A 114,205-nucleotide genomic window follows, 5' to 3' on the forward strand; every position below is an offset into this window, starting at 1 on the left:
CCCCCCCCCCCCCCCCCCCCCCCCCCCCCCCCCCCCCCCCCCCCCCCCCCCCCCCCCCCCCCCCCCCCCCCCGACCCATCTTCGAGACCAGGAGGAGCCCCATGCAGGACGTCCACGGCAAGGTCGCGTTCATCACCGGCGGGTCCAGCGGCATCGGCCGCGGGATCGGCCTGGCGTTCGCCCGCGCCGGCATGACCGTCGTGATCAGCGGCCGGCGCCAGGAGCACATCGACGAGACGAGGGCGGAGTTCGCCGACGCCGGCCTGGAGGTCGACTCGGTCCTCCTCGACGTCACCGACCGGGAGGCCGTCGAGCGCGCCGCCGAGGAGACCGAGCGCCGCCACGGGCGGGTCGACGTGCTGGTGAACAACGCCGGCATCGGGCTGACCGGCCCGGTCATGGCGGCCACCCCGACCGACTGGGACTGGCTGATCGACGTCAACATCAAGGGCGTCGGCAACGGCATCGCCGCGTTCGTGCCGCGGATCCGGGCGCACGGCCAGGGCGGGCACATCGTCAACACCGCCTCGATGGCCGCGCTGATGCCGATCGTCGCCGGGCTGTACTCCATGACGAAGGCCGCCGTCGTCGCGCTGTCGGAGGCGCTGGCCATCGAGCTGGCCCCCGACGGCATCGGCGTCTCGGCCTACTGCCCCGGCCCGGTGCACAGCAACATCGCCGGCGCGGTCGCCAACCGACCCGCCCAGTACGGCGAGAGCGGCTACACCCCGCCGCCGGCGGAGTTCCTCGAGCGGGCCAAGACCCAGCCGTACATGAGCTACGTCGAGGCCGGTGAGCGGGTGCTCCACGGCGTCCGCCGCAACGACCTGTTCATCCTCACCCACCCCGAGTTCAAGGCCGGGGTGCAGGACCGCTTCGACACCACGCTCGCGGCCTTCCCGGACGAGCCGATCAACGAGGAGCGGGCCGCGGCGATCCCGTTCCTCACCGGGCACACGATCTACGCCGCGGAGAAGCGGCTGCCCTCGCCGCGCCTGACCGACCTGCGCTGAGCTCGCACCCCGGCCTTTGTGGCCACTTCGGCCGCGTCTGAACGGCCTTTGTGGCCACTTTGGCCGCCCGGCGCCCGGCCTTCGTGGCCACGAAGGCCGGGTGCGAGCCGGCACCTGTGGACGACGACAGCGCGGGCGGGGCGCCCTGGGCGACCCTGCCGCGATGTCCCGTTCTCACCTCACCGGCGTCTTCATCGGCAGCCACGCCATCGCGGAGGGCTTCCTCACCCGCCGGCAGCTGCGTGAGCGCAGCTACCGGCGTCTCGTCCACGGCGTCTATGCCGACCCGGCGCTGACCGTCGATCACCGTCTGCGGTGTCAGGCCGTCGCCCTGCTCATGCCGTCAGGCACCGCGATCGGCGGCCACTCCGCGGCGGCCTGGCACGGCGCCCCCCTCGCCGGCCCGCACGACCCCGTCACGGTGCTGCGCCCGGCAACCGTGCTCTGGAAGGGACCGCGCGGCGTGCGGGTCCACCGCACCGACCTCCGACCCGGCGACGTCGAGGTACGTGACGGGGTTCCGATCACGTCGGCGCTGCGAACGGCCTGGGACCTGGCAGCGCTCGAACCCCTGGGCACCGCGGTGGCCGCGTTGGACTCGATGGTCCGCGCGGCGGCCGTGACCCTTCCCGCGCTGGTCCGGCTCGCCTCGTCCGGTGCCGGTCGGTGGGGAGTGACCCGGATGCGCGCGGCGGTGCCCCTCGTCGATCCGCGCGCCGAGTCGGCGCCGGAGTCGCGGGTCCGGGTCGCGCTCGTCCTGGCGGGACTCACCCCGATCCCCCAGTACGAGGTCCGCTCGTCGGGTGCGTTCCTGGCGCGGGTCGACCTCGCCTTCCCGGAGGCGCGCCTGGCCGTCGAGTACGAAGGCGCTCACCACTTCGCCGACGGGCAGATCGTGCGGGACGACGCCCGCATCCATCGCCTGGAGGCGGCCGGCTGGGGGGTCATCCGGCTCAGCGCGGCCGACCTCCGCGACCTCGACAGCGTCGTCGTGCGGGTGCTCGCGGCCCTCGCGGCCTGACTGGCGGCCGAAGTGGCCACAAAGGCACGCCGGAGGGCGGCCGATGTGGCCACTTCGGCCGTCGGGGTCAGGGGGCGGGGGTCTCGTCCAGCGGGATCAGCGGGACCGGGCCGGCGAGGTCCTCGGGGTCGGCCGGGAAGTACGCGAAGTTCTTCGCCCGGGCGCCGCCGTCGACGACGAGGTCGGTGCCGGTGATCAGCCGCGCGTAGTCCGAGCACAGCCACGCGACGGCGTGCCCGATGTCGGTCGGCGTCCCGGTGCTCCCCATGGGCACCAGCGGGGGCCGCTCCCCCGTCCAGCGGGCGGGCCGGCGCCACGGCTCGTCGCCGGTGTTGCCCCCCAGCCCGCCGCCCTTGCGACCGGCGTTGAGCATGTCCGCCGGCCGGCCCTGGGCGGCCAGCTCGGCGAGCAGCTCCGGGTTGTCGATGGTGGGCGCGGTCGGCGTGTAGCTGTTCACCCGGATGCCGTAGGGCGCGAGGTCCATGGCCGCGGCGCGGACGAAGTTGTTCACCCCGCCCTTGTTGAACGCGTAGGCGATGACACCGGCCGAGCCGTTCCAGCCGTTGGACGAGGAGATGCAGACGATCGAGCCGCGGATGCCGCGCTCGGCCATCGCGCGGCCGACGATCTTGGTGTTGAGGAAGTAGCCGAGGCCGGACACCTTGATCGACCGCTCGAAGGTCCCCGCGTCCTCGTCGAGCACGCCCTTGCCGCCGAGCATGGCGGCGTTGTTCACGAGGATGTCGATGCGGCCCCACCGCTCGAGGACGGCGTCGACGTAACCCTGCACCGCGGTTTCGTCAGTGACGTCGCCCGGCGCGGCCATCGCCTCACCGCCGTTGCGCTCGATCCGCGCGATCGCGGTCTTGATGACGTCGTCGTTCACGTCGTTGCAGGCGACCTTGGCGCCGTACCGCGACAGCGCCAGGGCGATGCCGCTGCCGATGTTGGGGCCGACGCCGGTGACCAGCGCGACCTTCCCCTCCAGGGAGATCTCCACGTCCGTGCTCCGTTCCGTCCTGGGCCGCGACCGCGGCCGCAGCAGGTGGGTGGGTGGCCCGCGCTGTCCCGCGGGCACGCCGCGGACCCGTGGGCGGGCTGCGCCGCTCCCACGGGTCCGCGGGGGTGGTCCTCCGGCGGGGCGGGCCCTGCCGGTGCTACCGGGTCGAGCTGGTCGCTCAGCCCTTGTCGGCGGGGTAGGTCAGCCGGATGCTCTCCGGCTGCACGCCCAGCACCGGGGCGAGCATCGACTGCATGAGGGGCTTGGGCACGAGGCACTCCTCGCACGCGTCGGGCCCGGCGACGATGGCCACGTTCGCCGAGTCGCCCTGCACGTCGACGTCGAGCCGGTAGTCGTCGGCCTGCAGGGTCTGCTTCAGCTGGTCCAGCTGCGCCTGGTCGATGGTCACGAGGACACCTCCTGGAGGGTGGTCGGCCGGGACTGGGCCGACCAGCGGACGGGCACCGAGCGACCGGACCAGGTGGCCCAGCCGAACGGACGGAAGACCATGGAGATCGCGGCGTTGGCCGCCCCGGCGACGATGACGGGGATCTCCGCGGGTGAGGGCATCATCGGGAACGCCTCGTCGGTCTCGGCCGGGCCGCCGGGGCCGCCGGCCTTGCCGGCCGCGGCGAGCTCGCCGTAGCTGCGGGTGGCGTGCTCGAAGAGCCACTGCTGGACGTCGGCCCGGCTGTACCCGGCGTCGGCCAGGACGTGGGCGTGCTCGGGGCCGAGCACCAGGCCACCGGTGGAGTGCCGGAGGCCCAGGTAGGCGCCCATGCGGGCCAGCGAGTCGGCGAAGTCCTGCAGGACCGCCTCGGCGCTCTCGGTGTGCCGGTTGTCGACGTACTCGCAGCACCGGATGAGCATCGCCGACACCGCGTCGACCCCGGGCTCGAGCCCGCCGACGACACTGAACGGCTCCCACGGCGAGAGCTCCTCGTTCTCACCGATGAGCAGCTGCCACCGGCCGGGCACGCCCTGGGTGGCCTGCTCCAGCTCCTGGGGCTTGATGCCGTAGCCGTTGCGCACGATCAGCCCGATCGCCCGCGCGATGGTGGCGTTGGCCCGGAAGCCGGGACCGAACACGCCGCCGGCGCAGTTGATGCCCAGCCGCTGGCGCACCGGGCCGTTGACCACGAGCAGCGGCGCGGGGCCGCTGGTGGACTGCCAGGCACCGCCGTTGGTGGACGGCTCGCCGTTGAGGGCGTCCCACGCGGCCAGCACCACCGGGAAGTACGCGGGCTCGCAGCCGGCCATGATCGCGTTGACCGCGGCCTGCCGGAGGGTGACCCGGCGTCCCAGGTGCTCCTGGGCGCCGATGATCTCGCCGGGGTCGCGGTCGGTGGTGGCGAGGAAGGCCTGGACGTCCTCGGCCGTGGCCGGGACGACCGGCAGGCCGTCGGTCCAGCCCTGCTCGTAGCAGTACCGGATGGCCTCCTGCGCCGTCCGGACCGGGTCCTGCACCGCCGTCACGAGGCCACCGCCGCGGCGGGGCGGGTCAGCATGCCGACGATCTCCGGCAGCGCCTGGACGGCGCGCTCCCGCACCCCCTCGCGGGACAGGCTCGCCACCGGGTGGGCCGTGGTGACGTACTCGTAGCCCGGCGTCCCCTGCAGGTTGGCCATCGCGTCGGCGCTGACGCGGAAGGCGTCGCTGCAGATGACCGCGGCGGGGATGCCGGCCGCCTCCAGCTGCAGCCCGTCGGCGACGGCGGAGGCCGAACAGGACCCGCAGTCCCCGACGCCCACGACGACGACGTCGGTCTCGCCGCGGAACTCCTCGAGCATCTCCGGCGGCGCGGGGTGCACGATGCTCGGCTTGGTCCGGGTGAGGACGGTGCGCACGCCGTGCTCGGACTCCAGCAGCGCCGACAGCTCCTCCAGGAAGTCCGCGGCGTTGCGCTTGGTGTTGACCAGCAGCCCGAGCCGGAGGCCGGACAGCTGCGTCGGCCGGGTGGCCAGCGCCGTGCGACCCCGGTCGTCGCCGGGTGCCCCCACGGTCGGGTCGACGATGCTGTCGAACACGGACCCCTCCTGGCGGGTCACAGGGCCTGCTGCGGAGCAGGCCGGGACGGCGCGGTCGGCTGGGCCGGCACCGGCGGCGGCGCCAGCGTGGCACCGGCCGGCTTCGGCGGCAGGTCGGCCGGGGCGATGTCCAGCGGGAAGTGGCAGGCGACCTGGTGGCCGGGCAGCCGCTCGACCAGCTGCGGTGCCTCCTCGGCGCACTTGAGCTGCGCCCGGGGGCAGCGGGTGCGGAACCGGCAGCCGCTGGGCGGGTCGATCGGCGACGGCGGCTCGCCCGGCAGCGCGACCGGCCGGTGCGCGGCCCCGGTCACCGGGTCCACCCGCGGGATGGAGTCCAGCAGCGCCGAGGTGTAGGGGTGCAGCGGCTGGCGGTACATGCCCTCCGCGGGGCCGATCTCGGCCAGCTGCCCCAGGTACATGACCGCCACCCGGTCGCTGACCTGCTTGACCATCGCCAGGTCGTGGGCGATGAACAGGTAGGAGAGGTTCAGCTCGCGGCGCAGCTTCTCGAAGAGGTTGAGCACCTGGGCCTGGATGAGCACGTCCAGGGACGAGACCGCCTCGTCGGCCACGATGAGCGCGGGCTCCAGGGCCACGGCCCGGGCGATCGCGACGCGCTGGCACTGGCCGCCGGAGAGCTCGAACGGGCGTCGCTTGGCGTACTGCGAGGGGTCCAGCCCGACGAGGTCGAGCAGCTCCTCGACCCGCCGCTTGCGGGTGGAGGCGTTGCCCTGGCCGTGCCCGACCAGCGGCTCCTCGACCAGCTCGCTCACCCGCCAGCGCGGGTTCAGCGAGCCGAAGGGGTCCTGGTAGACCATCTGCATCTGCCGGCGGGACTCCTTGAGCTCCTTCCGGCCGGCCTTCATCAGGTCGGTGCCCTGGAACTCCACGACCCCGGACTTGGGGCGGGGCAGCTGGATCACCGAGCGGGCCAGGGTGGACTTGCCGGAGCCGGTCTCCCCCACCACGCCGAGGGTCTCGCCGCGGTAGATGTCGAACGACACGTCCGACACCGCGTGCACCACGCCGCCCTTGACGCCCCCCGCCGCCTGCACGGGGAACTCCTGCACCAGGTTGCGGGCCCGCAGCAGCGGGGTGCGCGCGCCCGACCGGTCCCCCGCCGTGCGCTCCTCGACCGCGGTCATCGCTGTTCTCCGTTCGCGGGGTGCGTGCCGGTGCCCGAGCCGACCGGGTGCCAGCAGGCGAACCAGTGCTCGGGGTCGTGCTCGATGAAGGGCGGCATCTCCAGGCACTTGTCGGTGGCGTTGGAGCACCGCGGCCGGAAGGGGCAGCCCTTGGGCAGCGCCGAGAGGTCCGGCGGCTGGCCGGGGGTGACCTCGAACAGCGAGTGCGGCTCGCGGTCCAGGGCCGGGATGGCCCCCAGCAGGGCGTGGGTGTAGGGCATCCGGACGTTGGCGAACAGCACCTTCGTCGGGGCGTACTCCACGGCCCGGCCGGCGTACATGACGACGACGTCCTGGGCGTAGCTGGCCGCCAGCCCGAGGTCGTGGCTGATCATGATGACCGCCATGCCGAGCCGCTCCTGCAGCTCGACCAACAGCTCCATGATCTGGGCCTGCGTCGTGACGTCGAGGGCGGTGGTGGCCTCGTCGGCGATGAGCAACCGCGGCTCGCCGGCCAGCGCGATCGCGATCATGACGCGCTGGCGCATGCCGCCGGAGAGCTGGTGCGGGTACTCGTGGAAGCGCCGCTCGGCCGCGGGCAGCCGCACCAGCTTCAGCAGCTCGACCGCGCGGGCGTGGGCGCCCTTCTTGTCGAGGTCGCTGTGCAGCCGGACCGCCTCGGTGATCTGCGCCCCGATCTTCATCGTCGGGTTCAGCGAGCGGGCCGGGTCCTGGAAGACCATCGCGATGTCGCCACCGCGCAGCGCCTGCATCTCCCGCTCGGACAGGCCGAGCAGGTCGCGGCCGTCGAACCGCACCGAGCCGGAGATCTTGGCCGTCGGCGGCAGCAGGCCCATGAGCGCCCGGGAGCTGACGCTCTTGCCCGATCCGGACTCGCCGATGATGGCCAGCATGGAGCCGGGAGTCAGCTCGTAGGACAGCCCGTTGACGGCGTTGATCTTCCGGCCACCGCGGGTGAACTGGACCCGCAGGTCCTCGACGACCAGGAGCGGCTCACCGGGGGCGGACGCCGCGGCCGGGCGGTGCCGGCCGGCCGGATCGGGGGCGATGACGCCCTCGGACACGATGGTGTCCGCCACGGGGAGGGCCGCCGTGCGCTTGCTGCTCATCGACCACTCCAACGTGCGCGCAGGTTCTCGCCGAGCAGGTTGAAGGCGAGGACGGTGACCAGCAGGGCCACGCTGGGCCAGACGACCAGCATCGGCGTCGCCGAGAGGCTCAGCTGGCCCGTGGCGACCATGTTCCCCCAGCTGGGAGCCGGGTCGGGGATGCCGAGGCCGAGGAAGCTCAGCGCGCCCTCGATGATGATCACGATGCCCATGCCCAGCATGCCGAAGGTGATCAGCTGCGGGGCGATGTTGGGCGCCAGGTGCTTGAACAGCATCCGCCACGGCGACGTCCCGGCCAGCTGCGCGGCCGCCATGAACGGCATCTCCCGCAGCCGCAGCACCGCCGAGCGGGCCAGCCGGGCGAACGCCGGGACGCTGAAGAACGCCAGGGCGAAGATCGTGTTCGTCATGCTCGGGCCGAGCGCCTGCGCCACCGCCAGGGTGAGCACCAGCGACGGGAACGCGATCAGCACGTCCAGGACGCGCATGATGATCGTGTCGACCCAGCCGCCGACGTAGCCCGACAGCGCGCCGAGCGTCCCGCCGACCACCAGGCCGAGCAGGTTGACCGCGACCGCGATCCACAGCGAGGACTGCCCGCCGTTGAGCAGCCGCGACAGGATGTCGTTGCCGTTCGGGTCGGTGCCCAGGACGTGCCCCGGCGAGAACGCCGGCTGGTTGCTCTCCAGGACGTTGCCGCCCACCGGGCTCGGCAGCGACAGCAGGGTCGGGCCCAGGAAGCAGGCGATCAGCACGAACGCGATGAGTCCGGCGGGGATCCACGTGCCGAGCTGGCTGCGCCAGCGTCGGCTGCGTGCACCCGCCCGGGCCTCGGCCTCGTCGACCTCCGGGCTGAGGGAGAACGACGGGGCAGGCTCAACGACTGCCATAACGGATCCTCGGGTCCAGGACGGCGTAGAGCAGGTCCACGACCAGGTTGGCGACCACCGCGACCAGCGCGAAGATCACGACCGCGGCCTGCACGACGACGAAGTCTCGGGTGTTGATGGCCTGCAGCAGCATCTGGCCGATGCCGGGCAGGGCGAAGATCTGCTCGATGATCACGGTGCCGCCGATGAGTGCACCCAGGTTCAGGCCGACGATCGTGATCAGGCCGAAGGACGAGTTCCGGAACGCGTGCTTGATCAGCACCGCCCAGGAGCCCACGCCCTTGGCCCGGGCCGTGGTGACGTACTCCTCCTGCTGCATCTGGTCGACCAGGTCCCCACGCAGGAACCGGGTGTAGTAGCAGAACAGGGGGAAGCCGATCGCCGCCGACGGCAGGATCATCCCGCGCAGGTTGGCCCAGAGGCCGTCCTCCAGCGGGGTGTAGCCGATCGCCGGCAGCCAGCCCAGGGAGACGGCGAACACCAGCACCAGGAGCAGGGCCAGGACGTAGTTGGCGACCGACAGCCCCAGGGTGCTGATCATCATGCTGACCCGGTCCATGACCCCACCCGGCTTGTGGGCGGCGAGGAGGGCCACCGGCACGGCCAGCAGGAGCGAGACCACGAACGCCAGGAACACGAGCTCGCCGGTGACCGGCAGGCGGGCGGAGAGTACCTCGCTCACCGGCTGGCGGCTGACCAGGGAGTTGCCCAGGTCACCGGTGACCGCGCCCTGCAGCCAGTCGAAGTAGCGGACCACCCCGGGCCGGTCCAGACCCAGCTGCTGCTCCAGCAGCGCGATGTCCTCGGGGGTGGCCTCCGGGCCAAGCAACTGCTGGGCGGCGTTGCCCGGGATCAGGCTGAGCACCCAGAACGTCAGCACCGTGACGCCCAGCATGATCGGGATGGCCATCAGCAGGCGCTTGACGACCAGCCGGAGCACCGGCGAGCCGGTCAGCCGGGAGAGGGGGGAGACCCGCGGGTCCCGGCTGACCGGGACCCGCGGGGTGGCCGTCGCTGTCACTGCTCCCGCCAGACCTCGTCCCAGATCACGCCGGTGTTGACCAGCAGCGGCGGGATCTTGGTGGTCAGGCCCGGGCCGTGCACGCCGGTGGCGGCGAGGTTGGCCGGCGCGAAGGCCAGACCGAACGGCGCGTAGAAGTTCTGCGCGATCCGCTCGGCGGCCTGCCGGTACAGGTCGGCCCGCTGCGTCTCGTCGACGGTCGCGGACGCGTCGGCCAGCAGCTGGTCCAGCTCCGGGTCGGCGACGCCGCTGTAGGGGACGCCGGAGTTGAACCGGAAGCCGACGCCGACACCGGCGGCGGGGTCCCAGGCACCGGCGGTCTGCAGCATCGCCTGCCACTGGCCACCGGTGAACTTCTGGATGACGCCGGACAGCTGCGAGTCCTCGATGGTCACGTCGATGCCGGCCTCCTGCCACTGCGTCTGCAGGGCGGTGTTGATCTGCGTGGCGACGTAGTTGCTGATCGTGCCGATGTTGACGGTCAGGCCGCCGAGCTCCTCGACGAGCTCCTTGGCGCGGTCCAGGTCGTACTCGGGGTAGCCCTCGACCTGCTCCTCGTAGAACTTGCCGCCGGGGGCGGTGAAGCCCTGGCTGACCTCGTAGTTGCCGCCGAAGATGCCCTCGTTGATGGCGTCGAAGTCGGTGGCGCGGTAGATCGCCTCACGGGCCCGCGGGTCGTTGAACGGCGCGATCTTGGTGTTGAGCTGGATGACGTAGGGCGAGGTGGCCGGCTGGATGGTCACCTGCATCTGCCCGTTGGCCTGCGCCTGCTCGAGCAGCGGGGTGGTGTTGAGCCCCTCGTAGGCCTGCGCCTGGCCGGCCTGCAGCGCCTGGTAGGCGGGCTGGTCGCCACCGATCGACTGGAAGGTGAGCTTGTCCAGGTAGGGCAGGCCCTCCTTGAAGTAGTTCGGGTTCTTCTCCAGCTCCAGGACCGAGCTCAGCTGGTTCTCCACGACCGTGAACGGCCCGGCGCCGACCGGCTTGATCTTGAAGGCGTCCTCGCCCATCTCCTGCAGCGCCGTCGGGGAGGCGATCCAGTTGACGTTGCTCACCGGGAACGAGGCCAGGATGGCCGGGTAGGGCCGGGTGAAGCTGAGGGAGATGGTCAGCGGGTCGATGACCTGGATGCCGTTCTCGGCCAGCGGCCAGGTCGGCTTGCAGGTGCAGGGGTTGGCCAGCGCCCGCTCCCAGTTGGCGCGGACCGCCTCGGCGTCCAGCGGCGTGCCGTCGGTGAACTCGATGCCCTCGCGGAGCTTGATGGTGAAGCTCGTCCCGTCCTCGGACATCTCGTAGCTCTCGGCCTGGTGGCCCTCGACGCGGGCGTTGGAGCCGTCGTCGTCGGCGCGCAGCAGGAACAGGCCACCGAAGATCGCCTGGTTCATGGCGATGTTGGAACCACCGGTGGTGTTCGTCGCGGGGTCCAGGCCGGCCGGCCAGCTGCCCGCGAACGAGGCGTCCTCCAGGACGGTCAGCTCGCCGCCCTGCTGCGGCTCGCCCACCGGTCCCCCGGTGCCGCCGGAGGCGGACCCTCCACTGTCGCCGCCACCGCCACAGGCTGACAGTGCCAGCGCCGCGGCGGTGAGAAGGGACAGGATCGTCCGTTGCTTCATGTAGGTGCTCCCCTTGGGGCCTGGGTGGATCGGGCGGGACGGTGTGGGCTGACGTCGAGGACTCGCTCGGGCCGTCAGGGACGTGGGCACACGCAGTGATGGCGGTCACGCGGGGCTCGACCAGATTCCGCGAGCGACCTGCCCGGGGGCCCCGCCGCTTTCGCCCCGCGGAAGACAACTTCGGGGTCGCGGGCGGACCGCCCGGTCCGCTGCCGGGGCCCCGGCACGCGGGGTGCCGGTGGCACGGACGGGGCTGCCGGCACCCCTCCGTGGCGACGGCGGGTGAGCGGCACCACACCGCGGGCACGGGCCGGTCCGCTCGTCACGGACGCCGCCGGGGAGCGAAGCTGGTGCCATGACCAGACAGCTCCGCCCGGCTCCGGGAAGTGACCGCTCGGCTGGGCCGCGGCTGGCCGGGCACGCCGGCGGGACGGCGACGGCGGCCGGCCGCGTGCTGGCGGTGCTGGACGCGTTCGGCCCGGCACACGCCTCCCTCACCCTCAGCGAGATCAGCCGCCGCTCGGGTCTGTCCCTGACCACGACGCACCGCCTGGTCGGCGAGCTCAAGGCGTGGGGCGCCCTGGAACGCGGTGCCGACGGCCGCTACGGGATCGGGCTGCGGCTGCTGGAGCTGGGCGCGCTGGCGCCGCACGGTCTCCAGCTCCGCGAGGTCGCCGTCCCGTACGTGGACGACCTGCACCAGGCCACGCGGGCCAACGTGGTCCTGGGCGTGCGCGACGGGTCCGACGTGGTCTACGTCGAGGCGCTGCGTGCCCGGGGCGCGGTGCGGCTGATGAGCCGGATCGGCGGGCGGTGGCCCCTGCACACGACGGGGACCGGACAGGTGCTGCTGGCCTTCGCCGACCCGGAGGTCCAGGAGGAGGTGCTCAGCGGCCCGCTGGAGGGGTTCACGCCGAACACGATCACCGACCCGGCGGTGCTGCGCCGCACGCTGGCCGAGGTGCGGCGCACGGGTGTGGCGGTCGCGGAGAACCAGCTGACCGCCGACGCGCCCGCGCTCGCCGTCGCCGTCCCCGTGCGGGGTGCCGGCGACGAGGTGGTCGCCGCCCTGGGTGTGACGGTGTCGGCCGGCACGACGCAGCCGCAGGCGCTCGTGCCGGTGCTCAACGCGACCGCACGCGGCATCTCCCGTGCCCTCGGCGCGCCGTCGGCGCAACCGTCGGTCCGCCGCCGGCCGTGACGCCGCGGTGGCCCCGGGCCGCAGCCCGGGGCCACCCGGGGGTCAGCGGGTGGGCGCCGTGCCCAGCCAGCGCCAGGCGTTGTTCCAGAGGATGTCGTCGAGGACGTCGTCGGACAGCCCCATCGACTTCAAGGTGCGGCCGGCCGGCTCCTCGCGCGGCATGGCCGGGAAGTCCGAGCCGACCAGCAGCCGGTCGGACCCGAGCAGGTCGATGAGGTAGGTCAGCGCGCGCCGGTCGAAGACCAGCGAGTCGTAGTAGAAGCGCCGGGCGTACTCCAGCGGGGACGGGCCGTCGTCGGGCATGACGGCGCGCTCGGGGTTCTTCGGCTCCTCGTTCCAGGAGCCACCCCAGAAGTACTGGTGGCGCGGGATCATCAGCGGGTAGCCGCCGGCGGCGTGGCTGAAGGAGATCCGCAGGTCGGGGCACTTGGCCGCGGTGCCGCCGGTGACCATCGAGGCGGCTGCGAAGGCGCCCTCGACGCCGACCACGTAGGTGCCCATGGCCGACATCGGCAGCCGCTCGGTCGGCGAGGGCATCGCGTGCACGAAGACCGACAGGCCCAGGCGCTCGACCTCGGCGAAGAACGGCAGGAACTTCTCGTGGCCGATCGAGGAGCCCAGGATGTTCGAGGCGATCTCGACGCCCTTGAGGCCCTGCTCCTTGATCGCGGCGAGCTCGGCGGTGGCGGCGTCGGGGTCCTGCATCGGGACCATGCCCAGGGCGAGCAGCCGGGTGGGGTCGGCCTGCACGAGGGTGGCGCTGAACTCGTTGACGTGGCGGGCCAGCGACAGCCCGTCGGCCAGGGGAAGGTCGTAGCGCAGCAGCGGCGGCATCGGGCTGAGCACCTCGACGTCGACGCCGTTGGCGTCCATGGCCTCGATGCGGCGCTCGGCGTCGAAGAAGACGTCCTTGGCCTTGAACTGCATCTGCCCGAACAGCAGGGTGCGCGCGGTCTCGCCGTCCACGGCCTCCATGCGGGGGAAGCACTCGGGGGCGTCGGCCGGGTAGTCGTACGGCAGCAGGTGGGCGTGGGTGTCGATGAGCATGCGGTCCTCCGGTCAGAGGTTCGGGTGGACGGAGACGTGGACGGCGGACTCACCGGGCACCTCGCCGGCGAGGACCTCGATGGCGTGCGCGGTGTCGTCCAGGCCGAAGGTGTGGGTGTGCAGCCGCTCCAGCGGGAAGCGGCGGGACTCGATGAGCGCGATCGCCTCGGCCATGGCCTTGGCGTCGACGCCGAAGGCGCCCTGCACGGTCAGCGCCCGGTTGATGATCAGGTCGGTGCGCAGCGGGATCTCCCGGTTGCCCTTGATGCCGGCGAGCACGACCCGGCCGCCGTGCTTGGTGGCCAGCAGCGCGTCGGTGACGGGGCCCGCGGCCATGGGGGTCAGCTCGAGGGTGACGTCGACGCCGCGGCCGCCGGTCAGGTCGCCCACCCGCTCGACGACGTCCTCGGCGGCGTCGCCGTCGACGACCAGGGCGTGGTCGGCCCCGAACTCCCGGGCGAGGGCGAGCTTGTGCGCGTCGGCCTCCAGGCCGGTGACGACGACCGTCCCGGCCCCGGCGGCCTTGGCCGCGATGACCGCGGCGATGCCGCGCAGGCCCGAGCCGAGCACGAGCACGGTGTCGCCGAGCTGCACCTGGCCGTAGTGCAGCGCCCACCGGACGCCGGCGCCCATGGAGTTGTACATGGCCGCGACCTCGACCGGCAGGGTGTTGTCGATCTTGTGGACGACGGACCCGGGCGCCAGGTACATGTACTGGGCGAACCCGCCCCACAGCGACGGCGCCACGTCGACCGGGGTGACCCCGTGCCCGCCGACGCGGTTGCGGCAGGCCTGGTAGTTGCCGACCAGGCAGTCGAAGCAGTTGCGGCACGGGATGACGACCTCGAGGGCGACCCGGTCCCCGGGCTGGACGCCCCAGCGCTTGGCGGCGTTCTCGCCGACCTCCTCGACGATGCCCATGGGCTCGTGGCCGGGGATGAACGCCGGGCTGTCCGGGCGCGCGTGGCCCTTGTAGAACTCGACGTCGCTGCCGCACAGGCCGTTGGCCTCCAGGCGCAGCAGGCCGTCGTCCGGTCCCACCTGCGGGCGGGGGAACTCCTGGATCTCGATCTTGCGCGGGCCCACCTGGACCGCGGCGCGCACCATGTCGGCCAATTCGTCCTCTTTCCTCGTACCGAGCCGGGGAACCGGGCGCCCGTCGGCGTGCGCCGCCGGCGGGCCGGACCCGGGGCGGGACCGCGCGGGGATCCCGCACCACTCGTGTGCCGCGGGTCACGCTAGGTCGGCCGCGAGCGCCGTCACCACGACACTTCCGCCGTGCGGTGGACCGGCCCTCAGGCCCGCGGCAGGAGGAGCAGCCCCGGGTCGACGTCGGCCACCGTGCGGCAGCCGGTCAGCGCCATGGCACGCAACAGCTCGGCCCGCAGCAGCTCCAGCACCCGCTCGACGCCGGCCTGCCCGCCCGCGGCCAGCCCGTAGAGGTAGGGCCGGCCGACCAGCACCGCGGTGGCGCCGAGGGCGAGGGCCTTGAGGACGTCGGTGCCGCGCCGCACGCCGCCGTCGAGGAGGACCGGGACCCGTCCGGCGACGGCGTCGACCACCGCGGGCAACGCCTCCACGGTGGCCTGGACGCCGTCCAGCTGCCGTCCGCCGTGGTTGGAGACGACCACCCCGTCGGCGCCGGCGTCCAGCAGCCGCGGGACCTCCTCCCGCCGCAGCACGCCCTTGACCACCAGCGGCCCGGCCCACAGGTCGCGGACGAACGCGAGGTCGTCCCAGGTGACCGGGCGCGGTGCGGCCAGGACCTGCCGCTGCGTCGCCCAGGCCGACAGCCGGCCGTCGCGGCGCGTGGGCAGGTTGCCGCGGAGGAACTCCACCGCCCACGCCGGGCGGGAGGCGCCGTGCAGGAGCATGCCGGGCGTGGGCCGCACCGGCAGGGCGAAGCCGTTGCGGCGGTCGCGCTCGCGGCCGCCGAAGACGGGGGTGTCCACGGTCAGCACCAGCACCCGGTAGCCGGCGGCGGCCACCCGGTCGAGGAGCGCCGGCACCTCCTCGCGCGCGGGTGGCAGGTACAGCTGGTACCAGAGCCCGCCGCCGCCGGCCCGCGACACCTCCTCCAGCGGGTAGCCGGTCACCGTGCTCTGCACGTAGACGGTGTCCTGGGCGGCCGCGGCCGCGGCGACGGCCAGCTCGGCCCGGCGGTGGGCGACCCGGCCACCGCCGGTCGGCGCCAGCAGCACGGGCAGCGAGACCCGCCGGCCGAACAGCTGCACCGCCGCGTCGACGGAGGACACGTCGGCCAGCACCCGGGGGCGCAGCCGGATCTCGCGGAAGGCGGCCTCGTTGCGGGCCAGGGTCAGCTCGTCGTCGGCACCGCCGTCGACCATGTCGAAGACCGGGCGCGGCAGCCGCCTGCGGGCCAGCTCGCGGACGTCGGCGAGGTTCACGGCCGAGCGCAGGCGCACGGTGCCTCCTTGCGGGCACGGAGCCCGGGAACGGCCCGGCGGGGACGGCCGGAGCCGTCCCCGCCGGGGATGAGCGGTCCCGCGGGCACCGGTCGCCCGGGGCCCGCGGGGAGGGGCCGGTCAGCCCTGGTCGCGCCAGACCTCGTCCCAGATCACGCCGGAGTTGACCAGCAGCGGCGGGATCTTCGTGGTCAGACCCGGGCCGTGCACACCCTCCACGGCGAGGTTGGCCGGCGCGAAGGCCAGACCGAAGGGAGCGTAGAAGTTCTCCGCGATCCGCTCGGCGGCCTGCCGGTAGAGGTCGGCCCGACCGTCCTCGTCCAGGGTGCCGGCCGCGTCGGCCAGCAGCTGGTCCAGCTCCGGGTCGGCGATGCCGCTGAACGGCGACGTCGAGGTGAACCGGAAGCCGACGCCGACACCGGCGGCGGGGTCCCAGGCACCGGCGGTCTGCAGCATCGCCTGCCACTCGCCGGAGTTGAACGACTCCACCAGGCCCGAGAGCTGGAAGTCCTCGATGGTGACGTCGATGCCGGCCTCCTGCCACTGCGTCTGCAGCGCGGTGTTGATCTGCGTGGCGACGTAGTTGCTGATCGTCCCCAGGTTGACCGTCAGGCCGCCGAGCTCCTGCACCAGCTCCTTGGCGCGGTCCAGGTCGTACTCGGGGTAGCCCGCGACCTCACGCTCGTAGAACTTGCCGCCGGGGGCGGTGAAGCCCTGGCTGACCTCGTAGTTGCCGCCGAAGATGCCCTCGTTGATGGCGTCGAAGTCGGTTGCCCGGTAGATCGCCTCCCGCGCCCGCGGGTCGGTGAAGGGTCCGGTCTTGGTGTTGAGCTGGATGACGTAGGGCGAGGTGGCCGCCTGGATGGTCACCTGCATCTGCCCGTTGCTCTGCGCCTGCTCCACCAGCGGGGTGGTGTTCATGCCCTCGTAGGCCTGGGCCTGGCCGGCCTGCAGCGCCTGGTAGGCGGGCTGGTCGCCACCGATCGACTGGAAGGTGAGCTTGTCCAGGTAGGGCAGGCCCTCCTTGAAGTAGTTCGGGTTCCGCTCGAGCTCGAGGGTGGTGCTCAGCTGGTTGTCGACCACGGTGAAGGGCCCGGCGCCGACGGGCTTGATCTTGAAGGCGTCCTCGCCCATCTGCTGCAGCGCCGTCGGGGAGGCGATCCAGTTGACGTTGCTGGCGGGGAAGCCGGACATCACCGCGCCGTTGGGGGCGGTGAAGGTGATCGACACCGTCAGGGGGTCGATCACCTTGATCGGGTCGGCGGCCAGCTGCCAGGTCGGCTTGCAGCTGCAGGGCGCGGCGAGCGCGCGCTCCCAGTTGAACTTGACCGCCTCGGCGTCCAGCGGCGTGCCGTCGCTGAAGTCGATCCCGTCGCGGAGCTTCACGGTCAGGGTGAGGCCGTCGTCGGACAGCTCGGCGCTCTCGGCCTGGTGGCCCTCGATGCGGGCGTTGGAGCCGTCGTCGTCGGCGCGCAGCAGGAACAGGCCGCCGTAGATGGCCTGCATCATGGCGATGTTGGCGCCACCGGTGGTGTTGGAGGCCGGGTCCAGCCCGGTGGGCCAGCTGCCCGCGAACGCGGCGTCCTCCAGGACGGTCAGCTCGCCACCCTGCTGCGGTTCGCCGGCGGCGGCCTGGGTGCCGGTGTCGGTGTCGCCGGTGTCGCCGCCGCCGCACGCGGACAGCGCGAGTGCGGTGGCGAGGAGGATGGACGGGATCGTCCGTTTCTTCATGTGGGTGCTCCCCTTGCTGGGTCGGCCTCGAGACAACTGCGGGCTGAGCTGGGAGGTGCGGGTGGAGCCCTCCGGCGGGACCACTGGTCACCGACCGGTTCAGTGACGCACGTCACTGCGACGCACAAGATCCTGGGCGGCGCCGAGCGCGCGGACCGGCGCTTGCGCGTGGCGGAAGACAACTTCGGTACACCCGTGCCGACCTGCGACTTCCTGCGCAACGAATCGGTCACGACGGCCCGGCTGGCAGGGTGGGCGCCGTGGAGTTCGCTGACGTCGTCCGCCGGCGCCGGATGGTGCGGGACTACGACCCCGACCGGCCGGTCCCGCCGAAGGTGCGGGAGCGGCTGCTGGAGCACGCCATCCGGGCGCCGTCGGCGGGGTTCAGCCAGGGGTGGGCGTTCCTCGTGCTGGAGTCCGCCGAGGAGCGGGCCCGGTTCTGGGCGGCGACCACCGGCCCCGGCGCGCCCGACCCGTGGCTGGTGCGGATGAGCCGGGCGCCGCTGCTGGTGGTGCCGCTGTCGTCGAAGGCCGCCTACCTGGACCGCTACGCCGAGCCGGACAAGGGCTGGACCGACCGCGACGAGGCCCGCTGGCCGGTCCCCTACTGGGACGTCGACACCGGGATGGCGGCCCTGCTCATGCTGCTGACCGCGGTCGACGAGGGGCTGGGCGCCTGCTTCTTCGGGGTCCCCGCCGAGCGGGTCGGGGCGTTCCGCGCCGCGTTCGGCGTCCCGGAGAGCCACCGGCCGGTCGGTTGCGTGTCCGTGGGCTACCCCGGCGCCGAGGACCGCCGCTCCCCCTCCCTGCGGCGCGGCCGGCGCGGCGTCGACGAGGTCGTGCACCGCGGCCGGTGGTGAGCAGCCCTCCTGGTTGACTGCCGGGCGTGACGAACGACAACGAGCCCCGCGCCGTCCTGGTCACCGGCGGGTCCCGCGGCATCGGCCGTGCCATCGCCCGGGCCTTCGCCGAGCGTGGGGACCGGGTCGCGGTGCACTGGGGCTCCTCGCGGGAGCGGGCCGAGCGGGTGCTCGCCGAGCTGCCCGGGGACGGGCACGTGCTGGTGCAGGCCGACCTCGGCGACGCCGCGGCGGTCGGCCGCATGGTGGACGACGCCGCCGGGGGCCTGGGCGGGCTGCAGGTGCTGGTCAACAACGCGGGGGTGTTCACCGCGCACCCGCCGCTGGCCACCTCCTACGAGCAGTGGCAGGAGGCCTGGTCGCGGACGCTCGCGGTCAACCTCGTCGGCGCCGCCAACGCCACCTTCCGGGCGGTCCCGCACCTGATCGCCGGGGGCGGGGGCGCGATCGTCAACGTCTCCAGCCGAGGCGCCTTCCGCGGCGAGCCGGACACCCCGGCCTACGGCGCGTCCAAGGCCGGCCTCAACGCCTTCGGGCAGTCGATGGCGCTCGCCCTGGCGCCGCACGGCATCTCGGTGGGCACGGTGGCTCCCGGTTTCGTGCAGACCGAGATGGCCCGGGAGGTCCTCGACGGGCCCGGCGGCGACGCGGTGCGCGCGCAGTCGCCCTACGGGCGGGTGGCCCGGCCCGAGGAGGTCGCCTCGGCGGTGCTCTGGCTGGCCTCGCCGGGGGCCCGGTTCTCCACCGGCACGATCATCGACGTCAACGGCGCCTCCTACCTGCGCAGCTAGGAGTCGGCGGGGGCGGCCTCAGTCGGCGCGCCCGACACCGCGGTCGGGTGCGCTCATGTCGCCCGTCGCGGGCGTCCCCTGGGCGAGCGCGTAACGCAGGTACACACTGCCCTTCGGGCCGGCCACGGGCGGTTCGAGGAGGGTGACGTTCGTGGGCACCGCGCCGTCGCCGAACACCTTCTTGCCCACGCCCAGCACGACCGGGTGCACCCAGAGGTCGAGCCGGTCGAAGAGCCGCTCGCGCAGCAGGGTCTGCACCAGGTCCAGGCTGCCCACGACCTTCACGTGCTCGTGCCGGTCCCGGATCTCACGGACCGCGCCCGGCAGGTCCGGGCCGAGCCGGCGGGACCCGGCCCACGAGAGGTCGGGCGTGCCGCGGGAGGCGACGTACTTGGGGACGCGGTTGAACAGCGTGGCGATCCCGTCGTCCGGGCCGCCCTCCTGGTGGGGCCAGTAGGCGGCGAAGATGTCGTACGTCCGCCGGCCGAGCAGGAGGGCGTCGGTGCCGTCGTAGGCGGTACCGACCTGCGCCCCCTCGACCTCGTCCATCAGCGGGGCCTGCCAGCCGCCGAACGGGAACCCCTCCGGGTCCTCGTCGGGGCCGCCGGGCGCCTGCCCGACGAGGTCGAGGGTCGCGAACAGCTCGATGTGGATGAGGCCCATGCCCTGCTCCCGGTGGTCGGTCGGCTCCGTCGGGAGGTGGACCCGTGGGCCCCGGCAGGCTCATCGCTGCGACGGCGGGTCCGCGGACGGCGCCCGCCCCCGGGTGCGGGCGGGCCGCGGCGTCAGACCGTCTGCAGCCAGTTGGTCAGCAGCTGGGCGCCGGCGTCGCCGCTCTTCTCCGGGTGGAACTGGGTGGCCGACAGGGCCCCGTTCTCGACCCCGGCGACGAACCGGTCGCCGTGCTCGGCCCAGGTCACCAGGGGCGCGGCCAGCGGGGACGGCGTCCCCTCGGCACCGAGCGGGAAGTTGCGCACCCCGTAGGAGTGCACGAAGTAGAAGCGCTGGTCCTCGAGCCCGGAGAACAGGACGCTGCGCTCGGGCACCTGGACGGTGTTCCAGCCCATGTGCGGCAGCACCGGTGCCTGCAGCGGCTCGACCACGCCGGGCCACTCGCCGCAGCCGGCGGCGTCCTGCCCGTGCTCCACGCCGCGCTCGAACAGGATCTGCATGCCGACGCAGACGCCGAGCACGGGGCGGCCGCCGGCCAGCCGCCGGCCGATGACCCGCGGGCCGTCGACGGCGCGCAACCCGGCCATGCAGGCGGCGAAGGCACCCACGCCGGGCACGACGAGGCCGTCGGCCTCGAGGGCGGCCTGGGGGTCGCCGGTCACGGTGACGTCGGCGCCGACCCGGGTCAGTGCCCGCTCGGCCGAGCGCAGGTTGCCCGACCCGTAGTCGAGGACGACGACCTTCTTCATGGCTCCCACGGTATCGATCAGCCGGGCCGGGCCCGGGGGTGTTCCGGGAGGTCGGTCACACCATCCGCAGGATGCCCGAGGCGGTCGCCAGCAGCGCCGCCACGAGCAGGACCAGGGCGAAGAACACCTGCGGACCGGTGCGCCCCTCGGTGTCGGAGTCGGCCCTCCAGATGCTCCAGGCCCCGCCGAGCAGGAAGCCGCCGACGACGAGCAGCAGGACGGCGAACGTCACCTACAGGGCGCCCTTGGTGGAGGGCACGTCGGTGACCCGCGGGTCCAGCGCCACGGCGACCCGCAGCGCCCGGGCCAGGGCCTTGAACTGCCCCTCGACGATGTGGTGGGCGTCGCGGCCGGCGTAGAGCACCCGCACGTGCAGGCTGATCCGGGCGTTGAACGCGAAGGACTCCAGCACGTGCTTGGTCAGCGACGTCGGGTAGTCCGGCCCGATCATCGGCGTCATGTTCTCGGGCTCGCTGTGCACGAAGTACGGCCGGCCGGACAGGTCGACCGCCGCCTGCGCCAGCACCTCGTCCATGGGGATGGTGGCGTCGCCGTAGCGGGTGATGCCCTTCTTGTCCCCCAGCGCCTGCGCGAACGCCTGGCCGAGCGCGATCGCGACGTCCTCCACCGTGTGGTGGGCGTCGATGTGCAGGTCGCCGTCGGCCCGCACGGTGAGGTCGATGCCGCTGTGCTTGGACAGCGCGGTGAGCATGTGGTCGTAGAAGCCGACCCCGGTGCTGATCGAGCTCGTCCCGGTGCCGTCGAGGTCGAGCTCGACGACGAGCTTGGTCTCGCTGGTCTCCCGCTCGACCCGTGCAGTGCGCCCCATGGGGCTCATCCTCCCTCAGTGGTGCGGTGGTCCGGCGCGACCTCACCCAACGCGGTGAGGAAGGCGTCGGTCTCCTCGGCGGTGCCGGCGGTGACCCGCAGCCAGCCGGGGATGCCGACGTCCCGGACCAGGACGTCGCGGTCCAGCAGCGCCTGCCAGGCCGCGCGCGCGTCGGCGAACCGGCCGAACAGCACGAAGTTGGCGTCGCTGGGCACGCTGGTCAGCCCGAGGCCGGGCAGCGCGGCGACGATCCGGTCGCGCTCGGCCTTGACCGCGTCGACGGTGGCCAGCAGCGCGTCGGTGTGCGCCAGCGCCGTCCGGGCCGCGGCCTGGGTGAGCGAGCTCAGGTGGTAGGGCAGGCGGACCAGCTGCAGCGCGTCGACGACGGCGGGGTCCGCGGCGAGGTAGCCCAGCCGCAGGCCGGCCATCCCGAACGCCTTGCTCATGGTCCGGCTGACGACCAGCCGCGGGCGGCCCGGCAGCAGGGTCAGGGCCGAGGGCGTGCCGGTGCGGGCGAACTCCGCGTAGGCCTCGTCGACGACGAGCACCCCGGGGGTCGCCTCGTACAGCGCCTCGATCGTGGCCAGCTCGACGGCGGTGCCGGTCGGGTTGTTCGGGCTGGTCACGAAGACGACGTCCGGGGCGACCTCGCGCACCTGCGCCGCGGCGGCCTGCGGGTCGATGGTGAAGTCGGCCCTCCGGTGGCCGTCGACCCAGGTGGTGCCGGTGCCCGCGGCGATGATCGGGTGCATCGAGTACGACGGGGTGAAGCCCAACGCGCGGCGGCCCGCGCCACCGAAGGTCTGCAGGATCTGCTGCAGCACCTCGTTGCTCCCGTTGGCCGCCCACACCTGCGCGGCGTCGAGCTCCTGGCCGCCGGTGCGGGTCAGGTAGGCGGCCAGGTCGCGGCGCAGGTCGAGGGCGTCGCGGTCGGGGTAGCGGTTGAGCTCCAGCGCCGCGTGCCCGAGCGCCTCGCCGAGGTCGGCGAGCAGCTCCGGCGGCAGCGGGTGCGGGTTCTCGTTGGTGTTGAGCCGGTGCTTCGCCGGCAGCTGCGGGGCGCCGTAGGGCGTGCGGCCGCGCAGCTCCGGCCGCAGCGGGAGCTCCTCGAGGGTCGCCATCAGCGCTGCCGGGCCCGGACGGCGGCGGCGTGGGCGGGGAGGTCCTCGGCGCCGGCGAGGGCGTCGATGTGCCCGGCGACCTCGGCCAGCGCCTGCTGGTCGTACTCGACGACGTGGATGCCGCGCAGGAACGACTGCACCGACAGGCCGCTGGAGTGCCGGGCGCAGCCACCGGTGGGCAGCACGTGGTTGGAGCCGGCGCAGTAGTCGCCCAGCGACACCGGCGACCAGGCGCCCACGAAGATCGCGCCGGCGTTGCGGACCCGCATCGCGACCCCGCGCGGGTCCTCGGTCTGGATCTCCAGGTGCTCGGCGGCGTAGGCGTCGACCACCCGCAGCCCGGCGTCGACGTCGTCGACGAGGACGATGCCCGACTGGCTGCCCTCCAGCGCCGTGGTGATCCGGTCGGAGTGCTTGGTGGCGGCCACCTGCGCCGGGACGAGCCCGAGGACGGCGTCGGCCAGCTCCTCGCTCGTCGTCACCAGCACCGCGCCGGCCAGCGGGTCGTGCTCGGCCTGGCTGATCAGGTCGGCGGCGACGTGCACGGGGTCGGCGGTGTGGTCGGCGAGGATGGCCACCTCGGTGGGCCCGGCCTCGGAGTCGATGCCGATGAGCCCGCGCAGCAGCCGCTTGGCCGCCGTCACGTAGACGTTGCCGGGGCCGGTGACCATGTCGACCGGCTCGCAGCTGCCGGCGCCGTAGCCGAACACGGCGATGGCCTGGGCCCCGCCGACGGCGTAGACCTCGGTGACCCCCAGCAGCGCGCACGCGGCGAGGACGCCGGGGTCGGGCAGGCCGCCGTGGTCCCGCTGCGGCGGGGAGGCCACCGCGATCGACTCCACCCCGGCGATCTGCGCCGGGACGACGTTCATGACGACGCTGGACAGCAGCGGGGCCAGCCCGCCGGGCACGTAGAGCCCGACCCGGCGCACCGGCAGCCAGCGCTCGGTGACGGTGCCCCCGCGGACCACCTGGGTGGTGACGTCGGTGCGGGCCTGGTCGGCGTGCACCCGCCGGACGCGGGTGATCGCCTCCTCCAGCGCCGCCCGGACCGTCGGGTCGATCTCGGCCAGGGCGCGGTCGATCGCGGCCTGCGGCACCGCGAAGTCCTTGAGGTCGACGCCGTCGATGCGGGCGGTGATCTCCCGGACCGCCTGGGCGCCGCGGATGCGGACGTCCTCGCACAGCGGGCGCACCGTCGCGAGCACCGAGTCGATGTCGGTGGCGGCACGGGGCAGCAGGCCGGAGAGCTCGCGCACCCCCGGCAGCGCGGATCCACGCAGGTCGATGCGGGCGAGCACGGGCGGACCTCCGGGCGGTTCCGAGGCGGGGAACGGGAACACCCCAGGGTAGACGGGCCCGTCCGGGGGCCTGCCGCGCTGCCCGCTCCCCCGGCCGCCCCTCCCCGTAGGCTCGGCTGCCGTGGGCGACCTGATCCCGCTCTTCCCGCTGGGGACGCCGCTGTTCCCGGGGGTGGTCCTGCCGCTGCACGTCTTCGAGCCGCGGTACCGCCGGCTCGTGCGCGACCTGCTGGCCCGGCCCGAGGCCGACGGGCGGTTCTTCGGCGTGGTCGCCATCCGGCAGGGCTGGGAGGTCGAGCGGGTGGCGCCGGCCGAGGCCCTCTACGACGTGGGCTGCACCGCCCGGCTGCAGGTGGTGCGCCCGCAGCCCGACGGCGGCTTCCGCCTCGTCACCGTGGGCGGCGACCGGTTCCGGCTGCTGGAGGTGGTCGTCGACACGGATCCGCCCTACCTGCAGGCCGAGGTGGAGTGGCTCGACGAGGAGGAGGCGGCCGAGGAGGCCGCCGGCGACCAGGAGGGGCTGACCCCGCCGGACGACGGGGTGCCCGGGCCGGAGCTGGACGACCTGGTCACCGACGTGGCCCGCCGCTCGCTGGACGTGCTGGTCCGGGGGGTCGGTGAGCTGTTCGCGCGGTACGTCGTGGCGGTGGCCGGCCTCAGCGGGGACGCCGGTGGCGACCCGGAGGAGCCGGCGCTGCTGGAGGGCGTCGCCGACGACCCGCAGGCGCTGTCCTACCTGGTCGCCTCGTCGGCGCTGCTGACCACCGAGGACCGCCAGGCGCTGCTCGCCGAGTCGGCGACCCGCCGGCGGCTGCGGGCCGAGTCGCGGCTGCTGCGGCGGGAGCTGACCCTGCTGGAGACCCTGGGCGCGGTGCCCGCCCCGCTGCAGCGCTTCGCCGGCCCGCGCAGCGTCAACTGAGCGGCTCCCCGAGGCCGTGCGCCCCGGCCGGCGTCCCCCGGCCGCGCAGCGCGGCGAGCTCGGCGCGCGAGCGGACGCCGAGCTTCGTGTAGATGCGGGTCAGGTGGTACTGGACCGTCTTCTCCGAGAGGTAGAGCTCGGCGGCGACCTCGCGGTTGGACAGCCCGCCGGCCACCAGTCCGGCCACCGTCGACTCCTGCGGGGTGAGCCGGCCGGCCCCCTCCTCGGTGCGGCCGGGGCCCAGGCCCGCCGCCCGCAGCTCGCGGTCGCAGCGCGCGACGTAGGTGGCCGCGCCGAGGGAGAGGTAGACGTCGCGGGCCGTGGAGATCGCGACGTCGGCCTCCCGGCGCTTGCCCGCGCGGCGCAGGGTCTGGCCGAAGGCGAAGCTGATCCGCGCCCGGTCGTGGCGCAGCGGCAGGTGCTCGATCAGCCGCAGCGACGTGCCGAACGCGTCACGGGCGGCGTCCAGGTCGCCTCGCGCGCCGAACCACCGGCCGCGGGCGTACCCGAGTCGCGCCCGGGTGGAGCGGTGCCCCCGCTCGGCCGCCCGCTGCTCGTGCGGCACGAGGAACGCGTCGGCCTCGGTCAGCAGCCCCTCGAGCACCAGGGCGTTGGCGTAGACGTCGGTCCACGGCCAGGCGCCGGGCTCGTCGACCCAGCCCGGCGCACCCGCACCGGCCAGCGGCTCGAGGGCGCGCAGCACGCCGGTGTAGTCGGCGTGGGCCTCGGCGACGTGGGCGCGGGCGAGCAGCGAGGGCACCCGCATGATCGCGTAGTCCGAGCTCCCGGCCTCGCCGTCCCGCAACGCCCGGTCCGCGGCGTCCCAGTCGCCGCGCAGGGCGTGCACCTGCGCCGCGGTCCAGTGCAGCAGCGGCCCGACCAGCACCATCCCGGTCCGGGCGACGAGCTCGGTGCCCTGGCGCACCGCCAGCAGCGCGGCGTCCCACTCGCCGGAGACGAAGCGGGCCCGGGCCAGCCAGCCCAGCGCCCACAGCGAGATGCGGTGCGAGCCGCCGAGGTAGGTCGTCGGGACGGCGCTCTCCAGCTCGGCGGCGGCCTGCGCCACGTCGTCCAGGGCCAGGTGCAGCCAGCCCTCACCGAGGGCCACCCGCTGCGCCTGCGCGCCGGAGCGGACCCGCTCGGACAGCGTCCGGTAGCCGGCCAGGGCCTCGGCCGGGGACCCGCCGCCGGCCACGCCCAGACCGCGGATGGCGACCGCCTCCAGCGCCTCGGGCGCCCCGGGCCCGGCCAGCTCGATCGTCCGGTCGGCCCAGGTCACCAGCTCCCCGGCCCGGAGGCGGGCCAGTTCGTGGAGCACGAACCGCTGGCTGACCAGCGCGGCGCGGCCCGGGTCGCGCTCGGGGTTGACGAGGTCCCAGGCGCGCCGCAGGCGCGCCTCGGCCTCGACCGCGCGGCCCTGGACGACCGCCAGGTACCCGAGGACGGCGTTGCGCAGGGCCGTCTCCCGCAGGCTCTCCACCTCGGGGACGAGGGCGGCCGCCCCGACCGAGTCACCGGCGCCGACGAGGGCGTCCACCGCCTCGACCAGCCGGTCCTCACGCGACCGCCGGTCCTCCGACAGCCGGCTGGCGTCGGCGAGCAGCGCGGCGGCCTCGGCCCAGGCGCCCTCGGCCGCGCGCCGGCGGGCCAGCCCGTCGAGGTCGTCGGCGAGCGCGGCGTCGGGGCCGACGCTGGCCGCGACGAGGTGGCCGAGCCGGCGGGTGGGGTCCTCGACGACGTCGGCGGCGCGGCGGTGGGCCCGCGCGAGGGCGGCCGGGCCCATGGCGGTGCGCACCGCCGCGGCGACCAGCGGGTTGGCCGGGGCGAGCTCCGTGGGGCGACCCGGTCCGGGAGCGCGCAGCAGGCCGGCCCGCTGGGCGGCGTCGAGGGCGGCCAGCAGGTCCTCGACCCCGGAGAGGGCAGCGGCCTCCGGCACGGGGGCGGGACCGAGGACGGCGACCGCCTCGGCGAGGGCACGGGCCCCGGGGTCGCACCGGGCCAGCTGGTCGCGCACCCGGGCCGCGACCGCGGCGGGCGCCGGGAGGTCGGGGCGCCGGCCCGACCAGGTCTCGCGGGGCAGCTCGTCGAGGAGGGCGGCCACGTGGCCGGGCACTCCCCCGGTGTGGCGCCACAGCTGCTCGGCGCCCGCCGGGGACAGCGGGATGCCCCGCACCGCGGCGAGCCGGGCGACGTCCTCGGCGGAGAACGGCCCGAGGACGACGGTGGCGGTCGCCGACCGGAGGAGGACGTCGAGGGTGGCCGGGTGCGCCTCGGCCGGGACGGCGGGACCGACCAGCACGACGGTCAGGGCGGCGCGGTGCTGGTGGCGGACCAGGGTTCCCAGCGCCTGCAGCGACTCCGGGTCGCTCCAGTGCGCGTCGTCGACCACGACGACGGCGCGGGCCTCGGCCGAGCCCCCGGCGGAGCGGGCCACGACCTCGGCGGCGGCGAAGGGGTCCGGCGGGACCGGGACCCCGGCCAGCAGCTGGTCGAGCAGGGCGTAGGGGCGGGCGCCCTCCCAGGGGGCGCCGCGCGCCTCGAGGACGGGGCCCGGGTGCCGGTCGACGGCCTGCCGCACGAGCGCGGTCTTCCCCGTCCCGGCTGCGCCGGTGACGCGGACCAGGGACGGGCCGAGCCCGCCGTCCCGGAGCAGCTGCTCCAGGGCGGCGAGCTCGGCGTCCCGGGCGACCAGCCCGGGGGTGGCGCCTGTCACACGGGCACGGTAGCCCCGGCGACGGTGGGTGCCGGGCTCTCGGGGACCGGTGCGGCACCGGTCTGCCGGGCACGGGGCACCAGGGCGGTGACCAGCGCGCCGAGCAGCGCGATCCCGGCGAAGAGGAAGAACGCCGTGGTGCCGCCGAGGCCCGCGCCGACCAGCACCCCACCGAGCACGGGGCCGACGATCCCGCCGAGCCGGCCGAACCCCGCGCACCAGGCCACGCCGGCGGCCCGGGCCCGCGTCGGGTAGTAGTTGGCGACCAGGCCGTAGACCAGCACCTGGGTGCCGATGGTGCCCACGCCCGCGACGGCGACCGCGAGCAGCAGGACCGCCAGCGGCAGCTGCGCGGGCAGCAGGGCGAGGGAGAGCGCGGCGAGCACGAAGGTGGCCGCGATGACCCGCTTGGCGCCGACCCGGTCGGCGGACCAGGAGGCCAGCAGGCCACCGCAGATGGCGCCCAGGTTGAGCACCAGCAGGAAGGCCAGCGAGGCGCTCTTGCCGTAGCCGTTGTCGGCCATGATCTGCGGCAGCCAGGTGTTGAGCCCGTAGGTCAGCAGCAGGCCGGCGAAGCTCATCGTGCCCAGCAGCAACGTCGGCACCGCCAGCGGACGGCGGACGAGGGCGGCGAACCCGAACCGGACCGGTGCGCCGGCCACGGCCGGGGTCGCGGCGGGGGCGGGCTCCAGCGGGACGCCGGTGCGGGCGCTGACCGCGGCGGCCTCGGCCAGCCGGCCGCGCGAGGCCAGCCAGCGCGGCGACTCGGGCAGCCGGACCAGCGCCAGCGGCAGCAGGGTCACCAGCGGCAGGGCGCCGATCCACAGCAGCCCCCGCCACCCGACGGCGTCCCCCGCCAGCAGCGCCACCAGCGAGGCGAGGACGCCGCCGGCCGGGACGCCGCTGTAGACGACCGCGTTGAGCCGGTTGCGCTGGCCTGCCGGGGCGAACTCGGCGACCAGCGCGCCGACCGTGGCGACCAGGGCGCCCACGCCGATCCCGGTGAGGAACCGGAACACCGCGAAGGTGCCGACGGTGGGCGCCAGCGCCGTGGCGGCCATGCCGATCGAGAACCAGGCGAGGTTCACGACGACCACCCGGCGCCGGCCGATCCGGTCACCGACGGCGCCGGCGGCGAGGGCGCCCACCAGGACGCCGACGAGGGCGTAGCTGCCCAGGGTGCCGGCCTGTGCGGGGGTGAGGGGTCCGAGCTGGCTGGGGTCCCCGAGCAGCGTGGGGACGATCGTCCCGTAGACGACCAGGTCGTAGCCGTCGAAGACCAGGGCGGCGGTGGACAGGGCGACGACCCAGGGGATGCTGCGCCGTCGGCGCTCCTCCGTCGTGCGCTCGTTCTCGGGCATGGCGGGACTCCGGGTGTCGAGAGGGGTGGGGGGAAGGGGAGGGTGCTGGAGGCCGGGTCAGCCGAGGTCGCCGCCGGCGACGGGCAGGATCGTCCCGGTGATGTAGGAGGCCTCGTCGGAGGCGAGGAAGGCCAGCGCGGCGGCCTGCTCGTCGAGCGTGCCGTAGCGCTTCATCAGCGAGGACTCGACGGTCTGGTCGACGATCGTCCGGTACCAGGCCTGCTCCTGCTCGGTCTGCGGCGCCGGGCCGCGCGGGATCCGCCGCGGCGGCGCCTCGGTGCCCCCCGGTGCCGTGGCCACGACCCGGACGCCGGAGGGCGCCAGCTCGAGGGCGAGGGCGGTGGTGATCGCGTTGACCCCACCCTTCGCCGCCGCGTACGGCACCCGGTTGAGCCCGCGGGTGGCGACCGACGAGACGTTCACGATGGTGCCGGAGCCCTGCGCGACCATGACCGGCGCGACCGCCCGGCACGACCACAGCGTCGGGTACAGCGACCGGTTGATCTCGGCCTCGACCTGCTCCGGTGGGTAGTCCGTGAACGGCTTGGCCCAGATCGTGCCGCCCACGGTGTGGATGGCGACGTCGATGCGGCCGAACCGGGCCAGCGCCCGCTGCACGACCTCGTGCGCGCCCGCCCACGTCTCCAGGTCGGCGGTGACGGGCAGCGCCTCCCCGCCGGCGTCGGTGAGCTCGGTGGCGAGGTCGTGCACCAGGTCGGCGCGGTCGGCGAGCACGAGTGCACCGCCCTCGGCGCTGATCCGGCGGGCCGTGCGCTCGCCGATGCCCTGCGCGGCACCGGTGACCAGCACGACCTTTCCGTCGAACCGGCCGGGGCTGACGAAGGCCGGCCGGGTCCGGGCGCCGGCGTCGGCCATCGCCCGCCGCACCGTCTGCTTGGACCGCTCGGCGTGCTGCACCACCAGCTCCCGGGCGCGGGCCCGGTCCCCCGCCTCGACCGCGTCGACGATGTCGAGGTGGTCCTGCGTGCAGCGCGGGTGGCACCAGGTGGCGTGCCGCAGCACCTGGTCCATGTGCCCCTTCACCCCGAGGGCCTGGTAGGCCTGCAGCAGGTGCTCGTTGCCGGTCAGGGTGAACAGGTGGTCGTGGAAGGCGGCGTTGGCCTCGGTGTAGGCCGCGGCGTCGACGAATCGGTCCCCCTGGACGTAGGGCACCGTCGACTCGGCGAGCAGCCGGTAGCCGGTGACCTGCCGGCTGGTCAGCCGCCCGAGGGTGAGCTCCAGGGCGCCGAGCTCCAGGGCCTGCCGGGCCTCGAAGATCGCGTCGGAGTGGTGCACCGAGGGGTGCTCCTCGCCGATCTCGTAGCCGCCCGCCGCCGGGGTGCCCGGCTGCGTCGCCGGGCTGTGCAGCGGGGGGAGGTCGGCGCGCTCGGGGAAGAGCTCCTGGCCGGCGACCGACCGGCCGTCCCCGACGGGACGGAGACCGCCGTCGGGGTCCAGCGGGCGGACCGGGCCGTCGCCGCCGGGGGTGGCCAGCCTCTGGCCGGCGACCGTGCGGGCCGTGGCGGCCTCCTCGGCCGGTGCCACCGTCCCGGTGTCGCCGAGCGGGGCGAGGGCGGCCGGCGGCAGGAGGAGCTGCCCGGCGAGGGCCCGGCCGTCGGCCCCGGCGGCCTCGGGGGCAGCGGTCCGCGGCGCGGGGACGGCGGACGGCGCGGGCGCCGGCTCCTCGGCCCGCGGGGCGGGCGCCGCCACGACCGGCTGCGGGGTCGGTGCCGGCGCGGCGGGCGCCGCGGCGCCGGAGGGGGCGAACTTCTCGTAGTAGAAGCCGGCCGGGACGACGCCCTGGTCGGCGAAGTGGCCGCGGACGGCCTCCACCATCGGCGGCGGGCCGCAGAGGTAGACGCCGACGTCCCCGCCGTGGAGGTGCTCGGGCCGGAACAGGCTCATGACGTAGCCCTGGTTCCGGGCCGTGGTCGCGGGGTCGGCGACGCAGTGGTCCCAGGTGAACCCGCTGATCTGCTCGGCGAGCTGCTCCAGGGTGGCCAGCTCCACGACGTCGTCGTCGGTGCTCGCGCCGTAGACCAGGTGGGCCGGGCGCGCGCTGCCGTCGTCGCGCAGCCTGCGCAGGATGGACAGGATCGGGGCCAGCCCGGTGCCGCCGGCCACCAGCAGCAGCGGGTCGTCGGACTCGCGCAGGAAGAAGCTCCCGTGCGGGCCGGTGAAGGTGATCTCGTCACCCACGGCGGCGCGGTCGGTGAGGTAGGTGGACATGACCCCGCCCGGGGTGAGCTTGACCAGGAAGGTCAGCGCCTCCTCGTCGGGACCGTTGCTGAAGGAGTAGGAGCGGCTGACCGAGGTGCCCGGGACGGTCAGGTTGACGTACTGGCCGGGCAGGAAGGCCAGCTCGGAGCGTCCCGGCGTCTCGATGGTGAGCGACACGGTGGTCGGCGAGAGCCGCTCCAGCGCCGTCAGGGTGCCGGTGTGGGTCGCGGCCTGGGTCTTGGCGACCGCCGAGGTGCTGGCGATCTGCAGGACGAGGTCCGACCGGGGCCGCATGGAGCACGGCAGCACGTAGCCGGCCGCGGCCTCGTCGTCGGAGAGGGCGTCCTCGATGTAGGCGCCGCCGTCGTACTCCCCCGACTCGCAGAAGGCCTTGCACGTCCCGCACGCGCCGTCACGGCAGTCCAGCGGGATGTTGATGCGCGAGCGGTAGGAGGCGTCGGCGACGGTCTGGTCGGGCGCGCACGTGATGAACCTGGTGACGCCGTCCTCGAAGGACAGCGCGACGCGGTGGGTGTCGGCCCGCGCCGGAGCGGTCTGCGTCATGACGGCCCCCGCCTCAGAAGTGGTAGACGTCGACGACGTGGTGGATGTAGTCGTTCTTGAGCACCACGGTCTTGCGACGGATCAGCGGGGACGGCCCGGAGAAGTCGATCGTGTAGAACGACGTCCCGTAGTAGGGGTCGACCGTCTTGTAACGGAAGTACATCGTGTGCCAGTTGAAGCGGACGTCGACGATGTCGCCGCGGCGCTCGATGACCTCGACGTTGCTGATGTTGTGGCTGGTCCGCGGCTCGGGCAGGGACGTGGCGCTGGAGCGCTCGGTGCGGATCCGGAAGACCCGGTCGACCAGGCCGCCCTTGTTGGCGTAGTAGATCAGTGAGAGCTCGCGCTGGGGGTCCTCGGTGAGCACGTCGTCGTCGGTCCAGCAGGGCATCCAGTACACGACGTCGTCGGCGTAGCACTCCAGCCACTTCTCGAACTCGCGGTCGTCGAGGTAGCGGGCCTCGCGGTAGAGGAACTGCTCGATGGCGTTCTGGTCGATCCGGTCGGGTGCCGGCCGGTCGGAGACCGGCGGCCGGGGCTCGGTGATCGTCATGACGGTCCTCCTCAGGCGGTCGGGGCGGTGGTGGGGGCCGCGGCGGCCTGCTCGCGGGCGAGCGCGGCGCGCATGGTCTGCAGCCAGTGGCCGTGCTGGACGGGGTAGAGGCCCTCGTCCTCGTTGCGCAGGCCGGCGGAGACGACCCCGGTCATGCCGAGCGACTCCGCCATCGGGTCCGGGCCGCGCAGCCAGTGCTCGGCGCCCCGGCTCATGTCGTTCCACGGCGCGGCGGTGGCCTGGAAGGTGAGCTGGCAGGAGCGGAACTCCTCCAGGTCGTCGGGGGTGGCCATGCCCGAGGCGTTGAAGAAGTCCTCGTACTGGCGGATCCGGTGCGCGCGGGCCTCGGCGCTCTCACCCTTGGGGGCGATGCAGTAGATCGTCACCTCGGTCTTGTCCGGGGCGATCGGCCGGAAGTGCCGGATCTGGGTGCTGAACTGGTCCATCAGGTAGACGTTCGGGTAGAGGCACAGGTTGCGGGAGCCCTTGACCATGAACTCGCCCTTGGCCTCGCCGAACTGCGCCTTCAGCTCGTCCAGGCGCTCCCACAGCGGCCGGTCCTGCGGGTTGCCGGCCCACGTCCACAGGCACAGGTGCCCGTTCGGGTAGGACCAGTAGCCACCGCCGGACTTCCCCCAGCTGCCGGCGTCCAGGGCCTTGGTCGCGTTGGTCGACTCCCCCGTGCTGCGCCGGGAGGTGGTGGCGGCGTAGTTCCAGTGCGTCGCGGTGACGTGGTAGCCGTCGGCGCCGTTCTCCGCCTGCACCTTCCAGTTGCCGTCGTAGGTGTAGGTCGACGAGCCGCGCAGCACCTCCAGCCCCTCCGGGGACTGGTCGACGAGCATGTCGATGACCACCGTCGTGTCGCCCAGGTGCTCGCGCAGCGGGACGACGTCGGGGTTGAGGCTGCCGAAGAGGAAGCCGCGGTAGCTGTCGAACCGCGCGACCCGCGTCATGTCGTGCGAGCCGTCGCGGTTGAACGACTCCGGGTAGCCGGCGCCCTCGGGGTCCTTGACCTTGAGCAGGGTGCCGTCGTTGCGGAACGTCCAGCCGTGGAACGGGCAGGTGAGCGTGGTCCGGTTGTCGGTCTTGCGGCGGCAGATCATGGCGCCGCGGTGCGCGCAGGCGTTGATGAGGCAGTGCAGCTCGCCGCTCTTGTCCCGGGTGATGACGACGGGCTGGCGACCGATGTGGGTGGTGATGTAGTCCCCCGGGTTCGCCACCTGGCTCTCGTGGGCGAGGTAGATCCAGTTGCCCTCGAAGATGTGCCTCATCTCGAGCTCGAAGACCTCCTCGTCGGTGAAGATGCGGCGGTTGGCGCGGAAGACCCCCGCCTCGGCGTCCTCGACGACGGCGTCGGCGAGCACCGACTCCACGTGGGTCAGCGTCTGGGTCATGGGGTCCTCCAGGGGGCTCGCTCCGGGACCGCGGGGGGCGGTCGGGGTTCGGTGCGTCCAGCGTCACAGCGGGGTGGCGGTCGTCACACCAGCGGAAACCCCAGTCCCCACCCAGGGGTGCATTGATCGGTCGCGCTTATCGATCGGCCGCCAACGGGTCTTTGTCACCTATCGATGGCGTCCGTAGCGTGGTCCGCGTCACTCAGGAGGAGGTCACCGTGGAGCTTCGCCACCTGCGCTACTTCGCCGCCGTCGCGGACACGTGCCACTTCGGCGCGGCCGCGCAACGGCTGCACATCGCGCAGCCGGCGCTGTCCCAGGCGATCCGCCAGCTGGAGGCCGAGCTGGGTGCCTCGCTGTTCACCCGCACCACCCGGCAGGTGCAGCTCACCCCGGCCGGACGGTTCCTGCGCGAGGAGGCCGAGCGGGTGCTGGGCGCCGTGGACGACAGCGTGCGCGGGGTGCGCCGGATCGCCGACGGCCGCCTCGGGCTGGTGCGCATCGCGTTCACCGGCACCGCCGTCGCCGCGCAGCTGCCGCGGATCGCCCGCGTGGTGAAGCGGGAGCTCCCCGGGGTGGCGCTGGAGATCCACGGCGACGTCCTGACGCCGGCCCAGTGCGACGGGCTGCGCGACGGCAGCCTGGACCTCGGCGTCCTCCGCCCCCCGCTGTCCGGCGACGGGCTGACCCTGCGCACCATCGAGGTCGAGCCGCTGGTGCTCGCCCTGCCCGGTGACCACCGGCTGGCCGGCGAGCCGGAGATCGCGATGACCGACCTGCGCACCGAGGGCTTCGTCCTCTACGCCGACCGCTCCTCGGCGGTGAACGAGGCCGTGCTGCGCAGCTGCCGGGACGCCGGGTTCACCCCGCACCGCGAACACGAGGTGACCGGCACCGTGGTGCTGCTGGCCCTGGTCGCCGCCGGGCTGGGCATCGCCCTGGTCCCCGCCTCGGCGCGCACCCTGCCGGTGCCCGGCGTGACCTTCCGCGAGGTACCCGACGCGGGCTCCATCGAGGTGGCCCTGGCCTGGCACCGGCGGGAGGACTCCCCGACCGCCGGCTCGCCCCTCATCCGCTCGGTGCTCGGGGTGCTGGAGACCGCAGGGGTGCTGCCGCCCGAGCCCGCCCCCGTCCGCTCGACCACCCCCGGCCCGGAGGCCGTCCGATGAAGATCACCCGCGTCGAGGCCATCCCCTACGCGATCCCGTACCGGAAGCCGCTGCGGTTCGCCAGCGGTGAGGTGCACGCCGCCGAGCACGTGCTGGTGCGTGTGCACACCGACGACGGCGTCATCGGCACCGCCGACGCCGTCCCCCGCCCGTTCACCTACGGCGAGACGCAGGCCGGCGTGGTGGCCGTCCTCCAGTCGGTCTTCGCCGGACAGGTCGTGGGCCGGACGCTGCTGGAGCGGGAGCGGGTCGTCGAGGACCTCGCCCGCACCGTCGGCAACCCGGCCGCGAAGTCCGCCGTCGACATGGCCATCTGGGACGCGCTGGGCCGCACCCTCGACCAGCCGGTCACCGCCCTGCTCGGCGGCTACACCGACCGCATGCGGGTCTCGCACATGCTCGGCTTCGACACCCCCGCGGCGATGGTCGCCGAGGCCGAGCGGATGCGTGACACCCACGGCATCACGACGTTCAAGGTGAAGGTCGGCCGCCGGCCGGTCACCCTCGACACCGCGGTGGTGCGGGCCCTGCGCGAGCACCTCGGCCCCGACGTCGAGCTCTACGTCGACGGCAACCGCGGCTGGACGGCGTCGGAGTCCGCCCGCGCGATGGCCGAGATGCGCGACCTGGGCCTCACCTTCGCCGAGGAGCTCTGCCCCGCCGACGACGTGCTGGGCCGCCGCTGGCTGGTGCAGCAGTGCGAGGTGCCCTTCATCGCCGACGAGTCGGCGGTGACCCCCGCCGACGTCACCCGCGAGGTGCTGGGCGGGTCGGCGACCGCGGTGAGCATCAAGACCGCGCGCACCGGGTTCACCGCCTCCGCCCGCGTGCACCACCTGGCGGAGGGCCTGGGCCTGGAGGTCGTGATGGGCAACCAGATCGACACCCAGCTGGGCTCGATGAGCACCGTCGCCTTCGGGGCGGCCTTCCGGCTGACCTCGCAGCGGGCCGGCGAGCTGTCCAACTTCCTCGACATGACCGACGACCTGCTCACCGAGCCCCTGGTGATCCGCGACGGCACCCTCCCCGTCCGACCCGGCGCCGGCCTCGGCGTCGACGTCGACCCCGACAAGCTCGCGCACTACCGCCTGGACCGCTGACCGCGGCCCGGCGCGACCGACCCACCCCCTCTGGAAGGACGACCCCATGACCGTCACCGCGAACGACCAGACCCCCACGGCCACCGCCGCCGCCTCCGGCGCCTCGGCGACCGAGCGGTTCAAGGCCGACAAGTCCGCCGGCGTCGCCGGCACCCCGCCGGAGCGGGTCGACACCCTCGCCCGCGAGCTGCTGGACGCCGTGCACGACATCGTGCGCCGGCACCAGGTCACCTACGACGAGTACAACGCCCTCAAGGCGTGGCTGATCGGCGTCGGCCAGGACGGCGAGTGGCCGCTGTTCCTCGACGTCTGGGTCGAGCACGTCGTCGAGGAGGTGGCCAACTCCGGCCGTCAGGGCAGCAAGGGCACCATCGAGGGCCCCTACTACGTGCCGGGCGCGCCGGAGTCCACGGGCGTGGCCACGCTGCCGATGCGGGACGGCGAGGCGGGCACCCCGCTGACGTTCCAGGGGCACGTGACCAGCGTCGACGGCACCCCGCTGGCGGGGGCCCGGATCGAGATGTGGCACGCCGACGACGACGGCTTCTACTCCCAGTTCGCCCCCGGCATCCCGGAGTGGAACCTGCGCGGCACCGTGGTCACCGACGACGAGGGCGGCTTCGTCATCCACACCATCCAGCCGGCGCCGTACCAGATCCCGACCGACGGTTCCTGCGGCAAGCTGATCGCCGCTGCCGGCTGGCACGCCTGGCGCCCGGCCCACCTGCACCTGAAGGTGTCGGCCCCCGGCCACCAGCTGATCACCACGCAGCTGTACTTCCCGGGCGACCCGCACAACGACGACGACATCGCCTCGGCGGTCAAGCCCGAGCTGCTGCTCGACGTCCGGTCCGCGGCCGACGGCAGCGGCAACGAGGTCACCTACGACTTCGTGCTCGACCCCGCCTGACGACAGCAGCGGGAGCATCGAGCGAGCGCCAGCGAGCGAGGAGCGGACCGCGGCGCGGAGTCGGGCCAGTGCACCCGCCTGACGACAGCAGCGGGAGCATCGAGCGAGCGCCAGCGAGCGAGGAGCGGACCGCGGCGCGCCAGTCAGGCCAGTGCACCCCGCCTGACGACAGCCGCGGTCACAGCCGCCTCCCCGCCACCGGCGGAGCAGCCCGGGTCAACGCCCGGGGTGCTCCGCCGGTGGCACGTCGACGAGGGGACGCGGTGCCCCGACGGCCGGCGGTCCGCCCGGGTACGCGCCCGGTGCGGGGACCGGCGGTGCGGGGACGGGCCGGTCGAGGTCCTCCGACGGGGCGAACAGCGCGGCCACCACGTAGGCGAGGACGGCGAGGAACGGGCCGGCCGCGAGGGCCGCCATCGAGTTGAGCGCCAGGCCGGTGGTCACCGTCGTCCCGACGTCGGCCAGCGCGGCCTCCGACGGCCCCGGCGCCAGCAGCTCGCCCACCTGCCAGGCGACGAGCGCGGCCAGCAGCGTGCCCGCCGCCACGGCCAGCAGGGTGGCCACGCCGCGCCGGCGGCGCAGCCGCCACGCCAGGACGCCGGCCAGCAGGCCCAGCCCGGCCACGACCAGCGTGTAGACGCCGTCGACGGCGGCGAGCAGTTCGGCGGAGGGGTGTCCGACGACCACGGGACCGTCGGCGGTCACGCGGAACTGCGCCCGCGGGGCGAGGGCCCACCACAGCAGCCCCGCCGGGACGCCGCTGGCCAGCAGCACCCCGGTGAGCGCCAGGGCGCCGCGGGCGTCGGCGCGCAGCTCGGCGAGCACGGGCCGGCCCGGGCCATACCCCCACCGGGCCGGCCGCGGGGTCGGTGGCGCCCCCGCGGGCCCCCCGTCGTCGACGCTGTCCACGACCCCAGTCAACCCCGTGGAGCCGTGTGCCTCTTCCCCGGGAACGTCGCCCTGCTCACAGCAGGGCGACGCTCGTCGGGCCGAGCAGGGCCTTGATGTCGCCCATCAGCGCGGTGCTCGGCCGCACCCGCAGGCCCTGGTCGAGGCGCAGCACCGTCTCGCGGCTGCCGTTGACCAGCTTCAGCTGGACCTCCGTGGTGCCCGGGTGGCTGCCGAGCACCTCCCGCAGCCGCTCGACCACCGGCGGCGTGCAGCGCGCCGCGGCCATCGAGACCAGGACCGGGCCGCGCGGGCCCTCGGTGAGCTCGGGGATGGTGACCTCGGAGCCGAACAGCGACGGCTGGTCGTCGCGCCGGCTGATCCGGCCCTTGACCACCACGATCTGGTCGCGGACGACCTTCTCCGACACCTCGGCCCAGGTCTTGGGGAAGAACAGCACCTCGATGCCGGACTCGAGGTCCTCCAGCGTGGCGATCGCCCACGGCGCGCCCTGCTTGTTGGTGCGCGGGGAGACCGAGGTGAGGATGCCGGCGATGGTGACGTTCGCGCCGTCCTCGACGCCGCCGGCGTTGATCTCCGCGATCGGGGTGTCGGCGTTGGCCGCGAGCACGTGCTCGACGCCGTGCAGCGGGTGGTCGGAGACGTAGAGGCCGAGCATGTCGCGCTCGAACATCAGCCGCTCGCTCTTGGACCAGTCGGCGGTCGGGATGGTGATGTCCAGCGCGCTGCCGAACGGGTCGTCGGCCGCGTCGCCCTCGCCGAAGCTGCCGAACAGGTCGAACTGCCCCTCGGCCTCCTTGCGCTTGAGCCCCATGGCGGAGTCGACGGCCTGGGCGTGGATGGCGACGATGCCCTGCCGGGAGTGGCCGAGGGAGTCGAAGGCCCCGGCCTTGGCCAGCGACTCGATGACCTTCTTGTTGCAGGCCACCGTGTCGATCTTGCGCATGAAGTCGGCGAAGTCCTTGAACGCGCCCTTCTCCTCGCGCGCCCGGACGATCGACTCGACGACGTTGTGCCCGACGTTGCGCACCGAGGCCAGGCCGAACCGGATGTCGGCGCCGACGGCCGCGAAGTCCCAGGAGGACTCGTTGACGTCCGGCGGCAGCACCTTGATGCCCATCCGGCGGCACTCGGCCAGGTAGACCGGGCGGCGGTCCTTGTCGTCGCCGACGCTGGTGAGCAGGCCGGCCATGTACTCGGCCGGGTAGTTGGCCTTGAGGTAGGCCGTCCAGTACGACACCAGGCCGTAGGCGGCCGAGTGGGCCTTGTTGAACGCGTAGTCGGCGAACGGGACGAGGATGTCCCACAGCGTCTTGATCGCCGCGGCGGAGTACCCGCGCTCCTTCATGCCGGCCTCGAACCCGACGAACTCCGCGTCGAGGACCGACTTCTTCTTCTTGCCCATCGCGCGGCGCAGCAGGTCGGCCTTGCCGAGGGAGTACCCGGCGACCTTCTGCGCGATCGCCATGACCTGCTCCTGGTACACGATCAGGCCGTAGGTGCCGCCCAGGATCTCCTCGAGCGGCTCGGCCAGCTCCGGGTGGATCGGCGTGATCTCCTGCTGGCCGTTCTTGCGCAGCGCGTAGTTGGTGTGCGAGTTCGCACCCATGGGGCCGGGCCGGTAGAGCGCGCCGACGGCGGAGATGTCCTCGAAGTTGTCCGGCCGCATGAGCCGCAGCAGCGACCGCATCGGGCCGCCGTCGAACTGGAAGACGCCGAGGGTGTCCCCGCGGGAGAGCAGGTCGTAGGTGGCCTTGTCGGTGAGGTCCTTGCTGATCTCGTCGAGGTCGACCGGTTCCTTGCCGTTGGCGACGATGTTGCGCAGCGCGTCGTCGATGACCGTGAGGTTGCGCAGGCCCAGGAAGTCCATCTTCAGCAGGCCGAGCGTCTCGCAGGTCGGGTAGTCGAACTGCGTGATGATCGCGCCGTCGGCCTCGCGCCGCATGATCGGGATCGAGTCGATCAGCGGGAAGCGGCCGATGATGACACCGGCGGCGTGCACGCCCCACTGCCGCTTCAGGCCCTCCAGCTTGCGGGCCTGGTCGACCACCTCGGCCGCCCCGGGGTCGGACTCGTAGCGGGCGCGGAACTCCGCGGCCTCCTTGTACCGCGGGTGGGCCGGGTCGAAGACGCCCGACAGCGGGATGCCCTTGCCCATCACGTCCGGGGGCATGAGCTTGGTCAGCTCGTCGCCGACCGAGTACGGGCGGTCCAGCACGCGCGCGGCGTCCTTGATCGCGGCCTTGGCCTTGATCGTGCCGTAGGTGACGATCTGGCTGACCCGCTCCTCGCCGTACTTCTGCGAGACGTACTGGATGACCTCGCCGCGCCGGCGGTCGTCGAAGTCGATGTCGACGTCGGGCATCGAGACGCGCTCGGGGTTGAGGAACCGCTCGAAGATCAGCCCGTGCGCCAGCGGGTCGAGGTCGGTGATGCCCATCGCGTAGGCGGCCAGCGAGCCGGCGGCCGACCCGCGGCCGGGGCCCACGCGGATGCCGTTGTCCTTGGCCCAGTTGATGAAGTCGGCGACCACGAGGAAGTACCCCGGGAAGCCCATCTGGGTGATGATCCCGACCTCGTAGTCCGCCTGCTTGCGGACGTGGTCGGGGATGCCGTTCGGCCAGCGCTTGTGCAGCCCGCGCTCGACCTCCTTGACGAACCAGGAGGTCTCGTCCTCCCCCGGCGGCAGCGGGAAGCGCGGCATGAGGTCGGCGCCCTCGGTGAACGACACCTCGCACTGCTCGGCGACCAGCAGCGTGTTGTCGCACGCCGAGGCGAGGTCGCCGGGGAACAGCGCCCGCATCTCCGCGGCGCTCTTGAGGTAGTAGCCGTCCCCGTTGAACTTGAAGCGGTTGGTCTCGTTGAGCCGGGACCCGGTCTGGATGCACAGCAGGGCGTCGTGGGCCTCGGCGTCCTCCTTGTGCGTGTAGTGCAGGTCGTTGGTCGCCAGCAGCGGGATGTCGAGTTCCTTCGCGATCTGCAGCAGCGCCGGGCGGGTCTTCTTCTCGATGGACAGCCCGTGGTCCATCAGCTCGGCGTAGAAGTTCTCCTTGCCGAAGATGTCCTGGAAGTCGGCGGCGGCCTGGCGGGCGCGGTCCTCCTTGCCGGCGCGCAGCCACATGTTCACCTCGCCCGACGGGCAGCCGGTGGTGGCGATCAGGCCCTTGCCGTAGCGCTCGAGCAGGTCGCGGTCGAACCGCGGCTTGCGGTACTGCCCCTCGAGGCTGGCCAGCGAGGAGATGCGGAAGAGGTTGTGCATCCCCTCGGTGGTGCGGGCCAGCAGCGTCATGTGCGTGTAGGCGGCCTTGCCCCGCGAGGAGCCACCCTCGCCGTCCTCGTCGATGAGGTTGTCGCCGAAGTCGAACGGCGCCCGGTCGAACCGCGAGCCGGGCGTGTAGTACCCCTCCATGCCGATGATCGGCTTCACGCCGGCCGCCTTGGCCTGCTTGTAGAAGTCGTAGGCACCGAAGACGTTGCCGTGGTCGGTCATCGCCAGCGCCGGCATCCCCTGCTCGGCGGCGGCCTTGGTGACCTCCGGCAGCTTCGCCGCACCGTCGAGCATCGAGTACTCGGTGTGGACGTGCAGGTGGGCGAACGAGTCGGACGGGGTGCTCACGTGCTCAGGTGCTCCTCACGGTCGTGCGTGCCCGGCCGTCGTGGTCCGCGGCGGGCGACCGGCGGGGAAGACCGGCGGGGCGGTGCGCGGCCGACGGGGCCGACCTCTTCGGGCCGTCGGGTCGGTGGGTCGATCCTCGCACTGGCAGAGGTCTACGCCGAGGGTCTGACAGGACGTGTCTCCTCACACCGGACCGTTCGGTCACACCCGGCTCGCCGCGTCACCGCGGCAGCGGCCGGCGCATCGTGACGTGCACGATCCCGGCCTCCACGTACTCCTCGCCGACCGCGGTGTAGCCGGCCCGCTCGTAGAAGCCGCGGGCGGTCACCTGGGCGTGCAGCTCCACCTCGGCCAGCCCTCGCACCCGCGCCTGCCGGTGCAGCTCGGCGAGGACCGCGGCGCCGTACCCCCGCCCCCGGACGGCGGCGTCCACCGCCATGCGGCCGACCACCGCCCGCCCGTCGCGGACCAGCAGCCGCCCGGTGGCCACCACGCGGCCGTCGTCGTCCCGGGCGAGGGCGTGCACCGCGGTGGCGTCGTGCTCGTCCTGCTCGATCTCGGCCGGCACGCCCTGCTCCTCGACGAAGACGCGGGTGCGCAGCGCCACCACCTCCGGCCAGTCGGCGGCCGTCACCGGCTCCCCCCTCACCGGGCGACCGCCGGCAGCGCGCTGGCCGGGACCAGCAGGAAGCGCAGGTCGATGAGGACGTGCAGCAGCACCGGCAGCAGCAGCGACCCGGTGTCGAGGTGGAGGCCGGCCAGCACACCGCCCAGGACGCCGGTGGTGACCACGCCGGCGAGGCCCTGGTAGGCGTGCGCCAGGCCGAAGGCCAGCGCGGCGACCGCGACCAGCGCCGGAGCCGGCAGCCCGCCGGCCAGCGCCGCGACGACGGCGAGGAAGAACCCGCGGTAGAGCCACTCCTCGCACACCCCGGCGGTCACGCCGACGACGGTGAACAGCCGTCGCTCCGCGCGGGTGCGCGGCAGCAGCGCCAGCGTGGCGTGCACCGACGGCTCGGCGTGCCGCCCCTCCCCCGGCCTCCGGTGCACCTGGGCGGCGGCCCCGGCCAGCGCCCCCGACCGCAGCGCCCGGGTGGACACCACCACGAACGCCAGCGTCAGCAGGGCCGCGGCGCCCGACAGCGGCCCGGGCCACCCCTGCGGCCAGCGCAGCCCGACGCCCGCGGCGGTGACGCCGGGCGCGGACAGCCACACGGCGAGGGCCAGGGCGGCCAGCCCCCACTCCAGCACGAGCAGCCGCCGGTAGAACGACCGCCGGGCGCCGTCGTCGGTCCGCAGGCGCCCCTCGAACCGGCGGTGCAGCACGTGGCCGACGACCGGCTCGCCGAGCACGAGGTAGCCGGCGACGACGACCGCGGACAGCGCCGCGGGGCCGTAGTCGGCCAGCGAGGCGGGGAGCCCCTGCACCGGTGGGGCCTCAGGCCTCGGCGCGCAGGATGTCGAGCGCGCCGGCGAGGTCGGCGGGGTACGGGCTGCGGAACTCCATCCAGTGCCCGTCGGCCGGGTGCGCGATGCCCAGGTGCACCGCGTGCAGCCACTGCCGGGAGACCCCGAGCCGCGCGGCGAGGGTGGGGTCGGCGCCGTAGGTCGTGTCACCGACGCACGGGTGGCGCAGCGCGGAGAAGTGCACGCGGATCTGGTGGGTGCGGCCGGTCTCCAGCTTGATGTCGACCAGGCTGGCGGCCGGGAACGCCTCGACCACCTCGTAGTGGGTGACCGAGGGCCGCCCGCCCTGGACGACGGCGAACTTCCAGTCGTGCCGGGGGTGCCGGTCGATGGGGGCGTCGATGGTGCCGCGGGACGGGTCGGGGTGCCCCTGGACGAGCGCGTGGTAGCCCTTGTCCACGGTGCGCTCCTTGAACGCGGCCTTGAGCACGGTGTAGGCCCGCTCGCTCTTGGCGACCACCATCAGCCCGGTCGTGGCGGCGTCCAGCCGGTGCACCACCCCCTGCCGCTCGGCGGCGCCGGAGGTCGAGATCCGGTACCCGGCCGCGGCCAGCCCGCCGACCACCGTCGGCCCCTCCCAGCCGGGGCTGGGGTGGGCGGCGACGCCGACCGGCTTGTCCACGACCACGATGTCGTCGTCGTCGTGGACGACGGTCAGGCCGGCCACCGGCTCCGGCGCGGTCGGCTCACCGGGCGGCGGGGGGAGCTCGACCTCCAGCCAGCTGCCGCCGCTGACCCGGTCGCCCTTCCCGCGGACCCGCCCGTCCAGCAGCACGACGCCGGCGTCGGCGAGGTCGGCCGCCGCCCCGCGGGACAGGCCGAACAACCGGGACAGCGCCTGGTCCACGCGCTGGCCCTCCAGCCCGTCGGGCACCGGGAGGGCACGGTGCTGGCCCGCGGGACTGCTCACGCCGTCCATCGTGACAGGTGGGTGCGACGGGGACGGCGCAGCGCCCCGGACGCGGTCAGCGCTGCGCGGCGCGGTCCGTGGCCCGCGAGCCGTCGAACTCGATTCCCCGCAGCGCCAGCAGGACGCCGAGGACACCGCCGCAGACGATGGCGGAGTCGGCCACGTTGAAGATCGGGTAGACCTGCCCGTCGGGGGCGAACACCGACACGAAGTCGACGACGCCGCCGCGGAGGAACCCGGGCTCGCGGAAGACCCGGTCGACCAGGTTGCCCAGCGCCCCGCCCAGCACCAGCCCGAGGGCGACCGCCCAGCCGGTGGAGAACAGCCGCCGGGCGGTGCGCACGATCACGACGACGACCGCCGCGGCGATCAGCGTGAACACGACGGTGAACCCCTCCGCGAAGGAGAACGCCGCGCCGGTGTTGCGGGTGTGGGTCAGGTACAGCGCGCCGCCCAGCAGCCGGACGTTCTCGCCCCGGTCGATGGTGGCCACGACCAGCAGCTTGGTGAGCAGGTCGGCGCAGAAGACGACCGCCGCCAGCAGGAGCAGCAGGCGGGTACGGGGACTGCGGGCCGACGTCGCCGGCGCCGCGGCCGCGTCGTCCGGCGGGCCGCTGGGTTCGGACAGGGTGACTCCTCGGTCGTGGCTGGCGCGGCCGGTTCCCGCCGTCTCCCCGACGATAGCCGCGGCCCGGACGGCCTCGACCGTTCCTCCCCGGGCACGCAAGTCGAACCCGGTGTGATCCATCTCATGACCGCCTGCGACACATGTCACCACGTGGAGTGACATGTTCGGTCGGTCAGTGACCGTTACCTGGACAGGTACAGCACCTCCCCCGAGCACGGAAGGCCGTCGTGTCCACCGATCTCGCCCCAGCCACCGACCCCGACGTAGTCCTCGTGGGTGGCGGCATCATGAGCGCGACCCTCGCGTCGCTGCTCGGTGTCGTCGCACCCGACTGGAGCGTCACCGTCTTCGAGTCCTCGTCCGCGGTGGCCGGGGAGAGCTCCGACGCCTGGAACAACGCCGGTACGGGGCACGCGGCCCTCTGCGAGCTGAACTACACGCCGGCCGGCAAGGACGGTTCGGTCGACGTCACCAAGGCCGAGACCATCAACGAGCAGTTCCAGGTGTCGCGGCAGTTCTGGTCGCACCTGGTCCGCTCGGGGCTGACCGGTGCGCCCAAGGAGTTCATCACCCCGGTCCCGCACATCAGCTTCGTGACCGGCGAGGCCGGCCGCGCGTACATGCGCACCCGGCACGCCGCGATGGCGGCGTCCCCGCTGTTCGCCGGCATGGAGTACACCGACGACCCGGCCGAGCTGGCCGGGTGGATCCCGCTGATGATGGCCGGCCGCAGCGCCGCCGAGCCGGTCGCGGCGACCCGGTCGACCGCCGGTACCGACGTGGACTTCGGCTCCCTCACCCGGCTGCAGTTCGCCGCCGCCGAGGACCGCGGGGTGCACGTGCACGTCAACCAGCGGGTCACCGGCATGCACCGGCGCGCCGACGGCCGGTGGGCGGTCACGGTGCGCGACACGGTCTCCGGCGAGGAGCGCACCGTGCGCACCCGCTTCGTCTTCGTGGGTGCCGGCGGTGGCGCGCTGCCGCTGCTGCAGAAGGCCGGCATCCCCGAGATCCGCGGCTTCGGCGGCTTCCCGGTCAGCGGCATGTTCCTGCGCACCCGCTCCCCCGAGCTGGTGTCGGCGCACCAGGCCAAGGTCTACGGCCAGGCCGCCGTCGGCGCCCCGCCGATGTCGGTGCCGCACCTGGACCTGCGGCTCATCGACGGCGACCACTCGCTGCTGTTCGGCCCCTACGCCGGCTTCTCGCCGAAGTTCCTCAAGGCCGGCTCGATGTTCGACCTGCCGCTCAGCGTCAAGCCGAACAACCTCGGCTCGATGCTCGGGGTGGCCCGCACCGAGATGGCGCTCACCCGCTACCTGGTCGGCGAGCTGCTGCAGTCGCGCAGCGCCCGGCACAAGACCCTCACCGCGTTCGTGCCCCTCGCCGAGCAGCACGACTGGGACATGATCACCGCCGGCCAGCGGGTCCAGGTCATCAAGCAGGACCCGGCCACCGGCCGCGGCGTCCTCCAGTTCGGCACCGAGCTCGTCGTCGGCGGCGAGGGCACCGTCGCCGGCCTGCTCGGCGCCTCGCCCGGGGCCTCGACCGCGGTCTCGGCGATGCTCACCGTCCTCGAGCGCTGCTTCCCCGACCGGATCGCCGCGTGGCGCCCGGCGCTGCAGGAGGCCATCCCCTCCTACGGCCGCCGCCTCGCCGCCGACCCGGCCCTGCTCGCCGAGGTCCGCGCCGAGACGATGCAGACCCTGGAGCTCAACGGCTGACCCGGGTCCGCTCCCGCTCACGACGAACACCCGACAGACGCCCCCTCCGGTCCGCCGAGGGGGCGTCTGCCGTGTGTGGGGGTCCGCGCGCGTCCGCGACTCCGGGGAACCCGTCGCCTGGCGGCGCCGGCGGCCCGCACCTCCCCCGGAGTTGCGCGGCGCGGCGGAGACAGCCGGTCGCGGGGGCCCGGAGGGCCTCCCGACCGGGACACGGGGAGGGCTCAGCACGACTCGGGGACGGCACCTGGCCGCGGTGGACCGGTCGCGGGGGCCCGGAGGGCCTCCCGACCGGGACACGGGGAGGGCTCAGCACGACTCGGGGACGGCACCTGGCCGCGGTGTCGTCCGGAGGACGACCGGTCAATCAGCCCCGGTGGCGGCGCCGGTCTCGCCGCGCCAGCCGGCCAGCCGTCCGGCGCGGCTGACCGCGCGCAGCCGTTGCTCGGCGGCCGGCCGGGACCGGCGGGCGGACACGAGCAGCGCCTGGTCGCCGCGCATCAGGCGGGTGGTGGCGTCGGGGACGAACGGCCGGCCGTCGCGGACGATGAGCACCACCGCGGCGTCCTCGGGCAGGCGCAGCTCGGGCAGGTAGACGCCGTGCAGCCGGGACCCGTGCGGCACGGTGAGCTGCAGGAGGTCGGCGTCCAGCTCGTCCAGCGGCGCGGACTCCACGTCGACGTCCCGCGGGGTGACCGGCGCGGCGATGCGCAGCCGGCGCGCCACCCAGGGCAGCGACCAGCCCTGGATGAGGGTGAAGACGACGACGAGCACGAAGACGGTGTCGAAGATGCGGACGGCGCCGTCGACGCCGGCGGCGACCGGGAAGGTGGCCAGGACGATCGGCACCGCCCCGCGCAGGCCGGCCCAGGAGATGAACGCCTGCTGGGCCAGCGGGAGGCGGAACCAGACGAGGCTGGCCAGCACCGACAGCGGCCGGGCCACCAGCAGCAGCGCCCCGCCGACGATCAGCGCGGGCAGGAGTGCGTCGTCCAGCCGGTCCGGGGAGGCCAGCAGCCCGAGCAGGACGAACAGGCCGATCTGCGCGAGAGAGGCCATGCCCTCGGCGAAGCCGATGCTCGCCGAGCGGTGCGGCAGGGCGGCGTTGCCGAGCACCACGCCGGCCAGGTACACCGCGACGAACCCGGAGGTGTGCGCCAGGGACGCCGCCGAGAACGCGAGCACGCACAGCGCGAGGGTCGCCAGCGGGTAGAAGCCGGCCAGCGGGAGGGCGACGCGCCGCAGCAGCTCCGCCCCGGCCACCCCGACGGCGATGCCGATGGCCGCCCCGCCGACCAGTTCGGCGACGATCTCCAGCCCGACCAGCCACCAGGCGTGGGCCTCGCCGTCGGTCAGGTACGTCGCCAGGGCCGACACCAGGAGGATCGCGGGGGCGTCGTTGAGCCCGCTCTCGGCCTCGATGGAGGCCGCCAGCCGGCGGGGCAGCGGCAGCCGGCGCAGCGCGGCGAAGACGGCGGCGGCGTCGGTGGAGCCGATGACGGCGCCGAGGAGGAGGGCGAAGGCCCACGGGAAGTCCAGCAGCCAGACCGCGATCGCCGCGGTGACGACGACGCTGACCACCACGCCGACCGTGGCCAGCGACAGGCCGGGGCCGATCGCCCGCCGGACGTCGTTCCACCGGGTGGTCAGCCCGCCCTCGGCCAGGATGACCAGCAGCGCGGCCACGCCGAGGGTCTGGGTGAGCTGCACGTCCTCGAAGTCGATGCCCAGGCCGCGCTCGCCCAGGGCCACCCCCAGGGCCAGGTAGATCAGCAGGCTGGGCAGGCCCAGCCGGTCGGCCAGCCGGAGGGCCACGGCGGCGACGAGGACGATCAGCGATCCCAGGGCCAGCGCGACGGTGACCGTCGTGTTCACCGTGCGCCCCTGTCCACCTCCGCAGTCTCCCGTACCCACGTTCCGGCGCGGTTCCAGCAGTCCACCGACGGGCGCCGGCGCGGCTCGGGGACAATGGCGGCGTGAGCTCTCCCGGCCCGTTCCGCGCGCTGCCCCCTCAGGTCGACCTGCCCGCCCTCGAGCAGGAGGTCCTGGGCCGCTGGGAGGCCGACAAGGTCTTCGCCCGCTCGCTGGAGGCCTCCGCCGGCCGGCCGCAGTGGAACTTCTACGAGGGGCCGCCGACCGCCAACGGCCGCCCCGGCACCCACCACATCGAGGCGCGGGCGTTCAAGGACGTCTTCCCGCGCTTCAAGACCATGCAGGGCTGGCACGTGCCCCGCCGCGCCGGCTGGGACTGCCACGGCCTGCCGGTGGAGATCGCCGTCGAGCAGGAGCTCGGCTTCGCCGGCAAGCCCGACATCGAGCGCTACGGCATCGCGGAGTTCAACGCCCGCTGCCGGGAGTCGGTCATGCGGCACGTCGACGCGTTCAGCGAGCTCACCCACCGGATGGGCTACTGGGTCGACATGTCCACCGCCTACTGGACGATGGACCCCGCCTACATCGAGAGCGTCTGGTGGTCGCTCAAGCAGGTCTTCGACAAGGGCCTGCTGGTCGAGGACCACCGGGTCGCCCCGTACTGCCCCCGCTGCGGCACCGGCCTGTCCGACCACGAGGTGGCGCAGGGCTACGAGTCGATCACCGACCCGTCGGTCTACGTGCGGCTGCCGGTCACCAGCGGCGAGTGGGCGGGCCGGGCGGACCTGCTGGTCTGGACGACGACGCCCTGGACGCTGCCGTCCAACACCGCGGTCGCCGTCCACCCGGACGTCACCTACGTCGTCGCCCGTCGTGGGGACGACACGCTGGTGGTCGCCGAGCCACTGCTCGGCGCCGTCTTCGGCGACACCGACGACGTCGAGGTGCTGGCCCGCACGGCCGGCCGCGACTGGGAGCGGGTGCACTACCAGCGGCCGTTCGAGCTGGTCGACTTCCCCGACGGGGAGGACGCCCACTTCGTCGTCCTCGCCGACTACGTGACCACCGAGGACGGCACCGGCCTGGTCCACCAGTCACCCGCCTTCGGCGCCGACGACCTCGCCGTCTGCCGCGGCTACGGCCTGCCCGTGGTGAACCCGATCGACCCGACCGGCCACTTCCTGCCCGACGTCGGGCTGGTGGGCGGCCGGTTCTTCAAGGCCGCCGACGACACGCTGGTGGCCGACCTGCAGCAGCGCGGCGTGCTGTGGCGCGAGCAGCGCTACGAGCACAGCTACCCGCACTGCTGGCGGTGCCACACGCCGCTCATGTACTACGCCCAGCCGTCCTGGTACATCCGGACGTCGCTGGTCAAGGACCAGCTGCTGGCCCAGAACGAGCGGACGCACTGGCACCCCGAGCACATCCAGTGGGGCCGCTACGGCGACTGGCTGCGCAACAACGTCGACTGGGCGCTGTCCCGCGACCGGTACTGGGGCACGCCGCTGCCGATCTGGCGCAACGACGCCGACCCGTCGCGGATGGTCGCCGTCGGCTCGCTCGCCGAGCTGTCGGAGCTGACCGGCCGCGACCTGTCCGACCTGGACCCGCACCGGCCGTTCATCGACGAGGTCACCTTCACCCGGCCCGGCGAGGAGGGCACCTACCGGCGGGTCCGCCAGGTGATCGACGCCTGGTACGACTCCGGGTCGATGCCCTTCGCCCAGTGGGGGGCGCCGCACCGCAACCAGGCGGAGTTCGAGGCGGCCTACCCGGCGCAGTTCATCTGCGAGGCGATCGACCAGACCCGCGGCTGGTTCTACACGCTCATGGCCGTCGGCACGCTGGTGTTCGACCAGAGCTCTTACGAGAACGTGCTGTGCCTGGGCCACATCCTGGCCGAGGACGGCCGCAAGATGAGCAAGCACCTGGGCAACATCCTCGAGCCCATCCCGCTGATGGACCGACACGGCGCCGACGCCGTCCGCTGGTTCATGCTGGCCGGCGGCTCGCCGTGGTCGGCCCGCCGGGTCGGCCACGAGACGCTGTCCGAGGTCGTCCGCAAGGTGCTGCTCACCTACTGGAACACGGCCAGCTTCTTCACCCTCTACGCCGAGACCAACGGCTGGGACCCGGCCTCGAGCCCGGCTCCCCCGCGGGCCGAGCGTCCGCTGCTGGACCGCTGGGCGCTGGCCGAGCTGGCCGCGGTCACCGAGGGCGTGACGGCGGCGCTGGAGGACTTCGACACCCAGGGCGCCGGGCGGCTGATCGCGCAGTTCGTCGACGACGTGTCCAACTGGTACGTGCGCCGCTCGCGCCGCCGGTTCTGGGACGGCGACCCGGCCGCGCTGGCCACGCTGCACGAGGTGCTCGACGTGCTCACCCGGCTGATGGCGCCGTTCACCCCGTTCGTGACCGAGGAGGTGTGGGGCCGCGCCGTGGTCCCGGGCCTGACCGGTGCCGAGGTCCCCGACAGCGTGCACCTGGCCGCCTGGCCGCAGGTCGACCAGGACGCCCGCGACGCGGCGCTGGTCGAGCAGGTGGCCCTGGTCCGCCGGCTGGTCGAGCTGGGCCGCTCGGCCCGCACCTCGGCCAAGGTGCGCACCCGCCAGCCGCTGGCCCGCGCCGTCGTGGCCGCGCCGGGCTGGTCGGAGCTGCCGCGTGACCTGGTCGCGGAGGTGGCCGACGAGCTCAACGTGGCGGAGCTGATGGACCTCTCGGCCGTCGGCGGCGACCTGGTCGACGTCAGCGTCAAGGTCGACTTCCGGGCCGTCGGCCGCCGGCTGGGCAAGCAGGTGCAGGCCGTCGCCAAGGCCGTCGCCGCCGCCGACGCCCCTGCGCTCGTGGCCGCCTACCGGGCCGGTGACGCCGCCGTCGAGGTCGACGGCGCCCCCGTGCCCCTGGAGGACGGCGACCTGGTGGTCACCGAGACCCCGCGGGAGGGGTGGACCGTGGCCAGCGGCGGCGGGCTCACCGTGGCCCTGGACCTAGAGCTGACCCCCGAGCTGGAGCGGGCCGGCCTGGTCCGCGAGGCGGTCCGGCTGGTGCAGGAGGCCCGCAAGGGCAGCGGCCTGGCCGTGAGCGACCGCATCGAGCTGTGGTGGACCGTCGAGGACTCCCCGGCCGGCGCCCAGCTGGGCCAGGCGCTGACCGAGCACGGGACGCAGGTGGCCGACGAGGTGCTCGCCGTCCGGGTGCACGCCGGGACCGCCGGCGAGGGCGACGGGGTCGAGGGGCCGGCCGGCTCCCGCTTCTGGGTGGCGCGCGCAGCGGGCTGAGCGGCGGGCGCCCGCGGGGCTCAGTACCCGCGGGCGGCCCGGCGCCGCGTGCGCTCGATCTCGGCGAGCTGCCGCACCGGACGGCAGACGCCGCACGGGGTGAACCCGTCCTCGCGGGCCTCGACCATGGGCAGCGGGATGGTGGTCTGCCCGGTCAGGTGCACGCAGCCGGCCATGTGGTACCGGGGGCGCTCGTCGACCACGAGCACCTCGTCGTCGAGGTCGACGACCAGGAGCAGGTCGGTCACCTCGACGTCCTCCTCGGCGGGCTCGCCGTCGCGGGCGGGACCACGGACCCCGCCGGGGACGGCCGCGTGCGCCCCCGTGGGGGCGTCGTCCACCGGGGCCCACGCGCGGGCGTCATCGCGCGGCCCGGGGGCGGCGGGTCCCGCCGGCTCCCGCCGGTCGTCGTCGGCCGGCCGCCCGACAGCGCGGTACCCGCCGGAGGTCGGGCCGTCCACGGTCCGCTGCCCGCCGGAGGCCGGGCCGTCCACCGTCCGGTGCCCGCCCGAGGCCGGCCCGCGCACCCGCCCCTGCTCGCCCGACCCCGGGCCGGCGGCGGCGCGGTGCCCGCCGGAGGCGGGACCACGGACGGTCGGGGTGCGGACGCCGGGCTGCCCGGCCTCCCGGGGGGTGGCCACCCGCCGCAGCACCAGCAGGACCGCGGCCAGGCCGCAGGCCCCGACGCAGACCCAGTAGAGCGCCGTGGTGTCGGTGACCACCCCGGCGACGAACGTCCCCAGGCCGATCAGCACCAGCAGGCCCGCCGCCAAGATCACGGACCGACTCTAGCCGGGCGGGCGGCGACCCCGCCCCCGGACGCCGAGGGGCCCCCGGACGACGTCCGGGGGCCCCTCGTGCGCGGACCCGTCCGCCCCTCCTGCGGGCGGGGCGGGGCGGGTGCCGTCTCAGGCGCTGGCGTGCTGGTTCTGCCGGCTGTTGGACGCCGGCTCGGCCGAGCCGCGGCTGTCCAGGTCGCGCAGGTGCGACTCGAGGTAGGACCGCAGGCGGGTGCGGTACTCGCGCTCGAAGGTCCGCAGCTCCTCGATCTTGCGCTCGAGGCTGCTCTTCTTCTCCTCGAGGGTGCCCATGACCTCGGTGTGCCGGCGCTCGGCGTCCTGGTCCAGCGCGGCGGCCTTGGCGCGGGCCTCGCGCTCCATCGTGTCGGCGCGGGTGCGGGCGTCGCCGATCATCGAGTCGGCGCGCATCTTGGCCTCGCTGACCATCTGCTCGCTCTTGGCCCGGGCCTCGGTGACCATCCGCTCGCTGTTGGTCTTGGCCGTGACGACCATCTGGTCGGCCTGGGCCTTGGCCTCGTTGACGTACCGGTCGGCGGTCTCGGTGGCCAGGGCCAGCATCCGGGAGGCGCGGGCGCTGTCGTCCTCGCGCGGGGTGACCGGCGGAGGCGGCGGCGCGACGGCCTGGGCGGGCGGCTCGGGGGCCTCCTGGCGCGGCGTCCGGCCGGTGGCCGAGCCGGAGCGGAGCTCGTTGTTCTCCTCGATCAGCCGGGCGAGCTCGGCCTCGACCACGTCGAGGAACGCGTCCACCTCGTCCTCGTCGTAGCCACGCTTGCCGATCGGCGGCTTCTTGAACACGACGTTGTGCACGTCGGCAGGCGTCAATGGCATCGGGTCACCTCGGGTCGGACAGCGGGAACAGGGACGTTCTCGGACGAGCGACGGCGGACCGCACCCGCCTCCGTGCGTCACCCTCCCCGGTGGGTTCAGGGGTCACGCGGTGGCGGCGAGTGAGGTCGTGATGCCACGCAGGATGTACACGGCAATCAACAGCACCATAAACCCGAGGTCCAACCGGATGGTCCCCAGGTTCAGGGGCGGGATGACCTTCCGCACCGCCTTGAGCGGGGGGTCGGTGGTCGCGTAGACGACCTCGAGACCCGCTGCCACCAGCCCGGACGGCCGCCAGCTGCGGGCCAGCACCATGACCCAGTCGACGACGAACCGCGCGAAGAGCAGGACGAGGAAGACGAGCAGCACCGATGAGACGATCTGCCAGAAGAGAGCCACGGTCCTCGTTCGTTCGGGGCACTCCGCGTGCCGGTCCAGTCGTGGGCGTCGGCCTCAGGACTGGTCGGTGAACCCGCCCTCGCGGATCCGCGCCTTGTCCTCGGCCGTCACGTCGACGTCCCTCGGGCTGAGCAGGAACACCTTGTTCGTGACGGGCTCGATGGTACCGCGCAGCCCGAAGATCAGGCCCGCAGCGAAGTCGACGAGCCGCCGCGCGTCGGCGTGGTCGAGCTCGGTGAGGTTCATGATGACCGGCTTGCCGTCCCGGAAGGCCTCACCGATCTGGCGCGCCTCGTTGTAGGTCTTCGGGTGCAGGGTGGTGATCCGGTACGGCTGCGGCGCCGGGGCGGGGGCCGGGGCCGGCTCCGGGGCGGCCGCGACCGGCTCCCGGACGGCGAGCCCGGCGGCGGTCGACCCGCCCACGCCACCGGCAGCCGAGGAGAGGCCACCGCCGGTCGAGGACAGACCGCCACCGGTCGAGGACAGACCACCGGTCGTCGAGGAGAGACCACCGCCGACCGGGCTCCCGAGACGGGCGGCGGGCGCCGAGGCGGCCGGGGCGAGGCCGATGTTGCGGTTCACGCCGCTGCGCCGGGGCGGGGCGACCGGCTCGGGGGCGGGGGCCGGCAGCTCGGGCTCGAGGTCGGCGAAGTGGTCGTCGCCGCGGTAGTCCACGTCGGCGTACCGGTCACCGTCGTCGACGTAGTGGTCGTCGTAGGCGTCCTCGGCGTACCGGCTGTAGCGGCGGTCGTCGATGCGCCGCTCGTCCACCCGACGGTCGTCGTGCCGGTCGTAGTCCGCCTGACGGGCGTCGTACCGGCTGTAGGCACGGGCGTCGTCGTCCTCGACGAGCCCGAGGTAGATGCCCATCTTCCGCATGGTCCCGGCCATCAGCCCTCGCCCTCTGGTGTCGTCCTCGTTGCGCGCGTCGATCACCCGGGCTGGTGGGACCCGTGTGACTGGTGTGACTCGTCTCCCGGGGAGGGTAGGGGCCGCTCCCCGAAGAGCGCGGTTCCGACACGCACGATCGTGCTCCCGGCTGCGATCGCCGCCTCGAGGTCGGCGCTCATCCCGGCCGAGACCTCCCGCGCCCCGGGGTGGTCGGTGCGGACCCGCTCGGCCAGCGCGGCGAGCCGGGCGAACGCCGGCGCCGGGTCGCCGCCCCGGGGCGCGACCGCCATGAGGCCGCGCAGCGCGACGCCCTCCTCCGCGGCGACCGCGTCGGCCAGGGCGGGCACGTCGCCGGGTGCGGCGCCGCCCCGGGCGGCGAGCTCGCCCTCCGGCCCGCCGAGGTCCACCTGGAGCAGCACCTCGACCGGCCGGCCCAGCTCCGTCCCCGCCCGTGCCAGCGTGCGGGCCAGCGGGAGCCGGTCGACCGAGTGCACCACCGCGCCCAGCCGGGCCACCGCCGCGGCCTTGTTGCGCTGCAACTGGCCGACCATGTGCCACCGCAGCGGCAGGTCGGTGAGCTCGGCCGCCTTGCCGGTCAGCTCCTGCGCGCGGTTCTCGCCGAAGTCGGCCTGACCGAGCGCGGCGAGCTCCCGGACGGCGGCGGCGGGCCAGGTCTTGCTCACCGCCAGCAGGCGCACCTCGGCGGGGTCGCGGCCGGCGGCACGGGCCGCCGCGGCGATCCGTGCGCGCACGGCCTGGAGACGGTCGGCGGGGGTGGTCACGAGGGGAATGCTCCCAGCGCTCACCCGAGCCAGGTGACCCCCGCCTGCCGGCCGGTGACGCCGTCGCGCCGGTGGGAGAAGAGGAAGCGGTCCTCGGCGGTGCACCGGGGGTCGTGCACCACCTGGCCCACCCCGGCGCCGCGGAGCACCTCGGCCAGCCCGGCACGCAGGTCCAGCCCCGGGGTGCCCCTGCGGGTCCGGACGGCGGCGGCCGGGGCGATCCGCGCCACCTCGGCCTGCATGGCGCGCGGCACCTCGTAGCAGGCGCCGCAGACGGCCGGACCCAGCAGCGCGGTGACGTCGCCGGGGCGCGCACCCAGCCCGGTCATGGCGGCCAGTGCGGCGGGGACGACGCCCTGGCGGACGCCCTCCCGGCCGGCGTGGACGGCGGCCACCACACCGGTGCGGGAGTCGGCCAGCAGCACCGGGACGCAGTCGGCGACCAGGACGCACAGCACCAGGCCCGGCGTGCGGGTGACGAGTGCGTCGGTGGCCGGCAGCGGCCCATCGACCGGTCCGTCGACCACGGCCACCCCCGTGCCGTGCACCTGGTCCATCCAGACCAGGCGGGCCGGGTCCGCCCCGAGCTCCCGCGCCAGCCGCTCCCGGTTGGCCGCGACGTCCGCGGGGTCGTCACCCACGTGCCCGCCGAGGTTGAACGAGTCGTACGGCGGACGGGACCGGCCGCCCCGCCGGTCGGTGACGACCCGGCGGGGTCGCACCGTCGGCGGGGCGGCCGGCTGCGGACTCACGGCGCCACCCCCGTGGAGGAGGGGCCTCTCACTGGCGGAGGAACTCCGGGATGTCGAGCTCCTCCTCGAAGTCCTCGTTCGACAGCGGGCGGCGACCCGCGGCGGCCGCACCCGGGACCGGGGGCAGCGGGGGCACGGTGATGCCGCCGCCGGCTGCGGGCCGGGCCGGCATCTGCGAGGTCGAGGGCATCGGCGCCGGCTGCGCCTGGGGGGTCGAGCCGACCAGCCGCTCACCGGTCGGCGCCGGAGAAGCGGCGGTCACCGGCTGCGGGTGCACCGGCATCCGCGAGGCCACGGGGGGCGCCACCGGGGCGGCACTGGGCACGGCGGCGACGCCGGCGTCCTTGCGGCCGCTGGGCTTGCCACCGTCGAAGCCGGCGGCGATGACGGTCACGCGCACCTCGTCACCGAGGGCGTCGTCGATGACCGCGCCGAAGATGATGTTCGCGTCGGCGTGGGCCGCGTCGGACACCAGCGAGGCGGCCTCGTTGATCTCGAACAGGCCGAGGTCCGAGCCGCCGGAGATCGACAGCAGGACGCCGTGGGCGCCCTCCATCGAGGCCTCCAGCAGCGGGCTGGCGATGGCCTGCTCGGCGGCGAGCAGGGCCCGGTTGTCCCCGCGCGCGCTGCCGATGCCCATGAGCGCCGAGCCCGCGCCGGACATGACCGACTTGACGTCGGCGAAGTCCAGGTTGATCAGGCCGGGCGTGGTGATCAGGTCGGTGATGCCCTGGACACCGGAGAGCAGCACCTGGTCGGCGGTGCGGAAGGCGTCCATCACGCTGACGTTGCGGTCACCGAGTTGGAGCAGCCGGTCGTTGGGGATGACGATGAGCGTGTCGCACTCGTTGCGCAGCTCCTCGATGCCCGACTCGGCCTGCACGGCCCGCCGCTTGCCCTCGAAGGAGAACGGGCGGGTGACCACGCCGATGGTGAGCGCGCCGAGCTTGCGCGCGATGGAGGCGACGACGGGGGCGCCGCCGGTGCCGGTGCCGCCGCCCTCCCCCGCGGTCACGAAGACCATGTCGGCGCCCTTGAGCACCTCCTCGATCTCCTCGCGGTGGTCCTCGGCCGCCTGGCGCCCGACGTCGGGCTGCGCGCCGGCACCCAGCCCGCGGGTGAGCTCGCGGCCGACGTCGAGCTTGACGTCGGCGTCGCTCATCAGCAGCGCCTGGGCGTCGGTGTTGATGGCGATGAACTCGACCCCCTTGAGGCCGACCTCGATCATCCGGTTCACCGCGTTCACACCGCCGCCGCCGATGCCGACGACCTTGATGACCGCGAGGTAGTTGTGCGGAGGTGTCATGTGGGGCTCCCGACCTCGACCCTCATCCTCAAGTAAAGCCTTATAGTTATGTCAACTGGGTCGACGCGGACGAAGTTAGATGGGCCGGGACAGGCCCTACAAACACCCTCCCGGGCCCGGCGTGTCGACAGGGCGGGATCACACGGATCTCGGCCGACCCGCTGGTCACACTGACACCACTGAGAGTGACGACCCGCGCCGGGAACGTCTCATGTGCAGGTCGAGGCGCCGGACACGCCCACGACGGGGAACCGGGCAAAGTGATCTGGGGCGCCGGGCGTGTCGCGTCGCCGCGCGTGTCGTCCCGGCCGCCGGGCAGTGCGCTCCGGCACCGGTGCGACACGGTGCGCGAGCGGCGCCGCGGGCGGGCTCAGCTGCGGGGCAGCCGGCCGAGGAGGTAGAACTCCTCGTTCGGCGGGATCGCCGCCCAGTGCGCGAGCCGGTTGGACAGCGCGAAGAGCGACACGATCGCCCCGACGTCCCAGACGTCGTCCTCGGTGAGGCCGTGCCCGCGCAGGGCGTCCAGGTCCGCGGCGGTCACCGCCGCCGGCTCCACGGCGAGCCGGACCGCGACCTCCAGCACCGCGTGCATCCGCGGCGACAGCGGCGCCTTGCGCCAGTCGACGGCGACCTGGTCGGCGATGTGCGGGTCGCGGGCCCGGATGCGGGCGATGGCGCCGTGCGCCACCACGCAGTACAGGCAGTCGTTGGCCGCGCTGGTCGCCACCACGACCAGCTCCCGGTCGGCCTTGGACAGGCCCGGGGTCTCCTTGTCCATCAGCGCGTCGTGCAGGGCGAAGAAGGCCGCCGCCTCGGCCGGGCGCCACGCCAGCGCGCCGAAGACGTTGGGCAGGAAACCCGAGCGCTCCTCGACGTCGGCGTAACGCTCCCGCAGTTCCGGGGCGAGCTGGTCAGGGGTCGGGACGGGGAACCGGCTGATCGGGGAGGCGCTCACCGGTCCACCCTGCCGCGCAGCTCAGCGGAGGACCACCGCGGACGGCGCGCTGACGTCGATGGTGCCCGCCGGCTCCAGCGCCCCGGACCCCAGCTGGCCGAGCAGGGCGACGAGGACGTCGGCCTTGTCCCCGGCGTGCTCGGCGCTCCCCCACAGCACCGTGGTGCCGTCGGCGAGGGTCAGGGTGACGTCCTCCGCGGTGGTGGCCGAGGCCGCCGCGACGTCGGAGCGGACCTCGCGCGGGAGGGCGACCAGCGCGGCCAGCGCGGCCCTCGTGGCGCGGTCGTCGGGCCCCGGGGACGCCACCTCGAGCGGCACGACGCCGGCCGGCGACGCGCCGGTGACCGTGTCGAAGAGCACCCCGTCGGCGTCGACCAGGCTCCGGGTGCCGGCCTGGTCGACCACCGCGACCGGCACCCGCTCGACGACGGTGACGACGACGCTGCGCGGCCACCCGCGGGTCACCTCGACCGACGCGACCTGGGGCAGCCGGGCCACCCGGGCCTCGGCCGCCTCGACGTCCACCCGCAGCAGCGGGGTGCCCGGGGTGATCCCCGCGACCTCGACCACCTCCTCGGCGGTCAGGCTGCCCGCCCCGTCGACCTGCACGGTGGAGACGGCGAGCACGGGGCTGCCCCACACCAGCCAGGTCAGCAGCCCGGCCACCGCCACCGCCAGGCCGGCGCGGAGGAGCAGCCGGCGGCGGCGGTCCCGCGGGCTGTCCCGGCGCCGGCGGACGGCGGGTCCCCCGGCGCGGCGTCCGGACTCGGGAGCGGGCCCGGAGCCGCGGGAGCGGTCCCGGGTGGTCGTCCCCGAGCGGCTCACCGGTCCGGGCCCGCCGGCGCGTCGACGCCGCCGGCCCGCGACCGCAGCACCTCGAGCACCTCGGGGCCGACCATGGAGACGTTGCCGGCCCCCATGGTGATCACCAGGTCACCGGGCCGGGCGCGCTCCGCGAGCGCGGGGGCCGCGGCCGACCACGACGGCTCGAACTGCACCCGCCCGGCCGGCAGGGGGACCGCGTCGGCGACCATCGCGCCGGTGACGCCGGGGACGGGGTCCTCCCGGGCGCCGTAGACGTCCATGACCACGACCTCGTCGGCCAGCCCGAGGGCGGCACCGAAGCCGGCGGCGAACTCGCGGGTGCGGCTGTACAGGTGCGGCTGGAAGGCGACCACGACCCGGCCGGAGCCGGCCACGGCGCGGGCGGCGCGCAGTTGCGCACCGACCTCGGTGGGGTGGTGGGCGTAGTCGTCGTAGACCCGCACCCCGCCGACGACGCCCTTGAGCTCGAACCGGCGGTGCACGCCGCCGAACCGGGCCAGGCCCGCCACCAGCCCCTCGGCGGGCAGCCCCAGTTCGAGGCCGGCCAGCAGCGCCGCGGCGCTGTTGCGGGCCATGTGCTCGCCCGGCACCCGGATCTGCACCCGGCCCAGCACCTCGCCGTCGAGGACCGCCGTCCACGCGGTGGCGTCCGGGCCGACCTCGATGTCCAGCAGCCGCAGGTCGGCGTCCTCCGCGGTGCCGTAGGTGCGCACCCGGGCGCGGGTGGGCACGCCGCGCAGCCGCGCCGAGCCGGGGTCGTCGGCGCACAGGACGACGAAGCCGCCCGGGTCGACGGTGCCCAGGAACCGGTCGAACGCCGCCTCGACCGCCGCCAAGTCGCCGTAGTTGTCGAGGTGGTCGGCCTCGACGTTGGTGACGATCGCCCCGTGCGGCGCGAGCAGCAGGAACGAGCGGTCGCTCTCGTCGGCCTCGGCGACGAAGACGTCCCCCTCCCCCGCGTGCGCGTTGCTGCCCGACTCGTTGAGGTCGCCGCCGATGGCGAAGGAGGGGTCCACGCCGCACGCCTGCACCGCGACGGTGAGCATCGACGTGGTCGAGGTCTTCCCGTGGGTGCCGGCGACGGCGACGCTGCGCTTGCCGGCCATCACCGCGGCCAGGGCCACCGCCCGCGGCAGCACCCGCAGCCCCCGGGCGCGGGCGGCGGCCAGCTCGGGGTTGTCCTCCCGGATCGCGGTGGAGACGACGACGGTGTCGGCGTCCCCGAGGCGCGCCGGGTCGTGGCCGAGCTCCACCCGGGCGCCCAGGGCGCGCAGCGCCAGCAGGGTCGGGGTGTCGCGGCGGTCGCTGCCGGAGACGGTCACGCCCCGGGCGAGCAGGATCCGCGCGATCCCGCTCATCCCGGCCCCGCCGATGCCGACGAAGTGCACCGCGCCGAGCTCGGGCAGCGAGGGCACCGGCTCGTTCCACGCGGCCACCGCTGCGGCGCTCACCGGCCCTCCTCGCCGGCGCCCGTCGACCGCGTGCGCGGCGCTGCTCCGCTCGCCGCCACCTCCAGCACGATGTCGGCCAGCCGCTCGTCGGCCTCGCGGGAGCCCGCGGCCGCGGCGTGCTCGGCGTACCCGGCCAGCGCGCCCGGGTCGGTGACCAGGGGCACCACGTTCTCCTCGATCCAGGACGGCGACAGGTCCGCGTCGTCCACCAGCAGTCCTCCCCCGGCCTCCACCACGGGCAGCGCGTTGCGCCGCTGCTCGCCGTTGCCGATGGGCAGCGGGACGAACGCCGCCGGCAGCCCGACGGCCGACAGCTCGGCGACGGTCACCGCACCTGCCCGGCACAGCGCGAGGTCGGCGGCGGCGTAGGCGAGGTCCATCCGGTCCAGGTAGTCGACGACGACGTAGGGCGCGCTGCCCGCGGGGCGGGCGGGCACGGTCACGTCGGTGTTCTTCGGCCCGCGGGCGTGCAGCACCTGCACGCCGGCCGCGGTGAGCGCGTCGGCGGCGCCGACCGCGGCCCGGTTCAGCGACCCCGCGCCCTGCGAGCCGCCGAAGACCAGCAGCGTGGGCCGGTCGGCGTCCAGGCCGAAGGCGGCGCGGGCCTCGGCGCGGCGGGCGGGCCGGTCCAGCGTGCTGATCGCCGTCCGCAAGGGCATGCCGACGTGCTCGGCGCCGCGCAGCGGCGTGCCCGGCACGGTGACCGCCACGCGCGCGGCCAGGCGGGCGCCCACGCGGTTGGCGAGACCGGGCAGCGCGTTCTGCTCGTGCACCACGACCGGCACCCGTTGCCGGCGGGCGGCGAGGTAGGCCGGCAGGGCCACGTAGCCACCGAAGCCGACGACGACGTCGGCGTCGAGCTCGCGCAGCAGCGCGCGGGTCTCGGCCACCGAGGCGCGCACCCGGCCGGGCACCCGCAGCAGGTCGACGGTGGGCCTGCGCGGCAGCGGCACCGGGGGGATCAGCCGCAGGTCGTAGCCGCGGGCGGGGACGAGGCGGGTCTCCATGCCGCGGGCGGTGCCCAGGCAGGTGATGCGCAGCTCGCCGCCGGGGACGCCGCGGCGGCGCAGGGCGTCGGCGAGGGCGAGCATCGGCTCGATGTGCCCGCCGGTGCCGCCGCCGGCGAGGACGACGCTGGTGCTCATCGGGGCCTCCGGGGCGAGTCGGGTGAGGTGAGCCGGGCGCGCGGCGGCGGCTGCCGTCGGCCGTCCGCGCCGCGGCCGCGGGCGTCGGGCACCCGCCGCTCCCGCGGGGCCGCAGGCCGCTCCCGCCCGGGGACGACGCGGGCCACGGTGCGGCTGCCGGAGACGGCGGGGCCGCGGGCCGGCCGCTCCTCGGCCCGGCCGGCTCCCCCGTCGGCCGGCTCCCGGCGGGGACGGCGACGCGGGCGGACCGGCTCCACGGCGTGCTCGGGCACCGGCAGGAGCAGGCGGGTCAGCCGGCCGGGGGTGCGGCGGCGCTGGTGCTCGATCGCCTCGGGCTCGCTGCGGGCGAAGCGGATCAGCAGCCCGACGATGAACAGGGTGAGCACCAGGGAGGTGCCGCCGGCCGAGACCAGGGGCAGGGTGACGCCGGTGACCGGGAGCAGGCCGACGACGTAGCCCATGTTCATCGCGGCCTGCCCGACCAGCCACACCGTGATGGCGACGCTGGCCAGCTGCACGAAGCGGTCGGCCGAGCGGCGGGCGATCCGGAAGCCGGCGTAGGCGAGCACGCCGTAGAGGGTCACCACGACCAGGCAGCCGAGGAACCCGAGCTCCTCCCCGATGATCGCGAAGATGTAGTCGGACTCGGCCTCGGGCAGCAGGTTCCACTTCATGGCGCTGTTGCCCAGCCCCACCCCCCACAGCCCCCCGGTGGCCAGCGCGTAGAAGCCGCGGATGGCCTGGAAGCCGGAGTCGGTGGGGTCGGCGAACGGGTCGAGGAAGGCGGTGATGCGCTCCATCCGGTAGGGCGCGGCCTTGACCATGACCCAGATGCCCAGCGCGGCGGCCCCAGCGCCCCAGGCGAAGAAGCGCAGCGGCATGCCGCCACCCCACAGCAGGCCGACGAGCACCAGGCCGAGGCTGACCACCCCGCCGAAGTCCGGCTCCAGGTACAGCAGCAGCGACAGGACGCCGAACACCGGCAGCAGCGGCACCAGCAGCGTCCGCACGGTGAGGTAGCGGTCGCGGACGGCGAGCATGTGCGCACCCCAGAGCGCGAAGACCAGCTTGGCCAGCTCCGAGGGCTGGAACTGGGTGACGCCGAGGTCCAGCCAGGCCCGCGAGCCGTTGAGCTCCATCCCGAGGCCCGGGACGAACACCGCCAGCAGGAGGACGGCGGAGCCGACCAGGGCCAGCGGCGCCCAGCGGCGGATCAGCCCCACGGGCAGCCGCAGGGCCACGACGAGGGCGCCGAGGCCGACGACGGCGAACACCAGCTGGTCGACGCCGGGGCGCCAGGCGGGCTGGTCGTCGAGCGCGGCCTCGATCGCCGAGGCGGAGAAGACCATGACCAGGCCGATGGCCAGCAGCATGCCGGCCGCACCCACCACGAGGTGGCAGCTGGTCATGGGGCCGTCGAGCCAGGCCGGACCACGGAGGCGGCGCGGGGCGGTGCCCCGGGTGGCGCCCGCGGTCCGCCGCGCGCCGGGCGCGGGACGGACGCCGGTGGACTCCATCGCGCCATCGTGACCGGTACGGCCCGCCGTCCGGGACACCGGCGGGGCGTGTCGCAGGACCCGGCCGGTCACAGGCCGGTGATGGAGAGCCAGTCGGCGTAGAACAGGCCCAGCCCGAACGCCACCGCCATGCCGGTGACCAACCAGAAGCGGACGATCACGGTGTTCTCCGCCCACCCGGCCAGCTCGAAGTGGTGGTGCAGCGGCGCCATCCGGAACACCCGGCGGCGGGTGGCCCGGAAGAAGGCCACCTGGATGACCACCGACAGCGTGACCGCGACGAACAGCCCCCCGAGGACGACGAGCAGCAGCTGGGTGCGGGTGACGATCGCCAGCCCGGCCAGCAGCCCACCGAGGGCCAGGGAGCCGGTGTCGCCCATGAAGATCCGCGCCGGGCTGGTGTTCCACCACAGGAAGCCCAGGCAGGCGCCCATGCCGGCGGCGGCGACGAGGGTGACGTCGAGCGGGTCGCGCACGGTGTAGCAGCCGTCGATCACCGCGGTCGTGCAGTCGTGGGTGAACTGCCAGAACGAGATGATCGTGTAGGCGCCGCACACCATCGCCGAGCAGCCCGCCGCCAGCCCGTCGAGGCCGTCGGTGAGGTTGACCGCGTTGGAGAACCCGGCGATGAACAGGTAGGCCAGCACCACGAAGAGGATCGGGCCCAGGGCCAGCGGCGCGATGTCGCGGACGTAGGAGACGAACGTCGAGGCCGGGGTGGTGCCGGCGGGGTCGGGGAAGTTGACCGCGAGCACCGCGAAGGCCACCCCGACGACCAGCTGCCCGACCAGCTTGGCGGTCTTGTTCAGCCCGAGGCTCCGGCGGTACCGGATCTTCAGGTAGTCGTCGAGGAACCCGACCGTGCCCAGCCCCACCATGAGGAACAGCACGAGCAGCCCGCTGGCGGTGACCCCGCGGCCGGGCTGGTTGATGAGGAACAGGTGGGCGATCAGGTAGCCGCCGACGGTCGCCCCGACGATGACGGTGCCGCCCATGGTGGGCGTGCCCTTCTTCGACAGGTGGCTCTCGGGGCCGTCGTCGCGGATCTCCTGGCCGAAGCCCTTGCGCCGGAACAGGTGGACCGCCACCGGGGTGGCGAGGATGGAGATCACCAGGCCGAACGCGGCGGCGATGAGGACGGACTTCACGCGCCTGCCCCGGTGTCCAGCAGGTCGGCGGCGAGCAGCTCCAGCCCGTAGGACCGGCTGGCCTTCACCAGCACGACGTCTCCGGGCACCAGCACCTCCGTCAGCAGTTGCCGGGCAGCAGCCCGGTCGGGCACGTGCACCGCACCCTCCCCCTCGCGCGCTCCGGCCCGGGACGCGCCCTGGGCTATCCCTACCGCATCGGGCCCGACGGCCACGACCAGGTCCACCCCGCCGGCCACGGCGTCCCGGCCCAGCCGCTCGTGCTCGTCGTCCGCACCCGCGCCGAGCTCGGCCATCGCACCCAGGACGGCGATCCGCCGCTGCCCGGCCAGGCCGGCGAGGGCGGCCAGCGCGGCACGCATGGACTCGGGGTTGGCGTTGTAGGCGTCGTTGACCACGGTGACGCCGTCCGCGCGCCGGGTGACCTCCATGCGCCACCGGCTGCGCGGACCGGCGGCGGACAGGGCGGCAGCGACCTCGGCCGGTGCCATCCCGGCGGCCAGCGCGGCGGCGGCGGCCGACAGCGCGTTGGCCACCTGGTGGACGCCGACCACCTGCAGCCGGACCGGGTGCCGCGCGCCGGCGGCGACCAGGGTGAACCCGGCCCGGCCGGCCTCGTCGAGGGCGACGTCCTCGGCCCGGACGTCGGCGCCGTCGGCGAGGCCCGTGGTGACCACCCTCGCCCGGGTGCGGGACCGCATCCCGAGCACCCGCGGGTCGTCGGCGTTGAGGACGGCGGTGCCCTCGGCCGGCAGCGCCTCGACCAGCTCGCCCTTGGCGACCGCGATGCCCTCCGGGGAGCCGAACTCGCCGAGGTGCGCCGAGCCCACGTTGAGGACGACGCCGATGCGGGGACGGGCGACGCCGCACAGCCGGGCGATGTGCCCGCGCCCGCGCGAGCCCATCTCCAGGACGAGGAACCGGGTGGCGTCGTCGGCGTCGAGGACGGTCAGCGGCAGGCCGATGTCGTTGTTGTAGGACCCCGGCGGGCTGACCGTCGGGCCGGCCGCACCGAGGACCTGGCCCAGGAGGTCCTTGGTGGAGGTCTTGCCCGAGGAGCCGGTGATCGCCAGCGTCGTCAGGCCGCCGGCCACCAGCCGCTCGTGGACGGCGGCGGCCAGGCGGCCCAGCGCGGCGACCGGCTCGTCGACGACCACGCAGGGCAGGGCCGGGTCGGGGCGGGTGGTCAGCGCCGCCACGGCGCCGGCGGCCGCGGCCGCGGCGACGAAGTCGGCGCCGTCGACCCGCTCCCCCGGCACCGCGACGAACAGGTCGCCGGGGGCGACGCTGCGGGAGTCGACGGTGACCTTCCCGGTGACGGTGCCGTCGGCCTCGGGGACCAGCCGGCCACCGGCCGCCGCGGCCACCTCGGCGAGGGTCAGGGCGATCACGGGCTCGGCTCCACTCCGGCCCGGGAGAGGGCCTCGCGCAGCACGGCGCGGTCGTCGAACGGGTGCAGGGTGCCGGCCACCTCCTGGCCGGTCTCGTGGCCCTTGCCGGCCACGAGGACGGCGTCGCCGGGGCGGGCGCGGGCCACGGCCTCGGCGATCGCCGCGCGCCGGTCGCCGATCTCCAGGACGTCCCCGCGCCGGTCGGCGGGGACGCCGGCGAGCACCGCGGCGCGGATCGCGGCGGGGTCCTCCGAGCGCGGGTTGTCGTCGGTGACGACGAGCAGGTCGCTGCCCCGGGCGGCGACCTCGCCCATGGCCGCCCGCTTGCCCGGGTCCCGGTCGCCCCCGCAGCCGAGCACCGTGATCACCCGGCCCGCGGTGTCGGCGCGCAGGGCCGACAGCGCCGTGGCGACCGCGTCGGGGGTGTGGGCGTAGTCGACGACGGCGACGAACGGCTGACCGGCGTCCACCGGCTCCATGCGGCCGGGGACGACGGTGTCGGCCAGCCCCCGCAGCGCCGCCTCGACGGGGACGCCGACGGCGTCGAGCAGGGCCACCGCCAGGACGGCGTTGGCGACGTTGAACGCCCCGGGCAGCCGCACCCGGGCCGGCCAGGTGCGGCCGTCGGGGCCGGTGAGGGTGAACGCCGAGCCGCCGTCGGGGGCCACGGTGACCCCGGTCGCGGTCCAGTCGGCGGGGGTTCCGCGGCCGGAGACGGTGACCGCGCGGCGGCCGTCGAGCATGCCGGTCAGCCGGCGGCCGTACGGGTCGTCGACGTCGACCACCTCGACCGCGGCGCGGCCGTCGAACAGGCGTGCCTTGGCGAGGAAGTAGTCCTCCAGGTCGGCGTGGAAGTCCAGGTGGTCGCGGCCCAGGTTGGTGAAGCCGGCCGCGGCGAACGGGACGCCGCCCACGCGGCCGAGCACCAGCGCGTGGCTGGAGACCTCCATCACCACCGTCTGCACGCCGGCGTCGGCCATGCGGGCCAGCAGCGCGTGCACGGCGGGCGCCTCCGGCGTCGTCCGGACGCTGGGCAGGGCGGTGACCGTCGGCGTCCCGTCGGGGGCCCACCCGCGGGTGCGGGTCTCCACGGTGCCGATCAGGCCGCTCCCCCGCCCCGCGGCGGCCAGACCCGCCTCGACCAGGTAGCTGGTCGTGGTCTTGCCGTTGGTGCCGGTGATCCCGACGACCTGCAGCCGCCGGCCCGGCTCGCCGTAGACCCGGGCGGCGACCGCGCCCAGCAGGGCGCGCGGGTCCTCGACGACGCAGACCGGCAGCCCGGTGGCGCAGGCCTGCTCGCGACCGGTGGGGTCGGTGAGGACGGCGACCGCGCCCCGGGCGGCGGCGTCGGCGGCGAACCGGGCACCGTGGGTGCGGGCACCGGGGAGGGCCGCGTAGAGGTCACCCGCGCCGACCTCCCCGGAGGCCAGCGTGACACCGGAGACCGGCGTCGCGGCGTCGCCCTGCACCGGGGCGCCGACGAGGTCGGCGAGGTCGGCGAGCGTCGGGGCGGGGGTCGCCGGGGCGGCGCCCGCGTGGCGGGGGGCCGCCCCGTCCGCGGTCGGGGTCACGGGGCTCCAATCTACCGGCGGGCAGGCCCCGCCCCGGGCCCGCCCCGAGCGTGCGGAGAGGGGGTCCTCGGTCAGTCGGAGCCCGTGAGCCGGAACTCGGGGCGGGGTGTGCCCGACGGCACGATGGCGTCCGCGGTGAGCGCCTGGCGCATGACGTCGGCGAACACGGGGGCGGCCACCTGGCCGCCCTCGGCGGAGCTGGTCGGCCGCTCCAGGTCCACGGCGACGACGTACTGCGGGTCGTCGGCCGGCGCGAACCCCACGAAGGTGGTCACGTACCCGCCCCCGGCGTAGCAGCCGCACTCGGGGTTGGCCCGCTGCGCGGTGCCGGTCTTGCCGGCCACCCGGAACCCGTCGACCTGGGCGAGCGGCGCGGTGCCGCCCGGGCCGACGACCGCCTCGAGCATGTAGGCCATCTGGTCGGCGGTGGACTCGCTGACCACGCGGGTGGACCCCGGCGCGGGCGCCGCCTCCCCGCCGACGGACTCGACCACCCGCGGCTCGATGCGCACGCCGCCGTTGGCGATCGCCTGGTAGACCGACGCCATCTGCAGGGTCGTGACCGACACGCCCTGGCCGATCGCGATGTTGGCCGCGCGGCTGTCCTCCCAGTCGTCGGAGGGCGAGAGGATGCCGGCGCTCTCCCCGGGCAGCTCGATGCCGGTCCGGCCGCCGACGCCGAAGGCCCGCAGGTACTCCTCGAGCTTCGCGTCGCCCACCTCGCGGGCCAGCATGATCGTGCCCACGTTGCTGGACTTGGCGAGGACGCCGGTCACCGTCCAGTCGATCGGCTCGTGGTCGTGGGCGTCGGTGACCACGGCGTCCCCGGCCTGGATGTGCCCGTCGACGGTGAGGACGGTGTCCGGGGTGGCCACGCCCTCCTCGACGGCGGCGGCGAGGGTGACCGCCTTCATCACCGAGCCGGGCTCGAAGACGTCGGACACCACCGGGTTGCCCAGCAGCTCCGGGTCGGTGCCGGCGGCCGCGCCCGGGTCGTAGCCGGGGCAGGAGCCCATGGCGGCGACCTCGCCGGTGTGCACGTCGAGGACCACGGCCGAGGCGCGGGTGGTGGCGCCGTCCTGACACGCCTGGTCCAGCCGCTGCTCCATGACGAACTGGAGGTCGGAGTCGAGGGTCAGCTGCACGGTCTCGCCGTCGGTGGCCGGGGTGGACTCGTCGATGCCCGAGGGGATCGGGTGGCCGCCGGAGCCCACCTCGACCCGCCGCTCACCGGGGCTGCCGGCGAGCTCCTCGTCGAAGCTCTGCTCGATGCCGGCCAGGCCGCCGCCCTCGCGGCCGACGAAGCCGACCACCTGCCCGGCGACGGTCCCGGCCGGGTAGAGGCGCACCGGGTCGTCCTCGAAGAAGATCCCCCCGAGGCCCAGCTCGTCGATGGCGTCGACGGTCTCCGGGGAGACCTGGCCGGCGAGCACGACGTAGCGGCTGTCGCGGGACAGCAGCTCGGTGAGCTCGGAGACGGGGACGTCGAGCAGCGTGGTGAGGGCCAGGGCGGTGCGTGCCGGATCGGCGACCACGGTCGGGTCGGCGACCACCCGGGAGGCCTCGACGGTGTAGGCAAGCGGGTTTCCGTCCCGGTCCAGGACCTGCCCGCGGAGGGCGGCGATCGGGTAGCTGCGCAGCCGGTCCTGGGTGGCGGCCGCGGCGTAGTCACCGCCGTCCACGCCCTGGAGGAGGACCAGCTTGCCCATGACGACCAGCAGCGGGACGACGACGAGCACCAGGCCGATGGTGAGCCGCCGGGTGCCGGGCCGGAGGCCGGCGGCGACGCGACGGCTGCCCGGCGGACGGCGGGGCGCGAAGGCGCCCGCACCGCCGCGGGGCGGGAGGCGGTCACCGGTGCGCCGGCCGGGGGCCGGCGGCCGGGGTGGGGTGGGCACCGTCAGCCCCCCGCGCCGGGCTCGGGAGCCGGTGCGGGGGCCTCGGCCGGCAGCGCCTCGCCCCGCAGGGTGACCGTGCCGTCCTCGCCGATCACCAGGTAGCCGGCCGGGCCGGCGGGCACCAGGCCGGCGGCGGTCGCGGCCGCGGCCAGCGCGGCGGAGGTGCCCCCGGCGACCACCTGCTGCTCGAGGCGCTCCACCTCCTGCTCGCGGTCGGCGTTGGCCGCCGCCAGCTGCGTGGCCTTGAGCGAGTTGACCGCGATGGCGGTGTTGAGGAACAGCAGTCCCAGGGCGGTGGCGACGAGCAGGCCGACGACCAGCAGCACCAGCGGCGCGCGGCGGGTGGTGAGCACCGACCGGCGGGAGCGGGGCGCGGCGGCCGCCGGCGCGGGCCGCGGCACGGGGCCGGTGGCCTGCGCCCGGGGCGGGCGGGCGCGCAGCGCGCCCACCCGGACCGGTGCGGTGTGGGCGCGCACCGGCCGGGCCGGGGTCGCGGTCACGGTGCGGGTGGCCGGCGGCGCGGCCGCCGTCGCACCGGTGGGCGTCGCGCGGGCAGCCGGGGCCGGCGTCCGGGGGGCGCGGGGCGGGACCGGCGGTGTGCCCCGCGCCGGGGCGCGGGCCGCCCGCGGCTCGGGCGGCGTCCCCGCGCGGGGCGAGCGGGGCTCGGGCGGCACCCCCGCGGCGCGGGCGGCGGCGCTCACGCCGCCCGCCGGATGCGCTCGGCGGCCCGCACCCGCGCCGAGGCGGCGCGGGGGTTCACCGCGGTCTCCTCCGCCGAGGGCGCCTCGCCCCCGCGGGTGAGCAGCCGGAGGGTGGGGCCGTGCTCGGGCAGGGGCACCGGGAGCTCCGGCGGGGTCCGGTCGGTGGCGCCGGCGGCGAGGGTCTGCTTCACGATCCGGTCCTCGAGGGAGTGGAAGGTGATGACGGCGATGCGCCCGCCCACGGCGAGGGCGTCGATGGCGGCGGGCAGGGCCCGCTCCAGGACGCCGAGCTCGTCGTTGACCTCGATGCGCAGCGCCTGGAACGTCCGCTTGGCCGGGTGCCCCCCGGTGCGGCGGGTGGCCGCGGGGATGGACTCGCGCACCAGCTCGGCCAGCCGTCCGGTGCGGGTGAACGGCTCCCGGGCCCGCTCGCGCTCGATGGCGCGGGCGATCCGGGCGGCGAAGCGCTCCTCCCCGTAGACCCGCAGGACGCGGGTGAGCTCGGCGGCGGAGTAGGTGTTGACCACGTCGGCGGCGGTGCGGGGCGCACCGGGGTCCATGCGCATGTCGAGGGGCGCGTCGGCGGCGTAGCTGAAGCCGCGGTCGGGCCGGTCGAGCTGGAGGGAGGAGACGCCGAGGTCGAACAGCACCGCCTGCACCTCCTCGATGCCCAGCCGGTCCAGGACGTCGGGCAGCTCGTCGAAGACGGCGGGCACGAGGGTGACCCGGTCGCTGCAGCCGGCCGCCTCGATGCGGCGGGCGGCCTCGGCGCGGGCGTCGGGGTCGCGGTCCAGCCCCACCAGCCGCAGCCCCGGGTGGGCCCGGAGGAGCGCCAGGGAGTGCCCGGCCAGGCCCAGGGTGGCGTCGACGAGGACGGCCCCCTCGGTGGCGCAGGCGGGGCCGAGCAGTTCGCCGACCCGATCGAGCAGCACCGAGACGTGCACCGCGGGCCGCGCGGGCTCGGTGCTGCTCATCGTCGACTGCTCCTCGAACGGGTCGGGTGGGCGCGGGGCCCGGGGGCCCGTCCATGGTGACGCGGGGCGGTGGTCGGCGGGGGGAGCGCGGCGGGCGTTTCGAGACGCATCCGGGTGGAGGAGGGCGCCTCGGGACCGATCCGGGTGGGGGTGGGGCGCGGTGGGGCCGGTGGGGCCCGGTGGGGCGGGCACGGCCGACCCGACCCCCGCGGGACCCGCCTGGCGCCGGGGAAGTACGCCAGGTGGTGCCCCGCGGGGGCGGGGAGGGCCCGTGCCGGTGCGCGGGCTGGGGGGCCGCACCGGCGACGTGCCCGGGGGCGGTGCTGCGCCTCCGCGCCGCGTCGGACCGAGCCGCGGGGAAGGCGGCTCGGGCCGGCCGGTCGAGCCGCGGGGAAGTCGGCTCGGTCGGGGTGGGGCGCGGAGGGCGGGCGGCGGGGTCGGGACGTCGGGTCAGGAGAGGGTCGGCATCCCCTCGCTCTCCATCTCGGCGTAGACGGCCTCCTGTTCGGCCACGTAGGCGTCCCAGGTGCCGGCGTCCCAGATCTCGAAGCGGGTGTCGACACCCACCACGACGACGTCGCGGTCGAGACCGGCGTACTCACGCAGGTTGGCCGGGATGGTGATGCGCCCGGTCTTGTCGGGCTCCACCTCCACCATCGACCCGAAGCTCATGCGGGCCCGCATGCGGGCCGCGGCGGTGTCGGACGGCGCCATGGCGGCGGCCGCGGCGCTCTGCTCGGCGACGCGGGCCATGGTGAGGCCGTAGATGCAGCGCTCCTGGCCCTTCTTGATCACCATGCCGCCGGCCACCTGCTCGCGGAACCGGACGGGGAGTGCGAGCCGGCCCTTCTCGTCGAGCCGCAGCGGATAGCTGCCGACGAACACCGGATCACCTCCCCCACAGGTCCTCCACTCGCTCTGGGAGGACCCGGAGCGGGCCCTGCCTCCCCACCGGGCCACACAGTAACCCACTGGCCCCCACCAGACACCACTCGACACCATGTCGTGACCGGCCTCCCCCACCGCCGCTCGCGCTGGTCAGGACGCCGTCCGCGGGTGCGCGGAGACCGGTGGGGCGCGGTGGGGCCGGGGGTGGGCCGGAGTGGGTCCACCGCACCCCCGGCAGGTCGTCGCGGACGGTCGCCGTGGGGCGTCCGCCCACCCCCGAGGCCGGAAGTTGGGGAAACCACCGGTCGGTGCGTCCGGGGACCGCCCGGTGGTCCCCCGGCGCACGTACCTTGGGATACGTGACCGAGGTGACCCGCACCGCTGACGGCACGGAGTCCTCGATCGACGTCGCGGCCGAGGGCGCCCGCATCGCCGCCAACATGGCCCGTGTCGTGCACGGCAAGCCCGACGTCGTCCACCTGGCGCTCGTGGTGCTGCTGGCCGAGGGGCACCTGCTGGTCGAGGACGTCCCCGGCGTGGGCAAGACGACGCTGGCCAAGGCGATGGCCGCCTCCATCGACGCGAGCGTGCGCCGGATCCAGTTCACGCCGGACCTGCTGCCCAGCGACGTGACCGGCGTGGCGATCTACGACCAGGAGAGCCGGGAGTTCGAGTTCAAGCCCGGCGCGGTGTTCGCCAACATCGTCGTCGCCGACGAGATCAACCGGGCCTCGCCGAAGACCCAGTCGGCCCTGTTGGAGTGCATGGAGGAGCGGCAGGTCACCGTCGACGGCGTCAGCTACGAGCTGGCCCGCCCCTTCCTCGTGATGGCCACCCAGAACCCGATCGAGATGGAGGGCACCTACCCCCTCCCCGAGGCGCAGCGTGACCGGTTCACCGCGCGGGTGTCGATGGGCTACCCCGACCGCGAGGCGGAGCTGGCCATGCTCGACGACCTGGTCACCACCGATCCCCTGGCCACCCTCACCCCGGTCGCCGACGCCGCCCTGGTCCGCACGCTGGTCGCCGCGGTGGGGCGGCTGCACGTCGCCGAGGCGGTCCGCCGGTACGTGGTGTCGCTGGTGGAGGCCACCCGCCGCTCCCCCGACCTGCGCCTGGGCGCCTCGCCCCGGGCCGGGCTGCAGCTGCTGCGGACGGCGCGGGCGGCCGCGGCGCTGGCCGGGCGCGACCACGTGCTGCCCGACGACGTGCAGACCGTCGCGGTCCCGGTGCTCGCCCACCGGCTGCTCCTGACCGCCGACGCCGCGGCGTCCCGGCGCACCGGCGAGCAGGTGGTGACCGACCTGCTCGCGACCGTCCCGGTGCCGCGCGGGCGCTGACCGTGCGCGGACCTGTGGCGACGGCCCTCGCCACGCTCACCCTCCGCGGACGCTGCCTCGTCGCCGCGGGCCTCACCCTCCTCCTGCTCGGCGTCCTCCTGGGCGAGCGCCCGCTGGTGCAGGTGGCCGTCTTCGTGCTGGCGCTGCCGCTGCTGTCGGCGGCCACCGTGGCCCGGCGCCGGTTCCGGGTGGCCTCCCGGCGCACGGTGACCCCCGCCCGGGTGCCGCGCGGCGGGGACGCCGAGGTGCGGCTGGAGGTCACCAACGCCGGCCGGGGCACCGGGGGGCTGTGGCTGATGGCCGAGACCGTCCCGGCGGAACTCGGCGCCACCCCGGAGTTCGTCGTCGACCGGCTGCCCGGCGGGGAGACCGCCACGCTGGGGTACCGGGTGCACGGCGGGCGCCGCGGCCGCTACCGGCTCGGCCCGCTGAGGCTGCGGCTGGTCGACCCGTTCGGGCTGGTGCTGCGCAGCGTCGCCGGCACCGACAGCGCTCCCCTGGTCGTCGTGCCGCGGGTCGTCCCGCTGGGCCCGGGCGGCCCGTCGGGCGGTCACGGCGGGGGCGACTCGGGCGCGCGCCGCTCGATCGCCGTCCACGGCGAGGACGACGTGAGCACCCGCCCCTACCGGCACGGTGACGACCTGCGGAAGGTGCACTGGCGGGCCACGGCGCGCACCGGTGAGCTGATGGTGCGCCTGGAGGAGCGCCCGTGGCGGGCGCAGGCGACCCTGCTGCTGGACACCCGGGCCCGCGCGCACGTGCTGGCCCGCGGGCACGCGGCCGACCGCGCCGCCGGCACGGCCGGGAGCGACGCACCCCCACCGGACAGCCTGGAGTGGCTGGTCGAGGCCGCCGCCAGCATCGGCACCGAGCTCCTCGGCCGGGGCGCCACCCTGCGGGTGGTCACCGACGCCGTCGAGCTGGCCCCGGCCGAGCACGCCGACGGCCTGGGCGCCGGGGAGCTGCTGGACCGGCTGGCCGCGGTCACGCCGTCCCGGCTGTCGGGGCTGGGGCCGGGCCTGGAGCTGCTCACCCGGGCGGCCGGGGACGGCCCGGTCATCGCCCTGCTCGGCGCCGTCGGGCCCGAGGACGCCGCGGAGCTGGTCCGCGCCCGCTCCGGCCCCGGCACGGACCTGGCGGTGCTGGCCGACATCGGCAGCTGGGCCGGGAGCGAGCTCACCCGCGGCCGCCGGGCGGCCACCGGCGCCGCCCGCGACGAGCTGGCGCGCCAGCGCGAGGCGGCCGCGCGGCTGCTGCGGGCCGGCGGCTGGCGGGTCGCCGTCGCCTCCTCCGGGGACCCCGTGGGCGCCGTCTGGTCGCAGCTCGGCCGGCCCGGCACCACCGCGGCCGGGCTGCGGGGGGTGCCCGCGTGACCGGCCCCACCTCCCGCGTCGCCCTGGCCGAGGCCGGCACCGCGCTGGCCGCCGCCGTCGCCACCGCACTGGGCACCCTCGCGCTCGTCCCCGTCTTCACCGACCGCTCCTGGCTGGCGCCGGTGCTGGCCGCCGTCGCCGTCGTCACGGTCGGTGGGCTGCTCCTGCGCGGCGTCGGGGCCGTCCTCTGGTCGGCGCTCGCGCCCGGCCGCCCCGTGCCCGTCCGGTGGGCGGCCCTCGGCGTGCCGCTGGTGCCGCTGGGCCAGCTCGCCCTGCTCGGCTGCCTGGTCACCGCGGTGTTCGCACCCGCCCGCGCGGTCGGCGGGTGGCTGCCGACCCGGGACAGCGTGCGGGACCTCCTGTCGGTGCTCGCCGACGGCTCGGCCGAGCTGCAGGAGCAGGCCACGCCGGCGCTGCCGCTGACCGGCCTGCTGGCGCTGACCGCCCTGATGGTCGGGCTGGTCGCGCTGGTCGTGGACCTCGTCGCCGTGGGCGTCCGCCAGCCCGCCCTCGCCGGCCTGGGGCTGCTGGTGCTGATCTGCGTGCCGGTGAGCACGGTGACCGGCACGATCGGCGCGCTGCCGGTGGCCGCCCCCGCGGCCGGGCTGGCGCTCCTGCTGTGGGCCGACCAGCACCGCCGGCTGCGGCACCGGCCGGCCGGCGGGCACCGGCCGCTGCTGGGCACCGGCACGCTGACCGCCCTGCGCACCGGGACGGTCGCCGTGCTGCTGGGGCTGGTCGTCGGCGCGGTCGTCCCGACCCTCACCGAGGGCAGCTTCGCCGGCGGGATCGGCCGCGGCGTCGGCGGCTCGACCGGGACGGCGCTCGACCCGGCCGCCGCCCTGCAGGGCCAGCTGACCCTGGACGAGCCGATCGACCTGCTGCGCGTGCAGGCCTCCGTCGACGACCCCGGCTACCTGCGCGTGGTCGCGCTGGAGGTCTACGACGCCGAGGACGGCTGGTCGGTGGGCAACCTGGACGGCGAGACGGCGGTGGCCGACGACAGCGAGCTGGCCCCCCTGCCCGGACGACGGGACGGCCGCCCCGTCGACGCGCTGGTCACCGCCCTGGGACACGAGGACGTCTACCTGCCACTGCTCTACTCCCCCCTCTCGGTCGCGGTCGCCGACGCCGAGCAGTGGCGGTTCGACCCCGGCACCGCCACCGTCTTCGGCCGGGACGTGACCACCGAGGGGCGCACCTGGTCGGTGAGCGCGGTCGACCCGCGGCCCACCCCGGAGGAGCTGGCCGAGGCCGGACCGCTGCCGCCCGACCTGCCGCTGAGCCAGCGCTACACCGCGCTGCCCCCGATGGACCCGGCCGTCACCGACCTGGTCGGCTCGCTGACCGCGGGCCTGAGCACCCCCTACGAGCGGGTCCGGGCGATCTACGGGCACTTCACCGACCCGGCGAACGGGTACGAGTACTCGCTGTCCACCGCCCCCGGCACCAGCGGCGACGACCTCGCCGACTTCCTGCGGCTGCGCCGGGGCTACTGCGAGCAGTACGCCGGGGCGATGGCGGCGCTGGTCCGCGCCGCCGGGGTGCCGGCGCGGGTGGTGCTGGGCTACACCCCGGGCACCGTGCAGCCCGACGGCAGCCGGCTGGTCACCAGCGACGACGCGCACGCCTGGGTCGAGGCCTACTTCGACGACCTGGGCTGGATCCCCTTCGACCCGACCCCGATCGACGTCGACCGCGCGGTGGAGCTGCCGTGGTCCCCGCGCGTGCAGGACCAGGAGGCCGACGACCGCGCCGACGCGCCCGTCGTCCCGCTGCCCGGGCCGGCCACCCCCACGCCGCAGCTGGAGCCCGTGCCCCAGCAGCTGCCCGCGCCGCAGGCCGCACCGGAGTCGGCCGACTGGCTGCGCCCGGTGCTGCTGGGCGTCGCCGGCGTGCTCGGCGTCGCCGCCCTGGCCGCGGTGCCCGCCGGGGTGCGCGCCCTGCAGCGACGGCGCCGGCTCGCCGACGGCAGCGCTGCGGCGCTGTGGGACGAGCTCGCCGCGACCGCGCTGGACGTCGGGGTGGAGGGCGACCCCGCGCGGACCCCGCGGCAGGTGGCCGCCCAGCTGACCGCGGCGATGGGCGAGCGGGGCGGCGGCGGTGGTGCGCACCGCCCGGGCGGCCGGCTGGTGCCGGTGCAGGCCGCGGCCGACGCCGTCACGCGGCTGGCCCGCGCGGAGGAGGCGGCCAGTTACGCGCGTCCCGGCAGCGTCCCCGCGGCGGGGGCGGAGCTGGTGGCGGCGCTGGCCACCGCCCGGCACGGGCTGCTGGCCGGGGCCTCCCGGCGGACCCGGCTGCGCGCGCTGCTGTGGCCGCCGTCCCTGGGCCGGGGGGCGCGGGAGCTGCGGATCCGACTGCCGCGGCCGAGGTGGAGCCGCCGCCCGGCGCTGCGCGGCTGAGGCTCAGTCCGGCCGGTCGACCTGCAGTCGCAGCAGCCGCTCGGTCAGCTCGGTCAGCGGCACGCGGGAGCCGTCGCCGCCCGCGGAGAGCACCGCCGCGCTGATCCCGGCGTCCATCCAGCCGGGGATCTCGGCGAGCAGGGTGTCGAGGTCGAGGAACACCGGCGCCTCACCGGGGTCACCCTCGGCGCCGGCGGCCTGCGCGGCCTGCTCCGCCGAGGTCCACAGGGGGACGACGTCGCGGCCGTCGTCCCCGGTCCACGGGACGATGCCGTCGTCGTCGCCCCAGCCCCACAGCCCGCGATCGGCGGTCAGCGCCTGCCACACCGGTTCCTCGGACACGGGTTCCTCCTGCGGTCGTCGGGGCCCTGACGCGCGACAGCCGCCGTCCGGTGGGGACGGCGGCTGTCGCGGGGCTCGTGGGGCTACTGGTCGTAGCGGCGGCGGAAGCGCTCCTCGAGGCGGTTCTTCAGCGGCTGCCGGCGGGGCTTGCCGCCCCGGCCGCTCCGCCCGGGTGCGGCGGCGGGGCCGGTGGCCCCGGTGGGACCGGACTCGACCACCCCGGTGGCCGACCGGTAGTTGAGGACGGCGAGGGCCAGGCCACCGAAGGCGACCAGGAACCCGAGGACCCCGAGGGGGACCGAGGGGGCCACGGCGCCACCGACGAGGACGGCCATCCCGACCAGGAGCAGGAGGGCCCCCAGTTGCAGCTTGCGACGGGCCTTGACCCGGCGGTCACCGGTGCGGACCTGCGAGGCGAACTTCGGATCGTCATCGACGAGGGCGCGCTCGATCTGCTCCAGCAGACGCTGTTCGTGCTCGGAGAGCGGCACGTCGACCTCCATGGGGCCTGAACACATCCCGTCGGAGGTGCCGCCGACGGTGACATCGAGGATACGAGCCCTTTGCGGGGCGCGAAAGGCGAGTCGTCCCCGACCCGCCGTGATCACTCTCGCGAGTGGGTCGGGAACTCCCCGGAGAGGACGAACGAGCGCCGTCCGGGGTTCCTCGGCTGGTCACCGGGCGCGCTGCCGGTCGCGGTGCAGCAGGGTCGCCGGGCGCACCGCGCCGGCCCCGAACCGGCGGGCGGCCCGGTCGGCGGCCAGCTCGGCCTCGCGGCGGCCGTGCTCCCGGGCGCCCAGCTCCAGCTGCCGGGGCGCGGAGCCGGCCTCGACCAGCCGTTCGGCGCGGACCCCCACCAGCCGGATCCGCGCCCGCTCCAGCCCCAGGGCGTCGAACAGGGCGCGGGCGGTGTCGTAGAGCTCCTGCCCGACGTCGGTCGGGACCTCGAGGGTGCGGGACCGGGTGATCGTGGCGAAGTCGGCGAACCGCACCTTGATGCTCACCGTGCGGGCCAGCCAGCCACCCGAGCGCAGCCGGCCCGCCGTCCGCTCCGCCAGCCGCAGCAGCTCCCGGTGGACGACCACCGGGTCGTCCACGTCCGTGGCGAAGGTCTCCTCGTGCCCGGCGGACTTCTCCGGCTCGTCGGGCACCACCCGCCGGGGGTCACGCCCCCACGCCAGCTCGTGCAGGGAGGAGCCGGCCGCGGGGCCCAGCGCCCGCTGCAGCGTGCGGGCCGGCACGTGGGCGAGGTCGCCGACGGTGCGCAGCCCCAGCCGCAGCAGCACCTCCTCGGTCCTGGCCCCCACTCCCCAGAGCGCGCCGACCGGCAGCGGGTGCAGGAACTCCATGACCTCGGCGGGCCGGACGACGCGCAACCCGTCGGGCTTGGCGGAGGTGGAGGCCAGCTTGGCCACGAACTTGGTGCCGGCCACACCCACCGAGCAGGTGATGCCCTGCTCGTCGTAGACGCGGGCGCGGATGTACTCCCCGACCTCCGCGGCGTCGCCCAGCCGCCGGCCCGCCCCGGAGACGTCGAGGAAGGCCTCGTCCAGGCTCAGCGGCTCGACCAGCGGGGTGATCGAGCGGAACAACGCCATGACCGACCGGGACACCTCGGTGTAGAGCGCCATGTCCCCCGGCAGCACCGTCGCCGTCGGGCACAGCCGCAGCGCCCGCGAGGTGGGCATCGCGGCGTGCACCCCGTACCGGCGCGCCTCGTAGGTGGCCGAGGTGACCACCCCGCGGTTGCCGGCCCCGCCGACGATCACCGGGGTGCCGGCCAGCTCGGGCCGGCGGCGCACCTCGACGCTGGCGAAGAACGCGTCCATGTCGACGTGCAGCACGCCGCACCCGGCAGCACGGGCGGACTGGCTCATGACCCCTTCCCGACCTCGAACACGTGTTCGACGACGGGAGGACGGTAACGCCCCTGGCGCGGTCCCGGCACCTCGACGCGGCGCCGTGACCGAGCTGTTGCCGACACGCCGTTCCCGCTGGTCGGGGCAGGTGTGTGAGAGCAGGATGCGTGAGGTACAGCACGCCCGGAGGGCCACCGCCCGGTGGCTCGCGACCCGATGTGATCGGAGACCCATGGCGCTCGACGACGATGACATGACCACCGCCGGCGTGGGCGACGGCGGCGCGGACGGCGGTGCCGACAGCGGCGCGGACGGTGGCGCGGGCGACGGCGGCGCGGACGGCGGTGCCGACAGCGGCGCGGACGGTGGCGCGGGCGACGGCGGCGCGGACGGCGGTGCCGACAGCGGCGCGGACGGTGGCGCGGGCGACGGCGGCGCGGACGGCGGCGCGGACGGTTCGGCCTGACCGAGATCCCCACCACGCAGGGCCGGCCGGACCCCCGGCCGGCCCTGCGTCGGTGCACCGCCCTCGACCCGCGGGTCTTCGCCGAGGAGTACTGGTCCCGCCGGCCGCTGCTCACCCGCGCCGAGCAGACCGGCGGGTCCTTCGCCGACCTGCTGGACCTGGCCGCGGTCGACGAGCTGCTGTCCCGTCGCGGGCTGCGCACCCCGTTCCTGCGGATCGCCAAGGACGGCGCGGTGGTCGACCCGAAGCGGTTCACCACCTCCGGCGGCGCCGGTGCGGAGATCGCCGACCAGGTCTCCTCCGACGCGGTGCTGCGGCTGTTCGCCGACGGCAGCACCGTGGTCCTCCAGGGGCTGCACCGGCTGTGGCCACCGCTGATCGAGTTCGCCGACCAGCTCGCCGCCGACCTGGGGCACCCCACGCAGGTCAACGCCTACATCACCCCGCCGTCCTCGCGCGGGTTCTCCGCCCACTACGACGTGCACGACGTCTTCGTGCTGCAGGTGGCCGGCGAGAAGCACTGGCGCATCCACGAGCCGGTGCTCCCCGACCCGCTGCGCACGCAGCCGTGGGACGGCCGGGCCGCCGCCGTGGCCGCCGCCGCGGAGCGGGAGCCGGTGGTCGACGCGGTGCTGCGCCCGGGCGACGCGCTCTACCTGCCCCGCGGGTACCTGCACGCGGCGACCGCGCTGGGCGAGATCAGCGCGCACCTGACCATCGGCGTGCACCCGGTGACGCGCTGGGCGGCCGCCGAGTCGGCGCTCGACCTCGTGCGCGTGCTGGCCGCCGAGGACCCCGAGCTGCGCCGCTCCCTGCCCCTGGGCCTCGACCTCGCCGACCCGTCGGCGGTCACCGGGGACGTGGTGGAGGTCGTGGCGGCGCTGAAGGGCTGGCTGGACCGGGTGGACCCGGCCGAGGTCGCCGACCGGCTGCGCAGCCGCACCTGGGCCCAGGTGCGCCCGGAGCCCGTGGCACCCCTCGCCCAGGCCACCGCGGCCGCCGCCCTGAGCACCGACACCGTGCTGCGGGTCCGCCCTCGGCTCCGCTGCCAGCTGCGGGAGCCGGACGGCGACCGGGTGACGCTGGTCGCCGGACGCCGGTCGCTCGAGCTGCCCGCGTCGACCCGCCCCGCGCTGGCCGCGCTGCTGGCCGCCGGTGAGCTCAAGGTCGCCGACCTGCCCGGCCTCGACGACACCGACCAGCTGACCCTCGCGCGGCGGCTGGTCACCGAGTCGATCGCGGTCGTCCCCGACGCCGTCGTCCCCGGGCGGCCCCCGGGGGAGGATGGGGCGCGTGACGGCGCTCCCGGGGCCGGGTCGTGAGCCGGCCGGACCGCACGGCGTGACGGACGCGACCGACTTCTGCCGCCCCGGGGAGGTCCCCGGCCGGCCGGTCGGCCGGATCGACGACGACCGCTGCTCGGTGCGCGCGCTCGTCCGCGGCGACTCCGGGGTGGCCACGGCGTCGCCCGCGCAGCGGTGGCTGCTCATCGAGCAGCCGGGGCCGTGGGGCGTCGACGCGCTGCGGCAGTCCCGCTTCGACCCCGCGGTCGCCACCGAGGTGGCGCACCGGGCGCGGGTGGAGAACGTGCGGGTGCTCCTCGTGCGCCGGCCCGGCGGGCGGCTCACCGACGGGCCGCGGCGCTGGGCCTACGTCGACGGCCGGCCGGGCCGGGAGGGGCTGTGGTGGTCCTCCCGCGCCCGCGACCGCGACCTGCTCGACGTCCCGTGGGACGGCTCGGCCGGCGAGCCCGCCACCGGGCCGACGTACCTGGTGTGCGCGCACGGCGGTCACGACGCCTGCTGCGCGCTGCGCGGCCGGCCGCTGGCGCGGCTGATGCCGTCGGACGACGTCTGGGAGTGCAGCCACCTGGGCGGTGACCGCTTCGCGGCGAACGTGCTGGTGCTGCCGCACGGCTTCTACTACGGGCAGGTGCCGGACGACGGCGCGCAGGTGGTGGCCGCGCACGCCGCGGGGCGGGTCGCGCTGCCGTGGCTGCGCGGCCGGGCCGGCTGCCCGCCGCCGGTGCAGGCCGCCCAGCACACCGCCCGGGGCGAGCTGGGGCTCCTCGGCGTCGACGACCTGCCGCCGCGGGGGGTGCGGCGGCTGAGCCCGTCCGGCGCGGACGTGGAGCGGTGGGTGGTGACCCTCGCCGGCCCGGACGGCGACGTGGTGGCCGAGGTGGAGAGCCGCATGTCGGAGGAGGCGGCCCGGTTGACCTGCCGGGCGACGCACGAGGCGCACACCCACGTCTGGCGTGTGCGGCTGGTCTCCGCGGTCTAGGGTCAGCCGCCCGCGCCGGCCGGGTCGGGCACCGGCGGGACGAGACCGTGCTCGGCCAGCGTGCCGTACACCGACGTCGCCAGGACGCCGATCCGGTCCTCGTCCGGCCTGCTGTTCAGGGTGATGGCGACGACGACCCCGGACTCGGGGAAGTAGGCGTGCAGGGCGCGGAAGCCGAACGTCGCGCCCTCGTAGAACCAGAACGTGCCGAGCTGGTCGGTCATCTGCGCGACCCCCAGGCCGAATCCGGAGGGATCGGCGGGCGAGGTGCGCTCGATGGGTTCCCCGGTCGCCGTCGACACGAGGCTCAGCAGGGCGTCCTGCTGCGCGGGCGGCAGCAGGTCCCCCTCGTACAGCGCGCGTTCCCAGCGCGTCATGTCGGCCGTGGTGCTCAGCATGCCCCCGGCGCCGCGCGCCCAGGAGACGGTGTACCGGCTGACGTCCTGCCCGTACAGCGGGGCCATCTCGGGTTCGTGGGTCTGCACGTAGTAGCCAGCCGGCAGGCGGTCGGCGATCCAGCCGGGGTAGCGGTGCGGGCGGTAGTACGTGTCCCCGAGGTCGAGCGGCTCGAGGAGCCGGGCGGTGAGCTGGTCCTCGTAGCTGTCGCCGGTCACCGCCTCGACGACCAGCTCGGCGAGCACGTAGCCGGTGTTCGAGTAGCTGTACCCGGAGGTCGCCGGGACGCCGGCCACGTAGTCGACCAGCCGCTCGGTGCGGAAGTCCGTGAGGGGGTCGGCCGCGTAGTCGGTGAGGAACGCCGGCTGGTCGTCGTAGGTCGGGAGGCCGCTGGTCATGTTCAGCAGGCGCCGGATGGGCACGTCGCGCCACTGCGGGTACTGCGGCAGCCACCGCCCGACGCCGTCGTCGAGCGACAGGCGGCCCTCGGCCTCCAGCTGCAGCAGGAGCACCGAGGTGAAGGCCTTGGTGTTGCTGCCGATCTGCCAGAGGGCGTCGGGCTCCACCGGCACCGAGCCGCCGGCCTCCGTCGTCCCCGCGCTGACGTCGACGCTCGCCTCCGCGCCGGGCAGGTCGACGCTCAGCCCGGCGGCCGACACGTGCTCCGCCGTCCCGCGTGCCCGCAGGTACTCCTCGAGGTCCCCGCGCAGGTCGGCCACCAGGGCGGGGTCGTCCCGGCCCGCCGGCGGGGCGGCTGCCGCGCCGGGCGCGACGAGGCCGGTCAGCACGAGCGACGCCGCGAGGACCGGCATCCAGGCCCGGCCGGGCCGGAGGTGGGTGGGACGGGCACGCCTGACGGTCATCGGGGACTCCGCCCTGCCGGGATCGGGACGTCGAGCGCCGGTCGCGGGGCACTGTCGTCCTCCCGGCCGCGGCCGTCAACGGCCCTCCGGCGGCCGGGGTCAGGTCAGGGCGCGGCCCCGCGCGGCGAGCAACGGGATCGCCAGCTCGGTCGCGGTGAGTGAGCCGTGGTAGCCGACCAGCCGGCTCGGGCCGGGTTCCCGCTCGGTCGCGGTCAGCGCCCAGGTGCCGCGGGTGAGGGCGACGACGTCGCCGATCCGCCGCGCGAGGTCGTCGTCGACCGGGCCGAAGACGCCGCTGGCGACGGCCTCGTCCCGGCCGGCGACCCAGGCGCGGTCGCCGAGCACCTCCCGCCAGCGGGCCAGCAGGTCGTCGGCGGCGCCGTCGACGGCGTGCACGTAGCGGGCCCGCGGCTCCCCGGCGAGCAGCCGGACGCCCTCGTCGAGGACCGGCTCGGCGTCCAGGTCGATGCGGGTCTCCGGCGGGACGTCGAGCATCCCGTGGTCGGCGGTGACGAGCAGGGCGGCGTCGTCGGGGAGGCCGTCGACCACCTGCTCGACGAGCCGGTCGACCAGCGCCAGCTGGGCGCGCCAGCTGTCGGAGTCGACGCCGCGCACGTGGCCGGTGAGGTCCAGCTCGGCGGTGTAGCCGTAGGCGAGGCTGCGCGGTGCGGCCGCCAGCGAGTGCAGCAGGCGGGCGGCGAGGTCCCCGGGGCTGACGGTGCCGGTGTACCGCGCCCCGCGGTACACCGCCCGGGTGAGCCCGGAGCCGGCGAAGGCGTACGGGCCGACGGCGCTGACCTCGACGCCCGCGGCGGCGACCTGCTCGAAGACGCTGCGCCGGGCCTGCCAGGCCTGCGGGTCGGGGTCGTCGGACCACTGGATGTGGTTGAGGGTGCGCTCCTCCCCTGCCGCGCCGGCCTCGCCCGGGACGACCGTGACGAAGCCGAGGATCCCGTGGCTGCCCGGGGGCAGGCCGGTGCCGAGGGTGGCGAGGCTGACCGGCGTGGTGCTCGGGCAGGGCGCCGAGAGGTCACCGGCGGGGGTCGACAGCCCGGCGAGGACGGGTGCGATGTCGGCGTGCGCCCGCACGAGGTCGGCACCCAGCCCGTCCACGAGCAGGACGGCGACCCGGCGGGCGCCGGCCAGGAGGGCGGTGAGCCCGAGGGGGTCGGGGGGCAGGTCCCCGCGCTCCACCGGGACGCCGAGCGCGGCGGCGGCGCCGGGGAGGACGTCGGCGAGGGTCGCGGCCCCGTAGTGGGGACGGCCCAGGTCCGCCGGGAGGGAGGCGCCTGCCGCGGTGCCCGGCGCCGCGCCGTCCCCGGTCACGTCCGCGTGGCCAGGACGTGCAGCCCCGCGGCGACGTCGCGGTAGGGGGAGCTCCCGGCCAGCGCCAGCTCCAGGGCGCGAACGGCGGCCGGGTCGGCACCGGAGCTGACGTCGAGGAGGTCGGCGACGACCGACACCCCCCGCCAGGTGCCCGGCTGCAGCCCCGCCGCCTCGACGAGGGCCAGCAGGGCGTCGGGGGCGAACCGCCGCCGCGCGGGGCGGGCGGCGCGCCGAGGTGCGGGGTCGCGGTCCTCGAGCAGCGCGAGGGCCTCCACCGGGTGCCCGGCGACGGCGCGGGCGAGCACCGCCCCGGCGCGGTTGGCCGCGGCGATGCTCGCGGTGCCGCCGGGCCGCAGCGCGCGGGCGATCTCACCGAGGGTGGTGGCGGGGTCGTCGACGACCTCGAGCACCGAGTGGCACAGCGCCAGGTCGTAGCTGCCCTCGCCGCCCTCCCCGGCGGGGACCACCTCGTGCAGCAGGTCGCCGTCGCCCTGCACACCGCGGACCCGCGGCGCCACCCCGGCGGTCTCCGCCCGGCGGTGCAGGGTGGCGAGGGCGTCGGCGCTGGGGTCGACGACGGTCACCTCGTGGCCGAGCCGGGCCAGCGGGACGGCGAGGTTGCCGCTCCCCCCGCCGACGTCGAGCACCCGCAGCGGGGTGCCGGCCGCGACGAGCGGGTCCAGGGCGGCCCAGACGGCGGCCGCCCGGGCGGGGAGCTGGTCCGCGGCGGAGGAGGCAGGAGCAGACGGCGGCACCCGTCGGAGCCTATAAGGACCCCGTCCTCCTCACCGCTCGCACGCTCGCGGCGAGCCTCGGGACGGGGCCGCTCAGGCGGGGACCTGGTCGGCGGCCCGCCGGATCTCGGCGATGTCGATGCGGCGCATCTGCAGCATGGCCTGGGTGGCGCGCTGCGCCCGGCCGGGGTCGGGGTCGTTGACCAGGCTGAGCAGCTCGACGGGGAAGACCTGCCAGGAGACGCCGAACTTGTCCTTGAGCCAGCCGCACATGCTCTCCTCGCCACCGTCGGCGGTGAGGCTGTTCCAGTAGTGGTCGGCCTCCTCCTGGTCGGCGCACAGGATCTGGAAGGAGATCGCCTCGGTGAACGGGAACTGCGGCCCGCCGTTGAGGGCCGTGTACTCCTGCCCGTCGAGGGTGAAGTCCACGGTGAGGACGTCGCCCTCCTGCATCGGCGGCGGCATGTCGGGGCCGTAGCGGGTGATGTCGCCGATCGAGCTGTTCGGGAAGACCGAGGTGTAGAGCCGGGCGGCCTCCTCGGCGCGGCCGTCGAACCACAGGCACGGGATCTGCTTGGGCATCTCGGTGTCCTCTCGGTGCGTTCCGGGTGGGCTGCCGGTGTAGACCGGCACCCGGGCCGGGACTCATCGGGGCGGAGGGCCCTCCCGCCGGATCCACGCCTGCCAGTGCGGCCAGAGGAGGTCGGCCCACTCCTGGTAGCCGGCGGCCGCGGGGTGGGCGCCGTCCCCGGCCGCGACCTCGCCGACCCAGGTGGGGCTGGCCGCCAGCTCGGCGTGGGCCGCTACGTAGGGGACGCCGACCTCGGCGCAGACCTGCTGGAACCGGGCGTCGAGACCGCTCGTGCGGTGGTCCTGCGCGGGGTCGGCGATCGGTGGCGGTCCGACGACGAGGGCGGGCCAGCCGGCGGCCGCGGCGTCGGCCAGGACCGCGGCGAGGTTGGCGGCCGACTCCGCCGGGGGCACCCGCGCCGCGCCATCCTCGACGGTGGTGTCGTTGACGCCGAAGGAGAGCACGACGCGGCTGTCCCACTCCGTCGACAACCGCTGGGCGCACTCGGCCGAGAAGCGGGCGCGGACGTCGCGGCTCGTCTGCCGGCGCACCCCGAGGCCGTAGGCGGTCAGCGGCCGGCCCTCGCGGTGGGTGCGGGCACAGATCCGGCCCACCCACCCGAGGTGCTCGGGATCGCCGACCCCGGCGACGAAGGAGTCCCCGAGGAAGCACACCCGCAGGTCACGTGTCACCGGGGCATCCTCCCCGGAGCGGCTGCCTCCCCCCGCGACTCAGTGGCCCGGGCTGCCGGGGCTGGAGTGCCACAGCTTGCGGGGCGCCGCGGCCGCCCGCCGGGCCGCGGTGGCGGCGTCGTCCCCGGCGGGCCGGATGTCGGCGTAGGGCGACATCCGGAACCCGGTCGGGTGCACCAGCACCGGCTTGACCACCACCGGACGGGAGCCGCGGGAGGCCGCCGCCCCGGTGATGGCCGCCTCGGTGTACTCCCCCGCTGCGGCCATCTGCTCGGCGACCGCGGCCACGCCGCCGGCCTCCCACGCCTCGTGCAGCGCCGGCAGCTCCCACGCCCCGGTGGCCCGCAGCGACACCCCCCGCGGGCCGGTGCGGCGCAGCACCCCCCGGATGACCAGCAGCCACGAGTGGAAGACCGTGGCGGCGTAGGGCCCCTGCGCGTCCTCGAAGAACGTGGAGTCGGTGCAGCCGGTGCCGTCGTCGAGGGTCACGAAGACCACCCGCCGCCCGGACCGGATCGGCGGCGTCTGGGTGGCGACCTTGACCCCGGCGACGAGCACCTCGGCACCGCTGCGGCTGCCGAGCAGCTCGCCGGCCGGCACCGCGCCGATCGCGGCGAGGAACGGCCGGTAGAAGTCGACGACGTGCCGGCTGGCGTCCAGGCCGAGCACCTCCAGCTCCGCGCGGACCAGCTCGGCGTCGGTGAACTCGGGCAGCCCGCTGCCCGCGGCCCAGTTCAGGCCCGCCTCCTCCGGACCGTCGTCCTCCTGCCCGGGGAGCTCCAGCCCCATGAGGTCGAGGCTGAGCTGCCCGCTGGAGCCCGCCTTCGCGCCGCTGCGGCTCCACCGGTCCAGCTCACCGATCTGCAGCAGGAGGTCGCGACGGGTGACCTGCCGGCGGCTGCGGGTGGGCCGGCCGGCCTCGCGGTCGCGCACCCCGAAGCCGTAGAGGGAGTCGAAGCCACCGGCCAGCACCAGCCGCTCCACCACCGGCCGGGACACCGACGCCCGGTGCCAGAAGTCGGTCAGCGACCGGTAGGGCTGCCCGGCGACGACCCGGGCCACCTCGTCGTCGGAGATGCCCTTCACGTCGGCCAGGGACAGCCGGATGCCGTACCGCGACGGGTCGGCCATCGACGCCGGCATCCACTCCGGCCGCCGCCAGGACGGGCCCGTGTCCTCGTCCACCCCGTCCAGCCGCTCGACGCGGTAGGAGCCGGTCGAGGCGTTGACGTCCAGGCCCAGCACGCGGACGCCGAAGTTGCGGGCGTCATCGAGGATGAGCCGCTTGGGGTACATGCCCGGGTCGTGCGTGAGCACCCCGGCCAGGAAGGCCGCCGGGTGGTGCGCCTTGAGCCACGCCGACTGGTAGGTGGGCAGGGCGAAGGCCGCGGCGTGGGCCTTGCAGAACCCGAACGACCCGAAGGCGACCAGCACCTCCCAGACCTGCTCGGCCACCTCCGGCGGGTAGCCGGTGGCCAGCGCGCGCGGCACGAACCAGGCACGCACCTCCGGGTGGGCGTCGCGCTCCCCCAGCGCGCGCCGCACCTCGTCGGCCTCCGCGAGGGTGCAGCCGGTCATCCGCGCCACGACCTGCAGCACCTGCTCGTGGAAGACCACCACCCCCGCGGTCTCCTCGAGGGCGAAGGCGAGGTCGGGGTGCGGGTAGACCGTCTCCCGCCAGCCGTTCCGGGCCATGAGGAAGGGGGTGACCATGTCGCTCTTCACCGGCCCGGGCCGGAACAGCGAGATGTCGATGATGATGTCCTCGAACGTCTGCGGCCCGAACTTGCCGACCAGTTCCCGCTGGCCCGGCGACTCGATCTGGAACATGCCGAGGGTCCGGGTGCTGCGGATCAGCTCGAACGTCGTCGGGTCGTCGCGGGGCACCGCGTCGATGTCGACGGTCTCCCCGTCGACCCGGGCCACCTCGTCGAGGGCGTGCGCGATCGCCGACTGCATCCGGATGCCGAGCAGGTCGAGCTTGAGCAGCCCCAGTTCCTCGACGTCGTCCTTGTCGAACTGGCTCATCGGGTAGCCGAGGTAGCTGTTCTCCACCGGGGTGCGGTCGAGGAGCGTGGCGTCGGAGAGCAGCACCCCGCACGGGTGCAGGGCGATGTGCCGGGGCAGGCCGTCGAGCCGGGCGACGAGGTCGAACAGCAGGTCGAGGTCCCCGGACCCGCCGGCCCGCCGCGACCCGAGCCGGCTGGCCCGCAGCTCCGGGAGGTCCTTGAGCGCGGCGTGCACCTGGTTGGCCCGGATGTGCGGGAAGGCCTTGGCGACGGCGTCGATCTCCGCCGGGGGCAGCCCCAGCGCGGCGCCGACGTCCCGGATGGCGTGCCGCACCCGGTAGGTGTCCATCATCGAGATGCAGCTGACCCGGTGGGCCCCGAAGCGGTCGATGACCGCGTCGTAGACCTCCATCCGGCGCGCGGACTCCACGTCGATGTCGATGTCGGGCAGCTGGTGGCGCAACGGGGAGAGGAAGCGCTCCATCAGCAGGCCGTAGCGGATCGGGTCGACGTCGGAGATGCCGAGCAGGTAGGTGACCAGGCTGCCGGCCCCCGACCCGCGCGCCGCCGCGCGGACCCGCAAGCTCGTGATGAGGTCGACCACGTCGGCGACGGTGAGGAAGTAGGACGGGTAGCCGAGGGCGTCGATGACCCCCAGCTCCTCCTCCAGCCGCACGCGCACCCGTTCGGTCAGGGCCATCCCGCGCCGGCCCAGCCCGGCCTCGCAGCGGGCCCTCAGCACCTGTGACGGGCTCATCCCCTGCTCGGCCGGGGTGGTGACCACGTCGAGCTCGGGGTAGCGGACGGTGCCGATGCCGAGGTCGGCCCGGACGTCGACGGCGCACTGCTCGGCCAGCCGGGCGGTGCGCTCCAGCAACCGCAGCACCGCGTCGCGGTCGGGGCCGACGAGCTCCTCGGCGACCTCGGCCATCTCCTTGCCCGACTTCAGGTGGCCCTCGGCCGTGCGCCGGTCGACGTGCCGGGTGTCGAGCGGGACCAGCCGTCGCGCGGCGTCGAGGACGTCGGCAGTGGGCGCGTCGAGGGCGTCGACGTAGCGGACCGCGTTGGTGAGCACCACCGGCACCCCCTCGGCGGCGGCGAAGCGCATCAGCGCCCGGGCCCGGGCCCGGTCGCCCCGGCCGCGGTGGTGCACCACCTCCAGCACCAGGGACCCGGCGCCGAAGACCGCGCGCCAGGCCGCCAGCCGCGCGGCGGCGACGTCGGCCCGGCCGGCCGCCAGTGCCCGCCCCACCGGTGAGTCCGGGCCCAGCAGCGCGACCAGCCCCGTGGCGTGCTCGGCGGCCAGCGCCAGCGAGCTCACCGGCTCCCCGCGCGTGCCACGCAGGTGGGTGGCGCTGGTGAGCCGGCACAGCGAGCGCCAGCCGGCGCCGTCCCGGGCGAGGAAGGTGACCCGCGGCAGCCGCGGGTCGACGCTGGCCCCGCCGCGGGCCGGCACGCGGCGCCCGGAGCCGGCGCGCCCGGCCGGTGCCTCCGGCCGGCGTGCGCGGGTCAGCCCGGGTGGGTGCCCCTCACCGAGGGCCGGCGCCAGCGCGGGTGGCACGGTCGAGTCGACCGACGGGACCACCGCCAGGTCCACCCCGAAGACCGGGCGCACGTCGGCCGCCCGGCAGGCGAGAGCGAACTTCACCGCGCCGTAGAGCCCGTCCCGGTCGGTCAGCGCCAGGGCGCGCATGCCGTGCTCGGCGGCCCGGTTCACCAGGTCGGCCGGGTGGTTGGCCCCGTACTGCATGGAGTAGCCCGAGGCGACGTGGAGGTGGACGAAGGGGTCGGCGCTCACCTCCGGCGACGGTGCTCGGAGCCGCCGACCACCCGGGGGCGCGCCCGACGGGGCGACTCGGGCTCGGGCGTGCTGCCCAGGCTGCTCTCGACCACGGCGAGGAAGGCGCGGACGTCGCGGACGAGGTCGTCGGCCTCGCGCTCGGTGACCGCCCGGGACAGCCCGGCCTCCGCGGCGGCGCGCTTGGCGGCGCCGGCGGCGAAGAAGGTGGCCCACTCCCCCAGCTCCGGGGCGACCTGACCGAGCAGCACCCAGGCGCTGCGCGGGCGGCGGCGGCCGCCCTCCGGACGGGTGCGGGCGGCCAGCACCGCGGCGGCGGCGCGGAGCGCACCCAGGTGGGCGGTGGCGTAGCGCTGCCGTGCGTCGGTGCTCGCTGCCGCCTCCGCCAGCGCCCGGGTGGCCTGGCCGAGCAACTGGACGGCGGCCGGGGGCAGCGCCGGGGGCAGGGGCAGCTGGTCGGCCATGACGCGGGCGGCGCCCATCAGTCGTGCACCCGCACGAGCGACCACCGGTTGGCCGTCGGGTCCCAGGACAGGTCGAAGACCCCGGCGAAGCTCATCCGGGACCGCCCGGCCCGGACCGCCTCCAGCCGCCACACCTCGCGGGTGGCGACCAGCTCGGCGGAGGCGCCACCGGCCACCCCGGCGTCCCACCAGGGCGCGGTCTCGACCCACGAGTCCAGCAGCTCCCCCACGACGTACCGCGACTGCCCGCGCCAGAACTGTGCCGGGCCGAGCGGCCCCCGCTCCACCTGCACCTCCTCGCCGACCCGACCGCCGACCCCACCCAGCACCCGGCTCATGACTGACTCCCCACCGCTCTGCGCCGCCCGGCCGGCCCCGGCCCACCGCACCGGGTGGGGAAGGACCCAGGTGCGGTGGGAGGCCGGCTCGTCGTTCGAACGCGTGTTCGAACGACGACGAGTAGACCCGACACCGCCGACGGCGTCAAGCGGTACGCGCGGGCATGGGGGGACGCCGCAGCTCGCGCGGCGGCGGGCGGTCCGCGCCAATGGCAGGATCGACTCCATGAGCCGACCCGAGCACCCGCGGGTGGCCGCCATCGCCCGGCTCCTCGCCGAGTCGGGCGCGGCCGGGCAGGTGCGCGAGCTGGCCGACAGTGCCCGCACCGCCGCCGCGGCCGCCGCGCAGCTCGGCGTCCCGGTCGGTGCGATCGCCAACAGCGTGGTCTTCGACGTCGACGGCACGCCGCTGCTCGTGCTCACCAGCGGCGCCCACCGGGTCGACGTCACCCAGGTCGCCGCACTGCTCGGGGTCCCCGGCATGCGGCCGGGCTCACCCGAGTTCGTCCGCCGGCACACCGGGCAGCCGATCGGCGGCGTCGCCCCGATCGGCCACCCCGAGCCGATCGGCACGCTGGTCGACATCGAGCTGGCCCGTCACGAGCGGGTCTGGGCCGCGGCCGGTCACCCGCACGCGGTCTTCCCCACCACCTACGAGGAGCTGCTCCGCCTGACCTGTGGCACGGCCGCCGAGGTCGGCAACGGCCCCGTCGCCCCGGTGGAGGTGGTCTCCCCGTGACGGGCACGACCCCAGCCGCCCGGGTCACCGAGCTGCCCACCACGTGGCTGCGCGACCACATGCACGACGCCCTGGCCATCTACGGCGCGGCCATGGGGTACTCGCCGTCGGTCGTGGCCGGCCGGTACGGCTACGCCATCCAGCACACCGAGCGGGCCGGGTTCCGGGCCGTGGGCGCCTTCGTCGCGACCCCCGAGGGCGAGCAGCTGGTCGGGTTCGGCTACGGCTACCTGGTGGCCCCCGGGCAGTGGTGGCACGACCAGGTGCGCGCGGCACTGGACCGACGGACGGCGAAGCGGTGGCTGCCCGGCGCCTTCGAGGTCTGCGAGCTGCACGTCCACCCCGACCACCAGAGCCGCGGGCTGGGCCGCCGGCTGCTGCACGCCCTGCTGGCCGACCTGCCCTACCCGGCGGCGCTGCTGTCGACCCCGGACAACGACACCAAGGCCTTCCGGCTGTACCACGCCGACGGCTTCGTCGACCTGGCCCGCAACCACCACTTCCCCGGCGACTCGCGGCCCTTCGCCATCCTCGGCGCCCGCCTCCCGCTGCCCTCCCCGGCGCCCCGCTCCGACCGCGCGTGAGGGGCGACGCCACCGTCGACGCCGTCGTCGTCGGCGCCGGGCACAACGGGCTGGTCGCCGCCTGCTACCTGGCCCGTGCCGGGCTGGCCGTGGAGGTGGTCGAGTCCGACGAGGTGCTCGGCGGGGCGGTCTCCACGGTCGAGCGGTGGCCCGGCGTCCGCGTCGACCGCGGCTCGAGCGCGCACGTGATCATCCGGCAGAGCGGCATCGTCGAGGAGCTCGACCTGGCCGCGCACGGGCTGCGTTACCTCGACTGCGACCCCTGGGGATTCGCCCCCGCCCCCTGCCCCGGCGCCCCGGGTCCCGACGGCCGGCCCCTCGTCCTCTCCGTGGACCTCGACGCCACCTGCGCCTCGATCGCGGCTGCGTGCGGCGCCGCCGACGCCGCCGCCTACCGGCGCTTCGTCGAGGTCTGGGCGCCCCGCAGCCGCGCGGTGGTCGCCTCCTTCGGCCGCCGGCCCACCGCCGCCGGGCTGCTCCGGTCCTTCTGGCCGCTGGGCGCCCCGGCCGACGGGCGGCCGCGCACGCCCGGCGGCGACCTCGCCGTCGACTTCCTCGGGTCCGGCGACGCGCTGCTGGACCGCTGGTTCACCAGCGAGCGGCTCAAGGCGGCCCTGGCCTGGTTCGGCGCGCAGTCCGGTCCCCCGGTGTCCGAGCCGGGCACCGCGGCGATGGTCGCCTGGGCGACCCTGCTGCACGACGTCCCGCCCGGGCACCCGGTCGGCGGCTCCGGCGGCCTGACCGCCGCCCTGCGCCGCCGGCTGGAGGCCGACGGCGGGCGGGTCACCCTCGGCGACGGCGCCGCCGGGCTCCTGGTCGACGACGGCCGGGTGGCCGGCGTGCGCACGACGTCGGGACGGCGGATCGCCGCACCCGTGGTCGTGGCCGCCTGCCACGTGCTGGCCACCCGCGACCTGGCCGGCGACCACGCCCCACCCGCCCTGGCCGAGGCCGACCCGCCGCTGGGCAACGGCTTCGGGCTGGTCCTGCGCGCCCTCACCGACTCCCCGCCGGTCTACCCGGGGGTGCCGCAGGAGCTGGCGCAGGGCGGGTTGCAGCTGCTGTGCACCGACCGCGCGCAGCTGGCCGCCGCGCACGGCGACTGGCGGGCCGGCCGGCTGCCACGGGAACCGGTGCCCCTGGCCATGTGCTTCTCCGCCACCGACGACACCCTGGCCCCACCCGGGCAGCACGTGGTCACCGTGTGGGGGCAGTGGTACCCGTACGCGCCGGCCGACGGCGCGGACTGGGACGCCCTCGCCGAGTCCGAGGCGCAGCGCCTCGTCGCGGCCGTCGACCGGTACGCGCCCGGCTTCGCGGCGTCGGTACAGCGGCTGTACGTCCAGACCCCCGTGCTGCTGGAACGGGAACTGTCCCTGCTGCGTGGCAACGTCATGCACGTGGAGATGGGGCTGGCCAGCATGTTCGCCTTCCGGCCGACGCCGGCGCTGGGCGGCTACCGGGTCCCGGGCCTGCCCGGCCTCTACCTGGCCGGTGCCTCCACCCACCCCGGCGGCGGGGTGTCGGGCAACTCGGGGCGGACGGCGGCCGGTGTCGTCCTGGCCGACCGGCGGCTGCCCGCCCGGGTGCGGGCGGCGGCCGGGCGGGCGGCCCGCCGGGCGCGGAGCCGGAGATGACCCTGGCGGTGCCGCGGTCGGCCGGCGTGGCGGGGCTCGTGCCCTGGGCGCTGGCCGGGCTCGTGGTGCTGGTCGCCGTCTCCTACCCGCTCACCGACGGCGGCGCCCGGAACGCGGTCAGCTGGACCATCGTGCTGCTCGGCGCCGCGCTGTCGGTCGGTCACGCCGGGCTCAGCCGGGGTGCCCGCGCCGGCGCCGGCGTCCTGCTGGTCACCGCGGCGACGGCCGTGGCCTTCGAGGCCGTCGGGCTGGCCACCGGCGTCCCGTACGGGCAGTACGCCTACAGCGACGACCTGGGGCCCACGCTGTTCGGCGTCCCGTTCCTGGTGCCGCTGGCGTGGCTCATGATGGCCTGGCCGAGCTGGCTGCTCGCCGCCCGGCTGACCCGCGGGGCGCGCCCGTCCCGCCGCCGCCCGGCGCGGGTCGCCGTCGCCGCGGCGGTCTTCGCCGCCTGGGACGTCGTCCTCGACCCCCAGATGGTGCAGGCCGGCTACTGGACGTGGGCGCACCCGCAGCCGTCGCTGCCGGGCATCGACACGGTGCCGCTGACCAACCTCGCCGGCTGGCTGCTGGCCGGGCTGGTCCTGATGACGCTGCTGGACCGGCTGGTCACCGGCACCTCCCCCCGCATCGGCGACGGTGCTCCGCTGCTCGCCCTGGCCTGGATGACCCTCGGGGGTGCACTCGCGCACGCCGGCTGGCTGGACCTCCCCGGCTCGGCGGCGTGGGGCGTCGTCCTCGCCGTCCCCGTGCTCGTCGCGCTGGCGGTCCAGGCCCGCCGGTCCCCGCGCCGGTGAGCGGCCGGCTGCTGCGGGTCCTGTCGGGGGCGGCGGTCGCCGGCGCCCTGCACACCGTGGTCAACGCCGCGCTGCTGCGCCGGCCCCCGGAGCACCCGCCGCCGGTGCGCCGGCCGGTGACGGTGGTGCTGCCGGTGCGGGACGAGGCGGCGCAGGTCGGCGGCTGCCTGGCCGCGGTGCTGGCGCAGCAGGCGGTCCCCGACCTGCGGGTGGTGGTCGTCGACGACGGCTCCACCGACGGCACCGCGGCGGTGGTCCGGGCGGTCGGCGACCCGCGGGTGCGGCTGGTGTCCGCGCCGGAGCCACCCCCGGGCTGGCTGGGCAAGCCGCACGCCTGCGCCGTCGGCGCGGGCACGGCGGACACGGGCACGGGTGACACCGGGGACGGCGTCCTGGTGTTCGTCGACGCCGACGTCCGGCTCTTCCCGGACGCCGTGGCCGGTGCGGTGGCGCTGCTGGACCGGCACCGGCTGGACCTCGTCTCCCCGTGGCCCCGGCCGGTGACCGGCACGCTCGCCGAGCGGCTGGTGCAGCCCCTCGGGCCGTGGCTGTGGATGACGACGCTGCCGGTGCGGCTGGCCGAGCGCTCCTCCCGGCCGTCGCTGACTGCGGCCAACGGGCAGTTCCTCGTCGTGACGCGGGCCGGTTACGTGGCGGCCGGCGGGCACGGCGCGGTGCGCGGCGAGGTGATCGAGGACGTCGCCCTGGCGCGCGCGGTGAAGCGGACCGGCGGCCGCGCGGTGCCGGTCGACGGGTCACGGCTGGCCGCGTGCCGGATGTACGCGGGCTGGCGCGAGCTGCGCGCCGGGTACGCCAAGTCCCTGTGGGCCTCGGTCGGCGGATCGCCGGCGGCGAGCGTCGCGGTCGCCGCCGCGCTGACCGCCGTGGAGGTGCTGCCCGCGCTGGCGGCACTGCGGGGCTCCCGGGCGGGGTTGGCCGGCTACGCGGCGGGGGTGGCCGGGCGGGCGGTGTCGGCCGCGGTGACCGGCAGCCGGGTGTGGCCCGATGTCCTGGCCCACCCGGTGTCGGTGCTGCTCTTCGACGTCCTGCTGGCCGGCTCGGTGGCCGGCCGGCGGCGGGGCACCCTGTCGTGGCGGGGCCGCCCGGTCGGCGCGGCCGGCACGACCCGGGAGACGATGCCCCGGTGACCAGCCCGCACGCTCGTGTGCCGTTCGACCCTGCCGCCATGGACAGCGGCGCCTTCTACCGGGTGCTCAACTCGATCGTCGTGCCCCGCCCGATCGCCTGGGTGACCAGCCGCTCGGCCGAGGGCGTGGTGAACCTGGCCCCGCACTCCTTCTACACCGTGGCCTGCGTCGACCCGCCGGTCGTGCAGTTCACCTCCGTGGGCCGCAAGGACTCGCTGCGCAACGTCGAGGCCACCGGCGAGTTCACCGTCAGCCTGACCCCCGAGTGGCTGTTCGAGCAGGTCAACGCCACCGGCACGGACTTCCCGCCGGGCACCAGCGAGGCCGAGCAGTGCGGCGTGGCCCTCGAGCCCGGTGAGCGGGTGTCGGTGCCGCGGGTCGCCGAGTCGCCGGTCGCGGTGGAGTGCACGCTGCACTCCACGCTGCGGCTGGGCGACAGCACGGTCGTCTTCGGCAGGGTCCAGCTGGTCAGCGTCTGGGAGAGCGCGGTCGCCGACGGCCGGCCCCGCATCGAGCACCTGCAGCCCCTGGCCCGCCTCGGGGGCAACGAGTGGGCGACGGTCGGTGACGTCAAGGAGATCCGGCGGATCTCCTACCGGCGCTGGAGCGAGGACCCCTCCATCGGCGAGCAGCTCCGCGACGGCTGATGCCGGGCGGAGTGCCACGGGCGCACGTCGCGCGCCGTGGCACTCCGCTCAGCCGGGCAGGTGGGGGGCGATCTCGTCGGCGGCGTCGGCGCCGAACGCGGCGGCGAACCGCTCCAGGAACGGCCCCGTGCGCAGCTCGTACTCCTGGGTGCCGATGACCTCGACGGCCTCGGTGGCCACCGCGGACCCGAGCTGGGTGGCCCGCTCGAGCGACAGGCCCCACGTGCGGCCGGCGATGAACCCGGCGCGCAGCGCGTCCCCGCCACCGGTGGGCTCCACCGGCTTGGTCTCGGGCACCGCGATGACCGAGATCGGCTCGGCGCCCGACTGCCGGACCAGGACGCCGTCCGCGGCGCGCGTGGTGACCCAGGTGCCGACGCGGTCGAGCACCTCGGCGTCGCTCCAGCCGGTCTTCTGCAGCAGCAGCGCGGCCTCGTACTCGTTGGTGAACAGCACGTCGGCGCCGTCCACGAGCTCGCGGATCATCGCGCCGTCGGCCCAGGCCAGCTGCTGGCTGGGGTCGGCGGCGAAGCGGTAGCCGCGGCTGCGGCACTCCTGGGTGTGCCGCACCATCGCGGTCGGGTCGTTGGGGCCGACGACGACGAGGTCCGGCTCGCCCACCCGGCGGACGACCGGCGCCAGCTCGATGGACGCCGCCTCGCTCATCGCGCCCGAGTAGAACGAGGCGATCTGGTTGTTCACCGCGTCGGTGGTGCACACGAAGCGGGCGGTGTGCTTGAGCTCCGACCAGTGCACGCTGCCGGTGTCGACGCCGTGCCGGGTGAGCCAGGCCTCGTAGTCGGCGAAGTCGCTGCCGACCGCGCCGACCAGCACCGGCCCCAGACCGAGCAGGCCCAGCCCGTAGGCCATGTTGGCGCCCGCGCCGCCCCGGTGCTGCACCAGGTCGTCGACGAGGAAGGAGAGCGAGACGTTCTCCATCTGGCCCTCGACGAACTGTTCGGTGAACTTGCCGGGGAAGGTCATCAGGTGGTCGGTCGCGATGGATCCGGTGACGACGACGGGCACGGGACGCTCCCTCGGGACGGTCTCTGGGACGGCCCGCGCGGTGTCGGGTCGAGGTGGACGGCGGGGGTGCCGGGCCGCGCCCAGCCTAGGAGGCGACCCGGGGCGCCGCCGCCCGGCGTCAGTCGGCCAGCGCCCTGCGCAGCGCCGTCGCCAGCTGGGCGACGCCGATGACGCCGAGCAGGCACCCCACGGCGGTGCCCGCCGTCACCGTCTCGGCGGCGAGGTCCAGGCCGGACAGCACCCCGGCGCCGCCGAGGGTGAAGCCGGTCATCGCCACGCGGCTCGGCCGCTCCCACACCGACACGGCACCGGTCTCGCGGACGCCGGCCTGCCCGGCCCGGGCCCGCAGGTAGTCGGGCAGCCAGCACAGCCCTCCGTAGGCCGCGGCCAGCCAGCCGGGCGCGCCGGCGGCCCACAGGGCGGCGGCGAAGGCGGCCTCGCTGAGCCGGTCCACCGCGGAGTCGAGGACGAAACCGCGACGGGAGGCCCGGCCGGTGGCGATCGCCAGCGCGCCGTCGAGGGAGTCGAGGACGGCCGAGACGCCGATGAGCGGCCCGGCCACCATCAGCCACGCGCCGCCGGCCCAGGCCGGGACGACGGCGGCGACGGCGACGGCCAGACCGAGTGCCGTGGCGACGATCGGCGGCACCCCGGCCAGCGGGCGGGCGGCGGTGTAGGCGGCCGACAGCCAGCCGCGGACCAGCCGGCTGCCCGCCGGGTCGGTCCCGCCGTGCCAGGCCGACCACGCGGCGAGGTACTCCTCCCGGCTCAGCACGGCGTCCCTCCCACGCAGGCAGTCCACCAGGCCCGGTCCGCGGCGGCGAGATCGGGGACAGTGGGCGGGTGCCCGCCGGTTCCCCCACGCCCCGCCGTCTCGTCCTGGGGGCCCTGGCGCTCGCCGTCCTCGCCGTCCTCGGGGTCGGTGCGGTGCTGCTGGCCCGCGGGGGCCCGGAGGCCGCGGACCCGCCCGCCCGCGCGGAGCAGCCGGGCCCGGTGCTGCTGGTGCCGGGGTACGGCGGGTCGACCGCCGCGCTGCGGCCGCTGGCCGAACGCCTGGCCGCCGAGGGCCGGGACGCGACGGTCGTCGAGCTGCCCGGGGACGGCACCGGTGACCTCACCGTCGCCGCCGACGTGCTCGCCGGTGCCGTCGACGGCGCGCTGGCCCGCACCGGCGCCGGCAGCGTCGACGTCGTCGGCTACTCGGCCGGCGGGCTGGTCGCGCGGCTGTGGGCCGCCGACGGCGGGGCGGAGGTGGCCCGCCGGGTGGTCACCCTCGGCTCGCCGCACCACGGCACGACCGTCGCGGACCTGGCCGCCGCCGTGGCCCCGGACCGGTGCCCGGAGGGCTGCCGGCAGATGACGACGGGCAGTGCGCTGGTGGCCGGCCTCAACGCCGGGGACGAGACGCCGGAGGGCCCGGACTGGATCTCGATCTGGACGACGGCGGACGGCACCGTGACCCCGCCGGAGTCGGCCCGGCTGGAGGGCGCCCTCGACGTGCCGGTGCAGTCGGTGTGCGCCGGTGCCCGCACCCGCCACGAGGACCTGCCCGGCGACGCGCTGGTCATGGGCCTGGTCGTCGAGGTGCTGGAGGCCGCCGAGCCCACCGCACCGGACGCCGCGGACTGCGCGCGGCTGCGGGCGGGCTGACCCGGCAGGAGGCGGCGGACTGGGCAGGAGACCCGGCCCGCGCTGCCGATGCTGGGAGGAGGACCGGCGAGGGAAGGACTGCGGATGAGTTCGGCGACCCCGGACGGGGAGGCGCTGTGGCCGACCCGGTACCTGACCGGCGACCGGCTGGTGGTGGTCCGCGGTCCACGGCCCGCGGGGTGGGACCCGGGCCCGGTGCCGACCTGGGCGCAGCTGCGCGACGCCGTCGTCCGGCTGGACTGGCTCGACTGGATCGGCCGGGAGTGGCTCCGGCTGGCGCCCCTCCAGCAGCTGGTCGTGGGCGTGCTGCTGTTCGCCCTCACCGCGGGGCTCGGCCTGTTGGTCCCGCTGGCGGGGGTCGCCGTCCACCGGCACCGGCGCGGCGCCGCCGCTCCCCCGCCCGCCGCTCCCCCGCCCGTCGCTCCCCCGCCGTCGCCGGAGGCGGCCCTGGCCGCCTGGGACACCACGGAGGCGCGCGTGGCCGCGGCGGCCGGCCGGGCCTGGGCGGAGACGGTGCGCGAGCCGGCCTGGCACTCCCCGTTCCTGGCCGCCAGCCGGGCGGCCTTCGACGGGCAGGCCGAGGTGGACGAGGTCGTCGACCTGGCGCTGCGCATCCGGTCCGCCCGCCTCACCCTCGGCCTGCGCCCCGCCGGGCCGGCCGCGGAGTACTGGGACCGGCAGTCCGCGGCGCTGGAGAACGCCGCCCGGCAGCTGGGCCGGCGCGCCGACGCCCTCATCCGGTACCGCGACCAGGCGGCCCTGCTCTCCGCCGAGCTGCGGCAGCTGGCCGACCTCGAGCGGCTGGAGCGCAGCGCGGTGGAGATCGACGGGCTGACCGTCGAGACGGCCGCCCCCGGGCACGGGGACGGCGGCGTCGGCGGGGTCGCCGGGGAGATCGCCGGCGTCCGCCGGGCGGTGACCGAGCTGGTCGACCTCATGACACGGACCCGCGCCCCGCTGGCCGAGCCGCCCGACGGGGTCGGCAGCCCCACCTGACACCCCAGGAGCAGCGCGGCGGCACACGCCACGCATGCCCGGGCCCGGTCGGCGGGTAGGACCCCCGCGTGGCAGCCATCAGCGACGCGGTCGTCGTCGACGTCCTCCGGCGGGTCGACCGCCTGACCGCCCCGCTGGTCCGCCGGCTGGGCCGGCCACCGGCGCTGCCGCAGGCCGAGCGCGACCGGTGGTGGGCCGACCGGGTGTCCCGGGTGGCCGCCGGGGCCAGCGCGCTGCCGCGGTTGGCCGGCAAGCTCGCCGACCTGCTGCCCCTGCAGAACACCGTCGGGTCGGCCGTGCAGGCCCTCGTCGTCGGCGGGGTCGCCAGCGAGCACGGGGTCGAGGACCCCGCCGAGCGCGTCGCCCTGCTCGCCCGGGTGCTGCTCGACCGCGAGCTCCCCGCGGCACGGGTGCGACCGCTGCTGCAGCGCGCCAAGGGCAGCTACGCCGACGAGGCCTTCGGACCGCGCGACGACCGCGCCGGCGTCCGCGGCAACGTGCGCACGATGTGGCGGGTGGCCCGCCTGCTCGGCCGCATCGACGAGACCCTCGACGCCCGGCCCAAGGGCAAGCTGCGGCACCGGTTCCTGGCCAACCTGCCGGTGGTCGGGGTGGTCGGTGGCTACGCCGCCGAGCGGGAGGCGCTGCGCCGGGCCGCCGCCGCGGCCGCCACGGCGCTGGAGCCGGCGCGGGTCAGTGGGTGACCGGCACGACCGCCAGGTTGGCGTACACCTCGCGGGTGGCCGTCGAGCGGTTCATGGTGATGAAGTGGATGCCGGGCACGCCCTCGTCCAGCAGGGTCCGGCACAGCTCGGTGGCCACCTCGACGCCGTAGGCGCGCACCGCCGCCTTGTCCTCGGGGCGGTCGCCGTCGAGCTCGGCGAACCGGGCGGCCAGGTGCTCCGGGAACGCCTGGCCGGACAGCTGCACGATGCGGGCGATCTGCCGGGCGTTGGTCACCGGCATCACCCCGGCGATGATCGGGACGTCGCAGCCGCGGCCGGCCACCCGGTCGCGCAACCGCAGGTAGTCCTCGGTCCGGAAGAACATCTGGGTGATCGCGAAGTCCGCGCCGGCCCGGCACTTGCGCACGAACATCTCCACGTCGGTGTCGAAGTCCGGCGACCGCGGGTGACGCTCCGGGAACGCGGCGACGCCGACGCTGAAGTCACCCATGGAGCGGATCAGCTCGACCAGCTCCGCCGCGTACTCCAGGCCCTCGGGGTGGGCGACCCACTCCGCCTGCGGGTCCGCGCCGGGCGGGTCGCCGCGCAGGGCCAGCAGGTTGCGCACGCCGGCGGCGGCCAGCCGGCTCACCACGTGCCGCAGCTCGGCGACGCTGTGGTCGACGGCGGTCAGGTGCGCCAGCGGCGTCATCGTCGTCTCGGTGGCGATCCGCTCGGTCACCGACACCGTGCCCTCGCGGGTGGACCCGCCGGCGCCGTAGGTCACCGACACGAACGACGGGTGCAGCCGCTCGAGCTCGCGCAGCGCCGTCCACAGCTGGGCGGCGCCCTCGGGGGTCTTGGGCGGGAAGAACTCGAACGACCACGTCGGCCGTGCGGTGGCGAGCAGGTCTCGCACGGTGCCGGTCATGGGGGCAGAGGATACGGACCGGTTTCCCCCGCCGGGCTGCATCCACCCGGCGCCGTCGGGGCGAAGACAGCGGAGCGCGCGTGCACCCCCGGAACGAGGAGGCTGGTCCGTTGACCCTGGTGGAGGACACCCGGCAGGCCCGGCAGCCCGCAGGCGATACTTGGGCGATGACCGCCGGGGCGCGCACGCGCGGGACCACCGCCCTGCCCGAGGCCCCGCCCGTCAGCGCCGCCGAGGTCGACCGGGTGCGCGGCGCGGTCCACGAGGCCCTCACCGGCTTCCTCGACGAGCAGCGCGAGGTCCTCGCCGCGATGGACGCCGCCCTCCTGCCCGTGGTCGACGAGGTCCGCGCCCTGGCCGACGGCGGCAAGCGGCTGCGCCCCCTGTTCGCGTACTGGGGGTGGCGGGCCACGCGCGGGCAGGCCCCCGCCGACGACGCCGCGGTGCTCCGCGCGGTCGCCGCGCTGGAGTTCGTGCACGCCAGCGCACTGGTCCACGACGACGTCATGGACGGTGCGCTCACCCGCCGGGGCCGCCCCGCCACCCACGTGGGCTTCGCCGCCCGGCACGGCGACGGGCGGCTGACCGGGGACGGCGAGACCTTCGGCGTCGGCGCGGCGATCCTCGTCGGCGACCTGGCGCTGGTCTGGTCCGACGAGCTGCTGCGCCGCTCGGGTCTGCCCGCGGCCGTCCTCACCCGGGCCCGCGCGGTCTGGGACACGATGCGCACCGAGGTCACCGCGGGCCAGTACCTCGACCTCCTGCGGGCCGCGGGCGGGCTGCCCGGCGCGCAGGGCGCACTGACCGTCGCCCGGTACAAGAGCGCCGGTTACACCGTGCAGCGGCCGCTGCAGCTCGGCGCCGCGATCGCCGGCGCCGACGAGCGGGCCGTCGCGGCCTGCACCGCGGTCGGGCTGCCGCTGGGCGAGGCGTTCCAGCTGCGCGACGACGTCCTCGGGGTGTTCGGCGACCCGTCGGTGACCGGCAAGTCCGCCGACGACGACCTGCGCGAGGGCAAGCAGACGCTGCTCGTCGCCCTCGCCGAGGAGGCCGCGGACGCCGAGGGGCGGGCGCTGCTCGCCGAGCGGCTGGGCGACCCCGACGCCTCGACGGAGGACCTCGACGCGCTGCGCGCCCTCATCGAGACCACCGGGGCCCGCGCGCGGGTGGAGGAGCGCATCGCCGAACGCACGGAGCTGGCCCGCACCGCCATCGCCGAGGCCCCGTTCGCCGAGGACGCCCGCGCCGCCCTCGACGCGCTGGCCGTGGCCGCGACCTCCCGCACCGCCTGATGGTCCGGACCGTCCCCGGGCGCACCGACCGCGTGGTCGTGGTGGGCGCCGGGCTGGCGGGGCTGTCCGCCGCGCTGCGCCTGCGCGGCGCGGGGCGCGAGGTCACCGTCGTCGAGCGCGGCACGGGGCCCGGTGGCCGGGCCGGCCGGGTGGAGGAGCACGGGTACGCCCTCGACACCGGGCCCTCGGTGTTCACCGCCCCGGAGCTGGTCGCCGACACCCTCGCCGCGGTCGGCGAGAAGCTCGAGGACCGGCTGACCCTCACCCCGCTGGCGACCACCTACCGCGCGCAGTTCGCCGACGGCTCGCACCTCGACGTGCACGCCGACCCGGCCGACTTCGCCGCCGAGGTGGAGGCGCTGTGCGGGCCGGGCGAGGCCGCCGCGCTGCGCCGCTACCTGGCCGACCTCGCCGAGCTCTACCGGCTGCAGCTGGACACCTTCATCGACCGCAACCTCGACACCCCGCTGGACCTGCTCGGCCCGGAGCTGGTCGCCCTCGTCCGGCGCGGCGGGTTCGGCCGGCTGTCGGACCACGTGGCCCGGTACTTCGCCGACGACCGGCTGCGCCGGCTGTTCAGCTTCCAGGCCCTCTACGCCGGGGTCAGCCCGTACCGGGCGATCGCCGCCTACGCCGTCATCGCCCAGCTCGACATCGGCGCCGGCGTGTGGCACCCGGCCGGCGGGATCGCCGCCGTGCCCCGGGCGCTCGCCGCCGCCGCGGCCGACGCCGGGGTGGGGTTCCGGTACGGCACGGCGGTCGAGCGCCTCGACGTCTCCGGACGGCGGGTCACCGGCGTGCTGCTCGACGACGGGGAGCGGCTGCCCGCCGACGCGGTGGTGGTGACCGTCGACCGGCCCGAGACGCTGGTGCCCGGTCCTCCCCGCCGCCGTCGTCCGGTGTACTCGCCGTCGTGCGTCGCGCTGCACGTGGGCGTACGGGCCGAGCTGCCCGGGCAGGCGCACCACACGATCAGCTTCGGCGCCGCCTGGCGGGAGGTCTTCGACGAGCTGACCAGCCGGGGCCGGCCGATGACCGATCCGAGCCTGCTGGTGAGCATGCCGTCGGTGACCGACCGCAGCCTGGCGCCGGACGGCGGTCAGGTGCTCAGCATCGTGGCCCCGACGCCCAACCTGGACCGCCGCAGCGGCGGCAACCCGGACCTGGACTGGACGGCGCTCGGCCCGCGCTACCGCGACGAGGTGCTGGCCACCCTGGAGGCGCGCGGCTGGACCGGGCTGACCGGCGCGATCGAGGTGGAGCACATGGACACCCCGCAGACCTGGGCGGCGCAGGGCATGGCCGCCGGGACGCCGTTCGCCCTGGCCCACACCTTCGGGCAGACCGGCCCCTTCCGGACGCCGACCCTCCCCCGCCGCGGACCGGAGAACGTGGTGCTGGCCGGGTCGTCGGTGCAGCCGGGGGTCGGCGTGCCGATGGTGGTCATCAGCGGCCGGCTGGCGGCGGAACGGATCACGGGATGACGACGACGGACCGCCCGCTCAGCCAGGCCGAGCGCCAGCAGCGGCTGGACGCCGCCTACCGGCACTGCGCCGCGATCGCCGCCCGCCACGGCAAGAGCTACCACCTGGCCACCCGGCTGCTGACCCCCGACCGCCGTCCGGCCGTGCACGCCCTCTACGCCGCCGCCCGCACCGCCGACGACCTCGTCGACCACCCCGGCGCCGACCCCGCCGGCGACCTCGCCGACTGGTCCCGCGCGGTGCTCGCCGAGCTGGAGGCGGGCTGGTCCGACGACCCCGTCCGGCTGGCGCTGGTGCACACCTACCGCCGGTACGCCATCCCCGTCGAGCACCTGGTGGACTTCCTCGCCGCGATGACGAGCGACCTGGAGGTCACCGGCTACGCGGACATGGACGCCCTCGACCGCTACATGTGGGGCTCGGCGTCGGTCATCGGCCTGCAGGTGCTCCCGGTGCTGGGCACCGCGCCGGGGGTCCTCCGGGAGGAGGCCGCCCCGCACGCGATCGCCCTGGGCGAGGCGTTCCAGCTGACCAACTTCTGCCGGGACGTCGCCGAGGACGTCGACCGCGGCCGCGTCTACCTGCCCGCGGACCTCATGGCCGCCCACGGCGTCACCCGCGAGCAGCTGGCCGCGAAGCGGCACGACGCCCGGTTCGCCGCGCTCATGCGGGAGATGGTCGCGATCGTGCGCCGCCGCTACGACGACGCCGCACCCGGGACGCCGATGCTGGCCCCGGAGTCCCGGGACTGCGTGCGGGCCGCCACCGACCTCTACGGCGGCATCCTCACCGAGATCGAGAAGGCCGACTACCGGGTGCTCGACCGCCGGGTGCGGGTGTCCAGGCCGCGCCGCCTGGCGGTGTTCGCCCGCCGGTTGACCGCCGCCCAGCTGGCCAGGGTGAGGGTCACCATGGCGAAGCCGAACAGCAGGTCCTCGACCGGCGCGTAGGCGATCCGCGGCCCCCAGATGGCGTCCGGGTCGTAGACGACGACCTCCAGCCCGGTGAGCACGCCGTTCATGAGCAGCTGGAACGTCACCACGATCGCGTAGGCCACCCAGAACACCGGCCGGGTGACCATCCGCGTCCGGTAGACGGCGAGGTCCACCACGAGGACGGCGACGACCGCGAGCACGGCCAGGGTCGAGTAGCTCACCGGCGCTCCCCCTCCGGGAGGGCCTCCTCGGCCGGGTACCCGGCGTCCCAGCCGGTCACCCTCCGCACCGCCTCCAGCGCGAGCACCGAGCACAGCGGGACGACGAGGAAGAACAGCACCTCCTCGACCGGGATGCCACCGGGCAGCCGGACGCCGAGGGTGAGGCGGTCGGAGTAGTCCCAGTGCCCCTGCGCGATCGCGTACAGCACCCAGACGACGAAGACCACGAACTCCGGCACGACCGCGACCAGCAGCCGCCGCCAGCGCGCGTACACCCGCACCCGCAGGACCAGCTCCAGCGGCGCGGTGACGACCAGGCAGCCGGCCAGCAGCGCCAGGTACGTCAGGGCGCCCACGGACGACTCAGAACGCCAGCGCCTGGGCCCGGCGGGTGACCTCGGTGTGCCGGTCGTTGCGCAGCGCCTCCACCGGGGTGCCGGGCAGCGACTCGTCGGCCCGGAACAGCCACTCGAAGGCCTCCTCGTCGCTGAACCCGCCGTCCCGCAGGACGGTGATCAGCCCGGGCAGGTGCTTGAGGACGGCGCCGCCCTGCAGGAAGTCGGCCGGGATCCTGCTGTTCCCGCTGCCGGGCACCGCCATCAGCTTGCGCTCACGCAGCAGCTGGCGGACCCGGTTCGGTGAGACCCCGAGGACTGCGGCGACCTCCGCGGGGGTGAGCGTCTCCATGGGGACCGAGCCTATGGCGCCCGGACGACGGACACCGGCGGGACCGGCCCGGACGCCACGGTTAGGATCCCTGCGGGGCCGTGACTGGCGCATCGAGGTGGGACCGACCACCGGGGAGCGGCCCGCACCACCCCGCCGGGCGCCTGGGCACCTCCCCGAGTCGACCCCCGCTGGAGGGCTCCCATGACCGACGCTCCCACCCCCTTCGACGCCGCCACCGCCTCGGCCGCCTACCGCAGCGCCCTGCAGGTGATCGGCGCCGTCGAGCCCCGCGTGGCCGACGCGATCGGCGCCGAGCTCGCCGACCAGCGCGCCTCGCTCAAGCTCATCGCCAGCGAGAACTACGCCAGCCCCGCGGTGCTGCTGACCATGGGCAACTGGTTCAGCGACAAGTACGCCGAGGGCACCGTCGGGCACCGCTTCTACGCCGGCTGCCAGAACGTCGACACCGTCGAGGCGCTGGCCGCCGAGCACGCCCGCGAGCTGTTCGGCGCACCGCACGCCTACGTCCAGCCGCACTCGGGCATCGACGCCAACCTGGTCGCCTTCTGGGCGGTGCTGGCCACCCGCGTCGAGGCGCCGGCGCTGGAGAAGGCCGGCGTCCGGCACGTCAACGAGCTCACCGACGCCGACTGGAGCGAGCTGCGCCACGCCCTCGGCGACCAGCGGATGCTCGGCATGTCGCTGGACGCCGGCGGCCACCTCACCCACGGGTTCCGGCCCAACATCAGCGGCAAGATGTTCGAGCAGTCCTCCTACGGCACCGACCCGCAGACCGGGCTGCTCGACTACGACGCCGTCCGCGCCCGGGCCAGGGAGTTCCGCCCGCTGATCCTCATGGCCGGCTACTCGGCCTACCCGCGCCGGGTCGACTTCGCGAAGATGCGCGAGATCGCCGACGAGGTCGGCGCCACCCTCGTGGTCGACATGGCCCACTTCGCCGGGCTGGTGGCGGGGAAGGTGCTCACCGGCGACTTCGACCCGGTGCCGCACGCCCACGTCACCACCACGACCACGCACAAGTCGCTGCGCGGTCCCCGCGGCGGCATGGTGCTGGCCCAGCCCGAGTACGCCGACGCCGTCGACCGGGGCTGCCCGATGGTCCTGGGCGGGCCGCTGCCCCACGTCATGGCCGCCAAGGCCGTCGCCTTCGCCGAGGCCCGCCGTCCGGAGTTCGCCGGGTACGCGCAGGCCGTCGCCGACAACGCCCAGAGCCTCGCCGAGGGCCTCACCCGCCGCGGCGCGACGCTGGTCACCGGCGGCACCGACAACCACCTGGTGCTCGTCGACGTCAGCTCCTTCGGCCTGACCGGCCGGCAGGCGGAGTCCGCGCTCCTGGACGCCGGCATCGTGACCAACCGCAACGCCGTCCCGGCCGACCCGAACGGCGCCTGGTACACCTCCGGCGTCCGGCTCGGCACCCCGGCGCTGACCACCCGCGGCTTCGGTGCCGCCGAGTTCGACCGCACCGCCGAGCTCATCGTCGACGTCCTGTCGGGCACCACGCCCACCACCACCCGGGACGGCGCGCCGTCCAAGGCCAAGTACACGACCACCGACGGCCTGGCCGACCGGACCCGCGACGCGGCCGCCGAGCTGCTCGAGCGGCACCCGCTGTACCCGGGCCTCGACCTCGCCTGAAGGAGGACCCCGGCCTCCCCACCGCTGGCACGCCCGCAGCGGCGCCCTGGACGGGGCCGCGCTCGGCCCGTTGACCTCCTCCGACGGGCCGGGCGTGGTCGGTGTGACGGGTGAACCGCCACACCGGTCACACCCGCGTGTGGCAGCGGCGAACAGCTCCGTCACTCCTACACTCGGCCGGGTGGACACCGCCGTGACCGACCCCGTGGTCGGCCTCGTACTGGAGGGGCGCTACCACCTCCAGGAACGGCTGGCCCGCGGTGGCATGTCGACCGTCTACGCCGCCCAGGACCTCCGGCTGCACCGCACCGTCGCGGTCAAGGTCATGGCCGAGCACCTCATGCACGACCCCACGTTCGTCGGCCGGTTCACCCGCGAGGCGCGGGCCGCGGCGATGCTCAGCCACCCCAACGTGGTGTCGGTCAGCGACCAGGGCAGCGATCAGGGCCTGGTGTTCCTGGTCATGGAACTGGTCCGCGGCCGCACCCTGCGCGACCTGCTCCAGGCCCGCGGCCGGCTCACCATCGGCGAGGCGTTCGCCGTCCTGGAGCCGGTGCTGTCCGGGCTGACCGCCGCCCACCGCGCCGGCATCGTGCACCGCGACATCAAGCCGGAGAACGTCCTCATCGGCTCCGACGGCGTGGTGAAGGTCGCCGACTTCGGCCTCGCCCGCGCCCTCACCGGCACCGGGCAGACCAGCCACACCGGCGGGGTGCTCATCGGCACCGTCGCCTACCTCTCCCCCGAGCAGCTCGAGCGCGGCAAGGCCGACGCGCGCAGCGACGTGTACGCCGCCGGTGTCGTGCTCTTCGAGATGCTCACCGGCCACCCGCCCTACGGCGGGGACACCCCGCTGGCGGTGGCCTACCAGCACGTGCACCACGACATGCCCACGCCCTCGGACGAGGTGCCGGGCATCCCGTGGGAGGTCGACGACCTCGTCGCCCGCACCACCCGCCGCGACCCGGTCCTGCGGCCGCTGGACGCCGGCGCGTTCCTCGCCGACCTGGAGGACGTGCGCAAGGACCTCGGCATCGAGCGGGTCCCGGTGCCCACCGGCCGCAGCACCGCCGGCCCCGGCACGCTGCGCCCCACCAACCGGCCCAGCCGGCCGCGGCACCCCAGCGACCCCGGCCCCTCCGACGGCACCGAGGTGCTCAGCCCGACCGGCACCCGCCCGGGCCGCGGCGCGCGCACCTCGATGCTGCCCGGCACGGTCCCCGGCCCGACCACCGACGTGGCCGGCCGCCGTCCGCCGCTGGAGCAGCGCCGTCCGGGGGTGCCGCAGCACATCCGCCGCCGCCGGGCCCGCCTCGCCGTCGCGGTCGTCCTCCTGCTGGCGGTCACGATCGGCGCGGTGGGCTGGTGGATGGGTTCGGGCCGCTGGACGACGGTGCCCACGCTGGTCGGCAAGGAGCAGGCCACCGCCATCGACCTGCTGCAGCAGGCCGGGCTGGAGCCCGACTGCTGCCAGGAGCAGTTCAGCGAGGACGTCGCCGAGGGCGTGGTCATCGCGGCGGACCCCGACGGGGGCGAGGCGATCCGCGGTGACGACGTCCGGCTGACCGTCTCCAAGGGCCCCGAGCGGTTCGAGGTCGACCCGGCGATGGTGGGCCGCGCGCAGCAGGACGTGCTGGCCGAGATCGAGGCCGGCATCCCGGTGACCACCAAGGTGGTCCAGGACTACGACAACAAGGTCCCCGTGGGCCACGTGACCGGCTTCGAGCCCGAGGCGGGCACCGAGCTCAAGCGCGGCCAGGAGCTGATCGTCTACGTCAGCCGCGGCCACGAGCCGGTGACCGTCCCGGCCGTCGTCGGCCTGTCGCCCGACGAGGCGACGGCCAACCTGCAGGCCCTCGGGTTCACCGTGCAGCGTGCCGAGGGGCGCAGCGCCGAGGTGGACCCCGGCAAGGTGATGGCGGTCGACCCGGCCGCGGGCCAGGCGGCGCCGTTCCAGAGCGCCGTCACGATCCAGGTCTCGGTCGGTGTGCCGCAGGTGACCGTGCCCGACGTGGTCGGCAAGAGCGAGGACGAGGCGACCGCTGCCCTGACGGCCGCCGGACTGCAGGTCAAGGTCAGCCAGTTCTTCGGCAACCGGGTGCTGCGGCAGACGCCCAGCGCGGGCGAGGTGGTCGACATCGGCACGTCGGTGACCATCCTCGTGACCTTCGGACAGGACTGAGGACACTGCGCACGACCCCGCACGTGCCGCCCATCGGCGCGCACATCCAGATCAAGGGCGGCCTGGCCAAGGGCGGCCTGGCCTACACCGACGCCGTCGCCGCCCGGGCCGTGCAGGTCTTCGTCGGCAACCCCCGCGGGTGGAAGCTGACCGCGGGCGACCCCAGGCAGGACGCGCTGTTCGTCGAGGGGTGCGCCGAGCGGGGCGTGCCCTCGTTCATCCACACCCCGTTCCTGGTCAACGTCGGCTCCCCCACCGAGGCCACCGTCGAGCAGTCGATCGCCTCGATCGCGCACAACCTGGCCCGGGGTGCGGAGCTGGGCTGCCGGGGCGTGGTCGTGCACGCCGGCTCCGCCGTCGGCGAGGACCGCTACGAGCAGGCCCTGCAGCAGCTGCACGAGCGGCTGCTGCCGGTGCTGGAGGCCGCCCCGGACGACGGCCCGCGGCTGCTCGTCGAGCCCACCGCGGGGGGCGGGAAGTCGCTGGCGGCCACCGTCGAGGACCTCGGCCCGTACCTCGCCGCGCTGGAGCACCACCCGCTGGTCGGCGTCTGCTTCGACACCTGCCACGCCTGGGCGGCCGGCCACGACCTGTCGGTGCCCGGTGGGATGACGGCCACCCTCGACGCCCTGGAGGCCACCGTGGGGCCGGGCCGGCTCGGCCTGGTGCACGCGAACGACTCGCTGGACGAGTGCGGCTCCAAGCGCGACCGGCACACCACCATCGGCGCGGGCACGATCGGCAGCGGCGAGTACGGCACCGGCCCGTTCGCCGAGCTGCTGACCCACCCCTCGATGTCCGGCGTCCCGGTCGTGGTGGAGACGCCGTCGGAGCGGGACGGCGTGCCGTGGGCCGGGCACGCCGCCGACATCGCCCTGCTGTGCCGCCTCCGCGACACCGGCGTCCTCGCGACCGACGCCGCCTGACCCCCTTCCCCCGCCCTCTTCCCGTCGAGATCCGCGGATCTCGCACGGCGGGGTGGGCGCTTCCGTCCGAGATCCGCGGATCTCGCCGGTTCGGGCGCCATGCGACAGACGTCGCGGTACGAATCCGTCCTGAGACCCTTGGCACACAGGTGAGGCTGGGCTAACTTAGGCGTGCCTTTCTTCCCCTGCCCTCGGGAGTGCCGCGCGTGTACGTCTGCATCTGCTTCGCCGTCAGCGACACCCAGCTGGCCGGCGTGATCGACGACGGTGCACGCACCGAGGAGGAGGTCGGCGACGCCTGCGGCGCCGGCACCGGCTGCGGCAACTGCCTGGACCGCATCTGCGACCGGCTGCGCGCCGCCGACCCGCTGCACGGCCTGGAGCTCCGCGAGACCGCCGCCTGAGGTCAGGCTGCCCATGCTGAGGCCGACCTGAGTTCGGCCGGGCCCCGACCGGCCCACTAACCTCGGCCGCAGTCGAGCCGAGGAGGAGCGCCATGCAGGGTGACGCACGGGTCATCGAGTACCTGAACGAGCAGCTGACCAGCGAGTTGACCGCCATCAACCAGTACTTCCTGCACGCCAAGATGCAGGCCAACTGGGGCTACAACAAGCTCGCCAAGCACACCCGCGACGAGTCCATCGAGGAGATGCACCACGCGGAGTGGCTCACCGACCGCATCCTCTTCCTCGAGGGCCTGCCCAACTACCAGAAGCTGCTGCCGCTGCGGATCGGGCAGACCGTCCGCGAGCAGTTCGAGTCCGACATGGCCATCGAGGTCGAGGTGCTGGCCCGGCTGCGCGAGGCGATCCCGTACTGCGAGTCGGTCGGCGACCGGGTCAGCAAGAACCTCTTCGAGAAGATCCTCGCCGACGAGGAGCACCACATCGACTACCTGGAGACCCAGCTGCACCTGCTCGACACCCTGGGCGAGCAGCTGTACCTGGCCGGTCAGATCGAGCACCCGACGCCCGGCGACCACGCCGAGTAGCCCCGCGCACGACACGGGCCCGCACCCCGGCCGGGGTGCGGGCCCGTGTGCGTCGGGTCAGACCAGCGCGGCGAGGACGTCGGCGGCGCGCTCCACACCGGCCCGGTCCACGTCGAGGTGGGTGACCAGCCGGACCCGCCGGGGGCTCACCTGCGAGACCAGCACGCCCTGGGCCTTGGCGGCCTCGGCCACGACCGGTGCCGCGACGTCGTCCAGCACGACCATGTTGGTCTCGACCGTGGCCGGGTCGACCCCGAGGCGCTTGGCCAGCAGCCGCGCGTGCTCGTGGTCCTCGGCCAGGCGGGCCAGGTGGTGGTCCAGGGCGTGCAGCCCCGCCGCGGCCAGGACGCCGGCCTGCCGCATCCCGCCGCCGAGCCGCTTGCGCCACAGCCGGCCCGCCGCGATCCGCTCCGCCGAGGCGACCAGGACCGAGCCCACCGGCGCCCCCAGCCCCTTGGACAGGCACACCGAGGCGGTGTCGGCCAGCCGCCCGTAGGTGGCCAGGTCGATCCCGGAGGCCACCGAGGCGTTGACCAGCCGCGCCCCGTCGAGGTGGACGGCGACGCCGGCCTCCCGCGACCAGGTCCACAGCCGCTGCAGCTGCTCCAGCGGCTGGACCAGCCCGCCGCCGCGGTTGTGGGTGTTCTCCACGGCGACGGCGGCGGTGGCGGTCAGGTGCCAGTCGCCGCGCGGGCGCACCTGGGCGATGAGCTGGTCGGCGTCCAGCCGGCCGCCCTCGGACACCACGGTGCGGGTCGAGATGCCGAAGACCGCCGCGGCGGCGCCCATCTCGTAGGTGACCACGTGCGCGTCGGCGTCGCAGAGCACCTCCTGGCCCGGCTCGCAGACCAGGCGCATGCCGATCTGGTTGCCCATGGTCCCCGAGGGCACGAACAGCGCCGCCTCGTGCCCCATGAGGTCGGCGACCCGCTCCTCCAGCGCCCGGACCGCCGGGTCCTCGCCGTAGACGTCGTCGCCCACCTCGGCCTCGGCCATCGCCCGGCGCATGCCGGGCGTGGGCCGGGTGACGGTGTCCGAGCGCAGGTCGACCGGCGACTCAGCCACGCAGCATCTCGGCGACGAGGAACGCCAGCTCCAGCGACTGCCCGGTGTTCAGCCGCGGGTCGCAGGCCGTCTCGTACCGGCTGTTGAGGTCCTCGTCGCTGATCTCCATGGCCCCGCCGAGGCACTCGGTGACATCCTCACCGGTCAGCTCGACGTGGATGCCACCGGGCCAGGTGCCCAGCGCGCGGTGGACGTCGAAGAAGCCGAGCACCTCGTCGACGATGCGGTCGAAGTGCCGGGTCTTGTACCCGGTGGAGGACTCGTGGGTGTTGCCGTGCATCGGGTCGCACTGCCACACGACCTGGTGGCCGCTGGCGGTGACCTTCTCGACGATCGCCGGGAGGACGTCGCGGATCTTGCCGTTGCCCATCCGGCTGATGAGGGTCAGCCGGCCCGGGACGCCCTCGGGGTCGAGGCGCTCGACCAGCTCGGTGGCCTGCTCCGGGGTGGTGGTCGGGCCGATCTTGACGCCGATCGGGTTGGCCAGCCGCGACATGAACTCCACGTGCGCGCCGTCGAGCTGTCGGGTGCGCTCGCCGATCCAGACGAAGTGCGCCGAGGAGGCGTAGGGCCGGCCCTCGTGCACCCGCAGCAGCGCCCGCTCGTAGTCCAGGATCAGCGCCTCGTGGCTGTTGTAGAGCTCCACCCCGCGCAGCGCGGCGTCGTCGACCCCGCAGGCCTTCATGAACGCCAGCGCCCGGTCGATCTCGCGGGCGATGACCTCGTAGCGGACCCCCGCCGGGGAGTTGGCCACGAAGTCCTTGTTCCAGTCGTGCACCGCGTGCAGGTCGGCCATGCCCCCGCGCGCGTAGGCCCGGATCATGTTCATCGCCGCGGCGGAGTTGGCGTAGGCGCGCACCAGCCGGTACGGGTCGGGGATGCGCTGCTCGAGCACCGGCTCGAGCGAGTTCACCATGTCGCCCCGGTAGGAGGGCAGGCCGAGCGCGTCGATGTTCGACGAGCGGGGCTTGGCGTACTGCCCGGCGACCCGCCCCACCTTGACCACCGGCACGCTCGCGCCGTAGGTGAGCACGACGGCCATCTGCAGCAGCGTGCGCGTGGTGCTCTGCAGGTGTGCGTCGGTGTTCAGGTCGAAGGTCTCCGCGCAGTCACCGCCCTGCAGCAGGAACGCCCGGCCCTGGGCGACGTCGGCCAGCCGGGTGCGCAGCTCGTCGACCTCGCTGGGCGCGACGATCGGCGGCACCGACGACAGGGTGGACAGGACGGCGTCCAGTGCTGCGCGGTCGGGCCACTCCGGCTGCTGGGCAGCGGGCAGCTCGCGCCAGCGGTCGAGGCCGGGCACCACATCGGCGGGATCGGGGAGGCTCACCCCCTGAGGGTACGGCGGTGCCGGCGGTCAGCCGAAGAAGACCTCCACCTCCGCGTAGCGCTCCACGGGCACCAGCTTCAGCTGTGCGGTCGCCGCGCTCAGGGGGACGCGGACGATGTCGGTGCCCCGCAGGGCCACCATCACCCCGGACTCGCCGTCGTGGACGGCGTCGACGGCGGCCAGCCCGAAGCGGGTGGCGAGCACCCGGTCGAACGGCGAGGGCGTGCCACCGCGCTGGATGTGGCCGAGCACGACCGCGCGCGCCTCCCGGCCCGTGCGCTGCTCGATCAC

Annotated in this window: 103 protein-coding genes, 1 pseudogene and 1 riboswitch (1 of these 105 cut by a window edge); of the genes and pseudogenes, 34 read left to right on the plus strand and 70 right to left on the minus strand. The window is 75.3% G+C overall.

All coding sequences use genetic code 11. The features are described 5' to 3' along the window. The first annotated feature begins 101 nt into the window (after window positions 1-101). Both ACI79E_RS09660 and ACI79E_RS09665 read left to right on the plus strand, forming a co-directional pair. Entirely contained in the window at window positions 102-1,013 is a 912-nt protein-coding gene (locus ACI79E_RS09660) for an SDR family oxidoreductase (protein WP_456932314.1), read from the plus strand. A gap of 163 nt (window positions 1,014-1,176) precedes the next feature. Continuing rightward, window positions 1,177-2,034, plus strand: a complete 858-nt coding sequence (locus ACI79E_RS09665) for a DUF559 domain-containing protein (RefSeq protein WP_456932315.1) — start codon at window positions 1,177-1,179, stop codon at window positions 2,032-2,034. A 67-nt stretch (window positions 2,035-2,101) separates the two neighbouring features. Here the strand turns inward: ACI79E_RS09665 and ACI79E_RS09670 are convergent, their stop codons facing one another. From ACI79E_RS09670 to ACI79E_RS09710, 9 genes are all read right to left on the minus strand, one after another. Then, complete coding sequence (locus ACI79E_RS09670; protein WP_456932316.1) at window positions 2,102-3,034, minus strand: SDR family NAD(P)-dependent oxidoreductase; 933 nt, start codon at window positions 3,032-3,034, stop codon at window positions 2,102-2,104. 178 nt (window positions 3,035-3,212) lie between these two features. Further along, window positions 3,213-3,443, minus strand: a complete 231-nt coding sequence (locus ACI79E_RS09675) for a hypothetical protein (RefSeq protein WP_456925602.1) — start codon at window positions 3,441-3,443, stop codon at window positions 3,213-3,215. After that, complete coding sequence (locus tag ACI79E_RS09680) at window positions 3,440-4,510, minus strand: hypothetical protein (protein WP_456932317.1); 1,071 nt, start codon at window positions 4,508-4,510, stop codon at window positions 3,440-3,442. Before ACI79E_RS09680 ends, ACI79E_RS09675 begins: the two co-directional genes overlap by 4 nt. Next, entirely contained in the window at window positions 4,507-5,061 is a 555-nt protein-coding gene (locus ACI79E_RS09685; protein ID WP_456932318.1) for a UGSC family (seleno)protein, read from the minus strand. Before ACI79E_RS09685 ends, ACI79E_RS09680 begins: the two co-directional genes overlap by 4 nt. A gap of 17 nt (window positions 5,062-5,078) precedes the next feature. Then, complete coding sequence (locus tag ACI79E_RS09690) at window positions 5,079-6,206, minus strand: ABC transporter ATP-binding protein (RefSeq protein WP_456932319.1); 1,128 nt, start codon at window positions 6,204-6,206, stop codon at window positions 5,079-5,081. Continuing rightward, entirely contained in the window at window positions 6,203-7,315 is a 1,113-nt protein-coding gene (locus tag ACI79E_RS09695; RefSeq protein WP_456932320.1) for an ABC transporter ATP-binding protein, read from the minus strand. Before ACI79E_RS09695 ends, ACI79E_RS09690 begins: the two co-directional genes overlap by 4 nt. After that, window positions 7,312-8,205: an ABC transporter permease gene (locus tag ACI79E_RS09700; RefSeq protein WP_456932321.1), complete on the minus strand. Its 894-nt coding sequence runs from the start codon at window positions 8,203-8,205 to the stop codon at window positions 7,312-7,314. The genes ACI79E_RS09695 and ACI79E_RS09700 overlap by 4 nt, the downstream gene beginning before the upstream one ends. Beyond that, window positions 8,192-9,226: an ABC transporter permease gene (locus tag ACI79E_RS09705; protein WP_456932322.1), complete on the minus strand. Its 1,035-nt coding sequence runs from the start codon at window positions 9,224-9,226 to the stop codon at window positions 8,192-8,194. The genes ACI79E_RS09700 and ACI79E_RS09705 overlap by 14 nt, the downstream gene beginning before the upstream one ends. Continuing rightward, a complete protein-coding gene (locus tag ACI79E_RS09710) occupies window positions 9,223-10,725 on the minus strand; it encodes an ABC transporter substrate-binding protein (protein WP_456932323.1) in 1,503 nt (500 codons plus the stop codon). Before ACI79E_RS09710 ends, ACI79E_RS09705 begins: the two co-directional genes overlap by 4 nt. Window positions 10,726-11,191: 466 nt before the next feature. Here ACI79E_RS09710 and ACI79E_RS09715 point away from each other — a divergent pair, with 466 nt between their 5' ends. Next, window positions 11,192-12,037 carry an IclR family transcriptional regulator gene (locus ACI79E_RS09715; protein ID WP_456932324.1) on the plus strand — a complete coding sequence of 282 codons (846 nt, stop codon included), beginning with the start codon at window positions 11,192-11,194 and terminating at the stop codon, window positions 12,035-12,037. Between the two features lie 42 nt (window positions 12,038-12,079). On the opposite strand, the gene ACI79E_RS09720 is transcribed toward ACI79E_RS09715, so the two are convergent. The 4 genes from ACI79E_RS09720 to ACI79E_RS09735 form a co-directional block, all read right to left on the minus strand. After that, on the minus strand, window positions 12,080-13,084 hold the full coding sequence (locus ACI79E_RS09720) for an amidohydrolase family protein (protein ID WP_456932325.1): 1,005 nt from the start codon (window positions 13,082-13,084) through the stop codon (window positions 12,080-12,082). Window positions 13,085-13,096: 12 nt separating this feature from the next. After that, window positions 13,097-14,191 carry a zinc-dependent alcohol dehydrogenase gene (locus tag ACI79E_RS09725; RefSeq protein ID WP_456932439.1) on the minus strand — a complete coding sequence of 365 codons (1,095 nt, stop codon included), beginning with the start codon at window positions 14,189-14,191 and terminating at the stop codon, window positions 13,097-13,099. 188 nt (window positions 14,192-14,379) lie between these two features. Beyond that, window positions 14,380-15,510 carry an alpha-hydroxy acid oxidase gene (locus ACI79E_RS09730; RefSeq protein WP_456932326.1) on the minus strand — a complete coding sequence of 377 codons (1,131 nt, stop codon included), beginning with the start codon at window positions 15,508-15,510 and terminating at the stop codon, window positions 14,380-14,382. A gap of 120 nt (window positions 15,511-15,630) precedes the next feature. Beyond that, window positions 15,631-17,241, minus strand: a complete 1,611-nt coding sequence (locus ACI79E_RS09735; RefSeq protein ID WP_456932327.1) for an ABC transporter substrate-binding protein — start codon at window positions 17,239-17,241, stop codon at window positions 15,631-15,633. 260 nt (window positions 17,242-17,501) lie between these two features. Between ACI79E_RS09735 and ACI79E_RS09740 the strand changes: the two genes are divergently transcribed. Further along, on the plus strand, window positions 17,502-18,101 hold the full coding sequence (locus ACI79E_RS09740) for a nitroreductase family protein (RefSeq protein ID WP_456932328.1): 600 nt from the start codon (window positions 17,502-17,504) through the stop codon (window positions 18,099-18,101). 26 nt (window positions 18,102-18,127) lie between these two features. After that, entirely contained in the window at window positions 18,128-18,892 is a 765-nt protein-coding gene (locus ACI79E_RS09745) for an SDR family NAD(P)-dependent oxidoreductase (RefSeq protein WP_456932329.1), read from the plus strand. Between the two features lie 18 nt (window positions 18,893-18,910). Here the strand turns inward: ACI79E_RS09745 and ACI79E_RS09750 are convergent, their stop codons facing one another. The 6 genes from ACI79E_RS09750 to hisD all read right to left on the minus strand — a co-directional run bounded on the left by ACI79E_RS09750 (window position 18,911) and on the right by hisD (window position 23,561). Beyond that, complete coding sequence (locus ACI79E_RS09750) at window positions 18,911-19,555, minus strand: dihydrofolate reductase family protein (RefSeq protein WP_456932330.1); 645 nt, start codon at window positions 19,553-19,555, stop codon at window positions 18,911-18,913. Window positions 19,556-19,677: 122 nt separating this feature from the next. Beyond that, complete coding sequence (hisH, locus tag ACI79E_RS09755) at window positions 19,678-20,313, minus strand: imidazole glycerol phosphate synthase subunit HisH (protein WP_456932331.1); 636 nt, start codon at window positions 20,311-20,313, stop codon at window positions 19,678-19,680. Window positions 20,314-20,368: 55 nt separating this feature from the next. Then, on the minus strand, window positions 20,369-20,545 hold the full coding sequence (locus tag ACI79E_RS09760) for a hypothetical protein (protein WP_456932332.1): 177 nt from the start codon (window positions 20,543-20,545) through the stop codon (window positions 20,369-20,371). After that, a complete protein-coding gene (gene hisB, locus ACI79E_RS09765) occupies window positions 20,546-21,142 on the minus strand; it encodes an imidazoleglycerol-phosphate dehydratase HisB (protein WP_456932333.1) in 597 nt (198 codons plus the stop codon). 5 nt (window positions 21,143-21,147) lie between these two features. Continuing rightward, entirely contained in the window at window positions 21,148-22,260 is a 1,113-nt protein-coding gene (locus ACI79E_RS09770) for a histidinol-phosphate transaminase (RefSeq protein WP_456932334.1), read from the minus strand. Then, window positions 22,260-23,561, minus strand: coding sequence for a histidinol dehydrogenase (gene hisD, locus ACI79E_RS09775; RefSeq protein ID WP_456932335.1), 1,302 nt, complete (start codon window positions 23,559-23,561; stop codon window positions 22,260-22,262). The genes ACI79E_RS09770 and hisD overlap by 1 nt, the downstream gene beginning before the upstream one ends. A 121-nt stretch (window positions 23,562-23,682) precedes the next feature. Between hisD and ACI79E_RS09780 the strand changes: the two genes are divergently transcribed. Further along, window positions 23,683-24,480, plus strand: a complete 798-nt coding sequence (locus tag ACI79E_RS09780; RefSeq protein ID WP_456932336.1) for an LON peptidase substrate-binding domain-containing protein — start codon at window positions 23,683-23,685, stop codon at window positions 24,478-24,480. On the opposite strand, the gene ACI79E_RS09785 is transcribed toward ACI79E_RS09780, so the two are convergent. Genes ACI79E_RS09785 through benA form a run of 5 tightly spaced genes read right to left on the minus strand, consistent with a single transcriptional unit; the run spans window position 24,473 to window position 33,285 of the window. Continuing rightward, the gene (locus ACI79E_RS09785; RefSeq protein ID WP_456932337.1) at window positions 24,473-27,193 is read right to left on the minus strand and encodes a LuxR C-terminal-related transcriptional regulator; all 2,721 of its coding nucleotides are present in this window, start codon (window positions 27,191-27,193) and stop codon (window positions 24,473-24,475) included. The two genes, ACI79E_RS09780 and ACI79E_RS09785, sit on opposite strands and share 8 nt — an antisense overlap. After that, entirely contained in the window at window positions 27,190-28,554 is a 1,365-nt protein-coding gene (locus ACI79E_RS09790) for an MFS transporter (RefSeq protein ID WP_456932338.1), read from the minus strand. The genes ACI79E_RS09785 and ACI79E_RS09790 overlap by 4 nt, the downstream gene beginning before the upstream one ends. A 57-nt stretch (window positions 28,555-28,611) precedes the next feature. Beyond that, the gene (benC, locus tag ACI79E_RS09795) at window positions 28,612-31,338 is read right to left on the minus strand and encodes a benzoate 1,2-dioxygenase electron transfer component BenC (RefSeq protein WP_456932339.1); all 2,727 of its coding nucleotides are present in this window, start codon (window positions 31,336-31,338) and stop codon (window positions 28,612-28,614) included. Window positions 31,339-31,351: 13 nt separating this feature from the next. Then, on the minus strand, window positions 31,352-31,891 hold the full coding sequence (gene benB, locus ACI79E_RS09800) for a benzoate 1,2-dioxygenase small subunit (RefSeq protein ID WP_456932340.1): 540 nt from the start codon (window positions 31,889-31,891) through the stop codon (window positions 31,352-31,354). Window positions 31,892-31,902: 11 nt separating this feature from the next. Then, on the minus strand, window positions 31,903-33,285 hold the full coding sequence (gene benA, locus ACI79E_RS09805) for a benzoate 1,2-dioxygenase large subunit (protein ID WP_456932341.1): 1,383 nt from the start codon (window positions 33,283-33,285) through the stop codon (window positions 31,903-31,905). A 218-nt stretch (window positions 33,286-33,503) separates the two neighbouring features. Between benA and ACI79E_RS09810 the strand changes: the two genes are divergently transcribed. Genes ACI79E_RS09810 through catA form a run of 3 tightly spaced genes read left to right on the plus strand, consistent with a single transcriptional unit; the run spans window position 33,504 to window position 36,464 of the window. Beyond that, window positions 33,504-34,454 (plus strand): LysR substrate-binding domain-containing protein, encoded by a 951-nt coding sequence (locus ACI79E_RS09810; protein WP_456932342.1) that lies wholly within the window; start codon window positions 33,504-33,506, stop codon window positions 34,452-34,454. Next, a complete protein-coding gene (locus tag ACI79E_RS09815) occupies window positions 34,451-35,554 on the plus strand; it encodes a mandelate racemase/muconate lactonizing enzyme family protein (RefSeq protein ID WP_456932343.1) in 1,104 nt (367 codons plus the stop codon). Before ACI79E_RS09810 ends, ACI79E_RS09815 begins: the two co-directional genes overlap by 4 nt. Before the next feature lie 46 nt (window positions 35,555-35,600). Then, window positions 35,601-36,464, plus strand: a complete 864-nt coding sequence (gene catA, locus ACI79E_RS09820; protein WP_456932344.1) for a catechol 1,2-dioxygenase — start codon at window positions 35,601-35,603, stop codon at window positions 36,462-36,464. A gap of 216 nt (window positions 36,465-36,680) precedes the next feature. Here the strand turns inward: catA and ACI79E_RS09825 are convergent, their stop codons facing one another. From ACI79E_RS09825 to lspA, 6 genes are all read right to left on the minus strand, one after another. Beyond that, the gene (locus tag ACI79E_RS09825) at window positions 36,681-37,373 is read right to left on the minus strand and encodes a hypothetical protein (RefSeq protein WP_456932345.1); all 693 of its coding nucleotides are present in this window, start codon (window positions 37,371-37,373) and stop codon (window positions 36,681-36,683) included. 55 nt (window positions 37,374-37,428) lie between these two features. Further along, window positions 37,429-40,989 (minus strand): DNA polymerase III subunit alpha, encoded by a 3,561-nt coding sequence (gene dnaE, locus ACI79E_RS09830; RefSeq protein WP_456932346.1) that lies wholly within the window; start codon window positions 40,987-40,989, stop codon window positions 37,429-37,431. Window positions 40,990-41,209: 220 nt separating this feature from the next. Beyond that, window positions 41,210-41,623, minus strand: a complete 414-nt coding sequence (locus tag ACI79E_RS09835; RefSeq protein WP_456932347.1) for a GNAT family N-acetyltransferase — start codon at window positions 41,621-41,623, stop codon at window positions 41,210-41,212. A gap of 11 nt (window positions 41,624-41,634) precedes the next feature. Beyond that, the gene (locus tag ACI79E_RS09840) at window positions 41,635-42,417 is read right to left on the minus strand and encodes a CPBP family intramembrane glutamic endopeptidase (protein ID WP_456932348.1); all 783 of its coding nucleotides are present in this window, start codon (window positions 42,415-42,417) and stop codon (window positions 41,635-41,637) included. 10 nt (window positions 42,418-42,427) lie between these two features. Then, entirely contained in the window at window positions 42,428-43,375 is a 948-nt protein-coding gene (locus ACI79E_RS09845; RefSeq protein ID WP_456932349.1) for an RluA family pseudouridine synthase, read from the minus strand. A 46-nt stretch (window positions 43,376-43,421) separates the two neighbouring features. Further along, window positions 43,422-44,114, minus strand: coding sequence for a signal peptidase II (lspA, locus tag ACI79E_RS09850; RefSeq protein WP_456932350.1), 693 nt, complete (start codon window positions 44,112-44,114; stop codon window positions 43,422-43,424). 167 nt (window positions 44,115-44,281) lie between these two features. Here lspA and mqo point away from each other — a divergent pair, with 167 nt between their 5' ends. Next, a complete protein-coding gene (gene mqo / locus ACI79E_RS09855) occupies window positions 44,282-45,715 on the plus strand; it encodes a malate dehydrogenase (quinone) (protein ID WP_456932351.1) in 1,434 nt (477 codons plus the stop codon). Window positions 45,716-46,075: 360 nt separating this feature from the next. Here mqo and ACI79E_RS09860 read toward each other — a convergent pair whose 3' ends face one another. After that, the gene (locus tag ACI79E_RS09860) at window positions 46,076-47,587 is read right to left on the minus strand and encodes a potassium/proton antiporter (RefSeq protein WP_456932352.1); all 1,512 of its coding nucleotides are present in this window, start codon (window positions 47,585-47,587) and stop codon (window positions 46,076-46,078) included. A gap of 101 nt (window positions 47,588-47,688) precedes the next feature. Here ACI79E_RS09860 and ileS point away from each other — a divergent pair, with 101 nt between their 5' ends. Beyond that, window positions 47,689-50,862: an isoleucine--tRNA ligase gene (gene ileS / locus ACI79E_RS09865; RefSeq protein ID WP_456932353.1), complete on the plus strand. Its 3,174-nt coding sequence runs from the start codon at window positions 47,689-47,691 to the stop codon at window positions 50,860-50,862. A 20-nt stretch (window positions 50,863-50,882) separates the two neighbouring features. Here ileS and ACI79E_RS09870 read toward each other — a convergent pair whose 3' ends face one another. The 19 genes from ACI79E_RS09870 to mraZ all read right to left on the minus strand — a co-directional run bounded on the left by ACI79E_RS09870 (window position 50,883) and on the right by mraZ (window position 71,081). Continuing rightward, the gene (locus ACI79E_RS09870; protein WP_456932354.1) at window positions 50,883-51,641 is read right to left on the minus strand and encodes a hypothetical protein; all 759 of its coding nucleotides are present in this window, start codon (window positions 51,639-51,641) and stop codon (window positions 50,883-50,885) included. A 129-nt stretch (window positions 51,642-51,770) separates the two neighbouring features. After that, window positions 51,771-52,490: a DivIVA domain-containing protein gene (locus tag ACI79E_RS09875; protein ID WP_456932355.1), complete on the minus strand. Its 720-nt coding sequence runs from the start codon at window positions 52,488-52,490 to the stop codon at window positions 51,771-51,773. 102 nt (window positions 52,491-52,592) lie between these two features. Continuing rightward, the gene (locus ACI79E_RS09880) at window positions 52,593-52,889 is read right to left on the minus strand and encodes a YggT family protein (protein WP_097204615.1); all 297 of its coding nucleotides are present in this window, start codon (window positions 52,887-52,889) and stop codon (window positions 52,593-52,595) included. Between the two features lie 54 nt (window positions 52,890-52,943). After that, on the minus strand, window positions 52,944-53,780 hold the full coding sequence (locus ACI79E_RS09885; RefSeq protein ID WP_456932356.1) for a cell division protein SepF: 837 nt from the start codon (window positions 53,778-53,780) through the stop codon (window positions 52,944-52,946). Between the two features lie 41 nt (window positions 53,781-53,821). Beyond that, window positions 53,822-54,562, minus strand: a complete 741-nt coding sequence (locus tag ACI79E_RS09890) for a YggS family pyridoxal phosphate-dependent enzyme (protein WP_456932357.1) — start codon at window positions 54,560-54,562, stop codon at window positions 53,822-53,824. Window positions 54,563-54,582: 20 nt separating this feature from the next. Then, a complete protein-coding gene (pgeF, locus tag ACI79E_RS09895) occupies window positions 54,583-55,314 on the minus strand; it encodes a peptidoglycan editing factor PgeF (protein ID WP_456932358.1) in 732 nt (243 codons plus the stop codon). Between the two features lie 28 nt (window positions 55,315-55,342). Then, window positions 55,343-56,620, minus strand: a complete 1,278-nt coding sequence (gene ftsZ, locus ACI79E_RS09900; protein ID WP_456932359.1) for a cell division protein FtsZ — start codon at window positions 56,618-56,620, stop codon at window positions 55,343-55,345. A gap of 370 nt (window positions 56,621-56,990) precedes the next feature. Then, window positions 56,991-57,575, minus strand: coding sequence for a peroxidase-related enzyme (locus ACI79E_RS09905; protein WP_456932360.1), 585 nt, complete (start codon window positions 57,573-57,575; stop codon window positions 56,991-56,993). 21 nt (window positions 57,576-57,596) lie between these two features. Beyond that, the gene (locus ACI79E_RS09910) at window positions 57,597-58,400 is read right to left on the minus strand and encodes a cell division protein FtsQ/DivIB (protein WP_456932361.1); all 804 of its coding nucleotides are present in this window, start codon (window positions 58,398-58,400) and stop codon (window positions 57,597-57,599) included. Beyond that, a complete protein-coding gene (gene murC, locus ACI79E_RS09915) occupies window positions 58,397-59,851 on the minus strand; it encodes a UDP-N-acetylmuramate--L-alanine ligase (RefSeq protein ID WP_456932362.1) in 1,455 nt (484 codons plus the stop codon). Before murC ends, ACI79E_RS09910 begins: the two co-directional genes overlap by 4 nt. Beyond that, window positions 59,848-60,996, minus strand: coding sequence for an undecaprenyldiphospho-muramoylpentapeptide beta-N-acetylglucosaminyltransferase (murG, locus tag ACI79E_RS09920; protein WP_456932363.1), 1,149 nt, complete (start codon window positions 60,994-60,996; stop codon window positions 59,848-59,850). The genes murC and murG overlap by 4 nt, the downstream gene beginning before the upstream one ends. Further along, complete coding sequence (ftsW, locus tag ACI79E_RS09925; RefSeq protein WP_456932364.1) at window positions 60,993-62,513, minus strand: putative lipid II flippase FtsW; 1,521 nt, start codon at window positions 62,511-62,513, stop codon at window positions 60,993-60,995. The genes murG and ftsW overlap by 4 nt, the downstream gene beginning before the upstream one ends. A 68-nt stretch (window positions 62,514-62,581) precedes the next feature. After that, entirely contained in the window at window positions 62,582-63,661 is a 1,080-nt protein-coding gene (gene mraY, locus ACI79E_RS09930; RefSeq protein ID WP_456932365.1) for a phospho-N-acetylmuramoyl-pentapeptide-transferase, read from the minus strand. After that, window positions 63,658-65,052, minus strand: a complete 1,395-nt coding sequence (locus ACI79E_RS09935; RefSeq protein ID WP_456932366.1) for a UDP-N-acetylmuramoyl-tripeptide--D-alanyl-D-alanine ligase — start codon at window positions 65,050-65,052, stop codon at window positions 63,658-63,660. Before ACI79E_RS09935 ends, mraY begins: the two co-directional genes overlap by 4 nt. After that, on the minus strand, window positions 65,049-66,623 hold the full coding sequence (locus ACI79E_RS09940; RefSeq protein WP_456932367.1) for a UDP-N-acetylmuramoyl-L-alanyl-D-glutamate--2,6-diaminopimelate ligase: 1,575 nt from the start codon (window positions 66,621-66,623) through the stop codon (window positions 65,049-65,051). The genes ACI79E_RS09935 and ACI79E_RS09940 overlap by 4 nt, the downstream gene beginning before the upstream one ends. Window positions 66,624-66,694: 71 nt before the next feature. Then, window positions 66,695-68,521 carry a peptidoglycan D,D-transpeptidase FtsI family protein gene (locus ACI79E_RS09945; RefSeq protein ID WP_456932368.1) on the minus strand — a complete coding sequence of 609 codons (1,827 nt, stop codon included), beginning with the start codon at window positions 68,519-68,521 and terminating at the stop codon, window positions 66,695-66,697. Between the two features lie 2 nt (window positions 68,522-68,523). Further along, window positions 68,524-69,222 (minus strand): hypothetical protein, encoded by a 699-nt coding sequence (locus ACI79E_RS09950; RefSeq protein WP_456932369.1) that lies wholly within the window; start codon window positions 69,220-69,222, stop codon window positions 68,524-68,526. Beyond that, complete coding sequence (gene rsmH / locus ACI79E_RS09955; RefSeq protein ID WP_456932370.1) at window positions 69,219-70,196, minus strand: 16S rRNA (cytosine(1402)-N(4))-methyltransferase RsmH; 978 nt, start codon at window positions 70,194-70,196, stop codon at window positions 69,219-69,221. The genes ACI79E_RS09950 and rsmH overlap by 4 nt, the downstream gene beginning before the upstream one ends. 450 nt (window positions 70,197-70,646) lie before the next feature. Continuing rightward, on the minus strand, window positions 70,647-71,081 hold the full coding sequence (mraZ, locus tag ACI79E_RS09960; protein ID WP_456932371.1) for a division/cell wall cluster transcriptional repressor MraZ: 435 nt from the start codon (window positions 71,079-71,081) through the stop codon (window positions 70,647-70,649). 362 nt (window positions 71,082-71,443) lie between these two features. On the opposite strand from mraZ, the gene ACI79E_RS09965 reads away from it, so the two are divergent. The 3 genes from ACI79E_RS09965 to ACI79E_RS09975 are packed head-to-tail and all read left to right on the plus strand — an operon-like array spanning window position 71,444 to window position 76,199. Further along, complete coding sequence (locus ACI79E_RS09965) at window positions 71,444-72,424, plus strand: AAA family ATPase (protein ID WP_456932372.1); 981 nt, start codon at window positions 71,444-71,446, stop codon at window positions 72,422-72,424. Window positions 72,425-72,438: 14 nt separating this feature from the next. Further along, window positions 72,439-73,797: a DUF58 domain-containing protein gene (locus ACI79E_RS09970; RefSeq protein ID WP_456932373.1), complete on the plus strand. Its 1,359-nt coding sequence runs from the start codon at window positions 72,439-72,441 to the stop codon at window positions 73,795-73,797. Next, window positions 73,794-76,199 carry a transglutaminase family protein gene (locus ACI79E_RS09975; protein WP_456932374.1) on the plus strand — a complete coding sequence of 802 codons (2,406 nt, stop codon included), beginning with the start codon at window positions 73,794-73,796 and terminating at the stop codon, window positions 76,197-76,199. Before ACI79E_RS09970 ends, ACI79E_RS09975 begins: the two co-directional genes overlap by 4 nt. 3 nt (window positions 76,200-76,202) lie before the next feature. Here ACI79E_RS09975 and ACI79E_RS09980 read toward each other — a convergent pair whose 3' ends face one another. From ACI79E_RS09980 to dinB, 3 genes are all read right to left on the minus strand, one after another. Then, window positions 76,203-76,541 carry a DUF2750 domain-containing protein gene (locus ACI79E_RS09980; RefSeq protein ID WP_456932375.1) on the minus strand — a complete coding sequence of 113 codons (339 nt, stop codon included), beginning with the start codon at window positions 76,539-76,541 and terminating at the stop codon, window positions 76,203-76,205. A gap of 83 nt (window positions 76,542-76,624) precedes the next feature. Further along, a complete protein-coding gene (locus tag ACI79E_RS09985; protein WP_456932376.1) occupies window positions 76,625-77,032 on the minus strand; it encodes a DUF3040 domain-containing protein in 408 nt (135 codons plus the stop codon). 183 nt (window positions 77,033-77,215) lie between these two features. After that, a complete protein-coding gene (dinB, locus tag ACI79E_RS09990) occupies window positions 77,216-78,418 on the minus strand; it encodes a DNA polymerase IV (RefSeq protein ID WP_456932377.1) in 1,203 nt (400 codons plus the stop codon). 214 nt (window positions 78,419-78,632) lie between these two features. Here dinB and ACI79E_RS09995 point away from each other — a divergent pair, with 214 nt between their 5' ends. The 3 genes from ACI79E_RS09995 (at window position 78,633) to ACI79E_RS10005 (ending at window position 81,149) form a co-directional block, all read left to right on the plus strand. Next, the gene (locus tag ACI79E_RS09995) at window positions 78,633-78,866 is read left to right on the plus strand and encodes a BatC protein (RefSeq protein WP_456932378.1); all 234 of its coding nucleotides are present in this window, start codon (window positions 78,633-78,635) and stop codon (window positions 78,864-78,866) included. A gap of 233 nt (window positions 78,867-79,099) precedes the next feature. Beyond that, a complete protein-coding gene (locus tag ACI79E_RS10000) occupies window positions 79,100-80,188 on the plus strand; it encodes a cupin domain-containing protein (protein ID WP_456932379.1) in 1,089 nt (362 codons plus the stop codon). 19 nt (window positions 80,189-80,207) lie between these two features. After that, complete coding sequence (locus tag ACI79E_RS10005) at window positions 80,208-81,149, plus strand: sucrase ferredoxin (RefSeq protein WP_456932380.1); 942 nt, start codon at window positions 80,208-80,210, stop codon at window positions 81,147-81,149. Between the two features lie 2 nt (window positions 81,150-81,151). Here ACI79E_RS10005 and ACI79E_RS10010 read toward each other — a convergent pair whose 3' ends face one another. From ACI79E_RS10010 to ACI79E_RS10045, 8 genes are all read right to left on the minus strand, one after another. After that, window positions 81,152-82,408, minus strand: a complete 1,257-nt coding sequence (locus tag ACI79E_RS10010) for a serine hydrolase domain-containing protein (protein WP_456932381.1) — start codon at window positions 82,406-82,408, stop codon at window positions 81,152-81,154. A gap of 99 nt (window positions 82,409-82,507) precedes the next feature. Then, window positions 82,508-83,734 carry an alkaline phosphatase family protein gene (locus tag ACI79E_RS10015; protein ID WP_456932382.1) on the minus strand — a complete coding sequence of 409 codons (1,227 nt, stop codon included), beginning with the start codon at window positions 83,732-83,734 and terminating at the stop codon, window positions 82,508-82,510. Then, a complete protein-coding gene (locus tag ACI79E_RS10020; RefSeq protein WP_456932383.1) occupies window positions 83,731-84,489 on the minus strand; it encodes a class I SAM-dependent methyltransferase in 759 nt (252 codons plus the stop codon). Before ACI79E_RS10020 ends, ACI79E_RS10015 begins: the two co-directional genes overlap by 4 nt. A 72-nt stretch (window positions 84,490-84,561) precedes the next feature. Then, on the minus strand, window positions 84,562-85,050 hold the full coding sequence (locus ACI79E_RS10025; RefSeq protein WP_456932384.1) for a VOC family protein: 489 nt from the start codon (window positions 85,048-85,050) through the stop codon (window positions 84,562-84,564). A 63-nt stretch (window positions 85,051-85,113) separates the two neighbouring features. Next, window positions 85,114-85,731 carry a GDSL-type esterase/lipase family protein gene (locus tag ACI79E_RS10030; protein ID WP_456932385.1) on the minus strand — a complete coding sequence of 206 codons (618 nt, stop codon included), beginning with the start codon at window positions 85,729-85,731 and terminating at the stop codon, window positions 85,114-85,116. A 39-nt stretch (window positions 85,732-85,770) separates the two neighbouring features. Further along, entirely contained in the window at window positions 85,771-89,538 is a 3,768-nt protein-coding gene (locus ACI79E_RS10035; protein ID WP_456932386.1) for a DNA polymerase III subunit alpha, read from the minus strand. Next, window positions 89,535-90,020 (minus strand): SAV_6107 family HEPN domain-containing protein, encoded by a 486-nt coding sequence (locus ACI79E_RS10040; RefSeq protein ID WP_456932387.1) that lies wholly within the window; start codon window positions 90,018-90,020, stop codon window positions 89,535-89,537. The genes ACI79E_RS10035 and ACI79E_RS10040 overlap by 4 nt, the downstream gene beginning before the upstream one ends. Continuing rightward, on the minus strand, window positions 90,020-90,340 hold the full coding sequence (locus ACI79E_RS10045; RefSeq protein ID WP_456932388.1) for a DUF6504 family protein: 321 nt from the start codon (window positions 90,338-90,340) through the stop codon (window positions 90,020-90,022). The genes ACI79E_RS10040 and ACI79E_RS10045 overlap by 1 nt, the downstream gene beginning before the upstream one ends. Before the next feature lie 226 nt (window positions 90,341-90,566). Here ACI79E_RS10045 and ACI79E_RS10050 point away from each other — a divergent pair, with 226 nt between their 5' ends. The 6 genes from ACI79E_RS10050 to ACI79E_RS10075 are packed head-to-tail and all read left to right on the plus strand — an operon-like array spanning window position 90,567 to window position 95,892. Further along, window positions 90,567-91,079, plus strand: coding sequence for a YbaK/EbsC family protein (locus ACI79E_RS10050; protein WP_456932389.1), 513 nt, complete (start codon window positions 90,567-90,569; stop codon window positions 91,077-91,079). Continuing rightward, window positions 91,076-91,663, plus strand: a complete 588-nt coding sequence (locus ACI79E_RS10055; RefSeq protein ID WP_456932390.1) for a GNAT family N-acetyltransferase — start codon at window positions 91,076-91,078, stop codon at window positions 91,661-91,663. Before ACI79E_RS10050 ends, ACI79E_RS10055 begins: the two co-directional genes overlap by 4 nt. Next, a complete protein-coding gene (locus tag ACI79E_RS10060; protein ID WP_456932391.1) occupies window positions 91,660-93,300 on the plus strand; it encodes a phytoene desaturase family protein in 1,641 nt (546 codons plus the stop codon). The genes ACI79E_RS10055 and ACI79E_RS10060 overlap by 4 nt, the downstream gene beginning before the upstream one ends. Then, window positions 93,297-94,097: a carotenoid biosynthesis protein gene (locus tag ACI79E_RS10065; RefSeq protein ID WP_456932392.1), complete on the plus strand. Its 801-nt coding sequence runs from the start codon at window positions 93,297-93,299 to the stop codon at window positions 94,095-94,097. Before ACI79E_RS10060 ends, ACI79E_RS10065 begins: the two co-directional genes overlap by 4 nt. After that, window positions 94,094-95,245, plus strand: a complete 1,152-nt coding sequence (locus ACI79E_RS10070; RefSeq protein ID WP_456932393.1) for a glycosyltransferase — start codon at window positions 94,094-94,096, stop codon at window positions 95,243-95,245. The genes ACI79E_RS10065 and ACI79E_RS10070 overlap by 4 nt, the downstream gene beginning before the upstream one ends. 38 nt (window positions 95,246-95,283) lie before the next feature. Next, entirely contained in the window at window positions 95,284-95,892 is a 609-nt protein-coding gene (locus ACI79E_RS10075; protein WP_456932394.1) for a flavin reductase family protein, read from the plus strand. Window positions 95,893-95,940: 48 nt separating this feature from the next. On the opposite strand, the gene ACI79E_RS10080 is transcribed toward ACI79E_RS10075, so the two are convergent. Together ACI79E_RS10080 and ACI79E_RS10085 are read right to left on the minus strand one after the other, a co-directional pair. Further along, window positions 95,941-96,918, minus strand: coding sequence for a carbohydrate kinase family protein (locus ACI79E_RS10080; protein ID WP_456932395.1), 978 nt, complete (start codon window positions 96,916-96,918; stop codon window positions 95,941-95,943). A gap of 118 nt (window positions 96,919-97,036) precedes the next feature. Then, on the minus strand, window positions 97,037-97,693 hold the full coding sequence (locus tag ACI79E_RS10085; protein ID WP_456932396.1) for a CDP-alcohol phosphatidyltransferase family protein: 657 nt from the start codon (window positions 97,691-97,693) through the stop codon (window positions 97,037-97,039). A 68-nt stretch (window positions 97,694-97,761) separates the two neighbouring features. Between ACI79E_RS10085 and ACI79E_RS10090 the strand changes: the two genes are divergently transcribed. The 3 genes from ACI79E_RS10090 (at window position 97,762) to ACI79E_RS10100 (ending at window position 100,268) form a co-directional block, all read left to right on the plus strand. Continuing rightward, window positions 97,762-98,568 carry a lipase family alpha/beta hydrolase gene (locus ACI79E_RS10090; RefSeq protein ID WP_456932397.1) on the plus strand — a complete coding sequence of 269 codons (807 nt, stop codon included), beginning with the start codon at window positions 97,762-97,764 and terminating at the stop codon, window positions 98,566-98,568. An 84-nt stretch (window positions 98,569-98,652) separates the two neighbouring features. Next, window positions 98,653-99,564 carry a hypothetical protein gene (locus ACI79E_RS10095; RefSeq protein WP_456932398.1) on the plus strand — a complete coding sequence of 304 codons (912 nt, stop codon included), beginning with the start codon at window positions 98,653-98,655 and terminating at the stop codon, window positions 99,562-99,564. A gap of 68 nt (window positions 99,565-99,632) precedes the next feature. Beyond that, on the plus strand, window positions 99,633-100,268 hold the full coding sequence (locus ACI79E_RS10100) for a hypothetical protein (RefSeq protein WP_456932399.1): 636 nt from the start codon (window positions 99,633-99,635) through the stop codon (window positions 100,266-100,268). Here the strand turns inward: ACI79E_RS10100 and metF are convergent. Further along, window positions 100,258-101,160 (minus strand): methylenetetrahydrofolate reductase [NAD(P)H], encoded by a 903-nt coding sequence (gene metF, locus ACI79E_RS10105; protein WP_456932400.1) that lies wholly within the window; start codon window positions 101,158-101,160, stop codon window positions 100,258-100,260. The genes ACI79E_RS10100 and metF overlap by 11 nt on opposite strands. A 119-nt stretch (window positions 101,161-101,279) precedes the next feature. Here metF and ACI79E_RS10110 point away from each other — a divergent pair, with 119 nt between their 5' ends. Genes ACI79E_RS10110 through ACI79E_RS10120 form a run of 3 tightly spaced genes read left to right on the plus strand, consistent with a single transcriptional unit; the run spans window position 101,280 to window position 104,886 of the window. Further along, window positions 101,280-102,452, plus strand: a complete 1,173-nt coding sequence (locus ACI79E_RS10110) for a polyprenyl synthetase family protein (protein ID WP_456932440.1) — start codon at window positions 101,280-101,282, stop codon at window positions 102,450-102,452. Further along, window positions 102,452-103,936, plus strand: a complete 1,485-nt coding sequence (crtI, locus tag ACI79E_RS10115; protein WP_456932401.1) for a phytoene desaturase family protein — start codon at window positions 102,452-102,454, stop codon at window positions 103,934-103,936. The genes ACI79E_RS10110 and crtI overlap by 1 nt, the downstream gene beginning before the upstream one ends. Next, window positions 103,933-104,886 carry a phytoene/squalene synthase family protein gene (locus ACI79E_RS10120; protein WP_456932402.1) on the plus strand — a complete coding sequence of 318 codons (954 nt, stop codon included), beginning with the start codon at window positions 103,933-103,935 and terminating at the stop codon, window positions 104,884-104,886. The genes crtI and ACI79E_RS10120 overlap by 4 nt, the downstream gene beginning before the upstream one ends. Here ACI79E_RS10120 and ACI79E_RS10125 read toward each other — a convergent pair. The 3 genes and pseudogenes from ACI79E_RS10125 to ACI79E_RS10135 all read right to left on the minus strand — a co-directional run. Continuing rightward, window positions 104,883-105,185, minus strand: a pseudogene (locus tag ACI79E_RS10125) (hypothetical protein); the annotation flags it as partial. The gene ACI79E_RS10120 and the pseudogene ACI79E_RS10125 overlap by 4 nt on opposite strands. After that, on the minus strand, window positions 105,089-105,448 hold the full coding sequence (locus tag ACI79E_RS10130; protein WP_456932403.1) for a lycopene cyclase domain-containing protein: 360 nt from the start codon (window positions 105,446-105,448) through the stop codon (window positions 105,089-105,091). The pseudogene ACI79E_RS10125 and the gene ACI79E_RS10130, both read right to left, overlap by 97 nt. A 7-nt stretch (window positions 105,449-105,455) precedes the next feature. After that, the gene (locus ACI79E_RS10135) at window positions 105,456-105,779 is read right to left on the minus strand and encodes an Rv2175c family DNA-binding protein (RefSeq protein WP_456932404.1); all 324 of its coding nucleotides are present in this window, start codon (window positions 105,777-105,779) and stop codon (window positions 105,456-105,458) included. A 70-nt stretch (window positions 105,780-105,849) separates the two neighbouring features. Beyond that, a riboswitch (ZMP/ZTP riboswitch) is annotated at window positions 105,850-105,935 on the plus strand. A 27-nt stretch (window positions 105,936-105,962) separates the two neighbouring features. On the opposite strand from ACI79E_RS10135, the gene ACI79E_RS10140 reads away from it, so the two are divergent. From ACI79E_RS10140 to bfr, 5 genes are all read left to right on the plus strand, one after another. After that, window positions 105,963-107,420 carry a glycine hydroxymethyltransferase gene (locus tag ACI79E_RS10140; RefSeq protein WP_456932405.1) on the plus strand — a complete coding sequence of 486 codons (1,458 nt, stop codon included), beginning with the start codon at window positions 105,963-105,965 and terminating at the stop codon, window positions 107,418-107,420. A 181-nt stretch (window positions 107,421-107,601) separates the two neighbouring features. Then, a complete protein-coding gene (pknB, locus tag ACI79E_RS10145) occupies window positions 107,602-109,602 on the plus strand; it encodes a Stk1 family PASTA domain-containing Ser/Thr kinase (RefSeq protein WP_456932406.1) in 2,001 nt (666 codons plus the stop codon). 23 nt (window positions 109,603-109,625) lie between these two features. After that, window positions 109,626-110,528 (plus strand): deoxyribonuclease IV, encoded by a 903-nt coding sequence (locus ACI79E_RS10150; RefSeq protein ID WP_456932407.1) that lies wholly within the window; start codon window positions 109,626-109,628, stop codon window positions 110,526-110,528. A gap of 206 nt (window positions 110,529-110,734) precedes the next feature. Then, window positions 110,735-110,932: a (2Fe-2S)-binding protein gene (locus ACI79E_RS10155; protein ID WP_456932408.1), complete on the plus strand. Its 198-nt coding sequence runs from the start codon at window positions 110,735-110,737 to the stop codon at window positions 110,930-110,932. A 92-nt stretch (window positions 110,933-111,024) separates the two neighbouring features. Then, window positions 111,025-111,519, plus strand: a complete 495-nt coding sequence (gene bfr, locus ACI79E_RS10160) for a bacterioferritin (RefSeq protein ID WP_456932409.1) — start codon at window positions 111,025-111,027, stop codon at window positions 111,517-111,519. A 57-nt stretch (window positions 111,520-111,576) separates the two neighbouring features. Here bfr and ACI79E_RS10165 read toward each other — a convergent pair whose 3' ends face one another. The 3 genes in view from ACI79E_RS10165 to ACI79E_RS10175 are tightly spaced (at most 27 nt apart) and all read right to left on the minus strand, a layout consistent with a single transcriptional unit that may run on beyond the window. Beyond that, window positions 111,577-112,584: a threonine aldolase family protein gene (locus ACI79E_RS10165; RefSeq protein WP_456932410.1), complete on the minus strand. Its 1,008-nt coding sequence runs from the start codon at window positions 112,582-112,584 to the stop codon at window positions 111,577-111,579. After that, complete coding sequence (locus tag ACI79E_RS10170) at window positions 112,577-113,914, minus strand: class II 3-deoxy-7-phosphoheptulonate synthase (protein ID WP_456932411.1); 1,338 nt, start codon at window positions 113,912-113,914, stop codon at window positions 112,577-112,579. Before ACI79E_RS10170 ends, ACI79E_RS10165 begins: the two co-directional genes overlap by 8 nt. A gap of 27 nt (window positions 113,915-113,941) precedes the next feature. Beyond that, window positions 113,942-114,205: the final stretch of a 6-phosphofructokinase gene (locus ACI79E_RS10175; RefSeq protein WP_456932412.1), read on the minus strand. The gene runs 762 nt beyond the window's last position; 264 of the gene's 1,026 nt are visible here — the last part of the coding sequence; the start codon falls outside the window, past its right edge; its stop codon occupies window positions 113,942-113,944.

The sequence above is a fragment of the Geodermatophilus sp. SYSU D00079 genome (assembly GCF_054050635.1).

What these genes read in the sequence shown, in the direction of transcription:
- hisH (WP_456932331.1), bottom strand. Translation starts at nt 20,313, where the DNA reads ATGAAGAAGGTCGTCGTCCTCGACTACGGGTCGGGCAACCTGCGCTCG.
- ACI79E_RS09790 (WP_456932338.1), bottom strand. Translation starts at nt 28,554, where the DNA reads ATGCCCGAGAACGAGCGCACGACGGAGGAGCGCCGACGGCGCAGCATC.
- ACI79E_RS10040 (WP_456932387.1), bottom strand. Translation starts at nt 90,020, where the DNA reads ATGGGCGCCGCCCGCGTCATGGCCGACCAGCTGCCCCTGCCCCCGGCG.
- ftsZ (WP_456932359.1), bottom strand. Translation starts at nt 56,620, where the DNA reads ATGACACCTCCGCACAACTACCTCGCGGTCATCAAGGTCGTCGGCATC.
- ACI79E_RS10050 (WP_456932389.1), top strand. Translation starts at nt 90,567, where the DNA reads ATGAGCCGACCCGAGCACCCGCGGGTGGCCGCCATCGCCCGGCTCCTC.
- ACI79E_RS10095 (WP_456932398.1), top strand. Translation starts at nt 98,653, where the DNA reads ATGAGTTCGGCGACCCCGGACGGGGAGGCGCTGTGGCCGACCCGGTAC.
- benA (WP_456932341.1), bottom strand. Translation starts at nt 33,285, where the DNA reads ATGACCCAGACGCTGACCCACGTGGAGTCGGTGCTCGCCGACGCCGTC.
- ACI79E_RS10075 (WP_456932394.1), top strand. Translation starts at nt 95,284, where the DNA reads ATGGACAGCGGCGCCTTCTACCGGGTGCTCAACTCGATCGTCGTGCCC.
- ACI79E_RS09735 (WP_456932327.1), bottom strand. Translation starts at nt 17,241, where the DNA reads ATGAAGAAACGGACGATCCCGTCCATCCTCCTCGCCACCGCACTCGCG.
- ACI79E_RS10135 (WP_456932404.1), bottom strand. Translation starts at nt 105,779, where the DNA reads ATGGAGACGCTCACCCCCGCGGAGGTCGCCGCAGTCCTCGGGGTCTCA.
- crtI (WP_456932401.1), top strand. Translation starts at nt 102,452, where the DNA reads ATGGTCCGGACCGTCCCCGGGCGCACCGACCGCGTGGTCGTGGTGGGC.
- ACI79E_RS09690 (WP_456932319.1), bottom strand. Translation starts at nt 6,206, where the DNA reads ATGACCGCGGTCGAGGAGCGCACGGCGGGGGACCGGTCGGGCGCGCGC.
- murG (WP_456932363.1), bottom strand. Translation starts at nt 60,996, where the DNA reads ATGAGCACCAGCGTCGTCCTCGCCGGCGGCGGCACCGGCGGGCACATC.
- lspA (WP_456932350.1), bottom strand. Translation starts at nt 44,114, where the DNA reads ATGGATCACACCGGGTTCGACTTGCGTGCCCGGGGAGGAACGGTCGAG.
- ACI79E_RS09665 (WP_456932315.1), top strand. Translation starts at nt 1,177, where the DNA reads ATGTCCCGTTCTCACCTCACCGGCGTCTTCATCGGCAGCCACGCCATC.
- ACI79E_RS10045 (WP_456932388.1), bottom strand. Translation starts at nt 90,340, where the DNA reads ATGAGCCGGGTGCTGGGTGGGGTCGGCGGTCGGGTCGGCGAGGAGGTG.
- ACI79E_RS09845 (WP_456932349.1), bottom strand. Translation starts at nt 43,375, where the DNA reads ATGGACGGCGTGAGCAGTCCCGCGGGCCAGCACCGTGCCCTCCCGGTG.
- ACI79E_RS10025 (WP_456932384.1), bottom strand. Translation starts at nt 85,050, where the DNA reads ATGCCCAAGCAGATCCCGTGCCTGTGGTTCGACGGCCGCGCCGAGGAG.
- ACI79E_RS10140 (WP_456932405.1), top strand. Translation starts at nt 105,963, where the DNA reads ATGACCGACGCTCCCACCCCCTTCGACGCCGCCACCGCCTCGGCCGCC.
- ACI79E_RS09725 (WP_456932439.1), bottom strand. Translation starts at nt 14,191, where the DNA reads ATGGTGCGCGCCGCGGTCCAGGTGGGCCCGCGCAAGATCGAGATCCAG.
- ftsW (WP_456932364.1), bottom strand. Translation starts at nt 62,513, where the DNA reads ATGGAGTCCACCGGCGTCCGTCCCGCGCCCGGCGCGCGGCGGACCGCG.
- bfr (WP_456932409.1), top strand. Translation starts at nt 111,025, where the DNA reads ATGCAGGGTGACGCACGGGTCATCGAGTACCTGAACGAGCAGCTGACC.
- ACI79E_RS09875 (WP_456932355.1), bottom strand. Translation starts at nt 52,490, where the DNA reads ATGCCATTGACGCCTGCCGACGTGCACAACGTCGTGTTCAAGAAGCCG.
- ACI79E_RS09770 (WP_456932334.1), bottom strand. Translation starts at nt 22,260, where the DNA reads ATGGCGACCCTCGAGGAGCTCCCGCTGCGGCCGGAGCTGCGCGGCCGC.
- ACI79E_RS10010 (WP_456932381.1), bottom strand. Translation starts at nt 82,408, where the DNA reads ATGACCGTCAGGCGTGCCCGTCCCACCCACCTCCGGCCCGGCCGGGCC.
- catA (WP_456932344.1), top strand. Translation starts at nt 35,601, where the DNA reads ATGACCGTCACCGCGAACGACCAGACCCCCACGGCCACCGCCGCCGCC.
- metF (WP_456932400.1), bottom strand. Translation starts at nt 101,160, where the DNA reads ATGACCGGCACCGTGCGAGACCTGCTCGCCACCGCACGGCCGACGTGG.
- ACI79E_RS09815 (WP_456932343.1), top strand. Translation starts at nt 34,451, where the DNA reads ATGAAGATCACCCGCGTCGAGGCCATCCCCTACGCGATCCCGTACCGG.
- ACI79E_RS09885 (WP_456932356.1), bottom strand. Translation starts at nt 53,780, where the DNA reads ATGGCCGGGACCATGCGGAAGATGGGCATCTACCTCGGGCTCGTCGAG.
- ACI79E_RS09715 (WP_456932324.1), top strand. Translation starts at nt 11,192, where the DNA reads ATGACCAGACAGCTCCGCCCGGCTCCGGGAAGTGACCGCTCGGCTGGG.
- ACI79E_RS10065 (WP_456932392.1), top strand. Translation starts at nt 93,297, where the DNA reads ATGACCCTGGCGGTGCCGCGGTCGGCCGGCGTGGCGGGGCTCGTGCCC.
- benC (WP_456932339.1), bottom strand. Translation starts at nt 31,338, where the DNA reads ATGACGCAGACCGCTCCGGCGCGGGCCGACACCCACCGCGTCGCGCTG.
- hisB (WP_456932333.1), bottom strand. Translation starts at nt 21,142, where the DNA reads ATGGGGCGCACTGCACGGGTCGAGCGGGAGACCAGCGAGACCAAGCTC.
- ACI79E_RS09660 (WP_456932314.1), top strand. Translation starts at nt 102, where the DNA reads ATGCAGGACGTCCACGGCAAGGTCGCGTTCATCACCGGCGGGTCCAGC.
- ACI79E_RS09750 (WP_456932330.1), bottom strand. Translation starts at nt 19,555, where the DNA reads ATGGGCCTCATCCACATCGAGCTGTTCGCGACCCTCGACCTCGTCGGG.
- ACI79E_RS09695 (WP_456932320.1), bottom strand. Translation starts at nt 7,315, where the DNA reads ATGAGCAGCAAGCGCACGGCGGCCCTCCCCGTGGCGGACACCATCGTG.
- ACI79E_RS10120 (WP_456932402.1), top strand. Translation starts at nt 103,933, where the DNA reads ATGACGACGACGGACCGCCCGCTCAGCCAGGCCGAGCGCCAGCAGCGG.
- ACI79E_RS09720 (WP_456932325.1), bottom strand. Translation starts at nt 13,084, where the DNA reads ATGCTCATCGACACCCACGCCCACCTGCTGCCGTACGACTACCCGGCC.
- dinB (WP_456932377.1), bottom strand. Translation starts at nt 78,418, where the DNA reads ATGAGCCAGTCCGCCCGTGCTGCCGGGTGCGGCGTGCTGCACGTCGAC.
- ACI79E_RS09995 (WP_456932378.1), top strand. Translation starts at nt 78,633, where the DNA reads ATGGCGCTCGACGACGATGACATGACCACCGCCGGCGTGGGCGACGGC.
- rsmH (WP_456932370.1), bottom strand. Translation starts at nt 70,196, where the DNA reads ATGAGCAGCACCGAGCCCGCGCGGCCCGCGGTGCACGTCTCGGTGCTG.
- mqo (WP_456932351.1), top strand. Translation starts at nt 44,282, where the DNA reads ATGAGCGCGACCCTCGCGTCGCTGCTCGGTGTCGTCGCACCCGACTGG.
- benB (WP_456932340.1), bottom strand. Translation starts at nt 31,891, where the DNA reads ATGACGATCACCGAGCCCCGGCCGCCGGTCTCCGACCGGCCGGCACCC.
- ACI79E_RS09700 (WP_456932321.1), bottom strand. Translation starts at nt 8,205, where the DNA reads ATGGCAGTCGTTGAGCCTGCCCCGTCGTTCTCCCTCAGCCCGGAGGTC.